Consider the following 115,343-nt stretch of genomic DNA (forward strand, 5'->3'; position numbering starts at 1 on the left):
TTGGGATCGTCGAGCATCCACTTGGCGTAGTCGTCCTTCACGACGACGGGCGCGGCGCCGAACAGCGTCTCGTAGAACTGGATCGACGCGCCGAGATCGGGCACGCTGACGTGCAGATGGATGCGCTTCATGGAATGGCTCCTGATAACGACTCGATGACACTACGAGTATATCCGTAATATCATCGAGTCAATGAGCACGACGCTCATGGCTGCTGGGCGTGCATCCAGTCAGCGGCGGCCTGCGCCTTGCTGGCTGCGGTGAAGATCGCCCGCGGCTCATCCTTCAGGAGTTGGAGCCAGGAAGCGATATAGGCGGCGTGGTCGGGCCGCGGCTCGTGGGCGATCCCGAGATCGGCGAGCAGGAACGAGGCGGTCAGCTCGGCGGTCGCTTCCTCCATCGCGAGCGCGTGCCTGGTCCACTTGGCGCTGAAATCCCGGTCGAGCCGATGGGCTGCGCCACTGGCATGAGCGGCCTCGTGAATACGGGTGGCATAGAAGCCGTGAGCGTCGTGGAAGGCGCTGAAATCCGGCATGTGGATGCGGTCTTCGGCGATGTGATAATAGGCGCTGGCCGAGCCGTAGACAGTATCGATGCCGAGGGCGGCGATGAAGGCTTCGGCGGCGGCGAGGCGTTCGCTCTCGGGCAGGTCCGGCCCCGGTTTGGGCGCATAGCCATCGACCTGATCGGCGTTGAACAGGCCGAACGCCTTGGCGAAAAGCCGTCGATGGTCGTCATCGTCGCTGGCGTCGTCGCCCTTCGCGTGAAACTCCTTCCAGAGGACACCGAGGCTGGCGTGCTCACCCTTGCGGACCTGCGCGCCGAGCGCCTGCCACTGGCGATAGGTGCCCCAGACCCCGCTCGCATAGCCGCTGCCATAGGCGGCCGCCCAGAGCGAGACCGTATTTATGCCGCGATAGGGCTTGCCGCTGGCGACGTTGGTCGGGCGGGTGACGTCGGCGCCGGAATGATGCCATGGCATGCGCCAGGTGCCGGTGCCGGCTTCGATGGCGTCGACGATCGCTTGCGTGACGCGAGCATAGACGTCTGAGCGTTGTGAGGCTGACATGATCTGTTCTCCGTTCTCGCGCCGGGGACCATCCCCGGCGGCGGAGGCCCGTTCGCGCCGGGCACAGGGGGGCTCGCGCACCCGTCAGGGCCGCAGCGAAGCGAAGGACGGCGAAGCCGTTGCGCGGGCGCGCCGACCGGCGCAGGACTCCGCCAACAACCGGGGTGGTCTACGGCGCGGGAGGGTCGATCCCGGCAATCACCACGCTCAGGCGATCCAGCTCGCGCTGGAGAGCCTGACGCTGGAGATCGGAGATGCGCCGTTCGCGTAAGTGCGCCCTGGCATCGGCCGCCGCGCGTTCCCAGGCCGGCCTGTGGCGGGCGGTGATGCAGGCGTTGGGACAGCGGGTCGGCTCGCACAGGGCAGTGAGCGGCCCTGCCGGATCGGGGGTCGTCACGCGCTTGAGGCAGAGCGCGGTCGCGGGATCGAAGAAGCAATCCGCGAGCGGGCCGACATGGAAGGTGCGCGCGACGCTGGCGAGCATGACGCGCAGGCGGGCGCGATCGGCGATCATGGCGGGCAAAGGCCCTTGTCTGACGGCGGCATCGTCGAGCGTCCGCGCGATGCGCGGTCCCGCCGGTCCACCGAGCGATGCGCCGCCCTGACGCCGGTCGAAATAGTCCAGCAGATCGTCAATCTGACCGAGCCGACGCTGCGCCTCGACCTCGGCGCGAAACCCTGATGCGCTGGTCCCGGCATAGCCTTCGAACGCGGCGACCGAGGCGTGCTTGTACTGGATCATGCCGGCGATGGTGCCGAACGGACGGTTGGCGATGTGCCACGCGATCGTGCGCCGGAACTGCCGCGTCGTGATGCGCCACGGCTTGCCATCGGGTCCGGGCGGGATGACCGGCTCATCGGGGGTGCCGAAGGCGCTGTTGAGGTGGTCGCGGAAGGTGTTGAGCTGGCGGACCACCTCGCTCGACAGATGCGTCTTGGAGACGGCGCTCGCGCGCAGCACCGGCCAGAGCGTATCGCTGCCGCTGGCGCGCGCCGGCCCTGCCGACAGGCGTTCGAGCACCATGATCGCGGCGGCGACCGGCTCGATCGTCACCCAGCTCGCCGCCTCGCCCACCGCCGCCCGGCGCTTGTAGATGGTCGACCGGATGCGATGGCGCTCGATCAGGCCGTCCTCGCTGCGCGCGATAGAGAGACACCCGCGCCGCATCGCCTGCACCTCGCAGTCGCGCATGCCGGTCAGGTAGGCGCACACGATATAGGCAGCGGCTTGAAGCATCCGTTCCTCGTGTGCGAGAGTCTTCGCATCGAAGCGCTCGCGCCACGGCCGACCGCTGTCAGGATCGATCGTGATCGGCGTGTCCATGCCGCCGACCTCTACCCCCAGCTCGGCCGCCACTGCGTCGATCAACCTCGCTTCACCGCCTGTCAGCAGAAGATGCGCGCCAGGCTCGGCCTGCACGTCGATCCCGACATGGAGATGCAGGAGATGTGCGTTGATCGGTGGGGTCACTGCGCCGGTGTTGGGGTCGACGCGCAGCTTGCCGTTATGAGCGGTGCCCCAGATCGGCGCGCCGCGCCCCTCGCGGCGTCGGCGGCCGAAATAGGCCTTCAGGCGGGTGCGGCGACGTTGCCGGCGATCAGGGTCTGGAAGGCCGGCATCGGCGGCGGCAAGGCGATCCCGGCGCACTTCGAGCCGCGCAAGCTCGCGGCGGGCGGCGAGGATATCGTCCGCGAATATGGTGACGTAGCGCAACGACCAGGCGAGTAGCGCGGCGATGACCTCTTCCGGGAAGCGCGGCGTGCGGTTCTCCCGGACATGGCGGTAGCCCGCAACGCGGGCGGGCGCCTGTCCGGCCCAAGGCTCGAATGCAAGGCCTCCGCTATCGAGGTGGTCGCGATAGTAATAGAGATCTGAGACCACTTCGAGGAGGTGGCCGACGATGACGGGTCGTCGGGCAGGATCGTCACGGAGATGACGGGCATAGGCATCGAGCAATGGCTGATCGATACGGGAAACGTCGAGCCGTCCGAGCCGCTCGCGGGCGAAGGCGAAGAACCGGCGGGCACGGTTGAATGCCTGGCGGATACAGGCGGGTGGTAACTTCGTCCGATAGCCGGGGAGATCGGCGTTGAGGCGGGCGTAGAGATAGGCGCGCATCGCCGCCTGCACATCGGCATGTTCGAGCACGTGGAAATGCACGGTGACGTGGCAGCGCCGGGCGTTCTCGCGGAAGACGGCGGGACCGAGATCCCAGCTCGGGTCGCCGACGCGCGATAGCGCCTCGCGGGTATGGCCTTCCTTGAGTGGCGCGCTCGCCAGCACGGGGCGATCGTCGAAAGCGGGCGCCTGGGCATGAACGGGCATGGTCATGCGCGGACCTCCGGCGGCAGATAAAGCCGTTCGCCCTCCATCTGCCGGCGCGCATCGGTGATGACGGCATCGGAGAAGGCCGGCAGGACCTGGGCGGTGATGCGGGCATGGACGCGGCCGAACTTGGCCGCCCAGTCGGTCGCGGGCAGGCTCAGCCGCTGCTCTTCGACGAAGGCGAGGAAGGCGAGGATCGCGGGGAGCTTGCGCACGGTGATGACGGCGTTGGGGCAATCAAGGCAGCCCCAGAAGGGCTGCGCGCAGGGTGATCCGGCCTCGGCGAAGGGACTGTTGTGGAAGCCCGCGCAGGCTGCGAGCCAGACATCCTGTTCGCCGTCGAGCAACGGACCCACGGTATCGGGCGGCATCAGCGGCGCGGCCTGTTCGGGTGCTTCGCGCAACGTCTGCTCGGCGGTGGGCGGAAGCACGGTCGGCATCGCGGCGGCGACCGCCGCGCGGAAGGCGTCGGCGACGGCCGTCTCGTGCACGGGCCGGAGCGACGGCAGATCGGCATAGTGGCGCGCCGCCACCTCGCGCGAGTGGCCGACCGCGAAGCGGGTCATGTGCCCCTCGGTCTTGGTGTACCACAGCGCCTTGTGGGTCTTGCGGAGCCGCGAGAGCAGCAAGTGGAGCGGCTCGCCGTCGTCATCGACAATAGCGTGCTGAGCTACCCAGGCATCGATCCGTTCCGTCGGGTGGCGGATGCCTACCCGCAGGCCGCCAGCGTTGTGATAAACCCAAAGACGATCGTCGTTCAGATGCTTGCGGGCAATCGCCGTGACCTCAATCAGGCGACGAATCAGACCACCAGGCGTGCCCCCACCGCCATCTCGCACGCGCATGCTCTTGTGCTCGGCGCCGCAGGCGCGGCGCTTGAGATAGCGCAGCTCCACCGTGCCGGCATGGGGGTTGGTGAGACAATCTGTGGTCAGCGTCTTCAGGCACTCGGGCTCGAGGCCGGTATCGAGCGTGAGCAGCACGAGCAGCGCCGGCAGATCGCGCGCAAGCGGGTGATGGCGGCCATGCAGATCATCGATGAGCGTGCTGATCGGCAATCCGCGCCGCATGCGCATGAAATAGAGGCTCTTCAGCGCCGGGTGGTCTGCAACGATAAAGCCCTGCCGCGCGATGATCGCTTCGACGTCGGCCCGCGCTCTGGCGATGACCGGGTCGCCCTCATCGGTGCGGTCGTCGGCACCGAGACGGCGGAACATCGCTTCGACGTCGGTCCTCGCGGCGTCGCGCAACGCGCGGGCGACGAAGGGGCTATAAGCATCGCGTGGGGTCGAGCGGCCCGCCGATGTGGCCAGCGTGTAGCGCAGCCGCTCATGCAGGTCGGGCGCGATCCGATCGGGCCGGTCTGCCTCGATCGCGCGCAATGTGTTGACGATCTTGCCGACCGATATGTGCCGGTGGATCGCGCCCATCCCGCGCTGTTCGAGCGCGGAGGCGAACCCATCGATATGGACTGCACGCAGGTCGTTGACGCCGGTCACCCCCGGCGCACCATCACCAAGCCAGGCGAAGAAGTGACGATAGACCTGCACATACTGCTTGATGACGCTGGCCGCACCAATCGGTCCCCCGAGCGCAGCCGATCGACGCAGCGCGCCGGCGAAGGCGATAGCGAGCGGACGGGGATCGAGTGCGGCCATATCGACCAGGACCGTTCCGCCATGCCGCGCCTCGATGGTGAACTTGAGGCCGAGCACCGGATCGGGCTTCTGTGGCTCCGGCGTGATCGGCGCGAAGGCGACAGGCCGGCCCTTGCGGGGATGGCCGCTCATGCGCCCTGCGGTCCCGGCAGCAGCGCAAGCAGCTCCTCGACGGCCGCGTCCACCGTATCGGCGCGCGTCGCGATATGGTCGAGGTAGATATAGGTGGTGGTGAGGCTGGCGTGGCCAAGCAGGCGTTGCACCTGCTGCAGCGGGTCGCCGAGGATCAGCCGATAGCTCTCCAGCGGTCCGACCGGCAATGCCGCTTCGCGCAACCGCTGCTGGATCAGCAAGGCGAGCATATGGACTGCGAATGTGTGGCGAAGCTGGTGCGGGTTGATCGACAGCGGGAAGCCGTTCTCCGCGCACCGGTTGCAGGCGCGGGTGAAGATCACCTCCCACGAGTTGGGCCGAACAGGCTGCCCTACCTCGGTCAGCCACAGCGCCGCCGGCTCGCGGGGCGATCCATCCTCGTCGTACAGGATCAGGCGGCATCGTTCCTCCGGGGTGCAGATATCGCGCATGCGGTCGAGACCGGCGCGGGTGACAGGGATCGATCGTTCGAGCTTGGTCGCGCCGTCTCGCGCGGCGAACTTGGCCACGCCCGCTGCGCGCTCGACGGCGACGTAAGCGGCAATCTGACGAAGCAGCCGACGCGGGAGCAGGACGCTGCGTCCCCGGTCGCCCTTGGTCAGCGGTGGCGGGAGAGGCAGCCAAAGTTGTTGGGCATCGCCGTCCTCGCGGTCGATCGCCGCGAGCTCGGCGGCGAGCAGGCCCGACGCCTCTTCGAGGCGCAGGCCGGTGGTGACGAGAAGATCGGCAAACAGCGCGTTGCGCAGCCCGTTCCGGTCGCGCGCGCCGGGGCGCTCGGTGCCGTCAGGGGTAAGGCCGCGCAGGCCGACCTCGCGGAAAATACGGTAGTCGTCCATCGTGACGAACCGCACATCTGATCGCCTGGCAACACGTTCATAGGCGTCATTGCGCGCCGCGATCATGCCGCGACGGCCACCATGCGCCGGTCGCCACACGGCGCGGCGGCTGAACGGCGCGTCGGTGATCAGCCCGTGCTGCTCACCCCATCGGTAAAGGCGATCGAGACTGGCGACGGCGCGGTTCCAGCTTGCGGCCGTTATCCGGTGATCGGCCTCGTCGCGGCGTCGCTCACGATGATAGGCGTCGACATCGTCGCGGGTCGCAGCCCACACGGTCTTGCCGCAGGCATCGAGAAAGCGAAGCCAGACAACGACATCATAGGCATAGGCGCGAAGCGAGTGCCGCGAGCGGACGCCCGACAACGGCAGGTCGAGAAAGAAGCGATCCAGATCGGGATCATAGAGCGCGTCGCCGCGCAGGATCAGCGGCACATGCGCATCGAGGCCCCTGGCCTCGCGGCGCTCGCAAACAGTAATGATCGACACCGGCGCGAAGCCCTCCCCCCGGCCCCCCCACCGGGAAGCTGACCTTCACACCGTTGCGCACTATGACCCGGCAGCAATCAGGCTGGCCTCCGCCAGCTCTTGGGTCAGCGCTACGGCCAGCCTGATTACTGCCTACCGTGGGCGTCCATCGCCGACCTTACTGCAAAGTTGCGAGCGGCGCAGACTGTCCAGATAAGGCGACCAGTTCCTCGCGGGCATAGTCCTTGCTGCCGAAGCCGTTGGTCAGGTCACGCGCCAGCCGTGCGGGGTGCCCGGTGGCATGGGTCAGTTCGTGCAGGCAGGTCCGGTAATAGTTGATCTGCTCGTAGAAGGCGGGCTGCGGCGGCACCTGCACGAAATCCTCGCTCCGGACATAGAAGGCGCGGTCGCCGCCGATGCGGAAATCGACCCCCGATGCGGCAATCACCTCCTCGGCGACGGGCACGATCTCGCGCTCGGGCAGCGGCGCGGGATCGGACGCCAGCCCGGCGCGAAGCCCTTCGCACTGCGCGACATTGAAGACGGTGAACCGCTTGAGGAACGGCACCGCCTTGGGGTCGCCCCCCTCGCGCGCGGCGCGTTCCTTCTCGGCCTCGGGGGTGAAGCGGTCGGCATAGACGACGGTCACGCCATGCTCGCCCTTGCGCACGCATCCGCCCGCGTCCTGCGCCTGCCGGAAGGTCAGCCACGATTGCGAAGACCAGCCATGCTCGATCACCGCGCCCCACAGGATCAGCACGTTGACGCCCGAATAGCTGCGCGCGGTGAGCGCATTTCTCGGCAGGCCGGGGCCGGTCCCGCCCGTCCGTCCCCAAGGCTGGACCCAAGGGAAACGCCCGGCTTCGAGTTCGGAAACGATCCGCGCCGTCACCTCGTCATAGAGGCTGGCGCGACCCTCGTCGCGGTTCGGTTCGGCACCCTCGCAGCGGGCACGGCGGCTGGTGGTCTTGCGCATCGCTGTCCTCCATCGCCACCCGAAAAGCAGCAAGCCTCCCCGGAAGGCGGGGGTGGGCGGCGAGACGCGACCAAGAGGCCCGGCTTCGAGCGGGCGAAGACACCGTCAGGGCGGAACGGATGTGGAGCACCCCGAAGGGGTTGGCTTCGGCCGCGACGGGCCTAGCCGGGAGCGCCGCCCGCACCCGCCGTACCGGGAGAGGCACAGACAACGCCGCCGCGCGCAGGCGCGGCGTCATCAGCCACGCCAGCGATCGTCACCGCATGGCGTGCGCCGTTGTGGCGCGAAGAAGAAAGGAGTGTTCTATCGAACGAAGCTTATTGGCGTAGCTTCTGTCTGACCGACTTACCGGTGCTGGTGATGAGCCGGCTGAAATCCCGAAAGGGAAACGGGACCATAGCATGTCGGTGAAGGGATCGAAATCGAGCTCCGCAGCCTGATGGCTGACCCGCAGACAAGGTGCGCATGGTGAAGACTGGATTGTCTGAATCCCAGTTCTCTGCGGTTAATAGGTAAGCGGTGGCGAATGCGGATGACACGCCATTCCCGTGTGCAGTGTGAAGCCCGTCCTTGTGGATCACTGCCAATGCACACGGCGCAGCCCCGGTAAGGGGATCACGAGAACGAACGGGGCACCTAAACGCATCGCAACTCCTCGCTCGCGCAACTGCGGGATCGCCTAAACAGGACGGCTTGCCCGGACCTGCACGGCGACGGAGCCGTCATAGTACTCAAACGCCCGGCGTAACGGCCGGGACAGCCGCCACGAAGCGGACGGAGCATCGGCATAAGGGGCGAGTGATCGTGCCGAAACCCGGCGCATCCGGGGGAAGGACGGCAGTTCTGTAAAACTCGACAACTCGATGGAAAGGAACTGCTGATGCAGACCGCTACTATCCTGAGACGGATCGAGACGCTTCCGGCCCTGTCGCGGGTGGGCAAGCGGATCAATGGTCTTCACCGCCTCATGAGGCCTCGTTACCTTTATGAGCGGGCCTATGTCAGGGTGTCCCGGAACCGGGGCGCAATGACACCGGGCATCGATGGCGCGACGTTCGACGGCATGACGCTGGAGAAACTCGACCGTCTCGCCCGGAGTGTGGCCGAAGGCCGTTACCGCCCTCGCCCTGTGCGGCGGGTCTATATCCCCAAGGGCAATGGTAAGTTACGCCCATTGGGCATCCCGACAGCGGATGACCGCATCGTCCAGGAGGTGGTCCGGACGATCCTCTCGGCAATCTATGAGCCTGTGTTCTCGAAACACAGCCACGGGTTCCGGGCGGGTCGGTCGTGCCACACGGCTCTCGAAGAGATCCGGCACACCTGGACGGGCGTCAAATGGCTGATCGAAGTGGATGTCCGCGGGTTCTTCGACAACATCGACCATGAAATCCTGCTGATGCTGCTCTCGCGCCGGATCGACGATCCTTTGTTCGTCGGCCTGATCGAGGCGATGCTGAAGGCGGGGTGCATGGAAGACTGGAAGGTCGAGCGGACCTATAGCGGAACGCCGCAGGGCGGCGTCGTCTCGCCGCTGCTCGCCAACATCTATCTGCATGAGCTTGATCTGTTCATGGAGGAAATGCGGGCGGACTTTGATCAGGGAGCGCGCAGGCGGTCTAATCCCGCCTATCTCTCGCACTCCAACCGGATCGCCGAACTTCGCAAGAAGATCGATGCTCTTCGTGCCGATGGTGCGGAGAATGCCGAGGCCCGTGCTCTTCAGGCGCGGATCAAGGCCATCAAGAAGGAACGGCTGACAGTGTCGTCGGTCGATCCGATGGACCCCGGCTTCCGCCGCCTTCGCTATTGCCGATATGCCGACGACTTCCTTGTCGGTGTGATCGGCAGCAAGGCGGATGCTGTGCAGATCATGGCCGATATACAGCACTTCCTCGCTGATCGGCTGCGTCTGGCGGTGTCACCGGAGAAGACGGGTGTTCGCGATGCATCGAAGGGATCGCCGTTCCTCGGCTTCCATGTCTGCGCCTGAGAACACCGGGAATAAAAGGGGCCACGGATCGGCCAGTCTCACCGGATTAAAAAGGGGCCAGTCCTGCTAGACCTCCGTTTTTGGGCGGAGGTGGAGGATGAAGAGAGTGGAGCTTTATCAGAAGGTCCGCCGCGCCGTGCTGATTGACGGGATGAGCCGTCGCGCTGCCGCCCGGTATTTTGGGATCAATCGCAAGACCGTCGACAAGATGCTGTGCTTTCCAGAGCCAGCAGCGCACGGCCGGAGCGGGCAAACCTACAGCCGCAAGCTGTCCGGATTTACCGACATCATTGACCAAATCCTGGTGGATGACCGCAAGGTTCACATCAAACAGCGACACACTGCCGCGCGTATTTTCGAGCGTCTGCGCGATGAACATGGCTTCACCGGCGGCATCACCATTGTTCGCGACTATGTGGCGGGCGCCAAGTTGCGCAGCCGCGAGGTGTTCATACCATTGAGCCACAAGCCGGGGCATGCGCAGGTGGATTTTGGTGAGGCGGACGGGATCATCGACGGCAAGTTGGTGCGGTTCCACTATTTCTGCATGGACCTGCCGCACAGCGATGCGCCGTTCGTTAAAGCCTATCCTGCCGAGGTGGCTGAGGCATTTTGCGAAGGGCACGTGGCGGCCTTTGCCTTCTTCGGCGGCATCCCGCAGTCGATCCTGTATGACAACACCAAGCTGGCAGTGGCGCAGATCCTGGGCGACGGGAAGCGCGAGCGCAGCCGGATGTTCTCGACCCTCCAGAGCCATTACCTGTTCGAAGACAAATTCGGGCGCCCCGGCAAGGGTAACGACAAGGGCAAGGTCGAGGGGCTGGTCGGTTATTCCCGGCGCCACTTCATGGTGCCGAGGCCAGAGGCGCCCAGCTTTGATGCGCTGAACGCGCGCTTTGTCGAACAATGCATGGAGCGACGACAGGCCATCTTGCGCGGGCATGAGCGCAGCATCGGTGACAGGCTGGTGGCTGATCTGGCGGCCTTTATGCCGCTACCGGCGGTGCCGTTCGATCCCTGCCATATGGTGACGGGGCGGGCCTCGTCGATGTCGCTGGTGCGCTATCGTACCAATGATTATTCGGTGCCGACGGCCTATGCCCACCAGGAGGTCGTAATCAAAGGCTATGTCGATCGGGTTGCGATCATCTGTGGCGGGGAGCTGATCGCAGTGCATCCGCGCAGCTATGAGCGGGAGGACTTCATTGCCAACCCGCTGCACTATCTGGCGCTGTTAGAACAGAAACCCCGCGCGCTTGATCAGGCAGCGCCGCTCGATGGCTGGGTGCTGGCTGAACCGATGCATCGCATCCGACGACTGATGGAGGCGCGCAGCGGCAAAGAGGGACGGCGCGAGTTCATCCAGGTGCTGCGGCTATGCGAACGCTTCGAGCAGTCCCTGGTGGAATGGGCAGTGGCCCGCGCGCTGGAGATGGGGGCAATCAGCTTCGATGCGATCAAGATGATCGCGCTGGCCCGCCTCGAACAGCGTGTGCCGCGCCTCGATCTGCAATTTTACCCGCATTTGCCGCGCGCGAATGTCGGGCGTACCGATCCGCGCACCTACATGGGCCTGCTCTCGCAGGCAGGCACTCCAGCGACGGGAGTGGCAGCATGAGTGATCCCATGATGCCGCTGCCAGCCATCGAGGCCGAACCCACCAGCGTGCCGCCCGCTGTACTACTGGCCAACCATCTCAAAGCGCTCAAGCTGCCCACCTTTGTGCGCGAGTATGAGAAGGTCGCCTTCGAGGCCGCGCAGGATCGGGCCGATTACCCCCGCTATCTGCTGCGCCTGTGCGAACTTGAACGGATTGATCGCGAGCGCCGGATGGTGGAGCGCCGTATCCGCATGGCTCGCTTCCCGCACACCAAGAGCTTTGACACCTTCGACTTTGCAGCCCAGCCATCACTGAACAAGGCCTTGGTTCTGGAACTGGCGCGCGGTGAATGGATCGAGCGGCGGCGTAATGTCATTGCGCTGGGCCCCAGCGGCACCGGTAAGACCCACACCGCCCTCGCGCTAGGACTGGCTGCGTGCCAGAAAGGGCACAGCGTGGCCTTCACAACGGCCGCGGCGTTGGTCCATGACCTGATGGAGGCTCGCGACGAGCGTCGCTTGCGCAGCCTGCAAAAGCATCTGGCATCTGTAAAGCTGCTGATCCTCGACGAGTTGGGATATGTACCATTCACCGCCGTGGGCGGCGAGTTGCTGTTCGAGGTACTCAGCCAGCGCTATGAACGCGGCAGCACGCTGATCACCAGCAATCTGCCCTTCGATGAATGGACATCGGTGTTCGGCTCCGAACGCCTGACCGGCGCCCTGCTCGACCGGCTGACACACCACGTCCACATTCTCGAGATGAATGGTGACAGCTTCCGTCTCGCCAGCAGCCGCAAGCGCCAGAAGGACAAGGGGGAGGATAAATGACCTAAGAACGGGCGGCCATCGGCAGCGGGAAATCGGCTTCCGCTCCGCTCCAGCCGCTTCCCCGCTGCCGATGCTGCCCAGCCTCAACCTTGGGGCTTTTTGTTCAAACCAACTGGCCCCATTTTAAACCGGTGCCTGGCCCGTTTTTATCCCGGCGTTGACACGTGAAGCGTTGCACGCGCCCACGTGATAAATTCGAGGCATGTCTGGCGGACACGCAGCGCCGAACTTCGGTATCCCTCCGCAGCTTCGTTCAATCTTACCGCCGGCCACTCGGCCTGGTGAAGCGCTGTCGCTGATCGCATCCGCGAGAATTTTTGGCGATATGCATCGGCCTGTTTTGAACCGAGCGCGGAGAAGAAGGGATCGCAGAGATCGGCGATCGCCGCCATTTGCTCGGCATGCCTGCGCCGCAACACGACAAGCTCACGTCGCCGAGCATCATCCGTGCGCGCGGCGATATCGGCAAATTCGCCTTGAAACTCCTCCAGCGTCTTGAGCGCTCGCAGTATCTCTCCGCCAGCGCTCACTCTTCAAGCTCCCAGCTTTCTTTTGAGCTCGCCGGCTTCCGCCGCTTCCTCTGCTTTCACTCGTTCGCGCCAAGCGTGAAGGAGTGGCTCGGTATAGCCATTCGGCTGCTCGACCCCCTTGAACACCAGCGCCCGAGCCGCCTGCAGCGCCATGCTTTCTGGGCGACCGGCCATTGGGGAGTAGCGCGGATCGCCTGCATTCTGCGCATCGACCTTGGCGGCCATCTTATCAAACGCAGCATCAATCTGCGCCTTGGTGCACACGCCGTGCAGCAGCCAGTTGGCAATATGCTGCGAGGAGATACGCAGTGTCGCGCGATCTTCCATCAGGCCAATATCGTTGATATCCAGCACCTTGGAGCAGCCGATGCCCTGATCGATCCAGCGCACGACGTAGCCGAGGATTCCTTGGACGTTATTCTGCAGTTCGTCGCGCACCTCCTGTTCGGACCAGTTCGTCCCTGGCGAGACAGGCATGGTCAGCAGCGCGTCGAGACTGGCAACCGCCTCTGCGCGGCGCGCCGGATGAAGGGCGAAGACGTCCACCTCATGATAATGGGTAGCATGCAGGGTAGCGGCGGTCGGGCTTGGCACCCAGGCGGTGGTCGCACCTGTCAGCGGATGCGCGATCTTCTGCTCCAGCATATCCGCCATGCGGTCGGGGGCTGCCCACATGCCCTTGCCGATCTGGGCTCTGCCAGACAACCCGCAGGCGAGGCCGATCTGGACGTTGCGGGCTTCGTAAGCCTTGATCCAGGAAGAGTTCTTCATATCGCCCTTGCGAACCATCGCGCCGGCCCGCATCGACGTATGGATTTCATCACCCGTGCGATCCAGGAAGCCCGTGTTGATGAAGACGAGCCTATTTTTTACGGCCTCGATACATGCGGCGAGGTTCGCCGAGGTCCGCCGCTCCTCGTCCATCAGCCCGACCTTGACGGTGTATCTTGCCAAGCCGAGCAGATCCTCGATTGCTTCGAACAGGTGATCGGTGAACTGCACCTCCTCTGGTCCGTGCATCTTGGGTTTGACGATATAGATCGAGCCCGTCCGGCTGTTCCGGAACTTCCCTTTCCCCTTCAGATCGTGGAGCGCGATAAGGCTCGTTACGATGCCGTCGAGAATCCCCTCGGGAGCCTGGCTGCCATCCCGCAGAATGACCGCCGGCGTGGTCATGAGATGACCGACATTGCGGGCGAAGAGCAGGCTGCGCCCAGGCAGTACATAGTTAGAGCCATCCGAGGCGACATACTGACGGTCGGGCTCCAGCCTGCGAACGACAGTGTTTCCGCCTTTTCTGAAGGTAGCCTCGAGATCGCCCCGCATCAGCCCGAGCCAATTGGCGTAGGCCTCGACCTTGTCCTTCGCGTCGACCACCGCGACGGAGTCCTCAAAGTCGACGATGGTGGTGAGGGCTGCTTCGATGATGACATCGGCGATGCCGGCAGGATCCGTCCCGCCGATCGGATGAAGAGGATCGATCACCACCTCGATGTGCAGGCCGTTGTGGCGAAACAGCAGGTTCCGTCCCGCCCGGCCTACGAGCTGCGAGGGATCCGCCAGCACCGGTTTACCGGTCAGGTCCGCCCATCGCCCTTGGGCGAGCGGAACGGCTCTGTCGAGGAAGCCCTTGGCCCACGCGATCACCAGAGCGCCGCGCGCCGGGTCAAAGCTTCTGCCCGGCGGCGGTCCCGGCAACGCGTCAGTCCCGTACAGCGCGTCGTAAAGGCTGCCCCAGCGCGCGTTAGCCGCGTTCAGTAGAAATCGTGCATTGAGAACCGGCACGACAAGCTGCGGGCCAGCGAGGCTCGTCACCTCGGCATCGACATTTCTCGGCGCGATAGTGATGCCCGTCGGATGTTCCAACGGATCGGCGACGATGTAGCCGATTCCGCGCAAGAAGGCCTGATAGGCGGCGTGATCGGCCGGGTGGCCACCCTGTTGTACGAGCCAGGCGTCGATGCGCGCTTGCAGATCGGTTCGCTTGGCGAGAAGCGTCGCGTTCCAGGGCGCGAAGCGAGCAAAGATACCTGCAACGCCAGCCCAAAAGGCTCCGGATTCGAAGCCTGTGCCGGGAAGGACCCGATCTTCAATAAGGGACGCCAGCGACGCCGCGACTTTAAGCCCGGGGCGATCCACCATCTGCGCCATCGATTTATGCCTGCGCCTGGAGGCCAGCGGCGGCGATGCCGGCCAGGGCCGCGATCTCATCATTGTCGGAGGTGTCGCCGGTGACGCCGACCGCACCGATCGGCTGGCCTCCAGCATCCACGACGATCACACCGCCCGCCGCTGGAACGATGCCGGATGGCACAATTGACCCGAGCGCGGCGACGAACGTCGGCCGATCGACCGCCATCTGGCCTATCGCTCGGCTGGAGACCCCCAGACCAAGCGCGCCCGCCGCCTTGCCCACCGCGATTTGTGGTCGCAACGTCGATGCTCCATCCTGCCGCGCGAATGCGATCAGATGTCCCCCCGCGTCCAGTATGGCGGCGCTTAGCGGCTTCAACCCCAACGCTGCGCCTTTTGCAAAGACGGCTTCAATAATGTCCCCGGCCGCCTCCAGGCTGATGCGAGCCATAATATTCTCCTCAAATTCCAGACAACGGCCGACAGGGCGTCGACCTGTACGGCTGCCGGCGACCACGTCGTGGCGGCGCAGCCATCACGATCGACACTCCAGCTCCCTGATTTCGACGCGGTCCGCGTAGAAGGCGACATGGTCTGCTATCGCGCCCGCCACCGAGTATGGACTGAGGTATGTCCACACAGCGTTTGCCCCTCGATCCCCCAGCGGAAGCAGATCGAAATAGGCCGCAGTCCCCTTGTAGAGGCAGTAGGTGGAATGCGTGGAGGGCCGCAGCGAAGCCATCATCACGTGTTTGAGGGGAATGTACTGAACTGCGGGATAGCTCGCTTCGTGGAGGATCAACGCCTCGCAGGAATCAGCCACGACCTGGCCGCCGGCCTCGACCACGACCCGTCGCGGGTTGGGCCTGATTGTGATCGGATGGTCGGCGCTCGGGGCGAGGATCAGAGGGTCGGTCATATGCGTGTCGCGGCTCCAAAAGGCGCTGTTCAGGACTCCGTGACCCGTTCGGCGTCAGCGGCGATGAACCGCCCGGCGAGCAGAAACAGCACACCGGCGAGCACGGCGGTCGCGGCGATAAACAGCATCGAATAGCGGATGGCGTTGTCGCCGTAGCTGGACCTCAGCGTATCGTTCATGAATCCGATCACGAGAGGTCCCGCAGCTTGCCCGAACAAAGCTGCGCAAAAAAGGAGGATTGAAGTCGCGACCGCCCGCATGCGGACACGGGCAACGGTTACCACCGCCGCGAAGACAGGTCCTTGATGGATCAAAAGAAAGAAACCGCTGACTGCGAAGGCCGACAGCCAAAGGGACTTGTCGTCCGCAAACGCAAACACGGCTTCGGCCGGACCCGCGATCAGGCAAGCGATAGCGGGCAGGGTCATCCGCCAATGCGGCGCGCGGCGCCCGAGCCGGTCGATCAGGATGCCGCCAAGCAACACGCCTGCAACCCCGCACGCACCACGGATCGGACCAATTGTCGCGGCAACCTGACCCAGTGAGAGATGATGCACACGCGTGAGAAAGGTAGGTGTCCAAACCGCGGCGCCGAAAACATTGAGACCCATCAGAGTCGCGCCGCCGAGCAACGCAATGTAAGCGCGGGAGCCGGCCAGGAACCGGACGCTGCCCCAAAACGGCTCGCGTGTGGTCGTGGAATAGCGGCGCTTCTCCGACGCTCCCCTAACTGGCTCCCGCACCGTCAATACGAAGATCAGCGCGAGCACGAGGCCGGGGACGCCAGCCGCGACAAACATCTGCCTCCAGCCGTATTGCTGACCGATCCAGCCCGCGATCGGGAAGAACAGGATCGATGAAATCGAGGTTGCGGTTCCGAAGATCGAGTACGCAAACGGCCTGCGTTCAGCGCGGAAGAGGTCGGCAATCATGGAATTGGAGGGGGCGATGCCACAGGCCTCACCCGCGCCCATCAGGAAACGTGTGACCGCGAGTTGCCAGATGTTGCCGACCCAACCGGTAAGCAGCGTCATCAAGCTCCAAAAGGCGAAACCGATGGTGATTATGTTCCGCCTGTTCCAGCGGTCCGCCGCCCAGGCGATCGGTACACCCATGATCGAGTAAAAGAGTACGAACGCGAGGCCGGACACGAGCCCAAGAACGGTATCCGAAACATGCATCTCGCGCTTGATCTGCGGAAGCGCCAAGCCCAGCAGCGAGCGATCCAGATAGTTGAACGCTGAAACGAAGGTCAGAAAGCCCAAGCCGTAGACCGTCGCGAAGGACCAGTCGCTCCCGGTATTGATGTCTCTTGCTTCGATCGCAGGCCCGTCGGCCAGCGCTCCGTCGGTTGCCGGCATCATAGACGTGACGCCCTCTTCTCCTTGGAAGTGATGAACTCGATCAGGGCCGGCTGACCGGCCTCGGTGGCGGCGATGCCGCGACGGATCGCATCCGCGATATCTGCGGGCTTTTCGACGCGTTCGCCATAACCGCCGAGCGCTCGTGCGAAGGCGGCATAGTCACCCGAGATGTCGGTCGCGCGGAAGCGCTCGGTTGCCTCGGGCATGATATCCAGCTCGATCGCCATCGCAGAGTTGTTGAGCAGGATCGACAGAATCGGCAGTCGCTCGCGCACCGCCGTCTCGAAGTCCGTCCCGGTGAACCCGATAGCGGCGTCGCCCCACACGTTGATGCACAGCTTGTCGGGACAGGCGAGCTTGGCGCCCATTGCCAGGCCGATACCGTATCCAAGCTGGGTGGATTTGCCCCATCCGATGTAACTCAGCGGAGTGATGCTCTTCCAATAAGGCGTGAGCTGATCGCGCGGCGAGCCAGCGTCGTGCGTGATGATCGTGTTGGCTACGTCGACGGTCTTCTGCAATTCCCAGAGCACCCGGTATGGTGTCATCGGCGCGCTGTCGCTTGTCAGGATTGGCAGCCACCCTTCCATCCAGCGAGCTTCGACTTCGGCGATCTCGGCAGCAATAGCCGCGCTGTCCCGCGGTCCGTCCACCAGGTCCCGGCATGCGGCCAGCAACGCGGTAAGCGTGAGCTGCGCATCACCGACCAACGCATGCTCGCACGGCACGGATTTGTTGATGTCCGCGGGATCGAGCGTTGCATGGAGGACGCGCTTGCCGGCGGGCATGCGCACGCCGAAAGCCGTTTCGGAGAAGCTGCAGCCGATGCCGAAGATCAGGTCGGCCTCGTCAAGAAAATGGCGCAGTTGGCCGGGAACAGCGGCCCCGCCCGAGCCGAGCGCGAGCGGATGAGTCTCGTCGAAGCAACTCTTCCCTTCCAGACTGGTCGATACCGGAATCGCCAGAAGCTCGGCCAGCGCGCGGAGTTCCTCATAGGCGTCGGCCCAATGGATGCCCTGTCCGGCATAAATGACCGGTCGCTTCGCCTCGACCAGCATCTTGGCGGCGACGCGAATACCCTCGGGATCCGGTCCGGATCGAACGCTCACTGAAGGATGATAGTCGAGCGGCGCTTCCAGCTCTTCGGGCAGCACGTCCCACGGAAGTTCGACGATCACGGGGCGGAGGCGGCCGTTGCGGAGCTGGGTGAAGGCCCGCCGCATGACGTTGCCCACCTCACCGGCGATATTGATAGGCTCGACGTGCTTCGACACGTCGCGCATCGAGACGGTCGCGTTGTAATTATCCGGGATATGCGCGATCCTTCGCGCGTAGCCCTGCGGCAACACAAGAACCGGGATCGATTCCGAATAGGCCTGGGCCACGCCGCCATAGGCATTTTCGGTGCCAGGTCCGTGCTGCATGGCGAAGACACCGATCTTCCGGCCGCGTGTCATTCGCGAGAGGGCGTCCGCCATGTGGACGCCCACCCGCTCCTGGCGGACAATGATCGGGCGAATGCCGATCGCTGCCGCCGTCTCGAGCACCGCGTTACGTGGATACCCGAAAATTACCTCGACGCCCTCGCGCTTCAGGATTTCAGCAATCGCTTCGCTAACCTTCATGATCCTGCCTTCAGCCCTTGAAGTCGCTAGGACCGATAGGACGTTCGCCCTTGATGGTCGTGCGGATGAGATGCCGGCGCTCATACTTGAAGTCGTGTATGCCGCGATGAAGCGTGAAGCGATTGTCCCAGACGAGCAGCGTATCCTTCTTCCACTTTACACGGCAATGATAATGAAGGTGCTGTGCGAGACCCTGAAGATATTCCAGCAGTGCCTTGCTCTCACTTTCGCTCCAGCCGACGAAGCCCTTGAAGTAGGCAGTTGTGGCGAAGATTGCGCGACGACCTGTTACAGGATGGACGCGGACCGCCGGGTGAATGCTGGTGAGCTCGTCTTCGGTGAAATCATGACTTTCACGCAAGCGCATCCGCTCGTCCGGCGCTTTGCTCAGATTTTTCTTCCAGAGATCCGCACCGGAGTAGACGACCTTCAGATCGTCGACCACTTTCTTCATGCTGTCGGAAAGATGCTCGTATACGAGGTAGGCATTCGAGAAAGCCGTGTCGCCACCCCATTGCGGGACGGCAAGCGCACGCATGACGACGCACTTGGGCGGTTGAAGAAGGAACGGGCTGTCGGTGTGGAAATGCTCGAATGAGGGCACCACGCTTTCCGGCTCGTGCGCTTCGCGGCGCACCTCCTGCATATCGCGGTGTTCGCCGTAGATGGGCGCCTGCGGAATCTCGGTGATTTCGCCGAAATAGCGCGAGAACGCCTTGTGCTGGTCGGGCGTCAGGTCCTGGTCCCGAAATACGATGACCGTGAATTGCTCGAAGGCTTTCATCACCTCGGCGAGCGTCTCGTCGTCGAGTGGCCCCCGAAGGTCGACACCCGAAATCTCACAGCCGCATGCGCCGCTGATCGGGTCCACGCCGATGCGTTTGAACTTCGGCATAGGCAAGCCGGCGGCAATGGGCGGCGGCAAGACGTTATCCGTCAAGGCGGCAGGTTTGACGAGTGTTGCCATGACTATTCTCCTACAGATCGATACAATTCGAGTTAAAAGTTACGGCGGATGCTGACCTGCCACGTGCGGGGAAGCGCAGGCGACCCTTGCACGAAGCTCGTCGAGCCCCGATTGTCGAAGATGCCGTCATAATAGAGCTTGTCAGTCAGGTTATTGACTTCCAAGGTCACGCCCCAGATTTTCCCGGGGTCTTGGTAGGTTAGGTGACCATTGAGGATGGTCCGTGCGGGAATTTCATTGAACGGCGGCCTGTTCACCGGATTGGAGAAATAGCGACTTTGGAAATTGACATCCAATCGTGGCGTAAACGTCCCCAAATTCCCCGCATCGATCGTATATTGGGTGCCGACGCTTCCCCTGAAGCGCTGCACGAACGGGCCGTCGTTACTGGTCGTGAGGCCAGCGGCGATCGCGAGGGGCGACAACGACGTGTAATTGAAATCAAGGTAGCCAAGTGACGCATCGATCAGCAATCCCTTGACCAGACGGAAGGTCGATTCCAGTTCGAAGCCCTTGATGTTGGCGGCGCCCGCATTGATCGGCAGGGCGCACGGCGCGACAGGCGCGACAGGGCAGGTCGATACTGTGACCAGAATGTCCTTGTACTTGTTTATGAACGCTGAGCCGTTGAGCCGGATCCGACGGTCGAACAAGTCGCTCTTAAAGCCGATCTCGTACGCATTGAGCGTCTCGGGGCCGTGGTTGATTGCTTGCGACGGGAAGAAGGGCCGGGGATTGGCTCCTCCGCTCCGGAAGCCGGTCGAAAACTGGGCGTATGTCATCAGCCCCGGGCTCCAGCGATACTGGACGGTCGCTCGATAATCGACGCGCTTTTTCGAGAAAGGCACCGCCAGCCCGTTCAGCGGGGCGAGCGAAGGCGGGGCGGCTCCGCCATAGATGCTGCCCGGTGTACCGAGGCGCCCGTAAAAGAAGTCGTTCTGCAGATCGGTGTAACGGATGCCGCCGATCACATCGAGGCCCTGGAAGGGATGCACATCGGCGTTGGCGAAGGCCGCCTTGGTGACTTGATGCACCCTGTCCGACTGGACGAATTCCAGTGTCGGGAGTTGGACGCGCTGGTTATTGGAGTCGCGCTGGGTAAGGTAATATCCCCCAACGGTGAAATCGATCAGGGAGGCCACGCTCCCGTTCAGGCGCACCTCCTGGCTGAACTGGGTGTGCCGATCGTCATTCGTCGTCAGCGAGACATTCAAAGGCGTCGAGTCGCCCGAGGTAAAGATGGAGTTGTAGGAGCGATAGGCTGTGATGGAGACCACCGAGAAAACATCGCTGATGTCGATCTTTGCACGGCCCGAAACACCCCACGTATTGACGTAGTTCTTTGCCGGCGTTGAATAGGCGGTGGTCCCGTCACGCGGCGCGGAATTCAGGTAATTTTCATAACTAACGTACGGGCTATGCGTGAATGTATCTTGTGAGAAGTTTCCAAAAGGCGAGTATGTGATGAACGGGGAGCCAGTCGCAGTTCCGAGGCTCACACCCCCAAGCGAATAGGGAGCCGTCGCGGGCGCTCCCGGGGCTGCGGTCGACCCGACGTAGAGCAAAGTGGCAGCTGCCGACTCGCTATTGTCTTTCGTATAGTCGCCGATCAGCGTGAACTCGGCGCCATGGGTCGGCTCCCAGCGCAGGGTCCCGCGCAGCGCGCCATAGGATTTGCCACCTTCGGTTCCAAGCTTGCACTTGTCGCTTGTAGCGAAGCTGGGAACGGTCGAGCCTGGATGAGTGCAGCGGTAATCGTAGCGGGTGACGTAACCGTCCTGATTGTTCGCTACACCGGAAAGCCGGGCGAACAGGTGATCGGGAACGATCGTGAAGCCGGCCGCCCCGCGAAGTTCGGTCTTGTGATAACTGCCGTACGTGCCTTCGAGAAAGCCGCCGTCGTCGCCAGTCGGAATCTTGGAATAGAGCTTGATTGCGCCACCGATCGAATTCTGACCCGCGAGCGTGCCTTGCGGTCCACGCAGGATCTCGACGCGGTCGAGATCGAGCAGTTCCAGCATCGAGCCCAGAAGCGTCGAATAGTAGACATCGTCCACATACAGGCCGACGCCCGGTTGAAGTGCGATGTTCGAGTCAGATTGACCAACACCGCGAATGAAGGCCTGCATCGCCGGCCCAAAGGTCGAGGGCGCACGCTGCAGATTCACGTTCGGTGCTTCTGCCGCGACCTGACTGATGTTCGTCTGCCCGCGAGCCGTGAGCATTTCGGAATTCACCGCAGTGATCGCGATCGGCGTGTCCTGAAGCCGCTGCGAGCGGAACTGGGCGGTGACGACAATGTCGGCGTTGGTCGCCGCGTCGGTGCCCGTGGCTTGGCCGGCAGCCGATTCTGAAGCATTCGAAGCGGGTGCGCCCGATCGAGCCGTGCTCTGTGCGCCGGCGGGGGCCGAAATTAACGTTAGTGCGGTGATTGCGATCGCGGAGCAACCGCTACCCCACGGTGCGAAGCCGCCACGTCCACTTTGCCTCGAAACCATCCTCAGTCTCCCTCATCAGCGCTCTGCGTCGCTCCACGTGCCCACTTTGGGTCACGCGACGACTATCCGCGATGGAACGAGGGGTCAACAAAGATTCCGATATAAGTAATCTATGTTCCGAAATACGGAATCAAGGAGGGCCGTATCCCAATGTTGCCGACAGCTCGGCAGCGGCCGCCTGCACTGCCTTTGCCATTGCGGGCACCAGCTCTTTTCGGAGTCTTTGCGCTGGCGCCGTGATACCGATGCTCCCGAGGACGGAGCCATCCGCCCGGAAGACCGGCGCAGCGACGCCGGCGGCGTCTACCTGCTCGTTGCGATACTGAGCGAACCCTTGCGCCTGAATTTCTGCGATGATCTCTCCCATTGCCGCGCGGGTTAACGGTGGCTGCCCGCTAAGTGGTCCCGCGGCAGGGCTTCGCATCGCGTCCTCCGCTTCCGCTGGAGGCAATGAAGCCAGGATCGCCCGGCCCAAGGAACCCCATGTCAACGACAGCTCGGTGAAAGGCTCGATCACAAAGCGAAGCGGATGTGGCGTTTGGATTATTTCCACCACTACCGCATTGCGACTGGTCGGCTTGTAGACCGCCAAGGAGCTCGTTTCTTCCCACTCGGTCCATAGCCGACGGAGGATCGGGCGCGCCAGCACGGCCGCGTCGACCTGCCGAAGCACAAGTGAGGCGATGCGCAACAACTCGCTGCCGATCCGATAGGATTGACTTGGTCCACGCTCGACAAATCCCTCCTTGATTAGTGGCTGGAGGAGTCGATGAACACTACTTGGCGGAAGAGAAGCCTTTCCAGAGAGTTGTGCTATCGTGAACGTGTTACCACTTTCCGCAATCTGTTTTAGGAGCGCGATGGTACGCAATCCCGAACCTCGGTCGTTTTCGTCAGCCACGTTATCTTCTTTCTTTCGCTACAGCTGTTGCAAATTTTTAAGAAGGGCCGGTGGCGCTACGGCGCGGCCCGCATCCAAGTCCCGCTCGCGGGTCGAACCGCTCGTGAAGCCCAAAAAGGTTCTTGCACGGCGCCCCTCGGCTATCAACGAGCGCCCTCCTTCAGAACGTGGATTACTCATCGCGGAATTTGATCGCAACGCCCGCTGGAAGGCTGGCATCGGAGTATCGTGCGGGGCTGTCCCCTATCGGGGGTATTTTGCGGCTCACGCAAACCTCTACGGCTCTCGCTAAACGAGAACCAGGGAGGAGATGGAGATGCGAAGGGTTGCGATCGGCCTAGCCGGCATCATTCTGACCGCTGTAGCCACTGCGGCGCACGCAAGCTACGCCGACGACCGAGCAGAGATCGAGAATCTCTCCGCTCGCTATTTCATCGCTTTCGATGCGCTGGACCCGAAGACCTATGCCGATACCTTCACTCCTGACGGTGTCTTGATTTATGGCGGCGGCACAGCGACCGGTCGGCAGGCGATCTACGATGTGATCGCCAAGTCCAAGTTCGGTCGGGCAAAGAAGGTCCCCGCGGACACCACATCACGTCCTCGGGCACAGCACAACATTGTCAACGAGGTAATCGAGGTCAGCGGCAACACAGCGACCCAAAAGGCCTATTGGTTCGCGATGACCAACGACACGCCGGATGGCACCGTAAAGCTGTTGTACATGGGCCATTATCAGGACGAGCTTGTAAAGGTTAAGGGGCGTTGGCTGTTCAAGAAGCGGCAGATCTGGAACGAGTCCCTCGCTCGCGTGAGATCACTGTTCTACCCTGAGTTGGGCGAAACCGATCCTCGCGAGAAGTGATCCAACCCCAACCTGCGCGAACGCTGCCGCGCTCCTTTGCCGCTACCTAACCTCGGGCTGCCTCAATTACCCGCACTAGATCGGCCATAGTGGCAGTCACGGGCGTCGGAATTCCGAGGTTCTCCGCCGAGCGGACAATCGCGCCGTTGATGAATTCTATTTCGGTAGTACGCCCAGCCTCCCTGTCTTGAAGCATCGAAGCCTTGTGGGCTGCGTGATCAGCCACCGCCCTGTTCACCGCGAGCTTGATGTCCTGCGCGGATAGCTCCAGCCCCCTCGCGTGGGCCACGGCGGTGGCCTCGTCTACGATCGCATGCGCAATGCGTAGCGCCGGAGCGTTGTTCATTGCTCCGTTCGTCGAGCCGGTGACCATCGCCAGCGCGTTAAGCGCCGCATTGAACGCCAGCTTCTCCCAGATCACAGCCCCGACGTTCGCGGCCATAACAGGGTTGAAACCAGCCGCGAATAGCAGAGCCGTCGTTGCCCTGGCACGTTCGAAGCCCACGGGCGTCATCGGGCCAAGATGCACTTCGAGATGACCATGGCTGCTCACCCTGTTGGGTGGCGAGAGGTCGGCAGGCACATGCGCCGTGCCCATCAGCACCCGGTCCGCTCCGAACGCGGAAGCCAGCAACTCTGCGTTGCCGATGCCATTCTGCAGGGTCAGCACGGACAGATTCCGATGCGCAACGTGTGCCATCGAGCGGATCGCAGCCGCGCTGTGGGTCCCCTTCGTGAACAGAACAAGAATGTCGACTGGTCCCGCAACGTCTTTGGCGATGCATGCCAACGGTCGCGCCAACCGAATACCATCGTCGTCGTGCAATTCGAGACCCATGGAGGCGATGGTTTCAAGTCGTCGGGAATCGACGTCGACCAAGGTCACATTTGAGCCTGCCAGGCTCATTCGCGCTGCGAACAGGCACCCCATTGCGCCGGCGCCGACGATGCAGACTTCCCTCACGTGGCGCCCCTGTCCATCCATCAAACCATGTTCACGTCGAGCACGGACGGCACGATGTCGTTGGCGAGGCGGATGATCTTACGCGTGATGAGCCACCGACCTCCCTCGCATCGCAGCCCATGTTCGTTGCGCCCGAAGAACTGCGCGATCCGATCGGCCCGGGGATCGAAAACGCTGCTGATGAAACACGACAGCACGGTCGCTTCGCCTGGCCCACGCAGTTCGAGTTCGACATTGGTGATCGCATGGACGACGCGTTGCGGCATTCGCGATGCCGCCGACTGTCCGGCGAGCAACCTGCGGACCCGATCCTCCAGGTTGTGCTTCCCGCTGTAATAGATCAGCGATAGCTCCCTTTCTGGATCCGCGGTTTGAGTGCCGTCGTCTCGCCATGCCGGCATCCAATAGAGAATCCCGGGATCCAGCATCTCGAGCCATGCCTGGAAGTCCCTGGCATCGAGCAGCCGCGCTTCCGAGTAGAGGATGCGCTCGGCATCCACCAGGGTGAGCGCCGTCATACGAGCGCGCCCTTCATCCGCTCCGCCCATGCGCGATAGTAGCTGCGAAACAATGTCTCGTCGGCGAGTTGGCCCGATCCCGCGACACTGAACGCCGGGAGCATGTCAATGCTATCCGAGAGGCTATTCCCGCCGGCGGTTGTGCTGATGCTGCCGCGCGCATGGCCTTGCAACCAGGACGGTTCGCGCGTCGACAGCCCGCGCTGACATTCCTCGTAGACCGCTGTGTCGTCCGGCGTCGCCATACCAGTAGGATTGAAGAAATCTTCATACTGACGGATCCGGAGCGTCCGGGCGGCAGAACTCTCGCCAATCGGGGCTAGGCACCAAGTTTCCATCTCGGTCATGTCGTGTGCGATCGGATGGATCACCCGGAGTTGGCTCGATGCGTTTTCCGCGATCTGCATGTTCGGAAAAACCGTGAGATTCCGCATGTTGAACATCCAGTTGCGACGCGCCTCGCCAAACCGCTTAGCCAGCTCATCCGCGCGATCGTACAGCGGCAGGCTTGGGCCGACGTCCATCTTGCCCCAGGCCACCGCGTGCCCATGGTCAAAAGCGAATGAGCCTGCGACGATTTCATCGCCGCCCGCTTTCCAGAAACTGGAGGAACTAAGGCTCGACTGAACAGCCTCGGCCGAGTTTTTGCGAGACCGATCCTCAAGCGCCCTGATGTAGCTGGGGTGGGTCGATGTAAAATGATATTGATCGGTGCAGTTCTCAAGCTGGAGTTTCCAATTGGCCGCGTAGGTGAAGCGCACGCGGCCCGGCACCAACTCGAGACCGCGATCGCTTTGGTCGACGACCAGATCGAGCATCTTGCGTGCTTCGCCGAGATGTTCTTCCAAGGACGGAACGTCTTCGTTTAGGCTGCCGAACAACAGTCCACGATATTCGCCGAACTTTGGAATTTGGACCAAGTTGTGGTCCTGCTCATGAAAGGCGTCAGCATAGTCTCCGGACTTCTGCCATTTGATGTTCTTGCAAATGCCAGCACTGTCGAATGACCAGCTGTGATACGGGCAAACATGCAATTTCGTGTTGCCCGTGGGAAAGGGCGCAATCCGAGCACCCTTGTGCGGGCACGCATTGAGGAAGCAACGTAGTTCGCCGTCTTGGCCGCGGCTGATCAGCACCGGAACGCGGCCGGCGCGGGCGGTAAAAAAGTCATGCCGTTCGGGCGCCTGGCTCGCTAGTCCGAGGAACAACCACCCGCCTTCGAAGACGTGTCTAAGCTCTTCTTCAAACAGTGCAGCATCATTGAACAGCGATCGGCTTACCCGAAAAACACCCGCCTCCGCCCGATCGTCGATCAGATCTTTCAAGCGGTATGCGTCTGTCACGGTTCAAAACTCCAAGGGGATGTGTTTCCGTCACGAGGCCGAGCAGCCTGGGATTGCCGCTTGGTCGGACTCGCGGCGGAATCCATTGCCTTCACGTTACCGCGCTCGAGCTACGAGTGACGTGGCCGCCTACCAGGCGGGATTGCCGCCTTTCGAGGCGATCCGGTCAAGTTGTTCGTTGTAGATCTTGCGGTACTTGAACAGCCAGCGGCCATTCACTTTGACCAACTGGTCTTCATAATGCCCGTAAGCGGCAAGCGTCGCCTTTCGCTCCGGATTGGAGTTACGAAATTGAAGCCAGTAGGCGCGTGCCGTGGCGTGATTGCCCTCGATCTTCAAAACCAGGTTCGTGATGTCATGGCTAAAATGGATACGGCGCAGCGGCGGCGTTTCCTTGGCCTCCGCTTCCGTCCTTCCCGCCGCGATCTTATTGATGAAAGCGCGAATGGCATCGCGGCCATTCTCTTTGCCGTTTGCCCAATCGAGCACCCCATCTTCCGTGAATGTCGACGCATAGGTATCCGCGTCGAGCCAATCGAAAGCGAACATGTAGCGAGCCTGCAAATCCTCGATCTCCGCGCGATCCTGCGCGTATGTCGACGAATATGTCGGCGGCTGCGACGCGGCGAGGCCGGGCACGGCCGTGATAGTGGCCAAAAGGAAACCGATCATGGGAGCCGCGCTGACCTTTGAAAACATTTCTGTTCCTTTGGGATTGATTCGTGATCCTGGACCTGTCCCGGACGTCAGGAGCGATACGTGCAGATAGGAATGCCATCGGCCGCCAGACGATGGCCCACACTCTTCCTCAAAAGCCGCCGATAAGAACAAATGTCCGCCGTCAAAGACACTGTACCGTCGCCGGGTTCGCGCCCGAATACCCTCGAAAGGGGACAGACATTCCGGCCCACAACGATACATCGAGCAGCATGATTAAGGGCGGGATCGCCATGCTGGCGCTGGCAGTGTGCGGAATTGGTTCGGCAGAAGCGCGATCCGCGGCGCGGAGACCTCAGTGTTCAGATCTCGTTTCGCTTTCGGCCGGCGCGCTCGGCAATCTCACGGCCTCGATCACTCGGGCACAACCGAGCGGGGCTACTCCAGTCAATGGGCCGGCAAACGCGTCGAGCGCGGCCGGCCTTCCCAGCCATTGTGAACTGTTCGGCAAGATGGAAGAGCATGCTGGCCCCAATGGCCAGACATACGCAATCCGCTTTCACATGAGGCTGCCAGCGGACTGGAACGGCCGCTTTTTCTTTCAGGGCGGGGGTGGTTCCAACGGCGTAGTTGGAACTGCGACCGGAAATCTCATGGGCGCGCAGAGCAAAACCGCGCTAGGTCTCGGATATGCCGTGGTGTCGCAGGATTCTGGGCACGACAACGCCGCCAACAATGATCCCAAGCTTCAAGGGACTGCCACATTTGGCTGGGACCCAGAAGCCCGCCGCAATTACGGCTATGCCTCGATCGGCTCTGTTACGATCGTCGCCAAAGCGATCATTCGAACCTTTTATGGGCGCTCGCCGACCTATTCGTATTTCGTCGGAGGATCGAAGGGTGGCCAAGAGGCCTTCATGGCGGCGCAGCGCTTCGGTCGCGAATTCGATGGCATTCTCGCCGGTTATCCGGGCTTCCGCCTCGCAACGGCGGCGAGCGCCGGTGAAATGTGGGACGATCAGGCATTCGCGGCGGCTTCCAGACAAGCTGGCGCGATCGGCACTGACGGACAGCCGCTTCTGAACAAGAGCTTTTCGGACGAGGATCTCGCAATAGTCAGCCGGGCCGTCCTTGATGCGTGCGACACGCTGGATGGACTGAAGGACGGTATGGTTTTCGCCTTCACCCAATGCACCACCGCGCGAGTCCGACCGCTGCTTGCACAGGCTACTTGCGCAGGGCCCAAGACGGACGGTTGCCTGTCCGAGGCACAGATTGCCGCGCTCGTTCGCGTGTTCGAAGGCGCGCGGGACCCCACAGGAAAGTTGCTTTACGCAACCTGGCCATGGGATGCGGGCGTCGGCGGCCCGGCGCCGGGTGGCTATTTTCGCGGCTGGCGGACGTGGAAGATTGGGACGTACGAAGCGAACGTGAACACCGCCGCCAATGTAATACTGGCGGTCGGTACAGTGTCGGCCGTGTTCACATCGCCGCCGACGCCCGTCGCAGCTGATCCGACTTCGGCGACGAACTACGCGCTCGGCCTTGACGTCACGGCGACCGAAGCCGCCTCCCATGTTGAATGGGGGCCGCGACAGGAATCGGCCGTCGATTTCATGAACGCCGACTCGCACGACCTCTCCGCATTCAGCCGGCACGGTGGCAGGCTGCTCATTTTCCACGGAGTCAGCGATCCCGTTTTCTCGATCAATGACACGATCGCTTGGCTGAACGCCGTCGATGCCGCAGAGAAAGGCAGGGCGGCCCGCTTCGTTCGTCTGTTCGCCATTCCGGGGATGACGCACGGTGGTGGTGGCCCGTCTACGGACCAAGTCGATTTCTTCTCAGCGCTGGTCATGTGGACCGAGCATGGAACGGCGCCGGAAAGCTTCGTCGCCGTCGCCCGCGCAGGCACGAACTGGCCAGGACGGACGCGCCTGCTGTGCGCGTATCCCAAGATAGGTCGCTACTTGGGCGGAGACACGGAGAAGGCCCGTTCCTTCTCTTGCCGGTGATGCCGGCGTTGGCGGCTGAGCGTTCGCGGCCGGGCGGCCCGGATTAGGGTTTCGATCTAAGTCATAGGTTAAATGGTTGAGCCATGTCGATTTCCGCCGATGGCTTAATGTACCGAAGGACGGACGAGGCAACGTGCGAAAAGCTCGTTGAGGCTCGATATGCCCATGGCCGCGTATGCGCGCTTTCGTATTGTTGATACCGTCGAAGTCTGGATTCCCAAATCGAGACCAATGCCCGTATTGGTCATCCCCATTAACGCACGTGCGCAAATCTGCACTTGGCGTGGAGTGAGAATTGGCGCAGCTCCTCTTACAAGAATCTCGAACTCGACTGGGGATTTAATAGGAGAATTGGATGTTGGCGGCCTCAGAACCAGATGTTTTGCGACCAGCGCGGATATTATGCCGGAGTGTGCGCTGAAGAATTCGACGGAATTGTCGTCGAAGCTTCCATCTGGGACGGCGCGGTAGAGATTTACGACATACCAACGACCGTCCATCTGATCGAGCAAGGACAGTCTCTCGACCAGTCCGTAGTGATCATAGATCTTGTCGCGATATGCGCGATCCAAAATATCGCTCGCGTGCAAGCGCCCAATGATAGGGCCGTCCGTAACCATCGGTCCTTGCACGATGCAAAGCCGAGTAGGATCTCGCGTATATAAAAGCGAACTCCGGTAGACGTTCCCGGCGTGGCGGGCGAGCTCTATACCGCCACGACTCTCGGCAGCGATGACGGTGGGCATCAGGTAATCATCGAAACCGATAATCGACATGTGCGCTGCGCCTGTGAGCGCAGCTAACCCGCCGAAGAGCAGACCAACAAACTCGTTGGTGCCGAGGGCGGCAATAAGCGGCTGCAATGCCAAGGTCTGACTGGCACCGCCGGCCGACGTCTCAAAGATCGAGGGCAGAAGGGGAGACTCGCACTCGCCGATCCGAGCGGCGTTATTGTCGATGCCGCACGCGGATATAGGTTTGCCCTGAGCGATCATGGGCGCAGCGAGCGGAAGTTCCGTCCCACCGATCCTGAGCCCACCCCGCATTTCGCGGCCTGTGCGATGCCGTGATCTGCTCGCAGCTGCGCCTCCGCGATCGCAAGTTCGCTCATTTTGGCTCCCTTCCCTCCGCCGTCCGGTTGTGCCCGTCGGTCGCCACCCTGCTGGAGTGATCTGGTCATATTCCTATATACGGAATCTCGATTCCACAATAGGCACGCATGTCGTTACGATGCGTTGGAGAGGGCCGCTCTCTTTTTGAGGCGCGTTTGAACGAGAAGAAGCACCTCGCGAGGGGCCGCTAGCCCCATCCTTAGCGGGTGCGAACGAGCCGCACTCAAGGGTCAGCTGTACCCTATCGAGGGTATTTAGGGCGCCAGCAGAGCCCCTATGGTCGCCATTGAACTAGGTATTTGTGATGAACACGGCAGAGCTGCACGGCGATATCCGGAAAACCAAATCGTTGTGAAGATAAACGCGTGTATTGCCGGAAAAATCATAGGCATCGGTAGCAGAATTGCGACGTACCTGGCTGACAGATTGTCAACCATGTGACGATCCTTGCAGGTAATACCGAGCCTTTTATAGGGGAGACCAAGATGAACTTCACCGAGATGCGCGGCCCGCTGCAGCCTAAGTGGCGCAAGGCAAGTCTGCTTTGCGCAACTATGCTCGCTCTCGGTAGCGGCTTCGCTGCTCATGCTGAAACGGCCGGAGAGCCACAAAGCGCCGCGCGACCCGCCCAGGCTGAGTCCTCACCGCCTACCGGAACTCCTGTTTCGGTATCTGGAACGGACCCGGTCGCCGAGGCTGTCGGCGAAATCATTGTGACAGGATCTCGCGTTGCGCGCGCGGGCTTTGTCGCCCCGACACCTACCGTTGTGATCGGGCAGGCCGACATTCGGCAGCAAGCAGCGTCCAACGTTCTGAACGTCCTCAATCAGAACCCGGCTTTTAAGGCCAGCACGGCGCCAACGACCAGCGGCTTGAACGGAAATTCGCCCGGAGCGACCAGAGCCGACCTCCGAGGCCTGGGTCCACTCCGCACGTTGGTCCTGGTCGATGGCAAGCGCTTCGTGCCTCAGGTCCCTGCCGGAGCCAATGTCTATGCGGTCGATTTCAACCAGATTCCCAGCAACCTGATCGATCACATTGATGTGGTAACCGGCGGCGCCTCCGCACAATGGGGTTCGGACGCGGTCGCCGGCGTCATCAACATCGTCCTGCGAAAGAACGTCCAGGGAATTGAGGTCACCGCTCAAGGGGGTATCTCCGATCGCGGTGATGAGAAGGAGTATCTGTTCAGCGGCGTAGCGGGCACGTCGTTTGCCGATGGCAAGGGTCATGTCGAACTCGCTTTAACCTACGAGAACAACGAGGGCGTTCGCGATCAATATACGCGGGCCTGGGGTCGCCAAGCCTACTCGATTGTCGCGAACACTGCGGGTGCAACGCCAACCAGCCTCATCCTGCCCAACGTGCAATTTTCGACGCTGACGCCCGGCGGCATCATCACGAGCGGACCGCTCAAGGGCACCCAGTTCCTGCCGGGCGGCGTACCTGCGCCGTTCGTCTACGGCGCCTATGTCGGCGCATCCAACATGGTCGGGGGCGGCAATACGGGCTACAACATCAACACAGGTGTGTGGTTGGAGCCTGCGGTGGAGCGGAAAACCACGTACGGCCGCGCACAATATGATTTCAGCGACAGTTTGACGGCCTACGTCGAATCGTCTTTCGCGTTTTCGAAAGGCTCCTCGGAGACTTTGCCGTCGCGGGACACCACGCCGAGCACGATCTGCGTCGGGGCGGCTGCCTCGCCCTGCTTCGGAGCCACCAATCCTTACATTCCGGCCGCGACGCTGGCCGCGGCTCGCGCTGCCAACGTGACCAGTTTCCCGTTGGGCCGCGCGAACTATGATTTCGGCATAACCAATCCGGTGGTTCGGAACGCGACGTTTCGCATTATCGGAGGTCTGGAAGGCACGATCTCGTCCAAGGGAAATTGGAAGTGGGACGCAGCCGCCGAATATGGCGTCAACAATTACCACGACCTGATTTACAACAATCGCATTCGCACAAACTACGCGTTTGCGGTCAACGCCGTAACAAGCAACGGACAGATTGTCTGCGCCGCAACCGTCCCGGGTTCACCAGCTTTCAACGCTGCTGCCGCAGGCTGCGTGCCGATCAATCTGTTTGGCGCCGGCTCTCCCTCGCCAGCGGCGATCAAATATGTGACAGCCGCGACCGACAATTCGCTGCGGTACGAACAAACCGACTTCACGTTCAACGTGACCGGCGAGCCATTCCACAACTGGGCGGGGCCGATTTCGGTGGCCTTTGGAGCCGAGGGTCGGTTCGAGAAGGAAAAGATTACCGCCGACGCAATTTCCGCTGCTGGAAATTACGAGTCGGGCAATGCTCAAAACCTGGACAAGGGCTTCCACGAAACGGAAGGCTATTTCGAGACGGTCGTGCCGCTGGCTCGGGACATCCCGCTAATCCGGTCCCTCGATCTGAACGGCGCAGTGCGGGTCGCACATTATAATACGTCCGCCGGCACCCAAACGACGTGGAAGGTCGGGGCGGTATATAAGCCCATTCAGGACCTCATGTTGCGGGCTGCCAGATCTCGGGACATCCGCGCGCCGAACCTCTACGAACTGAACCTCACTTCGACCGTAACCAATCAGACGATCCCGACCTACGGCCAGCCAAATGTCAGGGTCGTGACGAGCGGCAACCCAAATCTTGTCCCCGAAAAAGCCGACACGTTTACGATTGGAGGCGCTCTTCAGCCGCGTGTTGTCCCGGGACTGGCGATATCGGTCGATTATTATCGAATTAAGGTCAGCGACATCATCACAGGCCTCAGTGCCGCCAACACGGCCAGCAACTGCCTGTTGGGCCAAACGGCGTTCTGCAACCTGATCACCTTCGTGAACGGTGTGCCTTCGTCGATCGCTGTGCCGTTCCTCAATCTGGCTTCGACGACCACCAACGGGCTCGACTTTCAGGGTGAATATCGAACGCGATTGGATGCCTTGATTAAGGCCGTGCCGGGCACCTTTACACTACGGGCCAGCGGAAATTACGTCTTCCATTCATACGTCGACACGGGGTTCGGGACCCCGATCGACCGCGCCAACGAATTAGGCCCAGGCAACGCTTATTCGCTTCCTCGCTTCCGCGGTACGCTTTCCGGAACTTATGCTGTCGATCCGATCTCGATCACCGTGCAGGCGCGCTACACGTCGTCCGGCAATTATGACAACACCCTGACGGCAGCAACCATCAACGACAATCGCCTCCCGTCGGTGACTTACGTTGATCTCTTTGCAAATGCGAAGCTGAGCAAAAAGATCGAGCTGTTCTTCACCGCGAGGAACTTGCTGAATAAAGCTCCACCACCCGACCCAAACTCGCTCGGGAACTCGAGCAATGCCGCCTATTACGATTTGATCGGTCGGACATACCGGGCCGGCGTCCGGGTCAAGCTGTAACGGTGAGACTTAATCAGGAGCCGGCGAACCGCAGCGCGAAATGCTCGCGGACGAAATCCGTCGGCTCCTGCGATCACCCACTCGTCCGCTTGTAGGTCGGCGGTCCTTGCAAGGAGCGTGTTATGCGACTCAGAAATGCCTTGGCGGCGGCGGCGCTTCTGATCAGCGCCGCGGCGGATGCACAGAACCCAGCTTCGTCCCTGTCGACGGAGCAACTTGGCGATACGTGTGATCGCGCCTGCCTGCGCGAGATCATGGACAAGTATCTCACCGCACTGGTTGCGCATGACAGCGACCGGCTCGATCTTGCAACGCATGTGAGATTCACCGAAAACGGTGTGGTGCTACCGATTGGTACCGCCTTGTGGCGGACTGCGAGCGGGCTGGGCGAATTCGGGCAATATTTCGTCGATGCGAAGGGGCACTCAGTCGCGTTCCTCGGCACCGTGAAAGAGCGCGATACGAAATCGATCCTGTCGGTCCGGCTCAAGCTGCAAGACCGCGTGATCGAAGAGATCGAGCAGCTCGTAGTTCGTAGCCCGCAAAGCGCGGCGGCGTGGGACCAGCGTGTGCAGCCTGGCGCACGGACCTACTCCACGCAGGGATGGGGCGATACTCTCAAACCCAGCGAGCGGGTCTCTCGCGAGCGTATGGTGGCAATAGCAAACAGCTATTTCTCTTCAATCCAGGGCGGTTCGGCGACGCCTGTTCCGTTCGCCGCCGATTGCTACCGGATCGAGAATGGTGAAGTCACCTCCGGCGCACCCAAGACCGGGGCCGATGCGCCCGTGCAAACCGGTCGGGCGGTCTTCATCAACTCGGTTGCCGATCGCAGCTGCGCCGAGCAGCTGAACGCCAAGGGCGCGTTCATTTTCAACAACGACCTGCGCGATCGCCGCTTCCTCGTCGTCGACGAGGAAACGGGGACCGTCTTCACCCACGTCTTCTTCGACCATGCCGGCAAGTTTACGGAGCGCACGCTGCCCGATGGCACGAAGCGCCCGATCTCGAGCCGGGTGCTCCTGCCCGGCACCCTCGCCATCCATGAGGTCTTCTGGATCAGGAACGGTGTCATTCAGCATATCGCCGCCAATATCCTAAGCGTTCCATACGGGATGTCGTCGGGCTGGGAGAATTGAGCCGATGATCCGAGCGTCGGTCATCAGCAGCGCGGCCATGCTTTCCGCGCTGTCAGGCTCGGCTCTTTCCCAAGTGCCGCCGAATATCGCCGCGAAGGTTCGCGCGACAGGCCAGATCCTCGATCCTTCGGCCGGCCGCCTGTATGCGCCCATGTTTGCGAGCGAACCTTGGCCAGGCGTCACCGTCTCTCGGGACGTGGCGTACGGATCTGACCCGCTTCAGAAACTCGACATTTATGCTCCGTCGCCCACGTCACGAAAATTGCCCGTGCTCCTTTTCGTGCACGGCGGAGGGTTCGTCGCCGGCGACAAGCACGGAACCTTCGCTCCGGACAACATCACGCTCTGGGCTGCGCGCAATGGCATGATCGGGGTGAACATCGACTATCGCCTGGCGCCACGGAACATATGGCCAAGTGGGGCGATGGATCTCGCCGCAGCTATCGCTTGGGTCCACGCGAATATAGCACCCTATGGTGGCGATCCCGCTCGCATCATTCTCTGGGGGCACTCAGCCGGCGCGAACCACGTGGCCGACTACATAACCCACCCGGATGTCCAAGGCTCCGAGTGGAGGTTTGTCCGCGGCGCAATTCTCCTGTCGCCGTTCTACGCCGAAGCTCCGAGCGGCGATCAACCGCACGTCTATTATGGCAGGGACGACGAGCTTCAGACGTCGTACGGCTCGATCGCGCGGCTTCAACGCAGCGATATTCCACTTTTTCTAGCGAATGCCGAATTCGATCCGGTGGAATTCAAATCCTACATGACGGCTTTGCGTTTGCAGCTATGCAAGCCCGTCGCCCGCTGTCCTCGCTATGTCTATCTGAAGGATCACAATCACTTTACAGAAAGCATGGCGGTGGGAACGCCCGATCAGTCGCTTACCGGTCCCCTGTTGCAATGGATCAGGTCAAAGCGTTGACGGCAACTGCAAGGACCGTCAACGCGCTGGCTTACGGCATCAATCCTCCCAACCAGATTTCATGCCGTAGGGCACGTGGACATAGTTCGCCGCGATGTGGGTGAGCATACCATTCTCAATCCAAAACAGCTCATGCACGATCAGCGTTTCCACTCCGCAGCGGGTAGCGTCCGCTGCGCAAATCTTTCCCGAATGATCGAACATGGCCACCGCGTAGACAATGCCCTTTTCCTCATCGACGGCGAGATACCGCCGATCGCGAATCTCGGTGTTCACACGAAACGTTGGGTTGCGGAAAATGCCGTCGCCACAGCTTTTGCTGGAAAACGAAACTTGGCCAGGAGACTCAGTTTGACCGGCGGGGCCCGCCTGGGCCGCCCGCGGGGGTCCCAAGCCTGGGATTTGCGGCGCGTTGCCCGGGGCATCTGGGCCAGATGACGGCGTGCCGGCGGTGAACCGCCCATGTTCGATCCTGTAGCAATCCCGAGCAAACGGCACGGGCGTCGACGCACCCAATTGCAGCGTCGAGAAGTAACTATCCGCGATAGCCATCATCTGTTCTCGCGACGTCCGTTTGGCGTCTGGTACGATGTCGTTCCACTTGGCTGCCGACGCAGCACGAAGTTCGCCGGGAGCGCGCGTATCCCACAAGGCCGCCGCTTCCGGTGTCCGCATCACCATCTGCTCGGCTTCCTGGATCACCGTGCCCTTCACTTTCAGCCGTATCGAGACAACCACTTCTCCTTTCCGCTCGCCAATCGTGCCGAGGAAAGCGATCGACTGGCCAGGAACGTCAACCACATATTGCTTGAACTTGCCGAGCCCGCTCGCTGTCTGCCAAAGTGCGGCTGCGCCGATTGGCAGAACCACGCCATTTTCGGTGAACTTGACGTGGGTCGCGAGATTGAGGCGACCCACGTCATGGGCGATCATCGCGTCGAGGTAGCCGTTCATCAAGCCGGTAAGGCAATCGCTAGTGCACGTCGACCTGAGCGCTTTGACCGTTTCGGCGGATTGCGGTTGGGCTCCGGCCACGCCACTCAACAGCGACAGCAGCGATGCGACCAATATGGACGGCTTCATTAGCCCATTCCTCTTTCGGCACACCGATTGATGAGTGTGCGGGGTGCTTGGGAATCAGATGGTTTGCGAAGGAGGCAGACGGGCTTCAGCTCGTCGGCGCTTGCGTTCACTGACTAGCCGTGGGCTTCGGAACTGCGCGCCCCGAGCTTTCGTCGAAATCGAACACGATTGTCGAATTGGGCCGCCGGCTACTGTCCCAATGCTCGACGATCTTGCCATTCTCGATGCGGAACATGTCGAAAAGCACGGCGGTGTAGATTTCGCCCTTCGCGTCCTTGTTCCTCGTGATTTCGGGCGCCACCACGATGTCGCCTTCCGCGATGAGTTGGACCAGGTTGTCGACCGTATCAGGAACGGGTTTCGGATTGCGGGCCAAAGGCCCCCAGTAATCCATGAAGCCCTTCAAACCCTGCTCGGTCACCATGGCGAAATGCGTCGTGTAGCCCGGAGCGAGAAAGCGTGAGGCTTCCTCTATCCGCCGCCCCTTGAAGACCGTCCGTAAAAAATCTGAGACCAGCTTCTTGTTCGCCTGAAGCTTGGGATCCTTACTCGAAATAGCCCGCTCAAAGGGAACCAAAGGCACGATCGGACCCGCGAGGTAGACCTTATCCTGCGCAAAAAGAGGCGCGGCCAGCATCGCGCAGGCAAATAGACCCAAGAACCGTTTCATGTCCTCAACTCCCTCGAAGACTTCAATTATTTCCGACAGTCGATCTCGATTGCCGACCGCACCGCCCAGCCGAGTTCTGGCGACGACGTCCGCTTGCGGGTCAACGTCGACTGCCCCCCTGGATCTGACCGATGGAGATAGCCCGCACGGCCACAGGCCACGGGGTTGCCTCCATCGGGGCAGATCTTGGAAAGAGGTGAACGCTCGCTCAAGGCCAGCAGCATAGGAGCAACCGCTGGGTCGCCAAATACCCTCAACAGGTGACAGCGGGTGCTAACCTTCTACTCGGCCCGCCATTGCGTCGCTGCCAGGTAGAGGTACTCAAAAGCCTGCAGACGACCTTCTTCTAATGCGAGTTACGGAGTTACTAGCCATGCCATCGCTTCGTCGAGATCCTCGAAGAAGGCGAGTGGAAAATCGGAGCCCGCCTGTCGTTTAAACTGCAGTCGTATCAACTGGCTTGAGGTCACAACAGCATATTTTCTGATCGAAAGCGTCGCTAAAACGGCCATACTATTCATATTGATCTCGGCGACTTTCGCGCTTTGAATCTGGGCGCCACGCAAATCAGAAAGGATCGTAATTGGCTTAGCATAAGCGGCAGCTTCCGAAGCGGCACTACGGACAGTGGCGGTCGCTTCATCGGCCTCTTCCACCGACCAGAAACCGGACGCGACAAGCGACAAGCGGCCGAGATCGCTGTCAAATCGCGCCTGGAACACTGTGCTTCTCTCCGCGAAAGCGCCTGCCCCGACCGCCGGGTCTCTATTGGAGAAATTTAGCGATGTGACGGCATTGAATCAAGAAATCGTCGGGCTGAGGCTCCAGAGGGGATTGATAGTAGCGGGATCGCCGACAACGATCTGATCAATCAGTCGTATGTCCGTCTTTCAGCACGGAATCTCAGATCGGGAAGCAATCCGATTGGCGTTTCGATGAAGGACCCTGCAGCGCGGATGCAGCCGATGCCCAATCGCCCGAGGGCGTTTCTTACGGGTCGTTGTACAAAGATGGAAATCGGCCGCTCGCCGATCACTTCGCGCGAATCTGGGTGAATTTCCCGTTTTCGATCTCATAGAAGATGAACCCTTCGATTTCGATCGATTGTCCCTTGGCGATCGGGCCGAGAATGAACTCCGGGCAATCCTCGATCGCGAGGAATATGCCTTTCGCGATGCAGGCGAGGCCATGCTCGTCGAGAACCAGCTTGCTTACGCTGAGCGTCTCCTGAATTCGGCCGACCCTTTCGGCATAGAAATCAATAATGGCTTGCCGTCCCTCGAGCGCCAGCTCTCCTCCGAGATCCAGCACGACATTCTCGTGATAAAAGTCCGAAAACGCAGAAATATTGCCCTCGTTGAATCCTCGGATATAGTCTTTCAGGAACGATTCCTTAGTTATGCTCGGCATATCAAGTTCACTTTCACATAAGTGTTACAATTTTCATTTTAGGAAATTTTCTCCAGAATTAACGCGAGCTCGTTGGGCTTATCGACCATAATATCGTGCCCGCTTTCGATTTCGTGCAGGATCCAGTTTGAGTCGCGGGACATTTCGTCCGAAGACTGGTCCGGCAGGGGAATGCCGTTTCCAATCGCTCGGATGGACACTTTGGTCGGTATCCGTCTGTAGGCCCCGGTTACACGGAGCTTTTCCGTCAGGCTGGCGGTCGGATGGGGGGTCAACTTGGAATCGACCCAAGCCTGATCGGCCGAATTGACGTTGAAGAATGCTGCCGGGAACGGCGGGATGGCCAAGCCGTCAACGCCTGGGGGCGGTGGGAGTACGTCCAGCAGGCATTCTCCGTCGCGTGGCACGACAGCGTCCACGAAGACGAGCGAACGAATTCTGTCCGGCATCCGTTCTGCAACGCCGGTGATGACCATCCCGCCATAGGAATGGCCAACCAGGACGATCTGGCCGAGATCGTTCCACCTCACGACGTTGACCACATCCTCGATGTGAGTTGTGAGGTCCACCGATGCTGACAGGAGATGAGAGCGCTCGCCAAGGCCGGTCAAAGTCGGCGCATATACGCGATGGCCGCCTGCCCCAAGGATCCGCGCCACGCGATCCCAGCACCAGCCGCCATGCCAGGCGCCATGCACCAACACGAATGTTGATTTGACGCCCGCAGGTTCATTCTCATTCAAAAACTTAGTCATAAGAGGTTCCCGGTACAGGCACGTTCACGCCATGCGCATGCTCATGCTCGCCCCCGTTCCTGTGCGGCGCGAGCACTCCGTCGACGTCATTCAATGACGCGCGCTTGCAGCTCGCTGCTGGCATGCTCGCGCAGGAACTCTTCGTTGAGCTCGATGCCGAGACCGGGGCCCTCCGGCGCAAACATGCGGCCATTTTTGTAGACCGGAGTGTTCAGCGCGACTTCGCCGGTGACAGGCCCGTCGATCTCATAGGTGTCGTGGATCGAAAGTGGCCCGCAATTCTCCTGCACAAATTGCGACGCCCATTGATCGGCAACCAACAGATGCGCTGTTGGCGCCGCTTCCAAGCCCGATCCCGGCATGCAACCGCACATGACCGGCAATCCGGACAGGCGCGCCAAGGTCAACCAGCGCTGCGCCTTCAGCAGTCCGCCGGCCTTTTGAACCTTGATAAACAAGCCATCGGCCGCCCGCCGATCGATGATTTCCTTGATCTGATGAAGTTCGCGCGCCGATTCATCGGCCCAGATCGGCGTACCGACCTTCTGCCGCAGCCGCGCCATGCCTTCGATGTCCCAATATGGCAGAGGCTGCTCGATCAGCTCGAGATTGACGTTGGCCTTTTCCCAACGGCGGAGCGCCGAATAGGCTTCGTCATAATGCCATAGGCCGTTGATATCGATCATCAGCCGCGCCGCGTCGCCAAGGCCCCGGCGGACATCGATCATGGTCTGGATCGACTCCTCGTAATTCAAGCTCGGCTTGAACTTGAGTACCTTGAAGCCGGCCGCGAGCGCTTTTTGTCCTTCGTCGATCAGCTGAGCCGCAGGGGCAGCCATCAGCACATAGCCGCAGTCGACAGCTTCCACCGTCTTGCCCCCGAGCAACTGGTAGACCGGCACCCCAAATGCCTTGCCCTTGATGTCGTGCAAAGCGGTATCGACCATCGATTTTGCGTGATAATTATCGCGGACGATCCGATCCATGCGGCCCACGATCTTCTCGATGTTTCTCGGATCCTCGCCGATCAGGATACGCGGCGCAAACTGCGTGGCGATAATCCCGGCGATCGAGTGATGGGTTTCGCCATGATAATAGGCCGAAGTGTCGCCCGAATCCGCAATGCCGACGTGCCCTTCGTCCGTGTGAACTTTCAGCACGACCTGGTCGAGCTTGCTGATGTTAGTCGTGGCGATGATGATCGGCCGCTTGAGCGGGGTGTGCACGGGAATGCACTCGACTTTGGTAATGCGCATAGAAACTCCCTCGAATGATACGAATGATTGATGTCGTCAGCGAACGGCGAAAAAGTCGAAGAATGAGTGGTCGGCGTGCTTTTCGCCGAAGCCTACGAAAACGGTGCGGGTGAGCCAGTCGTGCGGGCCCGGTTCGGTCTCGAAAACCGGCGCGACGCGAAAGTAATTCTCGGACGGATCAACCGGCTGCCCCCGTTCGATACGCGCCTGCACATCAGCGGGGGCGTGCGCATATCCGCGGTTGAAAACCTGGATTATGGTGCCGTCGACGGCACGTATAAGGTATCGTGCGTCGAAGGCCACGACCCCGTCGCTGCGAAACAATGGCCAGTCGCCGCCGGAGCCCGCCACGACTTCACCGGATAGAAGGGGGCCCTCGACTTGGCCGCCGGCAACCGAGACGAAGCCACGCACTTCATCAGCGCTCACAGGAAAACGCAGTCTTGGACCAGGCGGGAAATGCATTTTGATGCGAAACGCGAAGTCGAGCGGCGGCACGTTCACGTTCATGCGACTTTTCCTTCACGGCTCAGGGGTATGACCATTATTCCACCGGCGACGAGCATCAGCGCGAGCGTCACAAGGGAAGGCAGAAAACTACCGGTCATTTGCTGGACCATGCCAATCAGCATAGGGCCAATGACGCCACCGACCGTACCGCACATGCTGATCAAGCTGATAGCAGCGACCGAGATACGGTCGCTGCCGATCCCCATCGCAGAGGGCAAGGCCCAGAAGACGGATTGCGCGCCACCGATTCCGAAGCCAGCGATTGCGAAAAGCAACAAGGCTGTCCAATTTGGTGGAAACAGGGCGCCTGCCAGCAACGCGACGCCGCCCAGCATCGCGGCTAAGCCGACATGCCACTGGCGCTCACCTGTCCGGTCGGAATGGCGGCCGTTGGCAATCAGCCCCAGGACGAGCCCCAGTTGTGGAAACGCAGCCAGTACGCCGATTTCAAACTCCGTATGGCCGATATGCATTTGGCGAACGAGTTGCGGGAGCCAGAAGACCAGCGCGTAGGCGCCGGTCATCACCAGCAGCCAAGCGAGCGCACAACGCCATACACGCGGATCGCGAATGGAAGCGCCGATCGGCTCGGCAACACCCGGCGCCGCGGCAGACGCGAGCAGCTTTCGTTCGGAGGGCGTCAGCCACGACGACCGGCCAAGGTCATCGGGAAAATAGCCAAAGGCCAGCGCAGCAAGTAGGACGTTCGGAAGGGCCTGGAACAGAAACATCCAGCGCCATGCGGAAATGCCCGCAGGACCACCCAGCCCCAGCATCCAGCCGCATAGTGGGCCGCCCAGGACCAGCGAAAGCGGTACTGCCGCCAGCACCGTCGCCATAGCCTTGGCGCGCACCTGCTCCGGCAGCCAACGATTGATGATCCAAGTGATCCCGGGCGCGAATCCCGCTTCCGCAATTCCAAGCAGGAATCGCACAGCCACGAACTCGACGTCGCTGGCAATGCATGCCAACAGCACGCCTGCCAAGCCCCACAGCATTACCGTCCCCAGCAGCCAACGGCGAATGCCGTAGCGCCGCAACAGTGCCGCGTGTGGATACTGGAATAGGAGATAGGCGACAAAAAAGGCACTCACCCCAAATCCGAAGGCTTCCGGTGACAGCGCGAGGTCCGCGCGCATGGCATCTGCCGCGAAACTGATGTTCACGCGGTCGATGGCGTTGACGAAAGTCAGCAGTGCCAGTGGGAGGGCAAGCCGCTGAATCAAGCGGCTGCCCAAGCGCCGGGCGGCCACGTCGTCCGTTGCCGATGGCTCCACATAGGGCGGTCCGGTCCGTTTGATGATCGCCTCCCCCTTCGCTATCCGACGAATCGCATTGGCCACCTAGGCAGCGGCGCCGTCGAACTCATATGATATGTTTTATAAATTAAAACAATATGAGTTGCGACGGCTTGCAACTACGGGCCGAAGCCGTGAAAAAAGACCGCCGTGCGAGTGTGGCCAGCCTATCGCCTGACCGCTCGCCAGCCGGCGATCGGGCCGGTCTGGGAGGGATAAACGCGGCGACGCCGGCGCGCGGCCAGCACCTCGCTGGCCTAACTCTGCCTCACGCGGGCATAGAGTTTAGCCAGAAGTGAAATCAACTGGCGGCGCTCGACATCGCTCAACAAATCGCGGCTGAAAGCGGGATCGAAGCTTGCTGCGAATGCACTGACCTGATTCAGCATCTCCTCGCCCGCCTGGGTCAAGTAAATCAGCCGCGAGCGTCCATCCGAGGCGGAAACCCGACGCTCAAGCATCCCGCGGCGATCGAACATATTGAGCAACGCTGTAATTTGCGCGCCGTCCATCGAAAGAGCAGCGCTCAATTGCGACGGCGTCAATCCGGGGTTTCGCCCGATCAAGTGCAATGCACCGACCTCGCGAGGCTGCACATCGAGATCGCCGGCCTGTGCGATGAATTGCCTTCCATAAATGTCGTACAATCGGCGGAGATAAAAACCGAGATAGTCGTGCAGTGGCCCGAAATCGATCTTCGCGACCCTCGCCACGCCGGAGGTGGCGTCCTGCTGCTGGGCCATTTTGCCAATTCTATCCGGCGAGCGCCGCTCGGCCCTTCGTCCCCCTTGCTCCTTGCCGCGCGCCAAAATCCTCTCCGTTCAATTTATCATCGGTAACAGGTTCATTCCCTAGGTCATACCACTGCGGAGACGCAACGTTGAGCAATGTCACGGATGCGGGCCGCCAGCGGAGCCCCCCAAGCGCTGCGAACGGAAGAGGACGCATCCCAATATCACTTTGAGCATATACTTTACATTAAAAAATAAATTATATAACCCCGCTACAAGCGCTTCTTCGAGAGAAGCGAATCAGAAATAGGGAGGGGCCGTCATGAAAGGTGGAACATGTCACGGCTGGTCAATGGGCGACAGCCGCACTTCCATCAACACCGTTTTCGCAAGCCCCGCAGCAGCACGGGCATAGGCAATGACGGCAAAGCGTCGCTTCTAACGGAGATTTTGTCGATGGCCGACTTTTCGCGCACCCACCCGCTGTCAGGTTTCTTCGCACCTACGCGTTTCGAAGCCGACGTGATCGACTGCGTGGTGACGGGCGCCATTCCGTCGGAACTAGACGGCGCCTTCTACCGTATGCACGGCGACTGGATCTACGCGCCCAAGTTCACCGACGAACCCAGCCTGTCGGCGGATGGCTATATTAGCATGCTGCGCTTTCGCGACGGCAGCGTCGATTATCGGGGGCGCTACGTGAAGACCGACCGCTATCTGCGCCAAGTCGCGGCGCGGAAACAGCTCTACGGCTATTATCGCAACCCTTATTCCGACGATCCCGAGGTCCGCGATATCGCTAGACCGAATTTGCGTACCGCTGCCAACACGACACCGGTCGTGTTGGCCGGGAAGCTCTATGCGACCAAAGAGGAAGGCCTGCCCTACGAGATCGATCCCAATACGCTCGAGACGCGGGGACCGAGCGACTTTCTCGGCAGTTGGCCCAGCCTAACCTTCACGGCCCATCCCAAGTTCGATTTCTTCACGGGCGAAACGGTCGCCTACGGTTATGAATCCACCGGATTGGCGACCAACGACGTCCATGTCGCCGCGTTCGATCGCACTGGCCGAGTAACGTGGAGTCTCGATTTTCAGGTCCCTTATGCTTCGATGTTGCATGACATGGCCCTGACCAAGGACTTTGTTGTCATACCAGGCGGCGGCACGGTGACCAGTCTTGAGCGACTGGAGGCGGGCCGCCCGCATTGGGCCTGGGACAGCAAGCGCCCGTCATATTATGCGATCATTCCCCGAGGCGGGCGGACGGAAGACGTGCGCATCTTCGAGGGACCGGAACGTTCCATCGTTCACACCGCCAACGCTTGGAACGATGGCGAGAAACTCGTGCTGGATGCCCCCATCGCCGACGGCAACACCTGGCCCTGGTTCGAGGATGTCGATGGCGGCGCTTTCGCCATGAACATTTTCACGATCCGCCGGATCACCTTTGACCTGCGCTCGAACAGTAACAAGCCGACCGAAGATGTCCTGTTCGACCGGGATGTGACAAGCTTCACGCGCATCGATGATCGATTTCTCACGCGACCCAACCGCTATATCTGGGTACAATATGCCGATCCCGACCGGCCATTTCATGCGGCGCTTCCGGAGGATCCGCGGGTGCGTCCGGTCAACTGCTACGGCCGTTTCGACCTGGTCTCCGGCACGGACTTGGCTTGGTTTGCCGGACCCGACCATGTCCTGCAGGAACCGCTTTTTGTTCCTCGCACGCCCCACGCCGACGAGGGGGACGGCTACCTTATCGGTACCATGCACAATCTTGTCGAGTTGCGGACGGAAATCGTCATTCTCGACGCCATGAAGATGCTCGAGATCGGACGTGTAATATTACCGTTTCGAAATCCCTATCAGGTACACGGGACTTGGGCCGGGCCACGAGACCTTGCCCTTACCTGATAGTCATTGTTCGCGCGGGCGGACGAAGACCAGCATAAGAGGAGTAACGAATGGATCTCGGGATTAGTGGTCGAAAGGCGATCGTCAATGGCGGCAGTGCCGGCTTGGGGCGAAGCGCCGTTCTGGCGCTAGCACGGGAAGGCGTGGAGGTTTTCGTTTCGGCCCGGACCGAGCATCGCCTGCTGCGTACCTGCGAGGAGATTGCCCAGGAAACGGGCGGGCGGATTACGCCGATTTGCGCGGATCACAGCAGCGCCATGGGACGAGCAAAGATTCTGGCTGCCTGCCCGGATCCGGACATCTTGGTGGGCACTTGCGCGCCGCCGCCCCTCACACCCGATTATCGCGCCATCACCGACGAGCAATGGCGGGAATGTATCGATATCTCGCTTCTTTCTCCTGTCGAATTCATGCGAAGTGTGCTGGACGGTATGGTCGAGCGCAAATGGGGGCGCGTCGTCAATATCGCGACCGTGGCGGCGAAATATCCCGGGGAGATCCGTGCCTTGTCTGGCAGCACTCGCGCGGCTCTCGTCAACTATACGGTGGCCGTCTCCAAGGTTGTCGCCAAGCATAACGTCATGATCAACAATCTCCTTCCCGGCATGCATCATACCGCGACGGTCCACAAACAATTTTCCGAGCTCGCCGAGGCTAGAGGGTCCAGCTACGGCGAGGAAGTCGCCGCATTTGCGAAGGAATGGCATATCCCCAGCGAGCGCTTTGGTGAGGCCGACGATGTCGGTGCCTTCGTAGCCCTATTCTGCAGTGAATATGCAAACTACGTCACGGGACAGAGCCTCGTGATCGATGGCGGGGCCACCAGATCGACCTTCTAAAGCGCGACGAGAGCAAACTCGAACGCGTCCTGACCGAGCCCGCCTGAGTTAATCGGAGGGATCAGCGGGTCGAGCGCGTGATCTGCCTCGATCCGGCCAAGGCGTGGCATGGCGCAGAGCCTCATCCATTTCCACGAGTCTGGGCCAAGCCGAGCCCGGTCAAATGCCCAAGATTCATATCAGGCCCAGCCGCTCAAGGATGAAATCGAGCCGGGGATAGAATGTTTCTCCCGATCGCCACGCCTGCATCGGATCAATATCCTTGCTGGCCAGCAGGAGCCACTTTTTGAAGCTCGACGTCTCACCATCCGCGAGCGGGATTGGGAACATTCATCGGCCCTGGGTCCTCTCGCTCAATCAATTCCGCCACGAATCCGAAGGTGAAGGCCTCCCCGATCCACGATTTCAAGCGGATTGCCTCGCTGCCGCCCCCCCCCCGCCGCCTCGCGGCCTGAGCCAGGCCAAAACTGATCGACCAATTCATCTATTTTACATTATAAACTAAACTATATATGTCGGGGTCGAATCGGCGGCCCGCATCCGTTGGCACGCCGGAGATCAGGGAGAGGTTAAATGAGAATGGGGATGGGAATTTCGACAGACCGTCCGAGCTACGGCATCGAGCCCCCCCCTGTTCTTACAAGGAAGTTAGGGCTCGCTCTGCTGGCTGTACCGCTGATCTGGCCGAGCGTGCTTCACGCGCAGGAGGCACGCACCGGGCAACCCTCCGCGAACGACCTAGGGGTGCCGGAAATCGTGGTCACTGCGCAGTTTCGCGAACAAAAGCTGCAGAACGCCCCGGTCGCCATCACCGCAATCAGCGCAGAACAGCTGGCGCAGCGAAATGCGTCCAGCATCGCGGATATCGCAAGCGGTACACCCAGCGTGGTTCTCCGCCAGCAATCCAGCGGGTCAGGAAATGCGCTTTCCGCCAGCATCCGAGGATTGGGGCAGACCGACTTCAACCCCTCTTTTGAGCCCGGGGTCGGTATCTATATCGATGACGTTTATTATCCGCGTCTTACCGGCGCCAATTTCGACCTGCTCGATGTACAGCGCGTGGAAGTGTTGCGCGGGCCGCAGGGTACCCTGACCGGAAAAAATTCGGAGGGCGGTGCGATCCGCTTTATTTCACGTAAGCCTGATGGCAGTGACTCCGGCTATATTTCGGCTACCTATGGCAGCCGGAACCGCATCAATTTGCGCGGCGCGGCCGATTTCACTTTGGCCAAAGACTTATTCGCCCGGATTTCAGGCGGTTATGCGAGCCAAGACGGCTATGTCGATGTGATCGACTATGGCTGCGCATTTCCAGGAAGCGGGGTTCCCGCCGCATCCGGCGGCTCAAAATGTCTTAAGTACAAGGCCGGCGACGTCGGTTACGGCGCGCTGCGCGGTATGCTGCGCTACAATCCATCTTCTATCGTCGACGTCACCCTAAGCGGGGACTACACACGCGAGCGCCGCCACAATGGTGCAGAAGTGCTGCGCTATGCGAACAACGCCAACCCCAACACCGCCACGGTGAACGGCCTCCCGCTCGATTCCCGCTTCATTTGCGGGCCTTTCTGTAACTACAGCACCACCGGCCTATCGGCCGGCACCTTCTATGGCATTGCGGTACCGCCCGCCGGACAACCGCTTAGCGCTATATCGGGTCCGGATGAACTCACTTTCACCGGCTGGGGCGTAGCGGCCAATGCGGATTTCCGCATTTCCGACAAAGTGAAATTGACGTCGATCACGGCCTATCGCGCGTTCGACACGCTCTACGCCGCGGATGTCGATATTTCACCTGCACAGGTCGGTTATGGCATCGATGGTTTGAACAACCGGTTCTGGAGTCAGGAAGCGCGCCTCAATGTCGATTTCGCGCCTTGGATCACGACAACCTTCGGCGGATATTATTCCGACGAAAAAAGTGTTTATTACGCACAGCAAGATTTACGTGCAGTCGGCATCTATCCGCCCAGCGCACCTGTAATCCTACCGTTGTTTCCCTTGCAGTTCATCCAGAATGATCCGGTGCGCACAAAGTCGGCTGCGGCCTTTGCTACGGCAATCATCAAGCCCTTCGACGCCCTTACGCTGACGCTTGGCGGCCGCTACACGCACGATTCAAAGAGCTACAGCTTCTTCCGTTACAATTTTGACGGGAAAACCGTAAATTCTTATGTTGACCCGGTAGGGGCAATTTACGGTGCCGGGTATAATGGACCAGATACACTGAATCTGTTTGGCGGCGGTCAGGTCGGTGCATTGACGGGTCGAACTTCTACCTATAGCGGTAACCGTTTCGACTATAGAATTTCGGCAGACTATCGCTTCTCGCCGGCGGTATTGGCCTATGCTACGGTCTCGACCGGCTACAAAGCCGGTGGAGTCGGCTCACGACCGTTCAACGCTGCGCAGGCCCGCCCTTTCGGGCCCGAAAGGCTGACCTCCTATGAACTTGGCCTCAAAACGGATTTGTTCGACCGTCGACTGCGCGTCAATGTAGCAGCCTATTATAATCAATTCAAAGGCGCCCAACTCCAGCTACAGTCCTGTCCGCAGTTTGGCGGGCCTGGCCCTTGTTCACTGCCACAAAATGCCGGCAACGCACATGTCACGGGCATCGAAGCCGAATTCAGCGCGAGGCCAGTCGACGGCCTTCAGATTGACGGCTCGATCTCACATCTTCACTGGCACTGGACGTGCGTTGATCCTCAGGTCGTCAATCCGTCCTATATCGGACCGGCAGGAACCTGCTCGAGCGATGCAGCGACAGTAGCGTTGCTGAGTCCCCGGCCGATCGGCGTCGTGGCCGATCAATGGAGCCTCGGTGCTCAATACGAATCGCGGTTGGGCGAAGCGGGAACGCTCACGCCGCGATTCGATCTCAGCTATCAAGGCAGCATGTCCGGTGCGGTGCTTGCGCCGGCGGCTGGATCTCCTTCGGCACGCTTTGCCGGCGTGGACGGCTATGCACTGGCTAACGCGCGATTGACTTGGAGAAATCAGCGCAAGGACCTCTCTGTCGCATTGGTCGTAAGCAATCTTTTCGACAGATATTATTATGCGTCAACGTTCGACCTTGTCCCGACCGGCGGCGGTGCGATCATCGGAACAGTTGGTCGCCCCCGCGAGTGGGCCATTACCCTGAACAAGAATTTCTAAATATTCATTGAGACATAGCGCTCCCATGGGGATGGGAAGAAATAGAGCTTCGTACGTGCCCGGCGCCCAGGGCGCGTACACTATTGTTCCGGCTGATGCGGACGAGTTTGACGGTGTCAATTGGGCTTCTTCCGCCGCTGAATGCCCTCGGCACTGCCGGGAGCAGGCATGACCGAGCGGCGGTCACATGCTAAATTACACCATGATCTGTAATTTGCGGTAGCTCTGGCCGTTGTCCTTTGAGGGTTTCAAGGATCCGTCCGCACTCGCTGATCCCAGAGGGTCCGTGGGTGCTGTATCGGGTCTCAAAAGGCCGGACGTTGCGTTGAACTACAGCGGGCTAAGTAACCCATCACGTTCCTTCGCAGATCGTCCGTCCCTGCGTTCCTTCGCGGGACACCGCCGTCGGGTCAGCTCGAGAGCATCACCGCTGGCATCCGGATACTTCCGCATCTCAGGCCTCGAACAAGGTGCCATCGCGCAGCATGGTGTGCATGATGACGGCGAGCCTGCGGGCTAGCGCGACGCGGGCCTTCCGCAGGCCGTAGTGCTTCGCGATTTTGAGCGCCCGGCTTTTCAGCGCGAAGGTTTGGCGCGTACGCGTCAGGATCGAGTTGGCAGCTTCGTAGAGAAGCTTGCGGACCGTGCCATCGCCCTGCTTGGCGATCCGCCCCGTCCAGTCGAGCTCGCCCAACTGGTGCCGGCGTGGGACTAGCCCGAAGTAGGCGGCCGTCGCCCGCGATCGCTTGAACCGCCCTGCATCGTCGACCGCTGCGGCGAACGCGACGGAAGTCTGCACACCCACGCCTTGGATGCTCATCGGGGCCTAGCAGGCTGGAGAGGAAGTGCTGCCAGCGCAATGTTATCAATTTCGTAATGGGCTAACATTATCCATGCGCGGTCTCTTTCTCTTGATTCGGAATGGCCTGTATGAACGGCGGTGAGTATGTGGCGGAATGCGACATCCAGGCGCGTATCTTATCTTACAAAGTCTCCGGTTTTTGGAGCCCTGAACAAATCGACGCTTTCGGTTCGGCCTTAGCCGACGGCATCGAAACCATGCGGCGCGCTGGTATAGGGCAAAATGAATTCTCGGTTATCTCAGATCTTACCGAACTTGCCGTTCAATCACCCGATGCGGTGAAGCAATGGCGCTCGGTCATCGCCCGGTATGAGAGTAGCGGTAAGGATTGGTTAGTTGTAATTCCCAGAACCGGCCTGCTCGACATGCAAGCGCGCCGGGTCAGGCCTGCGGCCTCGCGGGTGTTTTCGACTACGGAAGAAGCGCGCGCATGGGTCATTAAGAACCGTCAAACCGCGCTCGCGACGTGACAAGGCCGGTTCGGCTGAACAAGCTTCGCATCGGCCGCAAGGACTTCAAGCACCATTTCATTGCTGCGCCAAAATCTCACTTGTGCGCATTATTGAGTGGTAGCAGCAAAAAAGATCATGCTAGGCTGCCCTGAACCGCCCCGAGTTTGCCGGAGGCTCCAGCTCCTGAGAAGGCGGAGCCTGTATGAGCAAGGCGACAAGCAAGTTTGCGCCGGAGGTCCGCGGGCGGGCGGTACGGATGGTGGTCGATCATGAGCGCGATTATCCCTCTCGCTGGGCAGCGGTGGTTTCGATCGCGGAGAAGATCGGCTGCGTGCCGCAGACGCTGCATGAGCGGGTGAAGAAGGCTGAGGTCGACAGCGCCAAGCAAGCCGGTGTCCCGACCGAGGTGGCCGACAAGCTAAAGGCGCTGGAACGCGAGAACCGTGAGCTGCGCCAGGCCAACGAGATATTGCGCAAGGCATCCGCATATTTTGCCCAGGCGGAGCTCGACCGCCCGTTCAAGCGATGATTGCGTTCATCGATGATCACCGCGAAATTTATGGTGTCGAGGCTTATCAGTTCGACTGGAGCCACGAGGATGTGGAGATCGCCGGCGAGCCGATGCGGGTGAAGGTGGCGCAAATGCGGCTGTGTGCATCGCGGGCGGTATATGTGCGCTTATCCTCGTGAGACGCAGGAGATGTTGTTCGACGCGTATGCGCGCGCGTTCGCTTTCTTTGGCGGTGTGCCGACCCGCGGCATCTACGACAGCATGAAGACTGCGGTGACGACAGTGTTCACCAGCAAAGAGCGGGTGTTCAACCGCCGCTTCCTGATCATGGCCGATCATTACATGGTCGAGCCCGTCGCCTGCTCGCCGGCGGCGGGATGGGAGAAGGGCCAGGTTGAGCATCAGGTTCCGACGATGCGCGGCCGCTTCTTTCAGCCCCGGCTACGGTTCGCTACCTTGGAAGAGCTCAACGGGTGGCTGGGGGCAGAGTGCCGACGCCGGGCCGAGCTGCACCCTCATCCCTGTGAACCGGCTCGAGGCGGAGGCCCGGATCGGCAAGGCAGGGACCTTGGCTGCCCAGTTCTCCCGGCTTGACCTCGTCGTCCTCGATGAGCTCGGCCATCTGCCGTTCGCCCGCTCCGGTGGCCAGCTGCTGTTCCACCTCGTCAGCAAGCTTTACGAGCGTACCTCGGTCATCATCACCACAAACTTGGCGTTCGGCGAGTGGCCGTCCGTGTTCGGCTATCCCAAGATGACGACGGCCATGCTCGACCGGCTCACTCACCACTGCGACATCGTCGAGACCCGCAATGACAGCTGGCGGCTACGAAACCGCAGCTAAACCCTCCCCCGCCCCTCCCCGCTGTTGAGCCGGTGGGTCCACAGAAATCTCCCACGGCCGTCACCGCCAGCGCTCGTGGCGGCGCGCGGCGACGGCCGCAGGTCTCTCCTATGAACTACCGGGACAACAGCCTTCCATCAGAAAAGGGAGTCGCTCTTGGACACCGATTTGGGGTTCCAATTCGACGCCTATCTACCCACAGATCTGCAATACAAGCGCCGAATGCAGACCATCTTTTTCCAAAAAATTAGGCGCTGATCGTGACCGACCTGCACCTCCAGCCTCTCGTGATAGATTATCCCTTGATCGAGAACTGCAAGGCGATGGCGCGTGGGCGGTCGGGCAGTGCATAGACAGCAGACGAATTTGTGACCTGCTGGCGGAAGCCGGAGGTCGCCACATTCGATAGATTCTTGCCGATGACCGACAGCATCCAACGTTCGTTGCTCGGGCCTACGCCAAGGCGCAGATCAAATTTGGCGTAGCCCTTTTGCGTCAAAAGCGGATCGGCAGTTGCACTCTCGAAAAATTTCGAACTGAAATACATCACCGGATCGATGTGCAGGCGATAGTCGCTGGCGACAGGCAACGAGATATTGGCGGCGATGTTGCCGCTCCATTTCGGAGCATAAGGCCGCCGCTTGCCGCTCAAATCCTGCCGGCACGTCGTCGACAGAAAGTTCCCCAGCACAGTGCAGGCGCCATTGGTGTAGGTGGTGTACTTCGAATCAAGTCCGGCAACGTCTGCGCTGAGCGTGAATTCAGTAGAAACCCGGCAGCTCGCGCTCACCTCGACACCCTGCGAACGCGATTTCGCAGCATTCTGCACCAGCGAGATGATGGTCCCGGCATTGGAGATGACGATCGTCGATTCCTGGAGGTTACTGTAGTCGCTACGGAACACCGCGGTGTTGAGCGTCAATCGGCGATCGAGGAAGCGGCTTTTCATGCCAACCTCGTACGCGTTGACCGTCTCGGGCTCGAACGAGTTTGCGAGCGAAGCAGCGCTATACCCGCCAGCTTTGAAGCCTTTGGAGTAAGTCGCGTAAAGCATCACATCTTTCGCAGCATCATACTGGATGCCGGCGGACGGCATGAATTTGTCGTCGGTCCGCTTGAGCTGGGCAAACTGACCCAGATCGGCGCCTAGGATGCCAGCATAGACATTGAGCGTTGGCGAAGTGAATGGGACATAGGTCGACGGTACAGCGCCGGTTGATGTGCCGAGCGTGACGTCGCGGACGGCTTCCTTGTGGATGTTCGAGTAGCGCGCACCAAGGTTGATGCGGACGCGCGCGATCGGGCGAACCGTCAGCGAAGCAAAGGCCGACAAAGTGCGGTCGTCCTCATGCAGCTTCGGGCTGCCAGTGACCTGGGTCGCTGCGTTCGTAGTTCCAAGCGGGCTGAAAGCGCCGAAGGGCAGGAAAAAGAAGCCTACGTAGTTGTAATTGTAGAGGTGAGAGTTCGAGTAGTAGCCACCGAACATGTATTCGAACGTGCCGCCGGTTTGCGGCTGATAGCGCACTTCCTGGCTAAACTGATGAAAACGCTCGCCCAGATAGACCGGCGATCCTTGATTGCCGCCGACCGCGCCCGGCAGAGGCAGCGGGATCGGTTGTGTGAGCGCGTTGACCTTCTGGTTTATGTACCCGGTGATTGCTGAGAGGGTACCGGGCCCGACGTCGAGCGCGTTTGTCGACGACGCCTCCCAGAAATTCACGTTCGCAAAGTTCTTCGGAGAGACGCTCTCATATCCAAGGGATGTGTAGGGACGGCCGCCTGCTGCGAGGTACGAACCGCAGCTTTTCGCCGCTGTTTCAACGATGGGCGCGCTTACCGGGCAGCCGGTCAATACAAACGAATATGCGTTGTTCACGCGCGACCGAAAGTAGTCGATCCGATTGTCCGATCGGAACGAGCTGGTCGGTTCCCAGCGAGCGGAAATGCGCCCCTGACCCGTGCGTTCATGCGGACCATTTTGATCGAGTGCGCGGTTGTAAACGTAGCCGTCCATGCCTGCGACGCGGCCTGCGACACGAAAGGCCAGGGTGTCGCTGGCGGGAAGATCGACGCCCGCCTCGACGTTATACTCGCCGTCCTCGAAAGCGTAGAGGGCGCTCGCGTTGTAGCCAATGCTCTGTCCCAGGCTTGCGTGTCGTGATGTTCAGGGCGCCGGCGATCGCATTCGCGCCGAAGAACGTCGTTTGCGGACCCTTCAAAACCTCGACCTGGGCGACGTCGAATAAAGCTGCACGCGCTGACATCGAGCGACTGCGATAGACGCCGTAAACGAACGTGGCGACCGACTGCTCGAAGCCAGCATTCTGGCCCGAGCCCACGCCACGAATGTTGATCTGGTTGACCAGCGAACCTGTCGTGATTTTCACATCCGGAAGGCGGGTCGCAACATCCTCGAGGGAGTTGAGGTTCTGGCGCTTTAGCGCTGCGCCATCGACGACCGACACGGCTACCGGCACGTCCTGAAGGCGCTGGGTGCGGCGCTGCGCGGTCACAATGATTTCGCCATCATTTGCAGGCGCCGGTGTCGCGGTTGGGACGGCGTCTTGCGCCATCACCGGGCAAGAGCACACCAGCGCCAAGGCACTCGCACCTGTTGCCAGAGCAGCGTAGCGTCCAATCCGCTTCATATAACCTCCCCTTAGCGCCACGCAGGGCGCGAATACGTTATCAGATCGTTTGTAGGGGTAGCTGCGCCGCGCGTGATTGAGCGCTTGCGCCAATTATTTGCGAATCCGCGACACGGTGCCCGATTGGTCTACGCCAATTTGAAGCTCGTCGAGGATGGAGTCACGCTGTGATCGGCACCGCGGTGGTCTCTTTGATCGTTTCCAAAACGAAGGTCGTTCGTGTGTCCTGCACGCCGGGCAGTCGCAGAATCACATTTTGAGCGAGCTGGCCGTAAGAAAGCATGTCGGCAGTGACGACCTTCAGCAGGAAGTCAAATTGTCCCGCCGTAACGTAGCAGCCGACGATCGCAGGCTCACGCAGTACCGCTTCGCTGAAGCGCTCTATGATGGGCTCGCCAGGAACTTGGGGCACCTTAACTTCCACGAACGCCAACAGGCCCTGCCCAACAGCAACGCGATCGAGAATCGCGGTATACCCTTTGATCACACCACTATCTTCTAACTGTTTCAGCCGGCGCAGGCATGGGCTTGGTGACATCCCGATTTGCTCGGCGAGTGCCACGTTGGAAATGCGACCGTTTTGTTGAAGACGGTCGAGGATTTTGCGATCGAGAGCCCCCAAGGTCATAAACTGCTCCAAAGCACCGGCGGCGTCACCATATTGTGACCGTACGTGGCCGAATGTGTGACCATTTAGACAGGAAATGCCTGCCGGTTCAGCATAAAATGCTGACGACAGCTGTTGTAGCGCCGGAAAATTTCGGCGGCATAGCAAGGCAATCGCATTGGCCGCGTCGATCACCGGCGTGGCTTGGCAAATGATCAAGGGGAGAACGCCAATGCTGCGTCGGACGACAATTTTCATTCCGGGAACGATGGACGAAGCGGCTATCCGATCGCGCATCAGCAGCTGCGGCGCGGATCTCATTTGCCTAGATCTTGAAGATACGGTGCATCCGTCGCGTAAAGCGGAGGCTCGCGAGCTAATCGTTCGCTTGCTGGCGGAGGATATATGGGGCCGTGCGGCTCGCGCGGTGCGTATCAACGCGATGTCGGGCGACTTCGCCGAGGACGACGTTCGCACGGTCGTCGGCCAAGCTGGTCAATTTATCGACACGCTTTTGCTCTCCAAGCCGGAGACCGTTGAGGAGATTCTGCGCTTAGATAGCTGGATCGAGGAGATCCGAGCCGATAAGGGGTTTGCCAACCAGATTGGCTACATCGTCGGGATCGAGTCGGCCTACGCGCTCACCAACATCGACACGCTTGCCTCTTGCTCACCCAATGTTGAAGCATTGGGCTTTGCGATCGGTGATCTGAGCGTTTCGCTTCACGTAAATATCGGCGCCTATCTCCAAGACCGGTCTAAATACCCGGGCGACCTTTTCCACTTTCACCGCGCTCGGATCATTCTTTCAGCGCGGACTTACGGGTTGTGGGCAATGGATGCGCCGTGGCCGATCATCAATGATCATGCGACCCTCAGCGAAGACGCACGCTGGGGCATGATGATGGGCTTTGACGGAAAGCTCGTGTTGGCGCCAGAACAAGTCCGCACCGTCCACGAGGCCTATCGGCCGAGCGAGGGCGAAGTGGCCTACGCGCGTGATGTGCTCGTGAAGATGGAGGCCTTCAATCAAGCCGGCGAAGGTTCGGGTATGTCGGGCGAGACTTTCTTGGACCCGGTCGTCATCGAGCCAGCCAAGCGGACTATCGCGCGCTTTGAGGCGCCGCTGTGAGAAATGTCTACGGGGTCATAGCGCTATGCTCCCTGGCCACCTTTTTCGATGGCTATGACATTCAAGCGCTTGGCCTCGCGATACCGGGCATCGCGGAGGATTATGGAGTTGAGCCCCATAGTTTGACCATCGCCGTAAGTGCGTCGCTGGTTGGGACGGCGCTTGGTGCGGCGCTCCTTGGCCCCCTGGGCGACCGATACGAACGTAAGCACATGCTGGCCGCATTTCTGCTGCTGGTCGGTCTCACTAGCGTGGGGGTGTCTCTTTCGCATGGCACGACACCGCTCGCCGCTTGGCGGTTCGCTTGCGGCCTCGGCATGGGCGCAATCGTACCGATTGCGATAGCCATTGTGTCCGAGGTGGCCCCGCCTTCCAAACGCACGGCGCTCATTACGGCCATGATCGCCTGCCAGCCCTTGGGCTCACTTTGTGCTGGATTTCTGAGCGCCGCGATCGAGCCTGTCTGGGGTTGGCGCGGCATATTCGGCGCCGGCGCAATCACCACGCTTGGCGCCGGTGTTTTGGTTTCCCTTGTGATGCCGCGTTTCTCTGACGCGAGCCGCTCGGTCGATTCTAGCGCGCGCACCGCATCCTTAAGAGCGCTGTTCACGCCGGATTTCCGCGCGGTGACGCTGCTCATTTGGGCGACCTTTTGTCTTAATTTGTTCGTCGCTGCATCAATGATTAGCTGGCTTCCAACCCTGCTCGGCGAAGCGGGCTGGGAAAGAGGAGACGCTCAGCGGGCAACCGGGCTTCTGGCGCTGGGCGCGATGGGCGGAAGCGTGTTTTTCGCGTGGCTCATCGACCGCGGTCTCGTCGCGCGTAGCCTCGTCACCTGCTTCATCGCGACGGCGGCGCTGTTCACCTTATTTGCCGTCGGGCCGGCATCTCGCGGCTTTTGGCTCGTGCTGATCACTCTGGTGGGCGCGGGGGCTATCGGCGGACAGATGGCGCTGGGTAGTTTTACGGCCAATATCTACCCTAACGCGATCCGTGCCACCGGCATCGGATGGTCAAGCGGCGTGGGACGTTTTGGCTCCATCATCGGGCCTATCGTTATGGCGGCCATGCTTGCGGCGCACGCGCAGCCGACGATGATCCTGGCCCTACTGATGGTGCCGATGCTGCTTTGCGCGCTCGGCGTCTTTTTGTTGATCCAGCGTGCCGGAGTATTGAAATGCGTCGGCTGATCCCCGATCCGTTCATCATCGCGCTTTTGAGCGCGGTTGGGCTCGCTGTCTTCCTTCCAGCGCGCGCAGGTTTCGCCGGCATCGTCGACGAAATCACAACGGCCGCGATCGTATTGCTGTTCTTTTTGCACGGGGTGCACCTCCCGCGCCAAGCGGTGATGTCGAGCCTTGTTCACTGGCGGCTCCACAGCGCGATCCTGGCTGCAACCTTCGTCATATTTCCGCTGCTCGGTCTGGCGCTTTCAAAGCTGCTCGGCCCGCTCTTGCCGGCGCCGCTATGGCTCGGCGTTCTGTTTCTTTGCGTGCTTCCATCAACGGTACAGTCGTCGATAGCCTTCACCTCGATCGCCAAAGGCAACATTCCTGGAGCGGTGGCAGCCGCCACGCTTTCCAATCTGGCAGGCATTGTGTTGACGCCGCTACTCGCGTCGCTCCTTCTTAAATCTCAAGGGCCTGGATTTTCGCTTTCGAGCGTAAGCAAGATTTTTTCCGAGTTGCTGCTTCCCTTCATCGTCGGCCAGGTGATGCGCATTTGGCTCGCAGAGTGGGCGACGCGTCGTAAGAAGCTTCTTTCGCTGACGGATCGATCCACCATCCTGCTCGCCGTCTATTCGGCTTTCTCGGGCGTGATCGTGAGCGGCATGCTGCACGGCCTCGCGTGGTCGACCCTCGGCTCCTTGATAGCCATCTGCGCCTTGTTACTCGCGCTTATCCTGCTGATTACGTTGTTCGGAAGCCGTTCGCTTGGCTTCGATCGCGCAGACGAAATCGCCATCGTTTTTTGCGGATCCAAGAAGACCCTTGCGAGCGGCATTCCGATGGCTCGCGTTCTTTTTGCCGGGCCGACACTCGGCGCGGTCGTTGTCCCCCTCATGCTCTTTCACCAGCTTCAGTTGATGGTCTGCGCTTGGTTGTCGCGCCGCTACGCGCGATCGACAGCGGCATCGGCTGCGGCTCCTCCTACTGCTTTTGCAAAGGTCTGATTTATGTGCGGTCCGGAAGAAGAAGCCTACCCGCAGGAAGGGCGTCTCCGCCAAATTTACCCGTCTCCCGTAGGATGGAGAGGCACCGATCGCACCGACGACGAGCCCGAACTGCTTGCCCGTCTCGGCCCCGACGCGGTAATGATGATGGGCGACAATCCCGCGCTGCCGCGGATGCCCAAAAAGCCGAAGCTACTCGACTTTTTCCACCTTCGCTTTGGCGACATGGCCTTCCGCCATCTGCTCATCAGCGGGCAGCGCGCGATGGAAGGCGGCATGGATGAGAAGGTGATCCTTGCGTGCCTCCTGCATGACATTTCAAACGGCTGCCTTGTGCGCGTCGATCACGGCTACTGGGGTGCCCAAATGGTCGCGCCCTACGTCGACGAAGAGGTCGCTTGGGCGATCAAATATCACCAACCTCTGCGGTATTTTGCGGATGAGAGCGTGGGCTATAAATATCCGGAAAGTTACCACCGCTTCTTCGGCGAGGACTATGTCCCGCCGGAATATATCCGGCGCGATGCCGAGCGCGCGAAGGCGCACAAATGGTACATGACGTCGCGTTTAGTGACGCTGTACGACATCTATTTCTTTGATCAAGGACCGGTGCCCGACCCCGAAATTTTCACCGATATTATCGGTCGCAATTTCCGCGAGCCAGAGGAAGGGCTCGGCTTCGACGATAGCCCCGCATCACACATGTGGCGGACAATGATTTGGCCGAATAATTTTCTTTGAAATGAAGGTGAGGGCCGACCGGCCCTCACCTTCGCCGGACTATGCTTAGTGGGTTCGACGGACCGGCAACGTTTTGAGACCGAGCATAGCCGGGAGTTGGAGATCAACGTCACGCGTCGTCTGCTCCAGTTCGATGCCGGGCAAGGCGCTAAGCAGCGCGGGGATTGCGACGTGGCCCACCATTCTCGCCAGCATATTCCCGACGCAAACATGCACGCCGCCGCCGAATCCGATATGCGGATTAGGGTTACGCGTGATGTCAAACTGCTCCGGGTTCTCAAAACGATCTGGATCACGGTTGGCGGCCGCGAGCACCGGGACGACATAATCGCCGGCTGCGATCGACTGGTCCCCAAGCGTCGTATCGCGCAGAGCGCGTCGGCTGTTGGTGACGACGACAGCGCCCGCGTAGCGGACTATTTCCTCGAACGCCGTTCGAACCAAGGCCGGCTCGCTGTGCAGCATCCGCACTTGGTCGGGATGTTCCAGCAATAGCTGCAAGCCGACCGAGATCGCCGTTTTGGTCGTGTCGGTGCCACCCGCCAATAGAATCGCGAGCGTAACCGCCATCTCTCTAAGCGAGATCGGATCTTCCGAATTCTCCTGGGTTGCGACCAGCTCACTGATCAGATCGACCTGAGGATTTTCGCGCCTGCTCGCGATCAAAGACTCAATGTAGGATACGAGAGCCGCTAACGCGTCATCGGCTTCTCGTAGTACCTCTGCTGTCGGCGGGGTGGGCGATAGCAGTCGGAATTGAGGCGCCAGCCACTCAAAGAACTTGCCCTGATCTTCGTTCGGGACACCAAGAAGTGAACAAATCACATCAGCGGGAATGCGTGCGGCATAGTCCGCTACCAGGTCGAAACGCTCACGCTTTTCCAGGTCGGAAATCCGTGCCGCCACAAGCGCTTCGACATGCGCCTTGCTTCGGTCGAGCACGCGGACAGAGAAGCTTCGCTGCACCTGGGAGCGGATGCGGGTATGTTGAGGCGGATCCATATTTGATAGAGCATCAGCTAGGAATTGCAGGGATGCACTCCCTTCGAATGCCGGCGATTTGCGGAGGAGGTCGGGGGCGCCGAAATCTGCGGAGCGCATCGCCTCCTGGCAATCTCTGTAGTTCAGCAAATAGAGCATGCCGCTATCTGCGTCGTGCCAGGTAGGCGTGATTGAGCGCATGTGGCTGAAAAGCCGGTGCGGGTCCTGCTTTCCTTCGGGCGTCGTAGACATCCGCAGGATCGCTTGAGGATCGTCGGGATATTCCATCAGTCTCTCCGATTGCATTCCCGCGCATCATGCGAGCGAGCGCGTCGGAAAACTTGTCCCTCGCTGCCAAGATTAGGCCGTTGAGCGCGGTTCGTCGGGGCGTGCAGCATTCACTAGTGCGTCAGCGCGGCGCGCCGGTATTCGCGCGGTGGTACGCCGAACTCCTTGCGGAATAGGCGGCTGAAATGCGCGGAGTCATTGAAGCCCCAGGCATACGCAATTTCGGTAATCGAGCGTTCGCGGTAGCTCGGGTTGCGAAACTCGTTCGCGCATCGCTCGAGGCGGCACTGGCGGATCCAGTGCGAAACCGATTCACCTTTCGTGCTGAAAATGCGGTGCAAGCGCCGCTCCGATACACCGATTGCCGACGCGATCGTTCGCGGATTGAGCATCTCGTCGCCAAGATGCGCCATGATGAAGGTTTTGACCTTCTGCGCCGATTCGGATTCGGCTTCCACGGGCGCCTCCTTGGTAGCGGCCGAGTCCTGCCATCCATTTGCCAGCAGAGCCAAAAAGGCAGTGACCAGGATGTTGCCTTGTTCCTGACTAAAGCAATCGGCGGGCCCAAACGCCGAGCCCACCAGTGAGTGAAGAAGGTAGCTCGTCGACGCCGGAAGCTTTCCGCCAAACCTGCCCTGCCAGCCGCCGGCCGCATCGGACAAGCTGTCCTTCGGAACATGAACGCAAATCTGGGAATTCCGCTCAAAAAGGTTGATCTCGAACGGCGCACCGGCGTCGATCAATGTGACGTCGCCAGGAAGCAGGCTGGTACGACGATCGAATTGCGTCAGCTGGGCGGTGCCCGACAGTTGAAGAAGAACGAAGCCGTCATCCGATTGCGACCGCATCGCCTGCGTATCGGTCCTATATACTCGCCGCAGCGACTGACTGAGCCGCGCGCAGGCAAGAGAGCCGATTCGCCTGAGCTGCAGATTAGCTTCGCTGTCCGGGCGATCGAATTCGAGCTGGAACTCGCCGCAATGCGAAAAAACCGCCTCTCGCCATTCGTTCACTCGCCTCGACGGCGCAAAGTCGCGGGTGCTGAAATACATTGTCATATCCTCGCCAACCCGCCCCATCTCCGTGAGGCTCCATCTTCCTTAGCAGTGCTAAGCTATGTAGAAATGCGAATCAAGTCAGATGGGAGTGAGCATCATCGACAAGGGGGAGATCGTCCGGGCCGCGCTGGATATTTTGCGCGTTCAAGGGCTCGATGCGGTGAGCACTCGCAAGCTCGCCGAGGTGCTAAAGGTCCGGGGTCCGGCCCTTTATCATCACTACAAAAATAAGCAGGAGCTGCTGGGGGACATGGCGAATGCCATCGTTTCAGTTCCAGTCGCGAGTATCGATCCATCCTTGCCATGGGACGCTTGGAGCGCTGCCTTCGCCGTAGCAGTCCGCAAGGCGATCCTGCCTTACCCAGATGGGGCTCGGTTGCTGATTGCTGCTTGGCCCAGCAATGAAATGCGTGAGCAGACGATTCCGCGAATCGAGGCTCCGCTGATCGCTGCCGGCTTCAATCCTGAACGCTCTCACGAGGTCACCTTTCTGATCGCGAGTGCGGTGATCGGATGGATGCTCAATGAGCAAAATCCGCGCATCCGGGAGTTCATGGAGCAACGGTTTGACCTCGAACACGCATTCGTTCGCGCTGTCGAAACCATTCTGGACGGCATCCGGAGCCAAATGCTCGAAGGTCGTTCCTAGCCAAGTTTTTGGCAGGCAAGCGCAAGCCGTCGCCGCAGTCGTGAGGCAGTGTCACCGCAGAGAGGATAGCTTCATGAATGTAGCGTTTTTCGGCGAACACCGCCTGGTGGTGGGGGAAAGTCCGATCTGGGATGTCGATACCCAATCGCTTTTGGCGGTCGATATTGTCGGCAAGAAGGTGATTGAGTTCGACCCATCGGGCATTGCGTTTCTCAAACTCGACACTCCTGACATTGTCGTTGCAGCCACACGTGATCGGACTTCCCGGCTCATGTTGGTGATGGGCGATGGGCTGTTTGTTCAAGACGAGGCAGCAGGCACGTTTGAGAAGATTGCCACCCTTCCGCAGCATGAAGGCGCCCGGCTCAATGATGCGAAGATTGACAGGCAGGGACGATTTGTCGCGGTCGGGGCGGATGCGGCCATGCAAAAGCCGTTGGGCGTATTGTTTCGCGTCGAGCATGACGGCTCTGTCGACATGATCGCTGACGGCTTCACGTTGGGGAACGGCCCATGCTGGTCGCCCGACGGGTCCAAACTCTACATCGCCGACAGCGTTGCGAAGCAGATTTATGCGTACGACTACCCAACCAGTGGTCCACTCGGCGAGCGAAGCCTCTTCGCCGATACGACAGATTTGGGTGGCATTCCCGACGGCGCGACTGTTTCTGCCGATGGTAGCCTCTGGGTCGCTCTGTGCGGCGCAGGGAAGGTCGTTCGCTACGATCCGGACGGAAATATACAGCAAACTATCGAGATGCCGACGGCATGGGTGTCGAGCGTCATCTTCGGCGGCCCGGCTTTAGATCGCATCTATGTGACTTCCCTGGACCCTGTCGTCGTTGGGGTTCCAGGCGATGAGCATTGCGGGCGGCTCTTCGTCATCGAAGGCGAAGGCGCAACCGGCATCGCCGAGCCACGAGCATTCTAAGGCCGCCGGCCACGAAATGAGAGTTGGGAAGCTGCGATGTCGAGTTGGGATTTTATTGTCGTTGGCTCTGGATCGTCAGGGTCGGTTGTCGCCAATCGATTGAGCGCCACCGGCGCGGGTCGCGTTCTCCTTCTTGAGGCAGGCGCGAGTCATCGCCGCGATCTGCGCTTCAAAATTCCGCTCGCCGGCTTCAGTATGCGGATGCACCCGAAGTCCTCATGGCGCCTCGAAGGCGAGCCCGAACCGGCATTGTATGGTCGCCGGCTGGAGATCCCGCGCGGTAAAGGCCTCGGCGGTAGCTCGCTAATTAACGGTGCCGTCTACAATCGCGGTAACCCGAACGATTTCGAGCAATGGGCCTCGCAAGGTTTGCCAGGGTGGGATTACGCTTCGGTCGTCCCCTATTTTCGGCGCGTCGAAAATCATTGGAAGGGAACATCGTCGTATCACGGCGTTGCCGGGGAGGTCGCCGTGAGGCGCCCCCAGATCGAAAACCGCTTCACGCGCCGGGCTTTTGAAGCGGCCCGCAATATGGGCTACTCGGTCACGGATGATGTCGCTGGCCCCGATCCCGAGGGTTTTCACGTCCCCGATTTTAATGTTGATGACCGCGGGCGCCGCGCGACGACGGCGGCCGCTTTTATCGAGCCAATCCGCAGCCGCTCATCCCTGGACATCGAAACGGAGGCGCAGGTTCTGCGCGTAATCGTCGAAGGCGGGCGAGCGATAGGCGTCGAGTATATGCAAAGAGGCGAGCGCAAAATCGCTCACGCCGATCGCGACGTCGTGCTTTCGAGCGGCACGTTCGGCTCGCCCCAGCTCCTCCTTCTTTCCGGAATTGGACCGGCTGATCACCTTCGCGATGTAGGAGTGAAGATCGTGCACGACCTGCCTGGCGTCGGGCAAAACCTGCACGATCAGCCTGCCGCGATCTTTGAGGTGAAAACCAAAGAGCCGGCTTTCCATCGCACGTTTCGTGCTGACCGATTCGCGATGCAGATCGCGCGCTGGTTTCTGGGCATGCGCAATGAACTGAGCGCGATGCCGGCAATTGCAGCCGCCAATATGCGGACGACCCAAGGCGCGACGGGACCTGATATGCGTTTCATGATCAGCGCCCTAAGCATCAGCAACACGGTCTGGTTTCCCGGCATCAAGAAGGGCGCGGGCGACTTTATGATGGCGATGTATGCGCTTCCTCATCCGCGCAGCCGCGGCACGGTGACGCTGCGCTCATCCAACCCCATCGAGCCGCCGAAGATTCTCTATAATCTTCTCACCGATCCTTGGGATCTCGACGAGATGCGGCGCGGGCATAAGCTGATGCGCGAGTACCTCGCCCAGCCTGCCCTGTCCTCTGTTGTCGGTGAGATTACGCTGCCGCCAGTCTATCTCGGCAGTGACGACGCGATCGACGAATTTAATCGCCGAGCCAGTTTCACGACCCAGCATCCGGGTGGCACCTGCAGAATGGGCGTTGATGACGATGCGGTTGTGACCGGCGACTGCCGTGTACGAGGCCTCGAGGGGTTGCGGGTGGTGGACCTCTCCGTGCTGCCTGTACAAATCTCGGGCAACCCCAACGGCACGGCTATCATGCTCGGTGACAAAGTCAGTGACGCGATCCTAGGGCGACCGGCGCTGGCGCCGATCAGTGGTTACTGAGCCTTCGCGAGAATTTGCCGCATGAGCTATGTCCGCAACGCCTGGTACGTCGCTGCCTAGTCGCACGAAATCGAACCGAACAACTCGTTCACGATCACGATCCTAAACGATCGCATAGTCATCTGGCGCAGCGAGCCCGGTCAGCTCCATGGGCTGCAGGATCGCTGCGATCATCGGCTGGCGCCCCTGTCGCTTGGTCGATGCGAAGGCGAGCGTCTGCGCTGCATGTACCATGGCCTGCTCTTTGAACCGGACGGCCGGGTTGTTGAGATTCCGGTGTGAACCGGCTCGAGGCGGAGGCCCGGATCGGCAAGGCAGGGACCTTGGCTGCCCAGTTCTCCCGGCTTGACCTCGTCGTCCTCGATGAGCTCGGCCATCTGCCGTTCGCCCGCTCCGGTGGCCAGCTGCTGTTCCACCTCGTCAGCAAGCTTTACGAGCGTACCTCGGTCATCATCACCACAAACTTGGCGTTCGGCGAGTGGCCGTCCGTGTTCGGCTATCCCAAGATGACGACGGCCATGCTCGACCGGCTCACTCACCACTGCGACATCGTCGAGACCCGCAATGACAGCTGGCGGCTACGAAACCGCAGCTAAACCCTCCCCCGCCCCTCCCCGCTGTTGAGCCGGTGGGTCCACAGAAATCTCCCACGGCCGTCACCGCCAGCGCTCGTGGCGGCGCGCGGCGACGGCCGCAGGTCTCTCCTATGAACTACCGGGACAACAGCCTAACATCAGAAAAGGGGGTACCTCTTGGACGCCGATCTGGGGTCCCAGTTTGACGCCTATTTACGCACCACGCTGGAAGGATTTCAGTGTCTGGAGCACGCTAAAACCGCTTGGCGAAACGCTTCGATTAGTGAGTGATGCGCCGACTTGGGCATCTGCGCTCTCCTCTAAGACGTTATCATCCAGGCATCCCGCGAAAGGAAGCCTGGACGATATCCAGCATGGCCTAGCTTAACGAGACCGAACGATAATACAGGCGTCGCTATGACTTAAAACTTCGTCCCGACCGTTACGCCATAGGTTCGCGGGGCGGCATAGCTGACGCGCTGGACGTAGCGGCCGCCGCCCACGGCGTTGATACCACGTACGTTTGCGACGGCCTCGTTGCTGAGGTTATTACCCCATAGCGAAACAGACAAACGCTTGTTCTCAGACGTCCATTTGATTGAGGCATTGACCAGACTGTAGGCCGGTTCCCGAAGCAGATTATCGGGCTCGTGAAAATAGCCACTATTGTAATAGTAGCTCACGTTGAAATTGACATCGCCTTGCGCCAACGGGACGAGGTAATTTGCCGTCGCGCTCAGGGTGCTTTTCGGACTCAGCACTGTCGTATTGCCACTCGCGTCCCCGATCGTCTGATTGTAGCCGCCGGTCGGATTAGGCGTAGATATCAAAGCACCGGGAAATGCGTCGTAGCGACCGTGAGTGAATTGGTATCCGATGTTTAGGCCCAACGCCGAAGTGATCTGCGTTTGCAGTTCAGCCTCGAACCCGTAAATGGTCGCCTTGCCTCCGTTGTAGATTCCGGTCGCACCATTGATAGCACGCTGCACCTGCACGTTGGTATAGTCATAATAAAATCCAGCACCATTCAACCGGACATGCCGATCGAAGAGGGTGGTTTTTAGACCGACTTCATAAGCGTCAAGCTGCTCGGGCGCGAATGCCGGAAGGGTCAGACTGCTAGTATTGTAACCGCCACTTTTGAAGCCTCGGTTATACGACGCATAGACCAACGCTTGGTTCGTGATCTGATAGTCTAATGCGAAGCGCCACGTCAGCTTGTTGAAGCGCACCGATGTCGGGAAGGTCGGCAGATCGATCGTCTGTGTGCCATTCGCAAGGAAATTGATATTCATCGCGTCGACAAGCCGGCGCTTCTCGCTGGTATACCGCAATCCGGCTGTAAAGTTTAAGCCAGACAAAATGGTAATCGTTCCTTGGCCAAAACCCGATATAGAATCCGTCTTTTGCGCGCCCGTGGTGTTAAACCCCGTGAACCCGGCTACCCCTGGCACATAGGTAAGAGTGCCAAAGGTGTCAGGATATGCCGAGTTGGCATTGAAATAATAGGCACCCAATACCCACTTGAACGCGTCCCCCTTGGGGGAGAGCAGTTGTAGCTCTTGTGAGAACTGCCGATCGGTCTGGGTTTGCTGGAAAATCCGGCCACGGCGTTCTGTGTAATCCGCATCGACGCCAAAGCTCATGGCTGTCCTGCGATATGCCGTAATGCTCGCCATCTGGATGCCGCTAAAATCATGGTCAATGCGTAGGCTTGCGCCGCCGGTGGCCACATCATCGTAGGATGGGAAGTCAACATCCGTGTCCCACGGGCTGCCACCATAGGCCGGGCCATAGGGCGCGGGTATGGTAGAACCCGGAGCAATCCGCTGCTGATTCATGCTGTCCCGATAATCCGTATAATCGAGAATGAGACGCATTTCGGTTGCAGGGTCGGGCCGCCACAACACTTTCGACCGAACGGCGATATTATGATCTATCTTATAGACGTCCTTACCGGTCAAGAAGTTCTTGCCATAGCCGTCGCCCATCGCGCCGCCCTGAATCGCAATGTCTGCCGTCAACCCATTTGCGATCGGCCCAGTTACGTACAAATCGCCTTTAAAGGTCTTATAGTTTCCATACGATGCATCAGCCTCGACACCGAACGTATTCTTCGGGTCTCGGGTGGTAACCTGGATCAGGCCACCCGTAGCATTTCTCCCGAACAACGTGCCCTGCGGCCCTTTCAAAATCTCGACCTGGGCGACATTGTTAAAAGTCAGGATGTTCGCCGTTGCATTGGCATAATACACCCCGTCCACATAAAATGCGATAGGTGATTCAAAACCGGCGCCAGTGCCTTTGGATCCAACGCCTCGGATGATGGGCAGGGCGTACCCGTTGTTCGATTGAACCTCGACACCGGGCGCAATCATCTTGAGATTTTGGACGTTCGAAATCCCGCTGTTCGAGAGCTGTGCAGCGGTTGCCACGGCAACTGCAATCGGAACCTTTTGAAGATTCTCGGACCTGCGCTGCGCGGTCACAACGATCTCTTCTACCGCAGATCCAGCCGATGGGTTGCTCGCGCCTGCCGGGGTCGCCGGTGCAGCACTTGGGGCCGGAACGGCCTGTGCATGGGCCGCGCTGCCCACCAAAGCCGCGACAATCGCCAGCTGAGACACCAAAAAATTGCGGCATGAGAACGTTTCCATAAATCCCTCTCCTGAATCGTTTTTTATCTTCCTCTCCCAACAAAACTTAAGTTAGAGAGGTGGTCACTATTCGTAAATACTTCACTACAACACTGAATTAAGAGTGGGGCTGCTTTTCGGATATTCTGGGCGATTAGAGAATACCTAGCTTTATTCGGCCCCATCCCAAGAAGTTGCCGAAAGTAAGCTTCTCAAAAAGGCCCGGGCAGCGCCCCCTCTTTTACCGTAAACCGCGTTTCCAACCTTTCGAAGCCGGCCGCAGCATCCCTTATGCGTGACTTTGACACAAACAGGAAAACCGCGACGACGTTAAGGCCCATTCCAGGAAATATATCGTTTCCAGAAAGGCGTGGTCTCGAAGGCCGGATCGGCCGCCGGGACCGCTGCCGGGTTCGATACCGGGAGCCAAAGGGAGATCTCGGTCGAAACGGTCTGAGCTAGGAAAAGCACATTCACGAAGCGAGGTTTAAGGATACAAACTGAGCTTAAGCAGCGACGCCGTTAGGCTGCGCGATCGACCTGCTCGCCCAGATTGTAAGCGCGACTTCAAGCAATGCTACGGTCCCACGTAGGGCGACGCACGCTTCAGACCGGCGATCGTGTGACGCGCCGACCCAGTCATCGAGCCGCGTCACTCTGACCGTTCGGGTTCAATAAACGCCACTCGCTCGATCCGCAGAAGCCTCGTGTCGGTTGAAGTCTCGCGCCAATCCCTCGGCGCCTCGCGCCAGAAGTGTGACATCGGTACCTACGGCCACAAAGGTCGCTCCGAGTTCAAGATACCGTTTTGCGAGCTTCGCATCGGCCATGAGGATGCCTGCCGCCTTCCCTGCGCCGATAATCGCGCCGATGGCAGCTTCAATCGCCGTTTGCACCTCGATGTGGCTGGGATTGCCTAGATGCCCGAGCGCGGCTGCTAGATCCGACGGTCCGATGAAGACTCCGTCTACTCCGTCTGGCACCGCGATCTCCAAAAGATTCTCCAAGCCGAGCTTCGTCTCCACTTGCAGCAAGAGGCAGAGATCGTCCGAGGCCGAATGCAGATATCCGGGCGTTCTGTTCCAACGGCTCGCCCGTCCGATCGCTGAGCCGACGCCGCGAATGCCTGCTGGGGGGTACCGCGTCGCTTGAACCAGATATTTGGCCTGTTCGCCTGTCTCAACCATGGGAATGAGCAGCGATCGAGCGCCTATATCCAGATATTGTTTGATGAGCGATGCGTCGCCAATCGGTGCGCGCACAACGGGCTCGACCGGGTAAGCGGCAACGGCCTGAAGCTGCGACAAAAGCAGCGGTATGTCGTTCGGACCATGCTCGCCATCCAGCAAAAGCCAGTCGAATCCCGCGCCTGCGCATATCTCGGCCGTGTAGGCATTGGCCAAAGCCTGCCACAGCCCAATTTGAGCCTCGCCAGCACCAAGCGCTTTCTTAAACCTGTTCATACGAAACGAAACCCGACCGAGCCAAGGGACCCATAATCGATGTGGAACGTGTCGCCCCGATTTGCAAAAACGGGTGCGGTAAACGACCCGCCCAAAATGATTTCGCCCGCCTTTAGGAACTCGCCATGGGGTGCAAGCCGGTTGGCAAGCCACGCTGGACCATTTGCGGGGTGGTTCAACACCGCTGCCGCCACACCCGAATCCTCGATCACAGCGTTGCGATAGAGCAGCGCCGAGACCCAACGCAGGTCGACATCGCCGGGCCGTATCGGCCGCCCGCCCGTGACGAAACCCGCATTTGCGGCGTTATCGCTGATCGTGTCGAAAATCTTGCGCGTAGCGTTCGTCTTTGGATCTGTACGCTGTATCCGCGCATCAATGATCTCGATAATGTCAACGGCGGAGCAATTTCCGGCCACCGGGCGGAGCAAAAGTCGGCCACCCTTGCGCCCGGCTGAGACCGCCGTGAGGGCGTAGCCCGAGCGGGGTCTCAGCCGGGCGCGGCGATTTTTTTGAAAGGTTTCAGCCAGCCTTTCGGGCGCGGCTTTGGGCGAGACGATAGCTGTCGCCGTTCATTTCGAGAATGTTGACGTGGTGGGTGATGCGATCGAGCAGTGCGCCGGTCAGTCGTTCTGATCCCAAGGTTTCGGTCCATTCATCGAAAGGCAGATTGCTGGTGATCAGGGTGGCACCGCGCTCGTAACGCTGGGAGATCAGCTCGAACAGCAATTCCGCACCGGTCTTGGAGAGCGGCACGAAGCCCAGTTCGTCGATGATCAGCAGCTTGTAGGCGGCCATCTGCTTCTGGAAGCGGAGCAGACGCCGCTCGTCTCGAGCCTCCATCATCTCGCTGACCAGGGCCGCCGCCGTGGTGAAGCCGACGGATAAGCCTTTCTGGCAGGCGACCAGGCCGAGGCCGAGCGCGACATGCGTCTTGCCCGTGCCGCTGGGACCGAGAGCGATGACGTTCTCGCGGCGCTCGATCCATTCACATCTGGCCAGTTCCAGCACCTGTATCTTGTTGAGCTTGGGGATGGCGGCAAAGTCGAAGCTGTCGAGGCTTTTGACGACCGGGAATTTGGCCGCCTTGATCCGCCGTTCGACCTTGCGGCGATCGCGCTCGATCATCTCCCGCTCGGCAAGCCGGAAGAGGTAGCCGACGTGATCGACGTCCTCGGTTGCGCAGAGTCGGGCCAGCTTTTGGTGCTCGCGCTGGAAGGTCGGCAGCTTGAGGGTCTTGAGATAGTGGGCGAGCAGGATGTCAGGTGCTTCGGTGCTCATGCCGCCTCTCCCGCATCAGACGACAGGAGGCGCATATACGCCTTCGCCGAGGTCTTCTCGACCGTCGCCCTCGGAAGGTACGGATAGATCGACAGGTCCAATCGCGGCGGTCGGCGTTCTACGCGGCACAGGATCAGATGCTTGACCGCATCGAAGCCGATCGCGCCGAGCTGAAGGGCCTGCCTTACCGCCGCATGCAGGTCGGCAAGCTCGAAGCTTTCCAGCAGACGGAGAACCTGGACGTATTCCCGCCGGCCATGCTTTGCCATGCGGCCTTCCATCAAACGGCGCAGCGTGGCGAACTCGTCCGGCAGATCCCAGCCCTGCAATGGAGCTGCCTGATCCAGCGCATTGATCTTCTGCTCGATCAGCGGCAGGTAATGGACGGGGTCGAAGACGATGTCTTCCCGTTCCCAGCTCCGGGGATGGCGGGCGATGATCTCACCACGGCAACCGATCACCACCTGATCGACATAGCCCCGGACCCAGACGTCTTGATGACCGTAGGCAACCGGCACGGAATAGTCGTTCGTTTTGTAGCGCACCAGCGATTGGGCTGTCACAACAGCGCTGGTCTGGTCGCAGGCATCAAACGGCGACGCCGGCAAGGGACGCATGGCGGCAAGATCGCGCTGCAGCCGTTCGCCGATCGTCTCGTTCTCGCCGCGTAGCTTATCGCGCTGGCGCTTTCGGCACTGCTCCTCCAGAAAATCGTTGAACGCATCCCATGTCGCAAACTGCGGGATCGGCACCATAAAGTTGCGCCGGGCATATCCGACAAGACCCTCCACATTCCCCTTGTCATTACCCTTTCCCGGACGGCCATAGCGATCGCGGATCAGGTAGTGGGACAAAAAACCGCTGAACAGCGCTGCCCGCTTGCGCGTGCCGTCGGGCAGGATCTTCGCCACAAGGCAACGGTCGTTGTCGTATACGATCGACTGCGGCACGCCTCCGAAGAAGGCAAACGCATGGATGTGGCCGTCGACCCAGGCCTCGGCCACCGCCGCCGGATAGGCCCGCACGTAGCAGCCGTCGCTATGCGGAAGATCGAGCACGAAGAAGCGCGCCTTCTGCTCGACGCCGCCGATCACCACAGTCGCCTCGCCAAAGTCGGCCTGCGCATGGCCGGGAGGATGCGACAGCGGCACGAACACCTCCCGGCGGCGCTGATCCCGCTCGCGCATGTAGTCCTTGATGATCGTGTAGCCGCCGGTGAACCCGCATTCGTCGCGCAGCCGGTCGAACACCCGCTTGGCAGTATGCCGCTGCTTGCGCGGCACCTTCATATCCTCGTCGAGCCAATGCTCGATCGTCGAAACGAACGCATCCAGCTTCGGCCGCCGGATCGGTGATCGCCGCTGATAGCCGGGCGGTATCGAATACGACACCATCTTGGCGACGCTGTCGCGAGATATGTTGAAATGCTTTGCTGCCTGGCGCTGCGTCATCCCTTCGGAGACAGCCAGGCGAACCTTCAGATATAGTTCCACGGTGTAGATCCCCTGTCCCTCCTGCCGTCATTGCAGAAAGGAAATAGGTGGCCGGATTTTACTCCGCCCGCGGCTGGTTTATTCCGCCGCTACCGTGGCCGACTTTTGCACCGCCGCTCTCATGACGCACGACACGACCTTCGATTACCGCCCCGGCCAGGTCTATTGGTGCGCCGCCGATATCGGCTGGGTGACTGGGCACAGCTATATCGTCTATGGCCCGCTCGCGAACGGCGGCGTGACGCTGATGTACGAGGGCGTGCCCAACTGGCCCGATGCCAGCCGCATCTGGCAGGTGGTGGATCGCCACAAGGTCGAGATCCTTTACACCGCCCCCACGGCTCTGCGCGCGCTGATGAAGGACGGCGACGATTATGTTTCAAAGACGAGCCGTAAATCCCTGAAGTTGCTTGGCACGGTCGGCGAGCCGATCAACCCGGAGGCGTGGCGCTGGTATCATGAGGTCGTGGGCGAGGGCCGTTGCCCGATCGTCGACACGTGGTGGCAGACCGAGACCGGCGGCCAGATGATCACCCCCCTGCCCGGCGCCACCGCGCTCAAGCCTGGATCGGCTTGTCGGCCCTTTTTCGGGGTGGAGCCGCAACTGCTCGACAATGACGGCAAGCAGCTCGAAGGCGCGGCCGAGGGCAATCTCGTCATCGCGCGCAGCTGGCCGGGGCAGATGCGCGGCGTCTGGGGCGATGCGGATCGCTTCTTCACCACCTATTTCACCCAGTTCGAAGGTGTTTACACGACCGGAGACGGCGCGCGGCGCGATGCCGACGGCTATTGGTGGATCACCGGGCGTGTCGATGACGTCATCAACGTCTCCGGTCACCGCATGGGCACGGCCGAAGTGGAAAGCGCGCTCGTCCTTCATGCCAAGGTGGCCGAGGCGGCGGTGGTCGGCATGCCGCACGACATCAAGGGCCAGGGCATCTACGCGTATGTGACGCTCAATGCCGGCGAGGAACCAACCGACGCGCTGCGCAAGGAATTGCGCGACTGGGTTCGCACCGAAATCGGCCCGATCGCGACGCCCGACGCCATCCAGTTCGCGCCCGGCCTGCCCAAGACCCGTTCGGGCAAGATCATGCGCCGCATCCTCCGCAAGATCGCCGAGAATGAGGTTTCGAGCCTCGGCGACACCAGCACACTTGCCGATCCCTCCGTTGTGGAAGATTTGGTTGCAAATCGCGTGACCAAATAGGCTCAAAGTTTGTCACAGGAAGGGCAGCGCATGCCAAACAGGCCGTGATTCACTCGATCGATCCCATGAAGAAATCATGGGTGCCCTCCAGCAGATCGCGGAGGAACCGACGCGTCAACCGTACTTGGGATGTTTCTGCCATATCGGCGTCTGCGACCATGAAATAGGAGCGCACCAGCGACAGTTGCTCTGGCAAAACCGCCACAAGGTCCGGTTCGTCCCGCGCGATATAAGCGGGCAACACACACAGCCCAGCCCCACTCAGTGTTGCAACCAGCTGCGCATGAAGGCTGGAATTTTGCACCCTGGCGCGAAGGTGAGGGCGGATTTCACCGAGGTAGTTCAGGGCGCGCGTAAATATCAGGTCATCGACATAACCGATGAAGGTGCAGCCCGCGAGATCGTCGCGGCTGCGAATGGGTGGTTGGGACGCCAGATAATCGCGGGCGCCATACACGAACAATCGATAGTCCGTCAGCTGCTCCACGATGAAGGTGCCCGCGGGCGGCGGCGTCATCGTCACGGCGATGTCCGCCTCACGACGCGACAGCGCGACAATCTGTTGGATCGTGATCATCTCGACAGAGAGTCCAGGATAGGCGGCGGCAAGCGCTCCGATCCGCGACGCAAGAAAGAAATTTCCAAAGCCTTCCGGCGCGCTGATCCGAATGGCGCCCGAAATTCCCGCGCGACCACCAGCGGCCCTCTCCTCCATGCGGATGGCTTCGGTTTCCATGACATTGGCCATTGCGAGGATGTCTTCGCCGTGCCGCGTGAGTTCATAGCCTCGTGGGTTGCGCTCAAAGAGCTGCAATCCGAGCGCTTGCTCAAGAGCTGCGATCCGCCTTGCGACGGTAGCATGGTCCGTTCCCGTCCGCCGGCCTGCCAGCGAGATCGTTCCTGCACGCGCGACCGCGAGAAAAAAACGCAAGTCGTTCCAATTGAGGCTGGTGCCGCGCATCATGCATTTCCGCACATAACCTGCGCAAAGTTAGCGACTTATGTGTGATTTTGTCAACGCTATAACCCCTCACGGGCGGGATCACCGCTTTGGGATTCGTGAGGGATTTATGTCATCCGTTTATTTGCCGCGTTCCATCAGGATCGGTGGCGGCGCCTTGCGGGAACTGCCCGCCGCGCTGGCGCAGCTCGGGCTTTCTCGCCCGGCCATTCTAACCGACAATTACCTGGCCGGAACGGGGGCGCTCGAGCGTCTGGTGGCGCTCTGCACCGAACAGGGACTAGCGGCGCGCGGTTTCGCCGACGTCATCCCGGATCCCACCGTGTCGTCGATCGACAAAGCGACCGCCTTTGTTACCGAGGGTGATCATGACTGCGTGGTTGGTTTCGGCGGCGGAAGCTCCATTGACACCGCGAAGGCCGTCGCGGTTCTGGCCGCCCGCGGCGGTACGATGCGCGCGCTCAAGGCACCCCATCAAGAAGATCTTCCCGGGCTGCCAATCGTCGCTATTCCCACAACGGCAGGCACCGGTTCCGAAGCGACGAGGTTCACGATCGTCACCGACGAGGCCAATGACGAGAAAATGCTCTGTGTCGGGCTGGCCTATCTGCCGATCCTGGCAATCGTCGATTATGAGCTTACGCTCTCCAAACCTGTCCGGTTGACTGCCGACACCGGTATCGATGCGCTCACCCATGCCATCGAAGCCTATGTGTCCAGCCGCGCCAATCCTTTTTCCGACGGAATGGCGCTTGCTGCCATCAGAGCGATCTGGCCAAATCTGCGGACCGTCTGCACGAACCCGGATGACCGGGCGGCGCGCGAAAGCATGATGATCGGTTCGCTGCAGGCTGGCATCGCTTTCTCGAACGCGTCGGTGGCCCTGGTCCACGGGATGAGCCGGCCGATCGGCGCGCATTTCCATGTCGCCCATGGGCTTTCCAATGCGATGCTCTTGCCGATTGTCACCGAATGGTCTGCTCCGGCCGCCCTTCCACGCTATGCGAACTGCGCTCGCGCCATGGGACTTTCGCCTGTCGAGGAAGGGGATCAAGCGGCGGTTGCGCGGCTCGTCGAGGCTCTCCACCAGGTGAACACCGATCTGGCCGTGCCGACACCGCGCAGCCATGGCATCGACGAGGCACGGTGGTTCGAACTCCTCCCTCTTATGGCCGAGCAGGCCATCGCCTCCGGCTCGCCGGCGAACAATCCTCGGGTGCCCGACGCGCAGATCATCGAGGCGCTCTATCGTCGCGCATGGGCCTGAATTTCTCGCACTTCCAAAAATAGGCAGACACATGACCCTGATCCCATCCATCGACCATGTCATTCATGGACGCGCCGGCCAAACGTCAGCATCGACATCGGAGGTTTTCAATCCCGCGACGGGTGAAGTCACCTCGCATCTCACCCTTGGCACTCCGGACGATGTCGATGCGGCGGTATCCGCCGCGCAGCAGGCGTTCGACGATTGGTCCGCCACGCCGCCGCACATCCGCGCCAGAGTGCTGTTCCGGTTTCGCGATTTGATCGAGCGGGACTTGGATCGCCTGGCAAACATCGTGACCGCCGAGCATGGCAAAGTCTTCAGCGATGCAAAGGGCGAGATCGTTCGGGGCCTTGAGGTCGTCGAATTCGCCTGTGGCATTCCGCAGATGCTCAAGGGCGATTTTAGCGAGAGTGTCGGCAAAGGCATCGACGCCGTGTCCTTCCGGCAGCCGCTGGGAGTTGTCGCGGGCATCACGCCCTTCAACTTTCCCGCAATGGTTCCGATGTGGATGTTCCCAGTCGCGCTCGCCTGCGGCAACTGCTTCATTCTGAAGCCCTCGGAACGCGACCCGAGCCTCGCCAACGAAATGGCCGCCCTCCTCTCTCAGGCCGGGCTGCCCGATGGCGTGTTTCAGGTCGTGCACGGCGGCAAGGTCGTCGTTGACGCGCTGTTGGACCATCCCGGCGTAGAGGCTGTCTCTTTCGTCGGTTCTACGCCGATCGCTGAATATGTGTATCGCCGCGGCACGGCTGCCGGCAAGCGTGTCCAGGCGTTGGGCGGCGCCAAGAATCACATGATCGTGATGCCCGATGCCGATCTCGACAAAGCGGTCGATGCGCTGATGGGTGCGGCTTATGGTTCGGCCGGCGAACGCTGCATGGCGATTTCGGTCGCTGTCCCCGTGGGGCAAGCGACAGCCGATGCCCTCGTGGAGCGCCTTGCGCCTAAGGTCGCCAGTCTCAAGATCGGTCCTGGGGTCGATCCCGAAATGGATATGGGCCCGCTTGTCACCCAGGCGCACGCTGACAAGGTCCGTGGCTATATCGACGCAGGCGCTGCCGAGGGCGCGGACCTCGTGGTCGATGGACGCGACATCCATCGGCAAGGCTATGAGGGGGGCTTTTTCCTGGGAGGTACATTGTTCGATCGGGTGACGCCCGACATGAGCATCTACCGCGAGGAAATCTTCGGCCCCGTGCTGTCCGTCGTCCGCTCGGAAACGTTCGAAGAGGCGTTGCAGCTCATCAACACCCACGAATTCGGGAACGGTACCGCGATCTTCACGCGAGACGGTGATACCGCTCAAGCGTTTCTCAGCAAGGTTCGCGCGGGGATGGTTGGCGTCAATGTTCCCATCCCGGTGCCGATGGCGTTCCATTCCTTTGGCGGCTGGAAGCGGTCGCTTTTCGGGGATCACCACATCCACGGCCCGGAAGGCGTCCGCTTTTACACGAGGCTCAAGACCGCTACCCTGCGTTGGCCAAAGGGCATTCGGGACGGCGCGGATTTCGTCATGCCCACGTTGCGGTAATTGTCACGCCCGCGCGGATAACGAAAGTAAGCGACGTTTGCGGGCGCTTTTGCGTGGTCCAGCGGATAAGGCGGAGGGGTGGCCCGGTGGGCCACCTCACCAATTGGCAAGGAGATTTTTCCCGAACGTCATGATGGGAGCGATATAAGCCCTTGCCCATGTGGAAACGTTCCCATATTGATATGGCAGGGTCGTCGGGTGGTTCGCCGTCTTTCCCGCTGGCCAATGCGCATCGCCGCCTTGCCCAGCGGGTCAGGGCGCGGCCGCTAGGGTCGGCTTCGTCTTGCCGGAGTGTCGAAAACGCACCGGCCAGATCCAATTTTATATCACGGAGAGAGGTATGGTGCGGTCGGTTCAGGACATTGTCGATGACAACCCGGACTTGGTGAACTATTTCAAATACCAGACCGGAGGATACGCGAGCGCATCGCTCATCGACATCCTTCGGCCTTTCATTCCTGCCGAGTTCACGAATTGGCGCGAGGAGCAGCGCGCTTGGCACGAAGCGGCGGTGATGTTCGACCAGTCGCATCACATGTCAGTGACCTACATCAAGGGTCCGGATGCCAAGGCGATGCTGAATTATCTGTCGCCGTCCACCTTCTCCAATCTGTCCACCGATCGTGGCAAACAATATTTCGTCGCCAATCCCGACGGCAAGCATATCGGCGACTGTGTCCTTCATTATTATGGGGATGATGAGGGGTTCGAGCTGATCAGCGGCAATCCGCTGCAAAGCTGGGTGCGGTACCATTGCCAGACGGGCGAATATAACGTCGAGGCGAGGCACGATCCAAGCTCACCCTTGGGCAAAGGGCACCGGCGGACGAAGTATCGCTTTCAGCTTGAAGGCCCCAACGCCCGGCAGATCCTCGATGATGTCTGCGTTGGAGGAATGCCAGAGCTCCAGTTTTTCCGCACCGCGTTCGTCACCATCGCGGGCTGCCGCGTTCACATCCTGCGGCATGGCATGGCCGGCCATACCGGCGCAGAGATCTCCGGTCCCTGGGACGAGATGGACACCGTTCGTGATGCGATCCTGAAGGCCGGCGAAAAGCTCGGCCTGCGCCGCGGCGGCACATGGGCTTACTACAGCGCGACCCTGGAGAATGGATGGATCCCGACGCCCTTCCCCGCGATTTACACCAGCGACGCAATGAAGGCGTATCGCGAGTGGCTGCCCGCAGCCAGTCTTGAAGGCCAGATGCACGTCGCTGGCAGCTATTATGGCGAGCAGATCGAGGATTATTATTGGGACGCCTGGTCGCTTGGCTACGACAAGTTCGTCAAGTTTGATCACGACTTCATCGGGCGCGCGGCGCTGGAGAAGATGAAGCCGCAGCCTCATCGTGTTAAACGCCTCCTGGTGTGGAACGAAGACGATGTCATGAAGGTGATGGCGTCGCAATTCGGCGATGGGCCAATCTATAAAGCGATCGACATGCCGCTGGCCTTTTATGGCCTGCCACAGGCCGATGACGTTCGCTCGACCGACGGGCGACATGTCGGCGTGTCGCAATGGTGCGGTTACACGGTCAATGAGCACCGGATGATGTCGCTTTGCGGGATCGACGAGGCATCCGCCGCGCCGGGTACCGAAGTCGTTATCACCTGGGGCGAGCGCAACGGCGGCGCGCCCAATCGGCAAACCGAACGTCATGAGCAGACGACGATCCGCGCGACGGTGGCGCTTACCCCGGCCGATGCCCTGTCGCAGGGCCGGGTCCGCGCGACGCTCTGACACAAGCGGGTGTGACGGTGGCCTCGATCGCTTCCCTGGCAAGCGATCGAGGTGGGCCGGTGACCCTATGCTTCGGGGTTATTCTCGCCGTGCGCTCGATCGAGAGCTTCGGGAATGCCTCCGGTGAACTCGCGCTTCGGCCTGCCGTGGCGGCTGCGCGTAGACCATTAGACTAGGAGAAGGCGATGGGCTCGCCCGTTATGGCCATCGATTGCGACAGCGTGCCGGATAATCTGGTGCATTGCTTCTCGATTGAGATGACTGGGAAGGATATCGATGCGCTGCAGGCAGCGGCGCCGCTCTTGCCCCCCGGTACATCCGTCGCGGTGACGTTCCTGCCAGGCGAAAACTACGAGACGCGGATCGCAGCCTGCAAGGCGGTGCGTGACCTCGGTTTCGAGCCGATGCCGCATTTCTCAGCCCGTCGCATCCAAGACGAGGCGGAGTTCCACGACTTCCTGCACGCCGTCGTGGCTGAAGCCAAGGTGCGGCGCTGCTTCGTCATCGCCGGAGACGCCGCTGAGCCGGAAGGCCCGTATGCCGATAGCATGCAGTTGATTGCCAGCGGCGCCTTTGAGGCCGCCGGGATCGACCTGATCGGCGTTGCGGGCCATCCCGAAGGCCATCCCAACATGACAGCGGGGGAGGCCACCGCCGTCCTGCGGGCCAAGACCGATGAGATCGAAAGACGCGGTATGGCGGCGCTCATCGTCACGCAATTTACGTTCGACGCTGCGCGCACGCTCGACTGGCTCGCCGAAGTACGCCAGGCCGGCATCGACGTCCCGGTTCTGCTCGGGGTGCCCGGCCCGGCCGGCATCAAGACGCTTTTGCGTTTCGCCGCGCGGTGCGGCGTCGGCGCGTCCGCATCCGTGCTGAGCAAATATGGCATCTCGATTGGCCATCTGCTCGGATCGGCCGGCCCCGACCGCTTCGTCGATGCGCTCCGCGCCGGAATTGGCGAACAGCATGGGCATGTCCGCCTGCACTTCTACCCTTTTGGCGGCCTCGACAAAACGGCGCGGTGGATCGCTGACTACGCTCGAAAGCACTGAGGCCCTTACGGCTACGGAATTGGAAACCGCTTCATGAACAATAGCTTCACGCTCCGCTTGCAATGCGACGATCGCCCCGGGCTGGTCGCGCATGTTGCCGGTTATCTCGCTGCGCACGGGTGCAACATCACCGAGGCGCAGCAATTCGACGACGTCACCAACAACCGCTTCTTCATGCGCGTCAAGTTCGTGGCCGGCGGCGATAGCAGTCTGGAGAGCCTCCGCGAAGGCTTCTCGGCAGCGGGCAGCGACATGGACCTCGATTGGGAAATTCGCGACGACAGCCAGCGCCAGAAAGTCGTCATCATGGTCAGCAAGTTTGACCATTGCCTGGGTGACCTGCTGTATCGCCATCACATCGGCGAGTTGCCGATGGACGTGCTCGGGGTCATCTCGAACCATCCGCGCGAAGCGCTGGCGGTCTCATCGCTCCGTGGCGTCCCGTTCCATCACCTGCCCATGGCGATCGGCGGCAAGGAAGCGCAGGAGGCCGAGGTGAAGCGGCTCGTGCGCGAGGGCGGTGCGGATCTCGTCATTCTGGCCCGCTATATGCAGATTCTGTCAGATGACCTTGCCGGCTTTCTGTCCGGCAGGTGCATCAACATCCATCACTCGTTCCTGCCCGGGTTCAAGGGTGCGAAACCCTACCATCAGGCCCATGCCCGCGGGGTCAAGATGATTGGCGCGACCGCGCATTATGTGACCGCGGACCTCGACGAGGGGCCGATCATCGCCCAGGATACCGAGGTCGTGAGTCATGCCGACACGGCCGAGGATATGGTTCGAAAAGGCCGTGACATCGAGCGGCAGGTATTGGCCGGCGCCGTCCTTGCCCATCTGGAGGGCCGGGTCTTCCTGAATCAGTCGCGCACCGTGGTTTTTCGCTCCTGATGGCGGACTTGATCAACGGCCGGGCAATCGCTGCACGGCTCGTCCGCGATGTCTCCGAACAAGTGGCGGCGATTGTCGCTCAGTCCGGGCTGGCACCGGGCCTGGCCGTGGTCTTGGTCGGTAGTGACGCGGCAAGTGAGGTCTATGTCGCGCGCAAAATCGAAACCTGCCGCGCAGTCGGCATACGCTCGATCGAGCGTCGTTTGCCAGCCGATACGTCCCAGGCCGAATTGCTATCGTTGATCGATGAGCTCAACGCCGACCCGACGGTCCATGGCATCCTCGTGCAGCTGCCGTTGCCAGCGCCGCTCGACTCCAATCTCGTCCTCGATCGCATAAAGCCTGCGAAGGACGTGGACGGCTTCCACCCCGTCAACGTCGGGAGACTGTCGACCGGGACGGGAGGGCTCGTGCCCTGCACACCGCTCGGCTGCATGATGCTCCTCGACGAAGTGATCGACGACTATCGCGGCCTCAACGCTGTGGTGATCGGAAAGTCGAACATCGTCGGCAAGCCGCTGGCGTTGCTGCTGCTGGAACGGGAATGCACCGTCACCGTCACCCACATCGAAACACGCGATCTCGCTGACATCGCGCGACGGGCGGATATTGTCGTTGCCGCCGCAGGCGCACCCCGGCTCGTGCGGGGCTATTGGGTCAAGGAAGGCGCGGTCGTCATCGACGTCGGCATCACGCGCATGACCGCAGCCGATGGCAAAACAAAGCTGGTGGGTGACTGCGCGACTGACGAGCTCGGGCATGCTCGGGCGATTACGCCGGTTCCAGGCGGAGTTGGCCCGATGACGATTGCCTGTCTGGTCGCCAATACGGTGTGTGCGGCAACGCTGGCAGCGCATGGCTGACGGTCAGACGGATGTCGACCTGGGTCGTAGCTGTACGACCGTTGTGCGTGTACGCGACCTGAAACTGCAGGCGCATATCGGCATCAATTCCGACGAGATTGGTCGCGTCCAGGACCTCATTATCTCAATCGAGCTTACGCTCATTGCCGGCCACGTCCACGCAATGGACCGGACGATCGACTATCGTGAGGTCGCCGAGGCGGCGGCAACGCTGGCCCGCAGCCACGTTCCGCTGATCGAGACCTTTGCGCTGCGGCTGGCCGAGCATTGCCTGCGCCACCCGGCCGTGACAGCCGCATCCGTCTCCGTCGACAAGCCGTCCGCCATCGCGAACGGAATCGCCGGCACCAGCGTACACTTGCGCCGCCCCTGCGGATAACATGGTTCAGGGTAGAGCACTTCCGCTCGATCCAATCAGCATCTGCTGACGCCTTTCCACGCACGCGCAGCACGGCGCTCGTGACCCGAGCATCGTCGTCGCCGCAATGATGATCATCGATATTCGCCGCCGTCGCAGCCGCTTCGAGGTAGGTTGATCAGATCCATGCCGCCGCGCAAGAAACGATTGCGCGGCGGCAACGCGGCCTGAGCCGTTCCAGGGGTCGCGGACATGCGCCGTCCGCGACCCGATGCGCGGTTCGCTTAGCGAGCGATATTGACGATCTTGGGCTGCGTGAATTCCTCCAGCCCCTCCTCACCCTGCTGCCGCCCCAATCCTGATTGTTTCGCACCCCCGAAGGCTACGTCAAACGGCAGCTCAAGATGTTTGTTGACCCACACGGTTCCAGTGTCGATCCGCATCGCCACATCTTCCCCGCGCTGCGGGTCCGACGTCCAGATCGTGCCGCCCAGGCCATATTCCGACCGATTGGCGCGCTCGATCACCTCATCAAGCGACGTGTAGGACAAGACAGGAATGATGGGGCCGAACTGCTCTTCGGCAACCAGCCGCGCATCATCGGCGATATCGCGCACGACGGTGGGTGCGATGAAGAAGCCGTCCCGGTCAATCGGCTTTCCGCCGGCGATGACGGTGCCGGATGCGTGCGCATCCTTGAGATAGCCAAGCAGCTTCTCATACTGGATCCGGTTCTGGATGGGGCCGATCTGCGTGCCCTGCTCCAGCCCGTCGCCAACAACGGCGGTCTCGGCCAGTTCGGCGAGAGCCCCGCAGAGGCGATCGTACATTGCCTCGGGCGCATAGATGCGCTTGGCGGCAAGGCAGATCTGGCCCGCATTGGAGGTCGCGGCTCGGAAGACCGCGGGCGCAACAATGTCGAGATCGGCATCGTCGAGGATGATTGCGGCATCGTTGCCGCCGAGCTCGAGCGTGAACCGCTTCAGCGTGTCAGCCGCGCCCGCCAGCACCTTGCGACCCGTGGCCGTGGAGCCGGTGAACGCGACCATCGCCACGTCAGGGTGCGCGGCAAGTTCCGCGCCCAGGTCGTTCGCGTCTGCGAGCGTCTGAAACACACCGGCCGGCAGGATGTCGGCGGCGATCTCACCGAGCAGCAGGGTCGTCAGCGGCGTGGTCGGCGCTGGCTTTGCGATCACGACATTGCCGGTGATAAGCGCGGGCCCGAGCTTGACCATGAGCAGGATGAGCGGGAAGTTCCACGGCACGATCGCTGCAACCACGCCGAGGGGCGTGCGATGCTCAATGATCTTCTCGCTCGGGGTATCGCGCAGGATCTTGGGTTGGACCGATTGGCCGGCAAAATAGCGCAGCGCCGCGATGGTGCCGCCGACTTCGAACTGTGCCTCGGCAATCGGCTTGCCTTGCTCCTGCGTCAGCAACCGAGCCAGCTCGTCGGCGCGAGGTTCGAGCGCATTGGCGAACGCTTGCAGTCGTTCCGCCCGTGCGGTCTGCGTCATCGCTGCCCATGCGGGAAACGCTCGACGCGCTGCCGCCACGGCCTGGTGCATCTGCTCGTGATTCGCGCGGGGGGCCGCGGCGAACGTGGCGCCGGTTGCCGGGTTGAGCACGTCGATTGTGTCAGCGCCCGCGACCAGCGCTCCATCGATCAGCAAGTGATAGTCGGTCATAACGGGAGTCTCCACGATCAAGCAACGTCTGACATTTTGTCGTTATATGTCACAACGTCAAGGGTCTCGACCGATTTGCGTCCTCGCCTCCCCAATTGTGCGATAGGTCAAGCCAAGGCCGCCTGCCTACCACCCCTGATCAACCATAAGCCTGCAGGCGTGCGGAAAAGCCGGAATTGCCCCTTGCGTGTTGCGCCGTCTTGCCAATTGTCCAACGCGGCGGGAACGCGATCGGTAATGCGCTGCGAGAGACGCCTGATGCTTTTCGTGTCACGCGAGATCGCCGGGCGAGCTGCGCGACGCACCTTGCCGTGGCATTGGACGCGTTTCGATCCACAGCAAAGTGCGTAGCGTTCGCCACCGCCGCGAAGCTGGCCGCGCCCCTGGCTGGTCCTTGGTCGCGGCGCGCTCGAGAATCAGCGAACTCGGCTATCGACCGTTCGAGGTCGAGGCGCCGCACCCGTTTTCCAGCCGGCTAGCCCCGCTTCGACCGAAGCTCGAGGCTGGTGACGTTCAGCTGTGCGGTTGTCGGTTGGGCGCCGCCTTCGGTGACGCCGCCACCGCGATCTCCCTCCTGTGCTTGCGGTTGCAGTATGACGGGCACGGCACAGGCTGCCGCCTGAGCGAACCGGAACCATCAATCGTAAGGCACCTCTCGCTTAGCTCGCCCTCGGTGTGGTCCCACGGTCGCTGGACAATGCCGGAAGTGCCGCCAGATCAAGCCTGTAGCAATCCGCGGCCGCGCCGACGAAAAGCGCTTGTCGCTCTTCGGCCGAAAACGGCGCTGCGACCCGTTTCAGCGCGTTGACGATCGTACGATAGCTCCCAGTCCCGCTCTCGACCGGGTAGTTGCTCTCGAACATGCAGCGGTGGACACCGAATATCTCGATCGCGGTTTCCATATAGGGTCGCCATTCCGCTGCAATCTGCTTGGAGTGGGCTGGCGGATCGCTCCTGTAAGACTTGAATTCGGCCAGATGCGCGCCAAGGCCGCCAATCTTGACGTAAACACGCGGCATTTTGGCGAGAGCCTGTAGATCCCGCTTCCAGATGGGAAAACGCTCTTTCATTTTACCGGCATAGCGGCCGGTTCCGACCGGGTTGCCCATGTGGTTCAGGACAATCGTCGTGTCCGGGAAAGCCCTCGCGAGATCGATGACATCCGACAGCTGTGGCGAGAGCAGGAAAGCATCGAAGCTGAGACCTAAGGGCCCAATGTGACGGAAACCGGCGCGAAACGCGTCGCTGCGATAAAGACCGGGTGGACTGTTGATCACGCCACCGATGATCGACGCGTCCGCGTCCCAGGCGGCGTTTTGGCGGACACCGCGCAAACGTCCGTTCCCAGCGGCTAGATGTGCCTCCAGTACCGGCTTCAGGCGATCGCCAATCTGGCAGGTAACGCCAGCAACGAGCGCGGCCCCGACCCTGGCGGGACCGAACAGGCCGCTTGCACTGGCCGCGGCCTGCCCGTTCGCGAACTCCGTTTCGCCCACGCCCCGAAAATCGACGGGACCATCGGCGCGATACGATGTCGTCGAATTTATATAGACGGATGCGATCAGCCTGTGCCCAGCCGCTTCTCTGAGGAGATCGTCAAACAGGAACCGCGGTCGCCCCGAAAGAGCAACCAGGCCCTCGCGGCCTTTTGCCCACAGGTGGTGATGGGCATCAATGAAAGCTTGGTCGGGATCGAAAATTGGCTCGAGATCGGCTCCGTTTGGAGAGACGGCCGGCCCAGCCGCAGAAACAGCGGTGGGCCAGGCCATGCTTTGCAGCATCAGCGCGCCGGTTAGCCCAAGCCCCTGCGTGAAATCGCGACGATCGAGCGTCTGCCCGATCGGATCCATCGAGCGGCGTGCGCCACAGGAAATCCCATGAAGCGGCCTATCGGAGCCGCCGGCTTTTACCGATGCCTGGGGAGGATACTCAATTTTCGTCATTGTTCCCTCTGCCCGTCTTGAGCTGCAGCGTTACGTAGGGTGGACGACCGAGGATTTGCGGCAGCAAACCCCCGTTCTGCACTATCGGATAACAGTGATAAGACCGCGCCAGCGAGAGCATAGACATTTCTCTCACTGGCGCGAGCATCAGCGCGAGGCGGTCCTCCGCCTTAGAATTTGAGCCCCAGTGTCGCCCCGTAAGTGCGGGGGGCCGCATAATTGGCACGGGCCACACCGCGAATACCGCCCTGCGAATTGACACTGTACAGGTTGGTAACAGCTTTGTTGGTTAGATTGTTGCCCCAGATGGAAATCGAATATCGATCACCGGGTGACGTCCAGCGGACGGAGCTGTTGATCAGACTATAGCTTGGCTGCCGCAGCACGTCGTCAGGATCCTGGAAGAAACCGCTATTATAATAATAGCTCGCATTGAAACCCAGTTTTCCCTCGGAAAATGGCACCGTATAATTCACGACCGCACTTAGGCTATGTTTTGGCGTGAGCAAGGTGGTGTTCCCGCTCGCATCGCCCGGCGTCAACGTATACCCACCGGCCGCACTTGGCGCGGCGATGAGGGCGCCGGGAAACTGCTTATATTTGCCATGGGCAAATTGATATCCGAAATCCAAGGAGAGCTTCGAGGAAATCTGCGTTTGGAGTTGACCGTCGAACCCGTAGATTTCAGCGGCGGCGCCGTTGTAGATTCCCGTCGAACCATTGACGGAACGCTGCGCCTGGACATTCTTGTAGTCATAATAATAGCCGGCAACATTCAGCCGTACGTGACGATCAAGAAACGTCGTCTTAAGGCCGGTTTCATATGCATCGAGCACTTCCGGCTCGAAGGGCGGCAATGTCAGAGCGGATGCATTGAACCCACCACTTTTGAAGCCGCGATTATAGGAGATATAGGCGAGCACATCGCTTGTAACTTGATAATCCATGGCCAGCCGCCAGGTCAGTTTCTTGAACAGGAGCGACTGATCGCCCGGCGCCACGACCGTCGCCGTTCCATTGAGCGCCACTGTCGTCGTCGACGCATCCGTCAATTCACGCTTTTCGTGCGTATACCTGAGACCGGCCGTCAGGCTAAGACCGCTGAGAATCTCGGCAGTTGCCTGTGCGAAGCCCGAAATCGAGTCCGTATTTTGATTGCTCAGCGTGCTCGATGACGAAAACGCGGTGGCCGCAACGCCAAAATTGCTCAGAATGAAGCGAGGATACCGGCTCCCCGCCTTGAAGTAATACGCCCCGACCACCCATTTCAACCGGCTCGTCTTCGGCGATAGCAGCTGAACCTCCTGGCTGAACTGCCAGTCGTTCTGATCTTCGCCGAACACACGACCCCGGGTCCGCGTAAAATCGGACTCATTGTCGAATGTGAAGTCGGTTTTGCGATAAGCGGAGGTGCTTGCAAATTGCACAGCGTCAAAATCATGGTCGACGCGAAGGCTGACTCCGCCGGTTTTCACGGTGACCAAAGGCATCGTGTCGCCATCGACGTCCCACTCGCTGCCGCCATAGGAGGGGCCGAACGGCGGTGCGGCGGTGCCGCCCAGCGGAATGCGCTGTGCGTTCATGCTGTTGCGCGTATCTGTGTAATCGGCAATGAATCTCAGTTGCGTGGCAGGCCCGGCATTCCAAAGCCATTTTGAACGGGCCGAGATGTCATGCTGAATCTTGTAAACATCCTTGCCGTTAAAGAGGTTGGTACCATAGCCGTCTCCCATCGCCGTCCCTTGCACTGCGAGATCTGCGGACAGGTTCTGGCTCAGCCCACCAGTGAGATAGAGTGTGCCCTTGAAGGTTTTGTAGTTTCCGTAGGAAAGACTGACGTCACCTCCGAACGTTGATCTGGGATCACGCGTGGTGACCTGGATGAGCCCGCCGGTAGCATTGCGACCGAACAATGTTCCCTGCGGGCCTTTCAAAACCTCGATCTGGGAAACATTGTTAAAAGACAAAATGTTGGCGGTTGCATTCGCATAATAGACGCCATCAACATAAAACGCGATCGGCGATTCAAATCCGGCCCCGGACCCCTTCGACGCGACGCCGCGTATGATCGGGTAAGCGTAACCATTGTTCGACTGGACCTCGACGCCGGGCGCCACCATTTTCAAACTCTGTACGTCGGTTACGCCGCTGTTGGTCAGTTGCGATGCGGTCGCGACCGCGACCGAGACCGGCACTCGCTGAAGATTCTCCGAGCGCTTTTGTGCTGTAACGATGATTTCCGAGACTTCAGAGCTTGAAACCTGCGATCCAGGATTGTCGCCGACTGCATTGGGCGCCTGAGCATAGAGTCTCGGCGCGACGCCCAGACTGATGCCCAAAGCAAGAACCGACACGCCAAAATGCTTTGCAGATATTTGCCCCACTTGCACCCTCCAGTTTGTATAGTTTCAATCATCTTTGGAGGCGCGGAAAGCGAAACGGGACTTTCGACCATAATAGGGCTTTGGGATCCAACAGAAGGCGCTCAACGTTGTTCGCGCTCCGCATCAATGCAAGACAAAGCGATCGTTGAGGCCTGTCGCCCGCTGCTATCTATTACGGATCGCTAGCCCCTCCGTCGGCAAACCTGGCCCCACCCAATGCTAGTGGGGCTGGGGATCGATAAACACGGCCTATGTGGGCAATTTATTAGTGCCGGGCTGGAACTAATGTCAGCCTCGTCTCGGTCGCGCGGCGCCGTGTCGAAGCGTCATCGTTTTTCACGCGACTGGTCAGAACGGGTTTTGGCGGTTTCCGATCAACCGGGGATATGCTGCCTATCTTGATGATAGGCTCGCATCGCGTGGTGATCGCTCGGCGGAGATGAACCAAACCGCCAGTGCTGCCAAGAGCGCGATGGAGGCCACCACCATATAGAAGGCGACCTGGGTCGTATGTCGGCTGACCAACTGGGCGGCCAGCAAGGGGGCCGCCGCACCGCCTAGTCTTGACACGCCAACGGCCCAGCCAAAACCGGTGGACCGAATGTGTGCAGGATAGAGGCTTGCCGAAATGGCGATCAATGCTCCCAAGCCCAACCCTTGCAGCAGGCCAACGAGCGTGATCCCGACAAGAGCCCTATCAACTGTTGAGGCGAAGCCACCAAAGAACGCCGTGGCGGCTCCCGCCGCCACCAGCCACCCGGCCGTCGCTTTGCAACCGTCGACACGCGCGATCGCCGGGCCAGCCAAGGCTGTGCCAACAATGGAGCCGACGTAAAAAAGGGTGAAGACCTTGCCACTATCGTCAGCCCTCATCCCCGCTATCTGAAGCAGGATCGGCGTATATTGGCTTATCATGATGAGCTGCATGAAGCCCGCGAACATGGCGATCCACAGCGCTGTTGTGCCCCTGACGAACCCTGCGGCAAATAACTCTTTAGGGGATGACGGCGCTTCCAGCGGCGTAGGCACAGGCGCTAACGGCTCGTCGCACGTTCCTCCGCCCAGACGCTCCAGGATATTCCGAACGGCGTCCTCGCGACCACCTTTCACGACCAAGAATTCAGGCGACTCCGGAACGACCAATTGCACGATAACGGCGAGCAACACGGTGCATGCGGCCGCGATCCCGAACATGGCTTCCCAACCCAAGCGAGCGAGCCAGATCGATGCCGTCAGACCACTGAGAATGCCACCAAAGGGGATGCCCGCCCACATCAGCGCCACGATGAAGGTCCGCAAGCGTCTAGGCGAATATTCAGCCGCTAGCGCAATCAGGCACGGTGCCGCGCCACCGATACCGAGGCTCGTAACGAAGCGCGCTATAAAAAGCTCGCCCAGACTGCGCGATAGCGCGGTTCCTGCTGATCCGACGGCTAGAATGAAAAGCGCAATGACGATCAGCGGGCGACGGCCCCACCGGTCCGCGGCCGCGCCAAGCAGGAAAGACCCTGGCACATAGCCAATCAGGCCAGCGAAAAAGACGAACCCTAGATCGTTGAGACCGATGACGCCGGATTTGACGATTACAGGGCCCACGATCGAGACGATTGTCTGGTCAAATCCGTCTGCCACCGCGACCAGAAAGCTGAAGCAAAATACCAAATACTGGACCTGCCTCAAACCAGGCTGATTGATCGCGCGGTCAACGTGTCAACGGCGGAGCAATTTCCGGCCACCGGGCGGAGCAAAAGTCGGCCACCCTTGCGCCCGGCTGAGACCGCCGTGAGGGCGTAGCCCGAGCGGGGTCTCAGCCGGGCGCGGCGATTTTTTTGAAAGGTTTCAGCCAGCCTTTCGGGCGCGGCTTTGGGCGAGACGATAGCTGTCGCCGTTCATTTCGAGAATGTTGACGTGGTGGGTGATGCGATCGAGCAGTGCGCCGGTCAGTCGTTCTGATCCCAAGGTTTCGGTCCATTCATCGAAAGGCAGATTGCTGGTGATCAGGGTGGCACCGCGCTCGTAACGCTGGGAGATCAGCTCGAACAGCAATTCCGCACCGGTCTTGGAGAGCGGCACGAAGCCCAGTTCGTCGATGATCAGCAGCTTGTAGGCGGCCATCTGCTTCTGGAAGCGGAGCAGACGCCGCTCGTCTCGAGCCTCCATCATCTCGCTGACCAGGGCCGCCGCCGTGGTGAAGCCGACGGATAAGCCTTTCTGGCAGGCGACCAGGCCGAGGCCGAGCGCGACATGCGTCTTGCCCGTGCCGCTGGGACCGAGAGCGATGACGTTCTCGCGGCGCTCGATCCATTCACATCTGGCCAGTTCCAGCACCTGTATCTTGTTGAGCTTGGGGATGGCGGCAAAGTCGAAGCTGTCGAGGCTTTTGACGACCGGGAATTTGGCCGCCTTGATCCGCCGTTCGACCTTGCGGCGATCGCGCTCGATCATCTCCCGCTCGGCAAGCCGGAAGAGGTAGCCGACGTGATCGACGTCCTCGGTTGCGCAGAGTCGGGCCAGCTTTTGGTGCTCGCGCTGGAAGGTCGGCAGCTTGAGGGTCTTGAGATAGTGGGCGAGCAGGATGTCAGGTGCTTCGGTGCTCATGCCGCCTCTCCCGCATCAGACGACAGGAGGCGCATATACGCCTTCGCCGAGGTCTTCTCGACCGTCGCCCTCGGAAGGTACGGATAGATCGACAGGTCCAATCGCGGCGGTCGGCGTTCTACGCGGCACAGGATCAGATGCTTGACCGCATCGAAGCCGATCGCGCCGAGCTGAAGGGCCTGCCTTACCGCCGCATGCAGGTCGGCAAGCTCGAAGCTTTCCAGCAGACGGAGAACCTGGACGTATTCCCGCCGGCCATGCTTTGCCATGCGGCCTTCCATCAAACGGCGCAGCGTGGCGAACTCGTCCGGCAGATCCCAGCCCTGCAATGGAGCTGCCTGATCCAGCGCATTGATCTTCTGCTCGATCAGCGGCAGGTAATGGACGGGGTCGAAGACGATGTCTTCCCGTTCCCAGCTCCGGGGATGGCGGGCGATGATCTCACCACGGCAACCGATCACCACCTGATCGACATAGCCCCGGACCCAGACGTCTTGATGACCGTAGGCAACCGGCACGGAATAGTCGTTCGTTTTGTAGCGCACCAGCGATTGGGCTGTCACAACAGCGCTGGTCTGGTCGCAGGCATCAAACGGCGACGCCGGCAAGGGACGCATGGCGGCAAGATCGCGCTGCAGCCGTTCGCCGATCGTCTCGTTCTCGCCGCGTAGCTTATCGCGCTGGCGCTTTCGGCACTGCTCCTCCAGAAAATCGTTGAACGCATCCCATGTCGCAAACTGCGGGATCGGCACCATAAAGTTGCGCCGGGCATATCCGACAAGACCCTCCACATTCCCCTTGTCATTACCCTTTCCCGGACGGCCATAGCGATCGCGGATCAGGTAGTGGGACAAAAAACCGCTGAACAGCGCTGCCCGCTTGCGCGTGCCGTCGGGCAGGATCTTCGCCACAAGGCAACGGTCGTTGTCGTATACGATCGACTGCGGCACGCCTCCGAAGAAGGCAAACGCATGGATGTGGCCGTCGACCCAGGCCTCGGCCACCGCCGCCGGATAGGCCCGCACGTAGCAGCCGTCGCTATGCGGAAGATCGAGCACGAAGAAGCGCGCCTTCTGCTCGACGCCGCCGATCACCACAGTCGCCTCGCCAAAGTCGGCCTGCGCATGGCCGGGAGGATGCGACAGCGGCACGAACACCTCCCGGCGGCGCTGATCCCGCTCGCGCATGTAGTCCTTGATGATCGTGTAGCCGCCGGTGAACCCGCATTCGTCGCGCAGCCGGTCGAACACCCGCTTGGCAGTATGCCGCTGCTTGCGCGGCACCTTCATATCCTCGTCGAGCCAATGCTCGATCGTCGAAACGAACGCATCCAGCTTCGGCCGCCGGATCGGTGATCGCCGCTGATAGCCGGGCGGTATCGAATACGACACCATCTTGGCGACGCTGTCGCGAGATATGTTGAAATGCTTTGCTGCCTGGCGCTGCGTCATCCCTTCGGAGACAGCCAGGCGAACCTTCAGATATAGTTCCACGGTGTAGATCCCCTGTCCCTCCTGCCGTCATTGCAGAAAGGAAATAGGTGGCCGGATTTTACTCCGCCCGCGGCTGGTTTATTCCGCCGCTACCGTGGCCGACTTTTGCACCGCCGCTCTCAGCCGAAGGCGATTATCCAAGAGCGTGGTCTTGATACCGCCTTCGTAATCCGTCAATTTCTCGGGTTCGAAGGCAGGCGCAATTGTTGTGACGTCAAATCCACCGGACTTGAATCCCTTGGAGTAAGATGCGTACGCCAGCGTCGACCGGCTGAGCTGATACTGGATCCCGAGCTTCGGTGTCGTCGACTTGAAGGTTTTTGGGCCCTCCGGGGTCGGAGCCGGCAAAGGCGTGTCGTTGTGATAGGGCGAGTTGCTGATGTAAGGCGTGAAGAAGTCAAAGCGGTTGTAAAGGAGGGCCTTCTTCCGCTCACTGCTCACACGGATGCCGACGGTGAACGTCAAGCGGTCCACAATCTCGTAGCTGGCTTGGGCAAAAGCAGCCTTCGCGGTCGTCCGGATCGACCCGCCGATCTCCCCGTCAACGAGATAGTCGGGCGATCGTGGCGGCAGACCCAGAATCGGATCGAGCAGACGGCCGGGAAACGCGACCGCGCCAGGGATCGAGGCGTCATATTCCTTGAAATAGTACAGGCCCGCAGTCGCGTGCAGGCGCGACGTGTCGTAATGCGCCTGCAACTCTTGACTGAATTGGTGGGCGGGTTCGCCGGCTATGTAGAAGGCATCGACGTTGCTGCCAGCGCCGATCGATTCGAACGTCAGCGAATTCTGATCACGATAGCCGGTGACCGACTTCAGACTGACCGGGCCAGACGTCCATTCGACTATCCCGGTAGCAGATGCCGTTCTCAGCCTGAACTTGGGATCCCTGACATTGGCGATATCCTGAAGGCCGGTGGGAGCATAGCCGCCCTGTTGAACGAAGACCGGCGGCTGGCCCGTCGACCCCGAGAGTCCGCTCAATCCGGCCGCGCCAAAATAATGTTGCGCCGCAGACCGCTCGTTCTCCTTGTAGTATTCGCCGATCACCGTGGCCTTCAGCCCTGAGACCGGGGTGATAACGAGGGTCCCCCGAACACCTCGCGCGTTCTTGTCCTCTACGTCATTGCCTGTGACCAAGTTGCGACCGTAACCGGAGTGGCGATCGACAAACCCCGCCACACGGAACAGTATCTTGTCATCAACGATCGGGCCACCGACCGCGCCCTCGACATTGACAGCACTGAAATTACCGATCGTGGCGCGACCATAACCGGACCAATCGTTGGTCGGTCGCGCGGTCGTGATGTTGACAGAGCCAGCCGTAGCGTTGCGGCCGTAGAGGGTTCCTTGCGGCCCTCTCAGCACCTCGATCGAGCCGATGTCGTAGATGCCACTCAGCTGCGCGATTGGACGCGAGACGTAGGCCTCATTGACGTTGACCGCCACCGCGCCTTCAGCCGTCGGCACGAAATTGGAAATGCCGATGCCGCGTAACGTGATCTGGGCGTATCCGGAATTCTGCCCCATCTGGAAGTTTGGAACGAGGGTCTGGATATCGATCAGGGTCCGGACCTGGGCCTTTGCCAGCGTATCGCTCGTCAGCGCGGTGACGGCGATCGGTGTCCGTTGCAAATTCGTGCTGCGCTTTTCCGCGGTCACCACAATCTCTTGTAGGCCCTGATCGGGCGCGGTGTCGGTTTGCGCAGACGGTGGTGGGCTCGACGCGGTTTGTGCGGTCTGGGCGCAAACGGCCGCCGACGGAACTGCAGCCGCGGTCGCGAGCAGTGAGACGAACACAATCCTGGAATGCCTATGATTCATTTTTCCTCCCCTTTGCGGTTTTTCCGCTTTTGCTTGATGAACGTAGATGTATTTCGGGGCATGGCCTTGCCCCATGAGGCGTTGACCCTGCGGTAACGCCGCTCGTCGGGCTGCTCACGCGTGCCTGTAGGCCGTTCGGCCCTTCCTTCCCCTCGCCAAAAGCAATAACGTGTTGTCATGGCTTGCCGTACTGACAAACTGACACTGCGCGATATTATGTCAGACGTTGTTGACGCGCGCGTGGATGAAGTCAACAATGATTTTAAAGGAGCAGCACCAGCGTGACACCGCCAACGAAACTCGAACGGGCCATCACGGCGGGCGAAAAGGTATTCATGCACCATGGGTTTGCGCGCACGACGATGGGGATGATCGCAGAGGCGGCCGGAATGTCGCGTCCTGCGCTCTACCAGCTTTTCAAGGGCAAGGAGGCGGTTCTTAAAGCGGTCATTGATAGCGGCATGGACGCCATGCTGACGAAGATGACCGAATCGATCGCAGATGTCACGTCGCCGGCTGAACGGCTTCGCCGGGTGTGCATGATCTGGTCGGCCGCTTCTTTCGAGCGCTCTCAGAGCAATCCAGCGCTTCGTGACCTCACTGGCAATCCAGCGTATGTCGATGGCTATAATCGTTTCATCGCGCTTGTCGCGGAGATCCTCGCGGCAAGCTCTGCCGGCTCGGGCGACCAGATCGCCGTGCCCGATCTGGCGCGCCTGCTCGTTCTCGCCATTCGCGGCTTTAAATCCACGGCGGTGAGCCTTGAGGACCTAGAAGGCCTCATCCTGAGGCAGATTTGCTTGACCATCGACCATATTGATCATGTTGGAAGCTGTCTCACGCGAGAGCCTCGCACGCCTTAGGTCCCGAATGGATTGGGTCGGCTGGAGGTGGCACCGACAGCTTGACAGGGTCGTCGCCAAACTGTCTACCCGACGAAATGACGATATATGTCACAACGTCTGGCGGTCTGCTCTGGGATTATCTCCGATATCGCCGTTCGCTGGTCACGGGCGACCCGTTCAAGCGCCGTGCCAAATGCGGCGGAAACGTCGGAAGTCTTGGCAGGCCACATCGATGGGCCGTGTTGATCCCCACGGCCTTGGCGCTCGGCGGCGCGGCGCCCGGCCCCATTGATTTGCCAGGTGACACATTATTCCCGGAGAGCGTCTCCACACTTCCCAATGGTTCGGCTTTTGTCGGCAGCGTCAGCGGAGGCGTCCTGCGGGTCTCCCTTGTATCAGGAACGGTCGACCGATTCATCGCTCCAGGGTCTTTTGAAAGCGGCTCGATCTACGGGGTTTTGGCCGATCGCCGCAGCGGGATTCTGTGGGTCTGCAGCAACGATTTTCGCGACCGGGGCATCCGGATTGACGGCGCTGCTGCCGGGAGCCGTCTGATCGGCTTCGACCTGCGAAGCGGACAAGGCAGAATCGCTTTGCCGCTGCCGGGCGCCAAATCCGTCTGCAATGACATTGCGATAGATCGGCACGGCGCGGTGTACATCACGGACACGAGCGGACCGCGCATCTATCGCTGGCGAGAAGGCGAGGCGGCGCTCAGTCTCTGGTTTACCGACAGCCTATTGGAGTCGCCCCGCGGCGGCGGTCTGGATGGCCTGGCGTTCGCGGCTGATCGAAACCTCTACGTCAACAATTACCGAAGCGGTGCGCTGTTCCGCATCGCCATTCGCTCGGACGGAAGCGCGGGCCCGGTGGTCAAGCTGCGCACGTCACGACCGCTCGAGAAACCAGATGGGATGCGATCGCTCGGCGGCCAACGCTTGGCTTTAGCGGAAGGCGGCGGGCGCATCAGCGCCGTCACCATCTCCGGCGACAGTGCCACCGTTGAGCCGCTTGCCGATGCCGTCGTCGAACCAACCGGCTTATCGACGTTTCACCAGCAGATCTGGTTTGTTTCAGGACAGCTTTCGCGGCTCTTCGGCGGGCCATCGGTGCCGGCAAACGCACCTGTGCTGCCGTTCCGTCTGTCCCCCGTCCGCTATCATCACTAAGATGCTCTGGAGCTGCCCCGTGCGCACACGATCCCCATGGCTTGGCCTCTTCGCCCTGGTCGCCCTGACGAGCACAGCAAGCTCCACCGCAAAGCCGGAGGTCGGCACGAAGCGCAACGCTTCGGCCAAGTGTCATGGGGACACCAAACTCAGTTTGCCGCCCGGCTTCTGCGCCACGATATTCGCCGATCGGCTTGGGCATGCGCGGCACTTGACGGTAGCGCCCGACGGCACGGTGTATGTCAACACTTGGAGCGGTCGCTACTATGCCGACGCGTCCGCGCCGCCGCCAGGCGGTTTTGTCGTTGCACTTCGCGACAGCGACCACGATGGACGGGCCGATATCGTCAAGCGGATCGGACCCGGTGTTGCGGACGGCGCAACGGGAGGCACCGGTATCGCGCTCTATAAGGACGACCTGTTCGTCGAGGCCGACGATCGCATTGTTCGGTACGCGATATCCCAAAGCGGACTGATCGAGAACTCGCCGCCGGATGCGGTGGTGACGGGGCTGCCGTTAAGCGGATCGCATCCCATGCATCCCTTCGCGATCGATCAGGCCGGCACGATCTTCGTCAACAGCGGCTCTCCCAGCAATTCCTGTCAAAAGGCAAATCGCGAGCTTGAATCGCCGGGCAAGATGCCGTGCGAGGAGCTCAGCACCCGGGCCGGCATCTGGCGGTATGATGCAAAGCGCACCGGACAAAGCTTCTCGCCCTCCGAACGGTTCGTGACAGGTTTGCGCAACGCCGGCGGCATTGCCTTTACCAAAGATGGTCGGATATTGGCCGTTCAGCACGGCCGCGATCAGCTCGGACAAAATTGGCCCAAGATTTACACCGACAAGCAAGGCGCCGAGCTGCCGGCCGAGGAATTGCTGCTCTTGTACGACGGCGCGGATTACGGTTGGCCGTTCTGTTATTTTGATCCAGGCCTAAAAAAGAGGATACTGGCGCCCGAATATGGTGGCGACGGCCGCAAGACCGGGACATGCGGTTCCAAGCAGCTTCCCTTAGCCAGCTATCCCGCGCATTGGGCGCCCAACGATCTTGCCGTCTACTCCGGATCACTATTCCCGAGCCGCTATCGGGACGGCCTGTTCATTGCGTTTCATGGATCCTGGAACCGCACGCCTGCGCCGCAGGACGGCTACAATATTGTATTCCAGCCTTTTCGGAATGGCGCGCCGAACGGCCATTACATTATTTTCGCGGACGGTTTTGCCGGCGCCTTTAAAGAGCCCGGTCGAGCCGCATTCCGGCCGTCCGGCCTCGCGGTGGGCCCGGACGGTGCGCTCTATGTGTCCGAGGATTCTCACGGACGCATCTGGCGCATCACCTATTCCGGGCCGGAGTCAGCGACACTTGTTGCGGCCAAGCCGGCCGCCATCGCCAGTCCCAACCGCGTCCCATTGGCAAGCGCCAGCCCCGAAAACCTGGGGTCCCTGCCCCCCGGCTATACACAAGCGCAAATCAGGCTGGGACAGCGTATCTTCACTGGCCAGGAGCGAGGCGGGACGTGCAGTGGTTGCCACGGATCGGACGGCCGAGGAACGAATGTGGGGCCACGCTTGACCGGGCAAGGCGGGTGGCTCTGGGCGGACGGATCCACTGCATCGATTGCCCGTGTCATCCGCAACGGTGTTTCGGCGCCTAAGAAGAGTGCCTCCACCATGCCGGCTGACGGCGGGGTTACCTTGAGCGAGCCAGACCGTGTTGCCCTTGCTGGCTATATCTGGACTCTAGGGCATCCGCCGCAACCGAAGCATTCGCATTGATCGCGGTAAAGGCGCTTAATTCGACGCAGCGCGGCCTAACGCCCAGTTGATAATGATATTGCTCAGGAGGATGATGGCATGACAGATTTGACACTCCGCAACGGCACACAAAAGCTCGCAGTCTCCCTGTTCGGCAACCCTGATGGGCCACCCGTGGTCTTCCTGCATGGCGTCAGTCTATCGCGCGATACCTGGGCCGAAGTGGCGAACGGTCTCGCGCAAGATTATCAGATCTGGACGCTGGACTTCCGCGGCCACGGGCATTCCGATCATGCCGACGGATATTCCCTCGATGATTATGTCTCGGACGCGCGGACGCTTTTGAAAATGATTGATCGCCCTGCAACGCTGGTCGGACACTCCTTGGGCGGGTGCGTCGCTGGCGTCTTGGCTCAGAGCGCTGTCACCAATATTAGCGGCGTTTTTCTCGAAGATCCGCCTTGGTACCTCGGCGAACCAGGCGAATGGGCCAGGTCAGTCTACCCCCGCCTCTTTACGATGGTTCGTGCGCAGCAGGCGGACTGGCAGGAAAAAGGTGAGCCGCTGCAAACCTATTACGATTTCTTCGCTAACGCGCCCTCTCCTGCCGGGGGCCGGGCGAGCGATCATATCAGCCATCGACATTTGCTGAGCCACGCGTCTTCCCTGCAGCGCCAAGACAATCGATGCTGGGGTGACGATGGTAGCGTCGTCCAGGGCAGCGTCCTGGCTGAGATCGACACCACGGCCAAGATCCTTTGTCCGGTGACGCTGCTGCAGGGCGATCCTGCCTACGGGGCGGCGTTTCTCGATGGTCATGAAAATCGCTTCAAGCAGGCAAACCCCGATGCCCGCGTGGTGGGCTTTCCCGGAATCGGGCATAACATTCATCGGACAGTCGCATCGGCACCTCTCTTCCTGGCAGAATTGAGAGCTCTCCTGAGCAAGGTGGCACGTTGATTTCAGGAAGCCACCAGTCCTAGTCACCGGTGCCTCGTCTGGCATCGGCGCAATTTGGCCGACCGTTTCGCCAGACGCGGTCATGATCTTATTATGGTGGCGCGGTCGCGTGCCGCGTCTGCCGAGGGGCACTGTCATGAAGGCCTATCTTCTCGATCGCTTCGGGAAAGGGCAGACTCTTCGTCTGGCCGATGTGGCTGATCCAGTGACCGCGCCCGACGAGGTACTGGTCGAGATCCACGCAGCCGCCCTCAACCCGCTCGATTGCAAAATCCACGACGGCGCGTTTAAACCTCTGCTGCCGTATAAGCCGCCGTTTATCCTCAGCCACGATCTCGCTGGAATTGTCGTCGCCGTGGGGGGATGCGGTCCGCCACCTCAAGCCCGGGGACGCAGTCTATGGACGGCCGCGCGATGGGCACATTGGCACCTTCACTGAGCGGATCGCTGTCAAAGAGTCAGATCTTGCGCCCAAACCGGAAAATCTGTCGATGAGGAAGCTGCGGCCATCCCGCTCGTCACGTTGACGGCGTGGCAGGTGATGGTTGAACGCGCGAAACTTCAGCGCGGCCAAAGGATCCTTATACACGCGGGCGCTAGCGGTGTGGGAACGATCGCTATTCAACTGGCAAAACATCGCGGGGTACCGGTGGCTACGACAACGAGTGCTGCCAACGTGGACCTCGTCCGAACTCTTGGCGCGGACACGGTGGTCGATTGCAAAACGCAGGATTTTACGGAGACGGTCTCAGGCTGCGACGTTGTCCTGCGTGGCCTCAATGCCTCGATACTCGAAGCATCGCTCAAGGTTTTGAAACCCGGCGGCAAGCTCATCTCGATTTCTGGGCCGCCTGATCCTGCTTTCGCGAAAGCGCGAGGGCTAAACTTGCCGTTGCGTCTCATCTTTCCTTTATTGATCGCCCGTATCCGGCGCAAAGCAAAGCGGGCGGGCGTCGCTTACTCGTTTTGTTCATGCATGCCGATGGCGAACGGCTTGGCCAGCCTGGCGGCTTGTTCGGGAAGGGCGCAATCAAACCGGTCGTCGACCGCACCCTCCCCTTCGATCAACTCAACGAAGCCATGGCCTTGGTGGAGAGTGGACGCGGGCGGGGAAAAGTGGTCGTAAAAATCCGATGAGCCGGGCTTGGCGGGCCGCCTACTTTTCTCCGTCGCTGCCGCGATATGCAGCAGCATCGATAAGAACGTGAGCAGCCCGGCGACTATCTCGCAAAGCCCGTATCGCCGCGCGAACTGCTCGCGCGCATCCGCGTTGTGCTGCGCCGGAAGGTACATGCAGAACCTGTCGGCATGCGCAACGCCATCTATCAGTTCGACGGCTGGACCTGCGACATGGTGCGGCGGACCCTGCGCGATCCGCAGAATGTGGTGATCACATTGTCGGGAGGAGAGTTCTCCGTGCTGCGGGTCTTACTCGAGCGCCCGCAGCGTGTGCTAAGCCGGGACCAACTTCTCGAATACTCGCGCGGCCCTGAAAGCGCCTTCGACCGCGCCATAGACACACAGATCAGCCGTCTCCGGCGCAAGGTCGGCACGCGAACAAGGACCGAATTGATCCGGACCGTCCGGAGCGAAGGCTATATGTTTGTTCCTTCCGTAAGCCATTAATGAGCCGGTTCAAATTTCCGAATTCGATAATGACGCAGACGCTTCTGCTCATCGGCAGCGTTGGAGCCATCATGACGACCTGCAACATAGCGATTCCTATTCCGTCCGCCTGGCCTAGATTATCCCGTTACGGCGTTCGAATTGGAACGCCTGCTGAACGGTCAGCCGGTAGCAAGATCGCTTGCCGGAATAACCATCAAGGAGACGCCCCGGACACCGACGTTCCCGCTGACCGGCAGCGATGTCGTGGCACGCGCCGTGGCTCGCTCGCTTCCCGCTGGAACGCCCTTGCGACTGGAGCGAGGGGCATTCCCGATGGCCTACCGCAAGGCCCAGCGTCTGGTTTCTCTTGAGTTGCGCACATACGGAGACAACCCGCATTTCAGTCCGCCAATGTTTGGCCGGTTCGAAGCGGCCGTTCGGCTGCACAACGGAAACTGGCGCGTGGTGGCAAGGGGCGCTGATGAGCCGATAACAATCTGGCAGGCGCAAACAATCGCGATGTTGCTGGTGGTGCTGGTCGGGGCATTTCCACTTGCACTTCTATTGACCCGTCGCTTCGAAAGGCCGATCCGAGAGGTTGTCACCGCCATCGATCGCCTTAGCAAGCGGCAGGACATCCCGACATTAAGCCCCACCGGCCCGTCGGAGATCAAAGCCGCTGCTGTAGCCGTCAACGAACTCGAAAAGCGATTGCGGCGTTTCATCACGGAGCGCCTCGCTAGTGGGAGCTGTGGCTCACGACATGCGGACGCCGCTCGCGCGATTGAAATTCCATCTCCACGATGCGCCGGATGAGATCAGAGATAAGGTCGCCAGGGAAATAGACGAAATAGAGCATCTTATCGGGACTACGATGGAGTTCGTCGATTCCGAGAGCAGAATTCACACAACCGAGCCGGTGGATTTGTCACTGCTTGTCGAGGGTGTCGTCGACGATCTTTCCGATATGGGACTGAACGTGTTACTGACCGAGCCCGCGCCGGCAACGATTCAAGGTGATCCAATTCTGTTGAGAAGGATGTTCGTCAATCTTTGCAACAATGCGGTCACTTACGGTCACGCATGCATCGTCACGATTGAGACTAACGCTTCTCATGTCGTCGTTGAATTGCGTGATCGGGGAGGCGGAATGCCCGTTGCCGACCTCGAGCGGGCCTTTGAGCCGTTTACCGCGGAGAGGGCTCTCGCAAACGCGCGACGGGCGGTGTCGGGCTTGGCCTCGCGATCGTCAAGTCGGCCGTGGAAGCCCATCGCGGCAGCGTGACTCTTTCGAATCTGCCCGAAGGGGGACTCAGTGCGCGAATTTCGTTGCCCCTGTGAGCCGGGCGGGAATTTGGTAGCCATCCCAGATGCAGAGTTGGGCGACGTCCTGAACATGGTCCCGAACGGCAGGTCGAGCAGTGAATCGGATCCATAGCGCGCACTGCCTACGGACCCAGACGGTTGCCCAATCGTTGCACGGAAGAAGCAATCCGAACGCAACATCTATCCGAAGGGAAGCCTCATCCGTGACGAACGTGCGCGGTGTCGCGCTGCCAGTTTGAAAGAATATGCCCACAATTCCACATCGGTCGCCCTGCACTTTCCAGGGCCACGTGGCACCCCATCTGGTTCGGCGGGTTTCGCCGTTTCCGCGAACTTGAGGTCACGCAGGCAACCTCAATTGTTTGCGCAGACTCTTGTCGAAGATGCCCGCTGGAGCGAGTCGGCGCAAAAGGCTGATCTGCCACGCTAGCTTGCCCGAAGTATAACGCCGCCGCGGGCTGGCGGCGGTCGCGGCCTGAACAACCGTGTCGGCTACGCCTTCCGGCAGATCGCCCTTCGGCATCACGTCGGCGAGAAGGGCGTGCGCGTCGGCGCGCGCCCGATCATATTCGTCCAGCGTAGCATCCGGCTTGAGTCCATTCTGATCGAACGCGCCGCGCGTGAAGGCGGGCTCGATCAGCGAGACGCGGATACCGAAGGCGCGGACTTCATGATCGAGCGATTCCGAATAACCTTCGAGCGCATGCTTGGTCGCAGAATAATGGGCGGAATAGGGCCCCGGGATCAGCCCCAAGACCGAACTCATATTGAGGATGCGGCCGTCGGCTTGTCGCCGCATGGCCGGCAGAACCGCGTTGGTCACGCGCATCGCGCCGAACAGATTGACGTCGAACAATGCCATGACCTGATCGATCGAGGATTCCTCGGCACCTCCCACCAGACCCAGGCCGGCATTGTTGACCAGCAGATCGATCCTGCCCACCTGCCCCAGCACGGTCGCGACCAGCGACGTGACCGACTCTTCGTCGGTCACGTCGCAGGGCAGCATTGAGACTCGATCCGGCGCTGTGCCATTCGGTCGGCGGCTCGTCCCAAATACGGTGAAGCCGGCGCTTGCCAGTGCCTCCGCAGTGGCGTGGCCGATACCGGTGGAGGCGCCCGTGACGATCGCCGTCTTTTTCAAATGTCGATTCATGAGCGCTCCAAATCCACGCCGACTCTTGTGCTGGTCGCCGTTGCATTATGCTCGCTTAATGATAGTATGATCATACTGCAATATGGGATTTGCGACAAATCATGCGTTACGAAAAGGGCCGGAAGGACGCCTCGCGCCGACGGATCATGGAAGTGGCAACCGACCGATTCCGGAATGACGGCATCGCCGCGTCCGGCCTTGCCGCCATCATGAGCGATGCGGGGCTGACCAACGGGGCATTCTATCCGCACTTCCCTTCCAAGGCAGACTTGGTCCAGGCGTGCGTGGTGACCGCTTTGGACGAACAGTGGACGCAGTTGCGCGAGATCATCGCCGCGGGTGGTCCGGCGGCGGCGATCGCGATCTATCTCTCGCCGGAGCATCGCGATAATCCCGGCAAGGGATGCGCGCTCGCGGCGCTGTTGCCGGAACTGGCACGTCAGCCAGCCGAAGCGCACAACCTCTATGCCGAACGCTTGCTGGCGCTGGTGCGAGAGATGGCGGCGACATTATCGCCGGAGATCAAGGATCGCGAGGGCGTCGCGCTAAGTATTCAGGCGATCCTGATCGGTGCGCTTCAGCTTTCCCGCGCGGTGAGCGGAACGCCTTTATCGGATCGCATCCTCACAATCGGCACCGATGCGGTGCGGACGCTCATCACACACTCCGTTCATATGACGCCGGCAGAAGCCGGCCCGCCGGACAACCACAAAAAGGATTCCGTATGAAGGCCTTCGTTATCGATCGTTACAAGAGCAAGGGAGCCTTGCGGTTCACCGAGATGCCCGAACCTGATTTGCGGGATGACGATGTCCTGGTCGAGATCCATGCGGCCGGACTCAATCCGCTCGATGCAAAAATACGGGACGGGGATTTCAAGCTGATCCTGCCCTATCGTCTCCCACTGATCATGGGCAACGAGTTGGCCGGAACCGTGGTGCGGGTTGGTCCTCGGGTGCGGCGCTTCAAGCCTGGCAACGTCGTCTATGCAAGACCGCACCAGGATCGCATCGGCACCTTTGCGGAATTCATCGCGATTCGCGAGAGTGATCTGGCTTTGAAGCCCGCCAACCTGTCCATGGAGGAAGCGGCCGCTGTTCCTCTGGTCAGCCTGACCGCATGGCAGGCGCTGGTCCAGCGCGCCAAGCTCAAAAAGGGGCAGAAAATCTTCATCCAAGCCGGCGCCGGCGGTGTCGGCACAGTCGCGATTCAGTTGGCCAAGCATCTCGGAGCCACCGTCGCGACGACGACGAGCACAGTGAACGTCGATCTGGTCAAGAACTTGGGAGCGGATATCGTCATCGATTACCAGAAGGACGATTTCGCCGATGTCCTGAGCGACTATGATGTCGTGCTCAACAGCTTGGGTAAGGAAGAACTCGAAAAATCGCTTCGTGTGCTCAAGCCAGGCGGCGCGCTGATCTCGATCTCGGGACCGCCCGATCTTAATTTCGCGCGGGACAATGGCTCCGGCTGGATGCTACGGCAGGTCATGCGCCTTCTGAGCTTCGGCATTCGCAAGAAAGCGAAGCGCCAACGCGTCCGCTATTCATTTCTGTTCATGACGGCGAATGGCAAGCAATTGGGAGAAATCACGACGCTCATCGAAGCCGGTATCATTCGCCCGGTGATAGACCGGACCTTTCCATTCGAAGCAATGAACGATGCCTTGACCTACATCGAGGCAGGTCGCTCAAAAGGAAAAGTTGTTTTGAAGATTAAGTAGGATTTTACTCCCGTCTTTCATCAGGACCAAAGTTAGCCAGCCCTTGCTTGTTTGATTTGTCCATCCATTGCAGGTCCGCCTCCATCATTTTTGAACCGTACCCGTCAACTGTACGGATGGACGTTGGCGCTCTCGTGACCCGATTGATCTTCATTTTTGGGCGGCCCGCTGGTCGCCCATCGAGAGCAACTTTGCCTCGTCGGCCAAGAATGCTTGGATTTTGTGCAAATCCTGCTCGAAAAGTTCCGGCCCAAAACTGGGCATGCCATTTCCCAGCAGAGCGCCGCCCTTCACAACGGTGCGCAGGGCGTTGAAGTTCTCCGCGATGGGCGAGCGACCAAGGTCAGGCATGACGCGGCCGCTTACGGCGCCGAAGCCATGGCAGCTAGCGCAATAGATGGCGTAACCCTTCGCGTCGGCCGCAACAGTCCGAGCGTCGGGCGTCGGAAATGCGGCAAATGCGGGTTTTTGGTCGGGGAAACGCTTTGGCTCAGCCATTTTCGCGTTCCCGCCGAGTTTGAAGACGAGAACCATGCCCTGCATCGTTGCCGGCCGCTGAGGCGTGGTTACACCACCGGCGAGCCAGCTGGCTCCGCCGTTGCCGACGGCGATCGCCACATATTGCACGCCGGCAATCGAATAGGTGATCGGTCCGCCTTGCGTCGTCGCATAGGCATTGAAGCTCCAGAGCTTCCTGCCATCCGTTGCATCATAGGCGGCGAATATGCCTTGGCCGTCGCTTTGGAACACCAGATTGCCCGCGGTGGCGAGAGTCCCGCCGTTACCCCCAGTATCGTGGGCCACCGACCAAACCGCGCGCTGGTTTTTGACGTCCCAGGCCAGTAGCCTGGCGTTCAGGGCCTTGGCGAAACCGCCACGGATTTTGAGGTTCTTGGGCAACTGCCCGCCCGCAACCAAGCCGCTCGCCCGTGTGTTCGGGAGCGGAGATAGCTGGGATCAGTCTGGAAAGTCGATGTCCAATCCTAGATGGGAATGTAGGCAAGACCGGTCGCCGGGTTGAATGACATCGGCTGCCAGCTATGGGCGCCCATCCCGTCGGACGAACGCGGACCATCTTGCCGCCGAGATATCGCGCTTCAGGATTTTCCAGCGGACGTCCGGTCTTGAGGTCGATGCCGTAGGCCCACTGATCGCTTGCCCCGGCGGCGCGTCGGCCGTCTTCGCCATCGGTACGATTCTTGACCGACAGGAGGCGCCCGTTGGCCCGATCAATGACATAATAGAAGCCATTTTTCGGTGCCTGCATCAGCACCTTGTGCGGCTTGCCGCCTATTTCCAAATCGGTCAGGACGATGTTCTGGGTTGCGGTCGCATCCCAGGTATCGCCGGGCGAAGCCTGATAATGCCAGGCATATTGTCCGGTCTTGCGGTCAAGCGCGACAATCGATGCGAGAAACCAATTGTCGCCCTTCCCTTGCGAACGAATTTGATGATTCCACGTCGAGCCATCGCCGACGCCGATATAGACATGGTCAAATTCCGGATCATAAGTGATGAAATCCCAGACCGTTCCGCCACCACCTTGGCGCCACCATTTGCCGAACTATGTCTTTGCGGCTTTCGACATAATGGGATCAGAGGCTTCGCTGAAATTCTGGGGCTGGCCGAGCGCAGGCTGGCCGCGCGCGAAGCGGCGCTCTCGGCTGACGGTCTCGAGCAGCGTTTCGAGAAAACCAAGCTGTTCGGCGACAATGATGATCACGCCTATCGCCAGCCGTATGGCTATTATTAAGCGGTTGTCAGACGGCGCATTTTACGCCCGTCCGGGCATGTCCAGCCTTGTCCAGACGATGTGTTGGTGCTATCGATGGTGCGGGTGATTTTCCGCTGATGATTTATATGGAAAATCAGTTTCTTGGGTGCCCGATGGGAGTGTTCTCCTGGGCACCAAGTGGTTTCCGACAACGTTCGGGAACGACCGCTAAGTAGCTGGTTTCAGGTCGGAAATTCCAAGATTCTCGTCAGCCGCAATCCGGGCTGAACCGCCTTAAACCGCCTCCAGCCGCCTCGATTTGGTGGTCCAAATGGTGGTCCGCGATCAGCCCTTTTTTGGAGCTGATTCATGCCACTTACGTACATCCAGATCGCCCAGGCCAAGGCCCCGAATGGTGCTCTCAAGCTCTCTGACGGGCGAGGACTCACACTTGTCGTGCAGCCTTCGGGTACGAAAGTCTGGCGTCTCAAATATCGGTACGAAGGGAAGCAGAAGACGCTTCATCTCGGACATTGGCCGAAGCTCGGGATCAGCGAGGCCCGACAACGCTCCGAGGAAGCCCGCAAGCTGATCACTGAGGGCAGCGACCCTGCCCTCGTCAAACGCTTCGGTCCCGTCGCGGCCAAGGTGAAGATCGTCGCCGGCAACAGCTTTCGCGATGTCGCCGAGGAGTGGCTCGAGAAATGCGAGCGTGACGAGCTCTCGATCGTGACGATCAACAAGATCCGGTGGTTGCTCGACAAGGCCTATCCAAAGCTGGGTGCCCTGCCCATCGAGGTTATCCGGCCACTCGATGTTCTCGCCGTACTCAAAACGCTGGAAGCGGCCGGCACATTGGAGTCGGCGCGGCGACTGCGCAGCGTGATCAGCCGCATTTTCCGCTTCGGAGTCGCGACCGGCCGGATCGAGCGCGATGTCGCCTGTGATCTGCGCGGTGCGATCGCTACGCCAAAATCCAAGAACCTCGCCGCGATCACGACCGCACGCGAAGCAGGCGTCCTCCTGCGAGCGATCGAGAACTACACCGGCCATGAGATCACCGCGATCGCGCTGGAATGTTCAGCGCACCTTTTCGTTCGTCCTGGCGAGCTTCGTCAGGCTGAATGGCCGGAATTCGATGCCGATCAGTCGGTCTGGGCGATACCGCCGGAAAAGACGAAGATGCGGCGGCCCCACTGGGTGCCGTTGTCCCGTCAGATGATGGCGAAGCTTCACCGCCTCCACGATCTGACCGGAAGCGGTCAGCATCTTTTCCCCTGCCTCGGCAAGGATGGAATGCCGATGTCGGAAAACACGGTGAACCTGGCCCTGCGTCGGCTTGGTTTCAAAGCAGACCAGATGACGGCTCATGGCTTTCGAGCGATGGCGGCAACGCTGCTCAACGAGTCCGGCCAGTGGCACCCGGACGCCATTGAACGCCAGCTTGCTCATATCGAGACCAATGAGGTGCGGCGCGCCTACACTCGGGGCGAATATTGGCCGGAACGCGTGCGGATGATGCAGTGGTGGTCCGATCATATCGAGGAGTTGCGCAAGGCCCCACTCGTTCAGCGCAGCTCATTCGGGTCTGTCCCTACTCCTGCTGTCCGATTAGCTTCTTGAGGTTCCTGTAGGGGATGAGCGTAGCTCGGCCGAGCTTCACGATCTCAATATCGCCGGACTCGATCAATTCGTAGATAGCCGTCTTGCCGAGTCCGAGAAGCTCGGCCGCCACCGTGACCCGGACCGCCAACGGTTCCAAAGTTCCGTTGGCCAACCGCGGGAGCTTGTCGAAGCCGTTATCGGTCATTTCTCGTGACCTTTCGGCACCAGGTGGACCAACTGTACGACGTTACTATTTACATCGCCCGTCTGAAGCCTCGCGGTCATCAGCTTAACAGCTTTGGCGATAAAATCTTTGAGGCTGGAATAGACGATAAGTTCGGCTCGACCAACCCTGACCCGTTCTATCGCCCCGGACGCGGCGAGCTGTTTGATCCGAACTTCATCGAGACCGGTCAACTGAGCAGCCACCGATATTTTTACGGTCAGAGGTTCCAAGTCGGGGACTGTTGTCACGATGATGGTTGAGCCAATACTGCGGTTAGCCATGAAATCTCCTGCGAGCGCGAGTGCGGGCAGAAATTGTCCCGCGACGCGGAGTTCTGAGAAAGAGACCTTCCGGGGTCTCGAGGTACCTTTTGGCGGCCATTTGCGGCCACCATTCGGATGGTAGCGGAGGAGGCGCTATAACTTTCGTCTCAGGCAATTTCAGAGCGTCTCCAACTACCCTGTAAAATCAGCGGTTTATCTTGTAACGTGTTCGCGGTCGGTCGCCCTGAATCGCCTGAATTCCCGCTAAAATGTGGGAACGATTGTGGGACCAAATACCCCCGTTTTTGGCGGTATGAATCCCTGACAGGGACTCGAACCTGATGGCGCTGACAGTATTGAAAGTGAAGAACGCGAAGCCCGGTCGCCATGTCGATGGCAGGGGCTTGTGCCTCGTCGTGAAGCCCAGTGGCGCGCGCACCTGGGTGCTGCGCATGCAGTTGAAAGGCCACCGCCGCGACTATGGGCTGGGATCGGCGCATGATGTTTCGCTGACCGATGCCAGAACAGCGGCAGCGGAATTGCGCCGCCGCGTTCGTGACGGTTTCGATCCTGTCGCCGAGCGACGCAAGGCGCGGAAGGTCATACCGACCTTCGAAGCCGCAACCCGTTCGTGCCATGAAACCTTGGGTGACGGATGGAAAGACGGGCATCATTCCCGCTGGCTATCCGGTTTCGAGCGCCACCTCTTTCCGCGCATCGGCAAGAAGCCGGTCGACAAGGTGGACAGCGCCTGCGTGGTCGAGGCGCTGTCTCCAATATGGCTGGAGATACCGGAAACGGCGCGGCGCTTGCTCCAGCGCATCGGCGTGGTGCTCGATTTCGCGCATGTGAAAGGCTGGGTGCCGGAAGAGGTTTCCTTGCGTTCGGTGCGCAAGGGCTTGCCCCGACAGAACGACAAACGCGGCCATATGGAGGCCATGCCCTATGCCGATGTCCCGTCACTGATGAAAAAGCTTGCCACTGCAGCCCAGACGACCGGACGCGACGCCATGCGCTTCACGATCTACAACGCCGTGCGGTCCAACGAGACGCGCCTTGCGGTATGGACCGAGTTCGATCTCGAAAAGGCGGTATGGACCATTCCCGCTGAACGGATGAAGGCAGGCGAAACCCATGTGGTGCCGCTTTCGGCACCGGTTTTGGCATTGCTTCGCAAACGCTGGGCCGAGCGGACCAGCGATGCGGGCTTGGTTTTTTCCAACGACGGGAAGAAGCCGATCAGCGACATGACCATGACCAAGCTTCTGCGCGACGATGGATTCGCGAGCATCACCGTGCACGGCTTCCGATCCACCTTCACGGACTGGGCCGCCGAATGCACCGACTTCCCCAAGGAGGTCGCTGACAAGGCGCTCGCCCACAAGCTACCCAACAAGGTCGAAGCCGCCTACCGCCGAACCGATTTCTTCGAGAAGCGTCGGAGCCTGATGAAGCAATGGGCTGACTATCTGGGCAATAGCGCCTCGGCAGCGAATACGGCGACAGCCGAGCCTATTCAGGCTCGCGCTGCCGCATGACCAGCTCGTGCAGACTGGCAGTCGTGATACGGGTCGACTTACCGAGCTTGATGGCCTCGATCTGGCCCGACGCAATCAGCTCGTAGAGTTTGGTGCGACCGACGCCGATCATGCGCGCAGCGTCATTGACCTTCACGCAGATCGGCTCGACCGAAGGCGGCGCTGTCACAGCGCCGCGCTCTCATTCCGGTACGAGACCGGATCATCGATCCAGCGGTTCACAGCGGATTCCCGCCAGCCCGCGCCGTGAACGCTGATCTTCACCTGAGACGGGAAAGTCCCCTCTGCGATTTTGCGATACATGGTGGAGCGGGACAGGCCGGTGCGGGCGAGAACGGTCTTGAGGCGGATGATTTTGTCAGTGTTGGACATGGGACTTGCTTCCATTCGTTGGCAGTTACTGGTTGCCCCTGACGCAAGAATTGATTGTCCAAGTGCTTGGCGCAAGGCAGTTTCCGAGCAGACAGGTCCACATCGCAATCCCGGATAGAATGAAAAAGAGAAGGATAGGCACGGCTACGGACGGATAGAGAAGGTCACGGACGCCAACACCGTGCGGCCTGAGGCGGCGAGTTTTTTGCCATTCCCCGGCGGAGAAGCTGATTCACCTACCACGACTGCTCCAGTGACGGAGATTTGCGCAAGCATCGACGGCGTTTGCGCGCGAATCGCGCAGATATTGGTTCAGCTTGGTGCGCAATCGAGTTCTGGCCTTTCGGGCTGCCGATTGGCATGTTTCCCAGATGACCAATACTTTGCCGATCCGACTTCCCTGGCCACCTGACTTCCCCGATGTTGTCATTCATACCGATGTCCGCACCCGTGACAGGCATCCCGGCTACGCTGCCGCCAAGGCGGGGGATGCTGAGGCGGCTCTCCTGCTGGCATCCGATCTACTGTCGCCAGATGGAATAGTGAGTCTTCAGGAGATTATCGGCAATCGGCCTACTCTGCTCCTGCCGGTCGTGGCAGACGAGCTAGCGGGCTTCAACGCGATCCCCGATGCGATGGCGCAGGTGTTGGGCAACGAACTTGGCACCCCCGTCATCGCCGGTGAAATCGTTCAGACAAACAAAGTCGGCCATACCCGCGCCCCGGCGTTTCAGCGGCTGGTCACCCCGGCAACGTTCGAAGGGCAGGTGCAACCGGGTGCAAACTATGTGCTTGTTGACGATCACGTCGGCCTTGGCGGCACTCTCGCCAACCTGCGCGGTTACGTCGAGGCACGGGGCGGAGAGGTCATCGCGATCACGACCCTGACCGAGAGCCGGGACGCACGCATAATTTCATTGCAGCCCGCAACCCGAATTGTGCTATGGGAGCGGCATGGCCAAGCACTTGACGACCTCTGGCAAAGCCAATTCGGCTATGGGATCGACTGCCTCACGGAAGTCGAAGCCCTCAACCTATGTCGTCAGCACTCCGTTGCCGCCATCGAGGATTTCTTGGCTCAGGCAGCAGTCGAAGCACGTGGCCGAGGTCTCCAGACAGCGGTTGAGCCAGGCCACTGACTGAAGAAATCGAAAATTTGCATAGTCGCGGTCGATGCGGCGATGATGGCAAAGAATCTCCGTTGAGTTTGGCAGGGTTTCTTCCCGGTGTTCCAGTCGAACATGTCTTGAATCGATTTGCCGCTGCTGGCGGAAACGAAATTGGGTCCGGGAAATTTCAGAGTCCCGAAAGTTCCGCCGCACTCGCGGTTAACTGCTTCGGTTGGTTCATCTTGCACCCATCGCGCTTCCCCTTCCTTCCGGGGATCGATACCCACCATCCTGTCGAAATGGTGGATGTCGAGTTCACCGCACGCTTCCCGTGGGCGGGCGGACGCCATCCGTGGCTGGATGCGGTTGTTCAGACGCCAAGGATGCTGATCGGGATCGAAAGCAAGCGGTTCGAACCCTTTCGCGACAACAAATCCGTTTCGCTGTCCTCAGCCTATGACCGCCCGGTTTGGGGAAACAACATGCGCCGTTACGAGGACATGCGCGACAAGCTGCGATCTGGAGAGGCATCATTCCGCCACCTCGACGCGGCCCAGTTGGTCAAGCACGCCTTTGGGCTTGTGACGGAAGCTGGACGACGAAACCGGAGCGCCGCACTTTACTACATCTTCGCGGAGCCAGCCTCTCGGGAAGGCAAAGCCATACCGGATAGCGATCACGCGAGACATCGGCAGGAAGTAGCGGATTTTGCCTCTGCCGTGGACGGCGACGATGTGCGCTTCCAGGCCGGAAGTTATCGGGAATGGATCTCGACCTGGCCTCACGATGACGAAATCCAAGCACATGGCCGAGCCATCCTTGCGAATTTCGCACCATGAGCGCTGCAAGTTTGCCGCGCACGGTGACGGCGGCAGAGATAGCACGGACTGCGGGCATCGATCCGAAAACCTTCCGTGCAGCACTGAGGCGAGCAAACCTCAAATGGCACGCGCACTACGAAAGGTGGGAAGTCCCGTTTGGCAGCGCCGAGCATCACGACATGAGCGACGTGCTGGCATCGCTCACGCTGTCCGGAAAGCCCGCGCCGACATCACTTCCGCGCACCCGCTCCCTTCAATCAGCGCCACGCGGAAGCAGCGATGAAACATGGATTATCGGGCTATGCGATGAGGTGCTCGGGGAACAAGCCATCCGCCAGCATCGGTTCCCATTCCTGACTGGCGATCCGGGCGCGACTGGACGAAGATCACCGCTACCGGTCGATGCGTTTTATCCGGCGCGAAAACTTGTCATCGAATTCCACGAAATCCAGCATTCGCAGCCAGTTGCGCATTTCGACAAGCGTCAAACGGTGTCAGGGGTGTCACGCGGTGAACAACGGCGCCACTACGATGAGCTTCGACGCAAGGTGCTTCCCCAGCATGGAATAGACATTGTCGTTTTCGACTATTCCGAGTTCGAACACACCACCGCAGGCCGCTTGCGACGCACCAGCCGAGATCGCCAAATCATCGCAGAGCGGCTGCATTGCTATGCCAAGCCTAGAAACGGTGATTGATGTAATCGGTAATCGCCGCGCCGCTTAACTCGGTGGTGGCGTTCCCGCCGCGAACGAAGAGCCGTTGCTCCTTGCCGTCCTTGAGAAAGGCGGCTTTCGGACCAGGCTCGCACCTGACGATGAGAACCCGCTCCCCTTGCTGGTCATCGAAGTGCGGATGGACATAGGGCAGAAAAACCTCGCCGATCCGATCCTTGATGAGATTGACGAGGTGCAGTCCCATCTTGTCCTCGTTTGGAAAACCGTCGGCGCTGATCCCGAGAACTTCACCATCATCAGCAACTCCGATGAGCAATGTGCCGCCCTTGGCGTTCAGGAACCCGGCAATCGTCTTGAGCGCCGACAGATGCATCTTTTCGTCGGGCTGGCCCGTGTGCAGATTGATGCGGAGCGTTGACTTGAACTCGACGGCACCAGTTTCGCCGCCCGCAATCAGCTCAGCGACTGAGGGCGGTGAGACGGCCTCGATGGCTGCGTCACCGCGCAGCCGCTCCCATGCGCGCCGGACGACCTGCGCCATGCGAAGGCGGCGCTCGACCAGGAATTGATCGTAGGGCAGTTCCCACCAGAGGTGCGGCAGGGCGTGCAGACCGTAAACACGCTCCCGTTCCGCAGCCGTCATCTGGACATCGAGCGCCGGGACATATTCCGCCGGGGGCTGCTTCCCGATCTTGATGTTGTCCGGCCATTCAACCGGCGCGAAATTGGCAATTTGATTGATCAGCTTCAGATCGGTGACGCCCTGAGCTTCGAGATAGGCACGCGGGAACAGATGGTGCTGTTCCAGCGATGCTTTCGATCCCTTGATCGCCGGATCAACCATGGCCGCAAGTTTGAGCGGGCTGAAAAGCGCGGGCGCATCGAGCATGATGAGCGAGGCCTGATAGGCGAAGAGCGTCGGGCTGCGCGCCGCCGATGTCGCGAGCTGACTGGGCAGCGTGATTTCCCAGTAATCATTGGTCAGCGTCGTATCGCAAATCTCGCGGAGTTTCGCGACGAACACTTCACCACTTGCCAGATCGCGGACCTGGCCAAGATCGGCTTCGAACCGGGTTTCGGGGGAACTTGTATATCGCCCCGTCATCGATGCCATGTAATAGAATTCGGCGATGGCCTGCCGCATCCGGGTGCGGTCGATACCGTAGTCCCGAATGCCGATGAGGTAGAGCACATAGCTGAAGATGATGGCCGCTTCCGAGCTGACCATCTTCTGCCCACGGTATCCCGCCAACTTGAGCGCATCGAGAAAATGGTGCCAGTTGGCGAGGTTCAGGACTGCTGTCTGTGCCTCGCGCATCAGGGTGAACTGCCCCTCGCGCTTGTCTGGATTGTCAACGCCGGTCGCGGCGTCCTTGCCACGCAACGCGCTGTAGACATTGGCAAGCCTCGCCCGCTTTAGGGCCAGCCCCACGGTGGCGCGTAGCATCTGGTCCGGCGAAGGCTTGATGAAATGGTTGTAAGGCGACGCCTGCCCTTCGCTCGGCACGGTAGCCTGAAGCGAGAAGTTCTCCAGCTCGACCCGGCCATCTTCCCAGAAAACCGACATCAGCGTCATAATGAAGTCGGCCTGGTTGAGCGCCTTGCCCTTGCCGTTGATGCGCACGAACACTTCGGCGATGGTTTCCTCATCGACCGACGACGCCAGTGTCAGCGCGACGAAATTGTAATTCGGCAGATTGCGAAGATGGTCGATGGCATCTTCGATGGCTGTTTCCTCTTCCTCGGAAATCTCGCGGATTTCTTTGAGTTGAGAGAGGAACGCCTTGCGGAACGCGCCAGCCTTGAAGTCCGGCCTCCACAGCACCGAGATGTCCGGGATGAAGGCCCGGTCCTTCTTGATGGCCGCATCGGCCACGTCGAAGCGGCCAGACAGCGGGTTGAACGCTATCTGGATACGCTCCTTCTTGAAGTTGGAACGGAGGACTTCCATCCCCTTCACAACCGCATAGAGCGAAGTCAGGCGCTGCTGGCCATCGACAATCGCCAGTTCCGGCACCGACTGTTTCGGGCCGGTGCCAATGCTCTTCAGAGCTCCATCTGCGCCGGTCTTCCAGAACAGCAGAAAACCGGCGGGATAACCGCGATACAGGGAATCGAAGAGATCACGGACGTTGACGTTCGGCCAGACGAAAGGCCGCTGCAATTCCGGCAATCCGATCTTTCCCATATCGATGTCTTCGATCAGGGACGAAATCGGAACATTACTTGTCGTGAAGATTGCCATTGATTACCCGCCATTCGAAAAAT

General features: G+C 60.5%; 98 protein-coding genes, 8 pseudogenes and 1 other annotated feature (1 of these 107 running past the window's edge). Of the genes and pseudogenes, 50 read left to right on the plus strand and 56 right to left on the minus strand.

What is annotated here, in order from left to right; translation table 11 throughout:
* The 6 genes from CMV14_RS15795 to CMV14_RS15820 all read right to left on the minus strand — a co-directional run.
* A protein-coding gene (locus tag CMV14_RS15795) for an ArsI/CadI family heavy metal resistance metalloenzyme (protein ID WP_066970291.1) crosses the window boundary here: on the minus strand, positions 1-131 show its 5' end (the start). The gene continues 322 nt to the left of window position 1, outside the view; only the first 131 of its 453 coding nucleotides appear in the window; its start codon is at positions 129-131; its stop codon lies off the left edge, out of view.
* Between the two features lie 74 nt (positions 132-205).
* Positions 206-1,069, minus strand: coding sequence for an ArdC family protein (locus CMV14_RS15800; protein ID WP_066970288.1), 864 nt, complete (start codon positions 1,067-1,069; stop codon positions 206-208).
* Between the two features lie 169 nt (positions 1,070-1,238).
* Positions 1,239-3,401, minus strand: coding sequence for an integrase (locus CMV14_RS15805; RefSeq protein WP_066970285.1), 2,163 nt, complete (start codon positions 3,399-3,401; stop codon positions 1,239-1,241).
* Positions 3,398-5,185 (minus strand): hypothetical protein, encoded by a 1,788-nt coding sequence (locus CMV14_RS15810; RefSeq protein ID WP_066970282.1) that lies wholly within the window; start codon positions 5,183-5,185, stop codon positions 3,398-3,400. The genes CMV14_RS15805 and CMV14_RS15810 overlap by 4 nt, the downstream gene beginning before the upstream one ends.
* Positions 5,182-6,531, minus strand: coding sequence for a tyrosine-type recombinase/integrase (locus tag CMV14_RS15815; RefSeq protein WP_096367745.1), 1,350 nt, complete (start codon positions 6,529-6,531; stop codon positions 5,182-5,184). The genes CMV14_RS15810 and CMV14_RS15815 overlap by 4 nt, the downstream gene beginning before the upstream one ends.
* A gap of 157 nt (positions 6,532-6,688) precedes the next feature.
* Positions 6,689-7,486, minus strand: a complete 798-nt coding sequence (locus tag CMV14_RS15820) for an ArdC family protein (RefSeq protein ID WP_096367764.1) — start codon at positions 7,484-7,486, stop codon at positions 6,689-6,691.
* Between the two features lie 880 nt (positions 7,487-8,366).
* Here CMV14_RS15820 and CMV14_RS15825 point away from each other — a divergent pair.
* The 3 genes from CMV14_RS15825 (at position 8,367) to istB (CMV14_RS15835) (ending at position 11,909) form a co-directional block, all read left to right on the plus strand.
* Positions 8,367-9,479 carry a reverse transcriptase/maturase family protein gene (locus tag CMV14_RS15825; RefSeq protein ID WP_238147059.1) on the plus strand — a complete coding sequence of 371 codons (1,113 nt, stop codon included), beginning with the start codon at positions 8,367-8,369 and terminating at the stop codon, positions 9,477-9,479.
* Between the two features lie 97 nt (positions 9,480-9,576).
* Positions 9,577-11,097 carry an IS21 family transposase gene (istA, locus tag CMV14_RS15830; RefSeq protein ID WP_096367681.1) on the plus strand — a complete coding sequence of 507 codons (1,521 nt, stop codon included), beginning with the start codon at positions 9,577-9,579 and terminating at the stop codon, positions 11,095-11,097.
* Positions 11,098-11,108: 11 nt separating this feature from the next.
* Entirely contained in the window at positions 11,109-11,909 is an 801-nt protein-coding gene (gene istB, locus CMV14_RS15835; protein ID WP_066970386.1) for an IS21-like element helper ATPase IstB, read from the plus strand.
* Between the two features lie 146 nt (positions 11,910-12,055).
* On the opposite strand, the gene CMV14_RS26505 is transcribed toward istB (CMV14_RS15835), so the two are convergent.
* The 9 genes from CMV14_RS26505 to CMV14_RS15875 form a co-directional block, all read right to left on the minus strand.
* Entirely contained in the window at positions 12,056-12,439 is a 384-nt protein-coding gene (locus tag CMV14_RS26505) for a hypothetical protein (protein WP_141396753.1), read from the minus strand.
* A 3-nt stretch (positions 12,440-12,442) separates the two neighbouring features.
* The gene (locus CMV14_RS15840) at positions 12,443-14,590 is read right to left on the minus strand and encodes a malate synthase G (RefSeq protein ID WP_066969236.1); all 2,148 of its coding nucleotides are present in this window, start codon (positions 14,588-14,590) and stop codon (positions 12,443-12,445) included.
* A gap of 4 nt (positions 14,591-14,594) precedes the next feature.
* Positions 14,595-15,023: a GlcG/HbpS family heme-binding protein gene (locus CMV14_RS15845; protein WP_066969237.1), complete on the minus strand. Its 429-nt coding sequence runs from the start codon at positions 15,021-15,023 to the stop codon at positions 14,595-14,597.
* An 84-nt stretch (positions 15,024-15,107) separates the two neighbouring features.
* A complete protein-coding gene (locus CMV14_RS15850; protein ID WP_066969238.1) occupies positions 15,108-15,491 on the minus strand; it encodes a DUF427 domain-containing protein in 384 nt (127 codons plus the stop codon).
* A gap of 29 nt (positions 15,492-15,520) precedes the next feature.
* Positions 15,521-16,855 carry a spinster family MFS transporter gene (locus CMV14_RS15855; RefSeq protein WP_083216112.1) on the minus strand — a complete coding sequence of 445 codons (1,335 nt, stop codon included), beginning with the start codon at positions 16,853-16,855 and terminating at the stop codon, positions 15,521-15,523.
* Positions 16,852-18,564: a thiamine pyrophosphate-requiring protein gene (locus CMV14_RS15860; RefSeq protein ID WP_083216113.1), complete on the minus strand. Its 1,713-nt coding sequence runs from the start codon at positions 18,562-18,564 to the stop codon at positions 16,852-16,854. Before CMV14_RS15860 ends, CMV14_RS15855 begins: the two co-directional genes overlap by 4 nt.
* A complete protein-coding gene (locus tag CMV14_RS15865; protein ID WP_083216114.1) occupies positions 18,491-19,447 on the minus strand; it encodes a TauD/TfdA dioxygenase family protein in 957 nt (318 codons plus the stop codon). Before CMV14_RS15865 ends, CMV14_RS15860 begins: the two co-directional genes overlap by 74 nt.
* Before the next feature lie 32 nt (positions 19,448-19,479).
* On the minus strand, positions 19,480-21,945 hold the full coding sequence (locus CMV14_RS15870) for a TonB-dependent receptor (protein ID WP_066969244.1): 2,466 nt from the start codon (positions 21,943-21,945) through the stop codon (positions 19,480-19,482).
* A gap of 130 nt (positions 21,946-22,075) precedes the next feature.
* Entirely contained in the window at positions 22,076-22,846 is a 771-nt protein-coding gene (locus CMV14_RS15875) for an IclR family transcriptional regulator (protein WP_083216115.1), read from the minus strand.
* Positions 22,847-23,162: 316 nt separating this feature from the next.
* On the opposite strand from CMV14_RS15875, the gene CMV14_RS15880 reads away from it, so the two are divergent.
* Entirely contained in the window at positions 23,163-23,711 is a 549-nt protein-coding gene (locus CMV14_RS15880; RefSeq protein ID WP_176489140.1) for a nuclear transport factor 2 family protein, read from the plus strand.
* Positions 23,712-23,757: 46 nt separating this feature from the next.
* Here the strand turns inward: CMV14_RS15880 and CMV14_RS15885 are convergent, their stop codons facing one another.
* From CMV14_RS15885 to CMV14_RS15900, 4 genes are all read right to left on the minus strand, one after another.
* Positions 23,758-24,675 carry a ketopantoate reductase family protein gene (locus CMV14_RS15885; RefSeq protein ID WP_238147060.1) on the minus strand — a complete coding sequence of 306 codons (918 nt, stop codon included), beginning with the start codon at positions 24,673-24,675 and terminating at the stop codon, positions 23,758-23,760.
* A 20-nt stretch (positions 24,676-24,695) separates the two neighbouring features.
* Positions 24,696-25,193: an aromatic-ring-hydroxylating dioxygenase subunit beta gene (locus CMV14_RS15890; RefSeq protein ID WP_066969251.1), complete on the minus strand. Its 498-nt coding sequence runs from the start codon at positions 25,191-25,193 to the stop codon at positions 24,696-24,698.
* Positions 25,190-26,518: an aromatic ring-hydroxylating oxygenase subunit alpha gene (locus CMV14_RS15895; RefSeq protein WP_238147061.1), complete on the minus strand. Its 1,329-nt coding sequence runs from the start codon at positions 26,516-26,518 to the stop codon at positions 25,190-25,192. Before CMV14_RS15895 ends, CMV14_RS15890 begins: the two co-directional genes overlap by 4 nt.
* A gap of 147 nt (positions 26,519-26,665) precedes the next feature.
* On the minus strand, positions 26,666-27,235 hold the full coding sequence (locus CMV14_RS15900) for a nuclear transport factor 2 family protein (RefSeq protein ID WP_066969255.1): 570 nt from the start codon (positions 27,233-27,235) through the stop codon (positions 26,666-26,668).
* Positions 27,236-27,486: 251 nt separating this feature from the next.
* On the opposite strand from CMV14_RS15900, the gene CMV14_RS15905 reads away from it, so the two are divergent.
* A complete protein-coding gene (locus CMV14_RS15905) occupies positions 27,487-29,208 on the plus strand; it encodes a tannase/feruloyl esterase family alpha/beta hydrolase (protein ID WP_176489141.1) in 1,722 nt (573 codons plus the stop codon).
* A 104-nt stretch (positions 29,209-29,312) separates the two neighbouring features.
* On the opposite strand, the gene CMV14_RS15910 is transcribed toward CMV14_RS15905, so the two are convergent.
* Positions 29,313-30,203, minus strand: coding sequence for a helix-turn-helix transcriptional regulator (locus CMV14_RS15910; RefSeq protein WP_176489142.1), 891 nt, complete (start codon positions 30,201-30,203; stop codon positions 29,313-29,315).
* 602 nt (positions 30,204-30,805) lie between these two features.
* Between CMV14_RS15910 and CMV14_RS15915 the strand changes: the two genes are divergently transcribed.
* The 3 genes from CMV14_RS15915 to CMV14_RS15925 all read left to right on the plus strand — a co-directional run bounded on the left by CMV14_RS15915 (position 30,806) and on the right by CMV14_RS15925 (position 35,776).
* The gene (locus tag CMV14_RS15915) at positions 30,806-33,712 is read left to right on the plus strand and encodes a TonB-dependent receptor plug domain-containing protein (protein ID WP_083216117.1); all 2,907 of its coding nucleotides are present in this window, start codon (positions 30,806-30,808) and stop codon (positions 33,710-33,712) included.
* Between the two features lie 122 nt (positions 33,713-33,834).
* Positions 33,835-34,851, plus strand: a complete 1,017-nt coding sequence (locus tag CMV14_RS15920; protein WP_139114790.1) for a DUF8021 domain-containing protein — start codon at positions 33,835-33,837, stop codon at positions 34,849-34,851.
* A 4-nt stretch (positions 34,852-34,855) separates the two neighbouring features.
* The gene (locus CMV14_RS15925) at positions 34,856-35,776 is read left to right on the plus strand and encodes an alpha/beta hydrolase (protein ID WP_066969263.1); all 921 of its coding nucleotides are present in this window, start codon (positions 34,856-34,858) and stop codon (positions 35,774-35,776) included.
* Between the two features lie 39 nt (positions 35,777-35,815).
* On the opposite strand, the gene CMV14_RS15930 is transcribed toward CMV14_RS15925, so the two are convergent.
* The 9 genes from CMV14_RS15930 to CMV14_RS15970 all read right to left on the minus strand — a co-directional run bounded on the left by CMV14_RS15930 (position 35,816) and on the right by CMV14_RS15970 (position 43,567).
* Positions 35,816-36,859 (minus strand): DUF8021 domain-containing protein, encoded by a 1,044-nt coding sequence (locus CMV14_RS15930; protein ID WP_066969264.1) that lies wholly within the window; start codon positions 36,857-36,859, stop codon positions 35,816-35,818.
* Between the two features lie 106 nt (positions 36,860-36,965).
* Positions 36,966-37,529: a nuclear transport factor 2 family protein gene (locus CMV14_RS15935; RefSeq protein WP_083216118.1), complete on the minus strand. Its 564-nt coding sequence runs from the start codon at positions 37,527-37,529 to the stop codon at positions 36,966-36,968.
* Between the two features lie 356 nt (positions 37,530-37,885).
* Entirely contained in the window at positions 37,886-38,251 is a 366-nt protein-coding gene (locus tag CMV14_RS15940; protein ID WP_066969269.1) for an STAS/SEC14 domain-containing protein, read from the minus strand.
* A gap of 310 nt (positions 38,252-38,561) precedes the next feature.
* A complete protein-coding gene (locus tag CMV14_RS15945) occupies positions 38,562-38,939 on the minus strand; it encodes a nuclear transport factor 2 family protein (RefSeq protein WP_066969271.1) in 378 nt (125 codons plus the stop codon).
* A gap of 38 nt (positions 38,940-38,977) precedes the next feature.
* Complete coding sequence (locus CMV14_RS15950) at positions 38,978-39,694, minus strand: alpha/beta fold hydrolase (RefSeq protein WP_066969273.1); 717 nt, start codon at positions 39,692-39,694, stop codon at positions 38,978-38,980.
* Positions 39,695-39,780: 86 nt separating this feature from the next.
* Positions 39,781-40,950: a mandelate racemase/muconate lactonizing enzyme family protein gene (locus CMV14_RS15955; protein ID WP_066969275.1), complete on the minus strand. Its 1,170-nt coding sequence runs from the start codon at positions 40,948-40,950 to the stop codon at positions 39,781-39,783.
* Between the two features lie 36 nt (positions 40,951-40,986).
* A complete protein-coding gene (locus CMV14_RS15960) occupies positions 40,987-41,460 on the minus strand; it encodes a DUF3237 family protein (RefSeq protein ID WP_066969277.1) in 474 nt (157 codons plus the stop codon).
* The gene (locus CMV14_RS15965) at positions 41,457-42,803 is read right to left on the minus strand and encodes an MFS transporter (protein WP_066969279.1); all 1,347 of its coding nucleotides are present in this window, start codon (positions 42,801-42,803) and stop codon (positions 41,457-41,459) included. The genes CMV14_RS15960 and CMV14_RS15965 overlap by 4 nt, the downstream gene beginning before the upstream one ends.
* Before the next feature lie 212 nt (positions 42,804-43,015).
* Positions 43,016-43,567, minus strand: a complete 552-nt coding sequence (locus tag CMV14_RS15970; protein WP_139114791.1) for a MarR family winged helix-turn-helix transcriptional regulator — start codon at positions 43,565-43,567, stop codon at positions 43,016-43,018.
* A 258-nt stretch (positions 43,568-43,825) separates the two neighbouring features.
* Here CMV14_RS15970 and CMV14_RS15975 point away from each other — a divergent pair, with 258 nt between their 5' ends.
* The 3 genes from CMV14_RS15975 to CMV14_RS15985 all read left to right on the plus strand — a co-directional run bounded on the left by CMV14_RS15975 (position 43,826) and on the right by CMV14_RS15985 (position 49,407).
* Positions 43,826-45,409 (plus strand): carotenoid oxygenase family protein, encoded by a 1,584-nt coding sequence (locus CMV14_RS15975; RefSeq protein WP_238147062.1) that lies wholly within the window; start codon positions 43,826-43,828, stop codon positions 45,407-45,409.
* Between the two features lie 50 nt (positions 45,410-45,459).
* Positions 45,460-46,248, plus strand: coding sequence for an SDR family NAD(P)-dependent oxidoreductase (locus tag CMV14_RS15980; protein ID WP_066969285.1), 789 nt, complete (start codon positions 45,460-45,462; stop codon positions 46,246-46,248).
* 573 nt (positions 46,249-46,821) lie between these two features.
* Positions 46,822-49,407 carry a TonB-dependent receptor gene (locus CMV14_RS15985; RefSeq protein ID WP_083216119.1) on the plus strand — a complete coding sequence of 862 codons (2,586 nt, stop codon included), beginning with the start codon at positions 46,822-46,824 and terminating at the stop codon, positions 49,405-49,407.
* A 454-nt stretch (positions 49,408-49,861) separates the two neighbouring features.
* Here CMV14_RS15985 and CMV14_RS15990 read toward each other — a convergent pair.
* Positions 49,862-50,227 (minus strand): annotated as a pseudogene (locus tag CMV14_RS15990) (transposase); the annotation flags it as partial.
* Positions 50,228-50,337: 110 nt separating this feature from the next.
* Here CMV14_RS15990 and CMV14_RS15995 point away from each other — a divergent pair.
* The 4 genes and pseudogenes from CMV14_RS15995 to CMV14_RS27015 all read left to right on the plus strand — a co-directional run.
* Positions 50,338-50,739 (plus strand): hypothetical protein, encoded by a 402-nt coding sequence (locus CMV14_RS15995; protein ID WP_139114792.1) that lies wholly within the window; start codon positions 50,338-50,340, stop codon positions 50,737-50,739.
* 184 nt (positions 50,740-50,923) lie between these two features.
* A pseudogene (locus CMV14_RS26825) lies at positions 50,924-51,291 on the plus strand (transposase); the annotation flags it as partial.
* Positions 51,205-51,334 (plus strand) — a sequence feature (AL1L pseudoknot). It overlaps the preceding pseudogene by 87 nt.
* 87 nt (positions 51,335-51,421) lie before the next feature.
* On the plus strand, positions 51,422-51,826 hold the full coding sequence (locus tag CMV14_RS27010; protein ID WP_238147323.1) for a hypothetical protein: 405 nt from the start codon (positions 51,422-51,424) through the stop codon (positions 51,824-51,826).
* Positions 51,756-52,073: pseudogene (locus tag CMV14_RS27015) on the plus strand (ATP-binding protein); the annotation flags it as partial. The gene CMV14_RS27010 and the pseudogene CMV14_RS27015, both read left to right, overlap by 71 nt.
* A 295-nt stretch (positions 52,074-52,368) precedes the next feature.
* Here CMV14_RS27015 and CMV14_RS16005 read toward each other — a convergent pair.
* From CMV14_RS16005 to CMV14_RS16015, 3 genes are all read right to left on the minus strand, one after another.
* Positions 52,369-54,087, minus strand: a complete 1,719-nt coding sequence (locus tag CMV14_RS16005; RefSeq protein WP_096367766.1) for a TonB-dependent receptor — start codon at positions 54,085-54,087, stop codon at positions 52,369-52,371.
* Positions 54,088-54,157: 70 nt separating this feature from the next.
* A complete protein-coding gene (locus tag CMV14_RS16010) occupies positions 54,158-54,721 on the minus strand; it encodes a TonB-dependent receptor plug domain-containing protein (protein WP_096367767.1) in 564 nt (187 codons plus the stop codon).
* A gap of 160 nt (positions 54,722-54,881) precedes the next feature.
* On the minus strand, positions 54,882-55,523 hold the full coding sequence (locus tag CMV14_RS16015; protein WP_202820857.1) for an Lrp/AsnC family transcriptional regulator: 642 nt from the start codon (positions 55,521-55,523) through the stop codon (positions 54,882-54,884).
* Here CMV14_RS16015 and CMV14_RS16020 point away from each other — a divergent pair.
* From CMV14_RS16020 to CMV14_RS16035, 4 genes are read left to right on the plus strand one after another with little or no spacing between them, the layout of a single operon-like run.
* Positions 55,507-56,460 (plus strand): HpcH/HpaI aldolase/citrate lyase family protein, encoded by a 954-nt coding sequence (locus CMV14_RS16020; protein ID WP_139114838.1) that lies wholly within the window; start codon positions 55,507-55,509, stop codon positions 56,458-56,460. The genes CMV14_RS16015 and CMV14_RS16020 overlap by 17 nt on opposite strands.
* Positions 56,457-57,650 (plus strand): MFS transporter, encoded by a 1,194-nt coding sequence (locus CMV14_RS16025; RefSeq protein ID WP_066970170.1) that lies wholly within the window; start codon positions 56,457-56,459, stop codon positions 57,648-57,650. Before CMV14_RS16020 ends, CMV14_RS16025 begins: the two co-directional genes overlap by 4 nt.
* Positions 57,638-58,633, plus strand: coding sequence for a bile acid:sodium symporter family protein (locus tag CMV14_RS16030; protein ID WP_066970172.1), 996 nt, complete (start codon positions 57,638-57,640; stop codon positions 58,631-58,633). Before CMV14_RS16025 ends, CMV14_RS16030 begins: the two co-directional genes overlap by 13 nt.
* Before the next feature lie 3 nt (positions 58,634-58,636).
* Positions 58,637-59,374 (plus strand): HD domain-containing protein, encoded by a 738-nt coding sequence (locus CMV14_RS16035; RefSeq protein WP_066970175.1) that lies wholly within the window; start codon positions 58,637-58,639, stop codon positions 59,372-59,374.
* Between the two features lie 45 nt (positions 59,375-59,419).
* On the opposite strand, the gene CMV14_RS16040 is transcribed toward CMV14_RS16035, so the two are convergent.
* Together CMV14_RS16040 and feaR are read right to left on the minus strand one after the other, a co-directional pair.
* Complete coding sequence (locus CMV14_RS16040) at positions 59,420-60,643, minus strand: cytochrome P450 (RefSeq protein ID WP_176489164.1); 1,224 nt, start codon at positions 60,641-60,643, stop codon at positions 59,420-59,422.
* A 113-nt stretch (positions 60,644-60,756) separates the two neighbouring features.
* The gene (feaR, locus tag CMV14_RS16045) at positions 60,757-61,695 is read right to left on the minus strand and encodes a transcriptional regulator FeaR (RefSeq protein ID WP_066970187.1); all 939 of its coding nucleotides are present in this window, start codon (positions 61,693-61,695) and stop codon (positions 60,757-60,759) included.
* 94 nt (positions 61,696-61,789) lie between these two features.
* Here feaR and CMV14_RS16050 point away from each other — a divergent pair, with 94 nt between their 5' ends.
* From CMV14_RS16050 to CMV14_RS16070, 5 genes and pseudogenes are all read left to right on the plus strand, one after another.
* Positions 61,790-62,350 (plus strand): TetR family transcriptional regulator, encoded by a 561-nt coding sequence (locus CMV14_RS16050; protein ID WP_176489163.1) that lies wholly within the window; start codon positions 61,790-61,792, stop codon positions 62,348-62,350.
* 73 nt (positions 62,351-62,423) lie between these two features.
* Entirely contained in the window at positions 62,424-63,281 is an 858-nt protein-coding gene (locus CMV14_RS16055; RefSeq protein ID WP_176489162.1) for an SMP-30/gluconolactonase/LRE family protein, read from the plus strand.
* Between the two features lie 36 nt (positions 63,282-63,317).
* Entirely contained in the window at positions 63,318-64,946 is a 1,629-nt protein-coding gene (locus CMV14_RS16060; RefSeq protein WP_066970195.1) for a GMC family oxidoreductase, read from the plus strand.
* A 120-nt stretch (positions 64,947-65,066) separates the two neighbouring features.
* Positions 65,067-65,228, plus strand: coding sequence for a Rieske 2Fe-2S domain-containing protein (locus tag CMV14_RS27180; protein WP_238147306.1), 162 nt, complete (start codon positions 65,067-65,069; stop codon positions 65,226-65,228).
* A pseudogene (locus CMV14_RS16070) lies at positions 65,225-65,542 on the plus strand (ATP-binding protein); the annotation flags it as partial. The gene CMV14_RS27180 and the pseudogene CMV14_RS16070, both read left to right, overlap by 4 nt.
* 401 nt (positions 65,543-65,943) lie before the next feature.
* Here CMV14_RS16070 and CMV14_RS16075 read toward each other — a convergent pair.
* The 5 genes from CMV14_RS16075 to istA (CMV14_RS16095) form a co-directional block, all read right to left on the minus strand.
* The gene (locus CMV14_RS16075) at positions 65,944-68,178 is read right to left on the minus strand and encodes a TonB-dependent receptor (RefSeq protein WP_066970334.1); all 2,235 of its coding nucleotides are present in this window, start codon (positions 68,176-68,178) and stop codon (positions 65,944-65,946) included.
* 650 nt (positions 68,179-68,828) lie between these two features.
* Positions 68,829-69,620: a 4-hydroxy-2-oxoheptanedioate aldolase gene (gene hpaI, locus CMV14_RS16080; RefSeq protein ID WP_066970331.1), complete on the minus strand. Its 792-nt coding sequence runs from the start codon at positions 69,618-69,620 to the stop codon at positions 68,829-68,831.
* On the minus strand, positions 69,617-70,051 hold the full coding sequence (locus CMV14_RS16085) for an FAA hydrolase family protein (protein ID WP_408014333.1): 435 nt from the start codon (positions 70,049-70,051) through the stop codon (positions 69,617-69,619). Before CMV14_RS16085 ends, hpaI begins: the two co-directional genes overlap by 4 nt.
* 91 nt (positions 70,052-70,142) lie before the next feature.
* Positions 70,143-70,901, minus strand: coding sequence for an IS21-like element helper ATPase IstB (istB, locus tag CMV14_RS16090; RefSeq protein ID WP_066970376.1), 759 nt, complete (start codon positions 70,899-70,901; stop codon positions 70,143-70,145).
* Positions 70,898-72,394, minus strand: coding sequence for an IS21 family transposase (gene istA / locus CMV14_RS16095; RefSeq protein ID WP_066970373.1), 1,497 nt, complete (start codon positions 72,392-72,394; stop codon positions 70,898-70,900). Before istA (CMV14_RS16095) ends, istB (CMV14_RS16090) begins: the two co-directional genes overlap by 4 nt.
* Positions 72,395-72,518: 124 nt before the next feature.
* Between istA (CMV14_RS16095) and CMV14_RS16100 the strand changes: the two are divergent.
* Positions 72,519-73,604, plus strand: a pseudogene (locus CMV14_RS16100) (AMP-binding protein); the annotation flags it as partial.
* A gap of 49 nt (positions 73,605-73,653) precedes the next feature.
* Here CMV14_RS16100 and CMV14_RS16105 read toward each other — a convergent pair.
* The gene (locus tag CMV14_RS16105; protein ID WP_096367768.1) at positions 73,654-74,568 is read right to left on the minus strand and encodes a LysR family transcriptional regulator; all 915 of its coding nucleotides are present in this window, start codon (positions 74,566-74,568) and stop codon (positions 73,654-73,656) included.
* A gap of 154 nt (positions 74,569-74,722) precedes the next feature.
* Here CMV14_RS16105 and CMV14_RS16110 point away from each other — a divergent pair, with 154 nt between their 5' ends.
* From CMV14_RS16110 to CMV14_RS16140, 7 genes are all read left to right on the plus strand, one after another.
* Entirely contained in the window at positions 74,723-75,832 is a 1,110-nt protein-coding gene (locus CMV14_RS16110) for an iron-containing alcohol dehydrogenase (RefSeq protein WP_238147063.1), read from the plus strand.
* A 31-nt stretch (positions 75,833-75,863) separates the two neighbouring features.
* The gene (locus tag CMV14_RS16115; protein ID WP_269148368.1) at positions 75,864-77,366 is read left to right on the plus strand and encodes a CoA-acylating methylmalonate-semialdehyde dehydrogenase; all 1,503 of its coding nucleotides are present in this window, start codon (positions 75,864-75,866) and stop codon (positions 77,364-77,366) included.
* Positions 77,367-77,706: 340 nt separating this feature from the next.
* The gene (locus CMV14_RS16120; protein ID WP_066970003.1) at positions 77,707-79,107 is read left to right on the plus strand and encodes an aminomethyltransferase family protein; all 1,401 of its coding nucleotides are present in this window, start codon (positions 77,707-77,709) and stop codon (positions 79,105-79,107) included.
* Between the two features lie 185 nt (positions 79,108-79,292).
* Complete coding sequence (locus CMV14_RS16125; RefSeq protein ID WP_066970005.1) at positions 79,293-80,162, plus strand: methylenetetrahydrofolate reductase; 870 nt, start codon at positions 79,293-79,295, stop codon at positions 80,160-80,162.
* Between the two features lie 33 nt (positions 80,163-80,195).
* Positions 80,196-81,053, plus strand: a complete 858-nt coding sequence (gene purU / locus CMV14_RS16130; protein WP_066970009.1) for a formyltetrahydrofolate deformylase — start codon at positions 80,196-80,198, stop codon at positions 81,051-81,053.
* The gene (locus CMV14_RS16135; RefSeq protein ID WP_066970010.1) at positions 81,053-81,916 is read left to right on the plus strand and encodes a bifunctional 5,10-methylenetetrahydrofolate dehydrogenase/5,10-methenyltetrahydrofolate cyclohydrolase; all 864 of its coding nucleotides are present in this window, start codon (positions 81,053-81,055) and stop codon (positions 81,914-81,916) included. The genes purU and CMV14_RS16135 overlap by 1 nt, the downstream gene beginning before the upstream one ends.
* Positions 81,909-82,295, plus strand: coding sequence for a dihydroneopterin aldolase (locus CMV14_RS16140; protein WP_066970023.1), 387 nt, complete (start codon positions 81,909-81,911; stop codon positions 82,293-82,295). The genes CMV14_RS16135 and CMV14_RS16140 overlap by 8 nt, the downstream gene beginning before the upstream one ends.
* Before the next feature lie 263 nt (positions 82,296-82,558).
* On the opposite strand, the gene CMV14_RS16145 is transcribed toward CMV14_RS16140, so the two are convergent.
* The 7 genes from CMV14_RS16145 to CMV14_RS16175 form a co-directional block, all read right to left on the minus strand.
* Positions 82,559-83,962: an aldehyde dehydrogenase family protein gene (locus CMV14_RS16145; RefSeq protein ID WP_066970011.1), complete on the minus strand. Its 1,404-nt coding sequence runs from the start codon at positions 83,960-83,962 to the stop codon at positions 82,559-82,561.
* A 659-nt stretch (positions 83,963-84,621) separates the two neighbouring features.
* Complete coding sequence (locus CMV14_RS16150) at positions 84,622-85,905, minus strand: amidohydrolase family protein (RefSeq protein WP_202820858.1); 1,284 nt, start codon at positions 85,903-85,905, stop codon at positions 84,622-84,624.
* Positions 85,906-86,075: 170 nt separating this feature from the next.
* The gene (locus CMV14_RS16155; protein ID WP_176489158.1) at positions 86,076-88,259 is read right to left on the minus strand and encodes a TonB-dependent receptor; all 2,184 of its coding nucleotides are present in this window, start codon (positions 88,257-88,259) and stop codon (positions 86,076-86,078) included.
* 423 nt (positions 88,260-88,682) lie between these two features.
* A complete protein-coding gene (locus CMV14_RS16160) occupies positions 88,683-89,969 on the minus strand; it encodes an MFS transporter (RefSeq protein WP_066970015.1) in 1,287 nt (428 codons plus the stop codon).
* Positions 89,970-90,128: 159 nt separating this feature from the next.
* Positions 90,129-90,887: an IS21-like element helper ATPase IstB gene (istB, locus tag CMV14_RS16165; protein WP_066970376.1), complete on the minus strand. Its 759-nt coding sequence runs from the start codon at positions 90,885-90,887 to the stop codon at positions 90,129-90,131.
* Complete coding sequence (gene istA, locus CMV14_RS16170; RefSeq protein WP_066970373.1) at positions 90,884-92,380, minus strand: IS21 family transposase; 1,497 nt, start codon at positions 92,378-92,380, stop codon at positions 90,884-90,886. The genes istB (CMV14_RS16165) and istA (CMV14_RS16170) overlap by 4 nt, the downstream gene beginning before the upstream one ends.
* 78 nt (positions 92,381-92,458) lie before the next feature.
* The gene (locus tag CMV14_RS16175) at positions 92,459-94,204 is read right to left on the minus strand and encodes a TonB-dependent receptor (protein WP_176489085.1); all 1,746 of its coding nucleotides are present in this window, start codon (positions 94,202-94,204) and stop codon (positions 92,459-92,461) included.
* A gap of 281 nt (positions 94,205-94,485) precedes the next feature.
* Here CMV14_RS16175 and CMV14_RS16180 point away from each other — a divergent pair, with 281 nt between their 5' ends.
* The 10 genes and pseudogenes from CMV14_RS16180 (at position 94,486) to CMV14_RS27610 (ending at position 101,883) form a co-directional block, all read left to right on the plus strand.
* Complete coding sequence (locus CMV14_RS16180; protein WP_202820859.1) at positions 94,486-95,067, plus strand: TetR/AcrR family transcriptional regulator; 582 nt, start codon at positions 94,486-94,488, stop codon at positions 95,065-95,067.
* Between the two features lie 221 nt (positions 95,068-95,288).
* The gene (locus tag CMV14_RS26830; RefSeq protein WP_066965312.1) at positions 95,289-96,218 is read left to right on the plus strand and encodes an SMP-30/gluconolactonase/LRE family protein; all 930 of its coding nucleotides are present in this window, start codon (positions 95,289-95,291) and stop codon (positions 96,216-96,218) included.
* 19 nt (positions 96,219-96,237) lie between these two features.
* On the plus strand, positions 96,238-97,995 hold the full coding sequence (locus tag CMV14_RS16190; RefSeq protein WP_176489084.1) for a PQQ-dependent sugar dehydrogenase: 1,758 nt from the start codon (positions 96,238-96,240) through the stop codon (positions 97,993-97,995).
* A 78-nt stretch (positions 97,996-98,073) separates the two neighbouring features.
* Positions 98,074-98,934, plus strand: coding sequence for an alpha/beta fold hydrolase (locus CMV14_RS16195; RefSeq protein WP_083215939.1), 861 nt, complete (start codon positions 98,074-98,076; stop codon positions 98,932-98,934).
* Positions 98,935-99,070: 136 nt separating this feature from the next.
* The gene (locus CMV14_RS27020) at positions 99,071-99,373 is read left to right on the plus strand and encodes an alcohol dehydrogenase catalytic domain-containing protein (RefSeq protein ID WP_202820860.1); all 303 of its coding nucleotides are present in this window, start codon (positions 99,071-99,073) and stop codon (positions 99,371-99,373) included.
* 102 nt (positions 99,374-99,475) lie between these two features.
* Positions 99,476-99,796, plus strand: a pseudogene (locus CMV14_RS27600) (zinc-binding dehydrogenase); the annotation flags it as partial.
* A gap of 110 nt (positions 99,797-99,906) precedes the next feature.
* Complete coding sequence (locus CMV14_RS27605; RefSeq protein ID WP_408014334.1) at positions 99,907-100,071, plus strand: zinc-binding dehydrogenase; 165 nt, start codon at positions 99,907-99,909, stop codon at positions 100,069-100,071.
* Between the two features lie 171 nt (positions 100,072-100,242).
* The gene (locus tag CMV14_RS16205) at positions 100,243-100,560 is read left to right on the plus strand and encodes a winged helix-turn-helix domain-containing protein (protein ID WP_066965283.1); all 318 of its coding nucleotides are present in this window, start codon (positions 100,243-100,245) and stop codon (positions 100,558-100,560) included.
* A gap of 141 nt (positions 100,561-100,701) precedes the next feature.
* On the plus strand, positions 100,702-101,358 hold the full coding sequence (locus CMV14_RS16210) for a HAMP domain-containing protein (RefSeq protein WP_139114733.1): 657 nt from the start codon (positions 100,702-100,704) through the stop codon (positions 101,356-101,358).
* 223 nt (positions 101,359-101,581) lie between these two features.
* Positions 101,582-101,883: pseudogene (locus tag CMV14_RS27610) on the plus strand (sensor histidine kinase).
* Positions 101,884-102,208: 325 nt separating this feature from the next.
* Here CMV14_RS27610 and CMV14_RS16225 read toward each other — a convergent pair.
* Positions 102,209-103,024, minus strand: a complete 816-nt coding sequence (locus tag CMV14_RS16225) for an oxidoreductase (RefSeq protein ID WP_066965277.1) — start codon at positions 103,022-103,024, stop codon at positions 102,209-102,211.
* A gap of 101 nt (positions 103,025-103,125) precedes the next feature.
* On the opposite strand from CMV14_RS16225, the gene CMV14_RS16230 reads away from it, so the two are divergent.
* Entirely contained in the window at positions 103,126-103,752 is a 627-nt protein-coding gene (locus tag CMV14_RS16230) for a TetR/AcrR family transcriptional regulator (RefSeq protein ID WP_066965274.1), read from the plus strand.
* Positions 103,749-104,750 carry an NADP-dependent oxidoreductase gene (locus tag CMV14_RS16235; protein ID WP_066965271.1) on the plus strand — a complete coding sequence of 334 codons (1,002 nt, stop codon included), beginning with the start codon at positions 103,749-103,751 and terminating at the stop codon, positions 104,748-104,750. The genes CMV14_RS16230 and CMV14_RS16235 overlap by 4 nt, the downstream gene beginning before the upstream one ends.
* Before the next feature lie 150 nt (positions 104,751-104,900).
* Here CMV14_RS16235 and CMV14_RS16240 read toward each other — a convergent pair whose 3' ends face one another.
* Positions 104,901-105,650, minus strand: coding sequence for a c-type cytochrome (locus tag CMV14_RS16240; protein WP_139114732.1), 750 nt, complete (start codon positions 105,648-105,650; stop codon positions 104,901-104,903).
* On the minus strand, positions 105,532-106,266 hold the full coding sequence (locus tag CMV14_RS27695) for a PQQ-binding-like beta-propeller repeat protein (RefSeq protein ID WP_456291220.1): 735 nt from the start codon (positions 106,264-106,266) through the stop codon (positions 105,532-105,534). The genes CMV14_RS16240 and CMV14_RS27695 overlap by 119 nt, the downstream gene beginning before the upstream one ends.
* A 567-nt stretch (positions 106,267-106,833) precedes the next feature.
* Here CMV14_RS27695 and CMV14_RS27510 point away from each other — a divergent pair.
* Positions 106,834-107,031, plus strand: a pseudogene (locus CMV14_RS27510) (integrase arm-type DNA-binding domain-containing protein); the annotation flags it as partial.
* 81 nt (positions 107,032-107,112) lie between these two features.
* Positions 107,113-108,087 carry a tyrosine-type recombinase/integrase gene (locus CMV14_RS16250; RefSeq protein ID WP_331251145.1) on the plus strand — a complete coding sequence of 325 codons (975 nt, stop codon included), beginning with the start codon at positions 107,113-107,115 and terminating at the stop codon, positions 108,085-108,087.
* Here the strand turns inward: CMV14_RS16250 and CMV14_RS16255 are convergent.
* Together CMV14_RS16255 and CMV14_RS26835 are read right to left on the minus strand one after the other, a co-directional pair.
* Positions 108,059-108,274: a helix-turn-helix domain-containing protein gene (locus CMV14_RS16255; RefSeq protein WP_066965260.1), complete on the minus strand. Its 216-nt coding sequence runs from the start codon at positions 108,272-108,274 to the stop codon at positions 108,059-108,061. The two genes, CMV14_RS16250 and CMV14_RS16255, sit on opposite strands and share 29 nt — an antisense overlap.
* Complete coding sequence (locus tag CMV14_RS26835) at positions 108,271-108,576, minus strand: hypothetical protein (protein WP_066965257.1); 306 nt, start codon at positions 108,574-108,576, stop codon at positions 108,271-108,273. The genes CMV14_RS16255 and CMV14_RS26835 overlap by 4 nt, the downstream gene beginning before the upstream one ends.
* A 323-nt stretch (positions 108,577-108,899) precedes the next feature.
* Here CMV14_RS26835 and CMV14_RS16265 point away from each other — a divergent pair, with 323 nt between their 5' ends.
* Complete coding sequence (locus CMV14_RS16265) at positions 108,900-110,096, plus strand: tyrosine-type recombinase/integrase (RefSeq protein ID WP_083215935.1); 1,197 nt, start codon at positions 108,900-108,902, stop codon at positions 110,094-110,096.
* Here the strand turns inward: CMV14_RS16265 and CMV14_RS16270 are convergent.
* Together CMV14_RS16270 and CMV14_RS16275 are read right to left on the minus strand one after the other, a co-directional pair.
* The gene (locus CMV14_RS16270) at positions 110,071-110,232 is read right to left on the minus strand and encodes a helix-turn-helix domain-containing protein (RefSeq protein ID WP_238147064.1); all 162 of its coding nucleotides are present in this window, start codon (positions 110,230-110,232) and stop codon (positions 110,071-110,073) included. The genes CMV14_RS16265 and CMV14_RS16270 overlap by 26 nt on opposite strands.
* A 29-nt stretch (positions 110,233-110,261) precedes the next feature.
* Positions 110,262-110,468 (minus strand): helix-turn-helix transcriptional regulator, encoded by a 207-nt coding sequence (locus CMV14_RS16275; protein ID WP_066965307.1) that lies wholly within the window; start codon positions 110,466-110,468, stop codon positions 110,262-110,264.
* Between the two features lie 371 nt (positions 110,469-110,839).
* On the opposite strand from CMV14_RS16275, the gene CMV14_RS16280 reads away from it, so the two are divergent.
* From CMV14_RS16280 to CMV14_RS27030, 3 genes are all read left to right on the plus strand, one after another.
* Entirely contained in the window at positions 110,840-111,607 is a 768-nt protein-coding gene (locus CMV14_RS16280; RefSeq protein ID WP_066965252.1) for a phosphoribosyltransferase, read from the plus strand.
* A 62-nt stretch (positions 111,608-111,669) separates the two neighbouring features.
* Positions 111,670-112,416 carry a PGN_0703 family putative restriction endonuclease gene (locus CMV14_RS16285; protein WP_139114731.1) on the plus strand — a complete coding sequence of 249 codons (747 nt, stop codon included), beginning with the start codon at positions 111,670-111,672 and terminating at the stop codon, positions 112,414-112,416.
* Positions 112,413-113,096, plus strand: a complete 684-nt coding sequence (locus tag CMV14_RS27030; RefSeq protein ID WP_202820862.1) for a hypothetical protein — start codon at positions 112,413-112,415, stop codon at positions 113,094-113,096. The genes CMV14_RS16285 and CMV14_RS27030 overlap by 4 nt, the downstream gene beginning before the upstream one ends.
* On the opposite strand, the gene CMV14_RS16295 is transcribed toward CMV14_RS27030, so the two are convergent.
* Entirely contained in the window at positions 113,080-115,320 is a 2,241-nt protein-coding gene (locus CMV14_RS16295; RefSeq protein WP_066965247.1) for a GmrSD restriction endonuclease domain-containing protein, read from the minus strand. The genes CMV14_RS27030 and CMV14_RS16295 overlap by 17 nt on opposite strands.
* Between the last annotated feature and the right edge of the window lie 23 nt (positions 115,321-115,343).

Source organism: Rhizorhabdus dicambivorans (assembly GCF_002355275.1).
Taxonomy (GTDB): Bacteria; Pseudomonadota; Alphaproteobacteria; order Sphingomonadales; family Sphingomonadaceae; genus Rhizorhabdus; species Rhizorhabdus dicambivorans.

What these genes read in the sequence shown, in the direction of transcription:
- CMV14_RS15800 (WP_066970288.1), bottom strand. Translation starts at nt 1,069, where the DNA reads ATGTCAGCCTCACAACGCTCAGACGTCTATGCTCGCGTCACGCAAGCG.
- CMV14_RS15805 (WP_066970285.1), bottom strand. Translation starts at nt 3,401, where the DNA reads ATGACCATGCCCGTTCATGCCCAGGCGCCCGCTTTCGACGATCGCCCC.
- CMV14_RS15810 (WP_066970282.1), bottom strand. Translation starts at nt 5,185, where the DNA reads ATGAGCGGCCATCCCCGCAAGGGCCGGCCTGTCGCCTTCGCGCCGATC.
- CMV14_RS15820 (WP_096367764.1), bottom strand. Translation starts at nt 7,486, where the DNA reads ATGCGCAAGACCACCAGCCGCCGTGCCCGCTGCGAGGGTGCCGAACCG.
- CMV14_RS15825 (WP_238147059.1), top strand. Translation starts at nt 8,367, where the DNA reads ATGCAGACCGCTACTATCCTGAGACGGATCGAGACGCTTCCGGCCCTG.
- istA (WP_096367681.1), top strand. Translation starts at nt 9,577, where the DNA reads ATGAAGAGAGTGGAGCTTTATCAGAAGGTCCGCCGCGCCGTGCTGATT.
- istB (WP_066970386.1), top strand. Translation starts at nt 11,109, where the DNA reads ATGCCGCTGCCAGCCATCGAGGCCGAACCCACCAGCGTGCCGCCCGCT.
- CMV14_RS15840 (WP_066969236.1), bottom strand. Translation starts at nt 14,590, where the DNA reads ATGGCGCAGATGGTGGATCGCCCCGGGCTTAAAGTCGCGGCGTCGCTG.
- CMV14_RS15845 (WP_066969237.1), bottom strand. Translation starts at nt 15,023, where the DNA reads ATGGCTCGCATCAGCCTGGAGGCGGCCGGGGACATTATTGAAGCCGTC.
- CMV14_RS15850 (WP_066969238.1), bottom strand. Translation starts at nt 15,491, where the DNA reads ATGACCGACCCTCTGATCCTCGCCCCGAGCGCCGACCATCCGATCACA.
- CMV14_RS15855 (WP_083216112.1), bottom strand. Translation starts at nt 16,855, where the DNA reads ATGATGCCGGCAACCGACGGAGCGCTGGCCGACGGGCCTGCGATCGAA.
- CMV14_RS15860 (WP_083216113.1), bottom strand. Translation starts at nt 18,564, where the DNA reads ATGAGCGCCGGCATCTCATCCGCACGACCATCAAGGGCGAACGTCCTA.
- CMV14_RS15865 (WP_083216114.1), bottom strand. Translation starts at nt 19,447, where the DNA reads ATGGCAACACTCGTCAAACCTGCCGCCTTGACGGATAACGTCTTGCCG.
- CMV14_RS15870 (WP_066969244.1), bottom strand. Translation starts at nt 21,945, where the DNA reads ATGGTTTCGAGGCAAAGTGGACGTGGCGGCTTCGCACCGTGGGGTAGC.
- CMV14_RS15880 (WP_176489140.1), top strand. Translation starts at nt 23,163, where the DNA reads ATGCGAAGGGTTGCGATCGGCCTAGCCGGCATCATTCTGACCGCTGTA.
- CMV14_RS15890 (WP_066969251.1), bottom strand. Translation starts at nt 25,193, where the DNA reads ATGACGGCGCTCACCCTGGTGGATGCCGAGCGCATCCTCTACTCGGAA.
- CMV14_RS15900 (WP_066969255.1), bottom strand. Translation starts at nt 27,235, where the DNA reads ATGTTTTCAAAGGTCAGCGCGGCTCCCATGATCGGTTTCCTTTTGGCC.
- CMV14_RS15905 (WP_176489141.1), top strand. Translation starts at nt 27,487, where the DNA reads ATGCTGGCGCTGGCAGTGTGCGGAATTGGTTCGGCAGAAGCGCGATCC.
- CMV14_RS15910 (WP_176489142.1), bottom strand. Translation starts at nt 30,203, where the DNA reads ATGATCGCTCAGGGCAAACCTATATCCGCGTGCGGCATCGACAATAAC.
- CMV14_RS15915 (WP_083216117.1), top strand. Translation starts at nt 30,806, where the DNA reads ATGAACTTCACCGAGATGCGCGGCCCGCTGCAGCCTAAGTGGCGCAAG.
- CMV14_RS15920 (WP_139114790.1), top strand. Translation starts at nt 33,835, where the DNA reads ATGCGACTCAGAAATGCCTTGGCGGCGGCGGCGCTTCTGATCAGCGCC.
- CMV14_RS15925 (WP_066969263.1), top strand. Translation starts at nt 34,856, where the DNA reads ATGATCCGAGCGTCGGTCATCAGCAGCGCGGCCATGCTTTCCGCGCTG.
- CMV14_RS15930 (WP_066969264.1), bottom strand. Translation starts at nt 36,859, where the DNA reads ATGAAGCCGTCCATATTGGTCGCATCGCTGCTGTCGCTGTTGAGTGGC.
- CMV14_RS15935 (WP_083216118.1), bottom strand. Translation starts at nt 37,529, where the DNA reads ATGAAACGGTTCTTGGGTCTATTTGCCTGCGCGATGCTGGCCGCGCCT.
- CMV14_RS15945 (WP_066969271.1), bottom strand. Translation starts at nt 38,939, where the DNA reads ATGCCGAGCATAACTAAGGAATCGTTCCTGAAAGACTATATCCGAGGA.
- CMV14_RS15950 (WP_066969273.1), bottom strand. Translation starts at nt 39,694, where the DNA reads ATGACTAAGTTTTTGAATGAGAATGAACCTGCGGGCGTCAAATCAACA.
- CMV14_RS15955 (WP_066969275.1), bottom strand. Translation starts at nt 40,950, where the DNA reads ATGCGCATTACCAAAGTCGAGTGCATTCCCGTGCACACCCCGCTCAAG.
- CMV14_RS15960 (WP_066969277.1), bottom strand. Translation starts at nt 41,460, where the DNA reads ATGAACGTGAACGTGCCGCCGCTCGACTTCGCGTTTCGCATCAAAATG.
- CMV14_RS15975 (WP_238147062.1), top strand. Translation starts at nt 43,826, where the DNA reads ATGTCACGGCTGGTCAATGGGCGACAGCCGCACTTCCATCAACACCGT.
- CMV14_RS15980 (WP_066969285.1), top strand. Translation starts at nt 45,460, where the DNA reads ATGGATCTCGGGATTAGTGGTCGAAAGGCGATCGTCAATGGCGGCAGT.
- CMV14_RS15985 (WP_083216119.1), top strand. Translation starts at nt 46,822, where the DNA reads ATGAGAATGGGGATGGGAATTTCGACAGACCGTCCGAGCTACGGCATC.
- CMV14_RS15995 (WP_139114792.1), top strand. Translation starts at nt 50,338, where the DNA reads ATGAACGGCGGTGAGTATGTGGCGGAATGCGACATCCAGGCGCGTATC.
- CMV14_RS27010 (WP_238147323.1), top strand. Translation starts at nt 51,422, where the DNA reads ATGTTGTTCGACGCGTATGCGCGCGCGTTCGCTTTCTTTGGCGGTGTG.
- CMV14_RS16005 (WP_096367766.1), bottom strand. Translation starts at nt 54,087, where the DNA reads ATGGACGGCTACGTTTACAACCGCGCACTCGATCAAAATGGTCCGCAT.
- CMV14_RS16010 (WP_096367767.1), bottom strand. Translation starts at nt 54,721, where the DNA reads ATGAAGCGGATTGGACGCTACGCTGCTCTGGCAACAGGTGCGAGTGCC.
- CMV14_RS16030 (WP_066970172.1), top strand. Translation starts at nt 57,638, where the DNA reads ATGCGTCGGCTGATCCCCGATCCGTTCATCATCGCGCTTTTGAGCGCG.
- CMV14_RS16035 (WP_066970175.1), top strand. Translation starts at nt 58,637, where the DNA reads ATGTGCGGTCCGGAAGAAGAAGCCTACCCGCAGGAAGGGCGTCTCCGC.
- CMV14_RS16040 (WP_176489164.1), bottom strand. Translation starts at nt 60,643, where the DNA reads ATGGAATATCCCGACGATCCTCAAGCGATCCTGCGGATGTCTACGACG.
- feaR (WP_066970187.1), bottom strand. Translation starts at nt 61,695, where the DNA reads ATGTATTTCAGCACCCGCGACTTTGCGCCGTCGAGGCGAGTGAACGAA.
- CMV14_RS16055 (WP_176489162.1), top strand. Translation starts at nt 62,424, where the DNA reads ATGAATGTAGCGTTTTTCGGCGAACACCGCCTGGTGGTGGGGGAAAGT.
- CMV14_RS16060 (WP_066970195.1), top strand. Translation starts at nt 63,318, where the DNA reads ATGTCGAGTTGGGATTTTATTGTCGTTGGCTCTGGATCGTCAGGGTCG.
- CMV14_RS16075 (WP_066970334.1), bottom strand. Translation starts at nt 68,178, where the DNA reads ATGGAAACGTTCTCATGCCGCAATTTTTTGGTGTCTCAGCTGGCGATT.
- hpaI (WP_066970331.1), bottom strand. Translation starts at nt 69,620, where the DNA reads ATGAACAGGTTTAAGAAAGCGCTTGGTGCTGGCGAGGCTCAAATTGGG.
- istB (WP_066970376.1), bottom strand. Translation starts at nt 70,901, where the DNA reads ATGAGCACCGAAGCACCTGACATCCTGCTCGCCCACTATCTCAAGACC.
- CMV14_RS16105 (WP_096367768.1), bottom strand. Translation starts at nt 74,568, where the DNA reads ATGATGCGCGGCACCAGCCTCAATTGGAACGACTTGCGTTTTTTTCTC.
- CMV14_RS16115 (WP_269148368.1), top strand. Translation starts at nt 75,864, where the DNA reads ATGACCCTGATCCCATCCATCGACCATGTCATTCATGGACGCGCCGGC.
- CMV14_RS16120 (WP_066970003.1), top strand. Translation starts at nt 77,707, where the DNA reads ATGGTGCGGTCGGTTCAGGACATTGTCGATGACAACCCGGACTTGGTG.
- CMV14_RS16125 (WP_066970005.1), top strand. Translation starts at nt 79,293, where the DNA reads ATGGGCTCGCCCGTTATGGCCATCGATTGCGACAGCGTGCCGGATAAT.
- purU (WP_066970009.1), top strand. Translation starts at nt 80,196, where the DNA reads ATGAACAATAGCTTCACGCTCCGCTTGCAATGCGACGATCGCCCCGGG.
- CMV14_RS16135 (WP_066970010.1), top strand. Translation starts at nt 81,053, where the DNA reads ATGGCGGACTTGATCAACGGCCGGGCAATCGCTGCACGGCTCGTCCGC.
- CMV14_RS16140 (WP_066970023.1), top strand. Translation starts at nt 81,909, where the DNA reads ATGGCTGACGGTCAGACGGATGTCGACCTGGGTCGTAGCTGTACGACC.
- CMV14_RS16145 (WP_066970011.1), bottom strand. Translation starts at nt 83,962, where the DNA reads ATGACCGACTATCACTTGCTGATCGATGGAGCGCTGGTCGCGGGCGCT.
- CMV14_RS16150 (WP_202820858.1), bottom strand. Translation starts at nt 85,905, where the DNA reads ATGACGAAAATTGAGTATCCTCCCCAGGCATCGGTAAAAGCCGGCGGC.
- istB (WP_066970376.1), bottom strand. Translation starts at nt 90,887, where the DNA reads ATGAGCACCGAAGCACCTGACATCCTGCTCGCCCACTATCTCAAGACC.
- CMV14_RS16175 (WP_176489085.1), bottom strand. Translation starts at nt 94,204, where the DNA reads ATGAATCATAGGCATTCCAGGATTGTGTTCGTCTCACTGCTCGCGACC.
- CMV14_RS16195 (WP_083215939.1), top strand. Translation starts at nt 98,074, where the DNA reads ATGACAGATTTGACACTCCGCAACGGCACACAAAAGCTCGCAGTCTCC.
- CMV14_RS27020 (WP_202820860.1), top strand. Translation starts at nt 99,071, where the DNA reads ATGAAGGCCTATCTTCTCGATCGCTTCGGGAAAGGGCAGACTCTTCGT.
- CMV14_RS27605 (WP_408014334.1), top strand. Translation starts at nt 99,907, where the DNA reads ATGCATGCCGATGGCGAACGGCTTGGCCAGCCTGGCGGCTTGTTCGGG.
- CMV14_RS16205 (WP_066965283.1), top strand. Translation starts at nt 100,243, where the DNA reads ATGCGCAACGCCATCTATCAGTTCGACGGCTGGACCTGCGACATGGTG.
- CMV14_RS16225 (WP_066965277.1), bottom strand. Translation starts at nt 103,024, where the DNA reads ATGAATCGACATTTGAAAAAGACGGCGATCGTCACGGGCGCCTCCACC.
- CMV14_RS16230 (WP_066965274.1), top strand. Translation starts at nt 103,126, where the DNA reads ATGCGTTACGAAAAGGGCCGGAAGGACGCCTCGCGCCGACGGATCATG.
- CMV14_RS16235 (WP_066965271.1), top strand. Translation starts at nt 103,749, where the DNA reads ATGAAGGCCTTCGTTATCGATCGTTACAAGAGCAAGGGAGCCTTGCGG.
- CMV14_RS16255 (WP_066965260.1), bottom strand. Translation starts at nt 108,274, where the DNA reads ATGACCGATAACGGCTTCGACAAGCTCCCGCGGTTGGCCAACGGAACT.
- CMV14_RS26835 (WP_066965257.1), bottom strand. Translation starts at nt 108,576, where the DNA reads ATGGCTAACCGCAGTATTGGCTCAACCATCATCGTGACAACAGTCCCC.
- CMV14_RS16265 (WP_083215935.1), top strand. Translation starts at nt 108,900, where the DNA reads ATGGCGCTGACAGTATTGAAAGTGAAGAACGCGAAGCCCGGTCGCCAT.
- CMV14_RS16275 (WP_066965307.1), bottom strand. Translation starts at nt 110,468, where the DNA reads ATGTCCAACACTGACAAAATCATCCGCCTCAAGACCGTTCTCGCCCGC.
- CMV14_RS16280 (WP_066965252.1), top strand. Translation starts at nt 110,840, where the DNA reads ATGACCAATACTTTGCCGATCCGACTTCCCTGGCCACCTGACTTCCCC.
- CMV14_RS27030 (WP_202820862.1), top strand. Translation starts at nt 112,413, where the DNA reads ATGAGCGCTGCAAGTTTGCCGCGCACGGTGACGGCGGCAGAGATAGCA.
- CMV14_RS16295 (WP_066965247.1), bottom strand. Translation starts at nt 115,320, where the DNA reads ATGGCAATCTTCACGACAAGTAATGTTCCGATTTCGTCCCTGATCGAA.